Genomic DNA, 115343 nt, shown 5'->3' on the forward strand with positions numbered 1-115343 from the left:
GCTTCGTATGAAATAGGAGATTGGTCATATGGTGACCTTAATGTTCGCACTTGGGGAGAAGGAGCTTCGCTTAAATTAGGTAAGTTTTGTTCCATAGCCGACCATGTAACAGTCTTTTTAGGTGGCGAACACAGAACAGATTGGATTAGTACCTATCCATTTAATGCAAAAGTTCCCGTGGGTGCGGGGTTTAGCGGTCATCCCAAAACTAAGGGCGATGTAATCATTGGTCATGACGTTTGGATAGGCAGTGGCGCTATGATTATGTCTGGAGTCAAAGTTGGTTCGGTATCGCTTCTCACCAGAAGTAATTGAAGAACTTCAACAAATTTCCTGGTGGGACTGGGATATATCTACTATCACGGCGTCTTTACATTTTCTTCTTTCAGATAATGTAAGTGAGTTTATTCGAGAATATAAAGAATGATCAACTCACTTAAAAAGTAAATACTAAAAAACTCCTATATCTATAAATGGAATAGGAGTTTTTACATTGCTCACTAATAAATTCTCCTCATAACAAGGACTAGCCTTAGCTACCTTAATACATTTACGTTACCTTTCCCTCTTCCTCCACCTTCTTCATCTCAGCCAAATACCTAAGCTGCCTTTCCGCCTTTCTAACCGCCGTAGGAAAGTGTTTCTTCAGAAGTTCTACTGCAGATTCACTTATATAATATCTTTCCGTTATACTTTCCCACGTGTCACTACTTTCAAATACACTCCATACAAAAGGACGCTCTGTATTTTTTCTCAGTTCTTTAAACACCCATTTTCGCATCCTTTTTTTCGCTTTTTCTGTTAGTTTTCCGTTCTTTACAAGTTCAAGCTCACCATGTCTCTTGTATCGCTTATTAATATCTCTCTCACTATATGCTTTAAGAAATATATTCGCTGTATTCTCAGCATCTGCGAAAGCACGATGTTGCCTACCTTCCCATGTTAAACCGAGCTGCTCCACTGCAAATTGTAAACTTGGTGTATGCTCAAATAATTCTTCATATGCCTGGAAAACAAATTTTTGCACATCAAATCTGCTCTCTTTTTCCATACATGGGCATTCTATACCGTATAATGTACAATCTTGAGATAGAAAACGATAATCTTCTTTTCCCCATGAAATAAATATAGAATCTTCTCCGATGAACTGAATAAATTTCTCTATAATTTGAGGGAATTTCTCTGCACCAATTAAATCTTTCTTTGTAATTCCAGTTAATTTTGTTGTATGACGAGTTAATGGGGCACTTGGTTTTACTAACTCTGAAAATTCTCCAATAACCTTCATTGTACTCACATCTATTTTTACAGCTCCAATATCAACTATTTCTGACGGATCTTCTGATTTATACGGCCTAAAATTCCTTTCAATATCAAACACAATGAAGTGTGTAGCGTTTTTCAATTTGTATACCTCTTTCTAATTCCTATTAATATGAAAAGCCTAATTAACAGCTTCACTTTATTTTCAGTATCTATTTATACATGCAGTTTATACATTTAATACATTTAAATATAAATCGAAAATTCAGTCTTATTATCACATATAAATAGGAGGACCTTCAATAAAAACGCAAAAAAAAGAAGGGCAAGCCCTTCTTTTTTCATAATTACTTCTTGTTTACGTTTGTAGCTTGAGGTCCACGGTTACCTTGTTCTACTTCGAAAGTAACTTCTTGACCTTCTTCTAAAGATTTGAAGCCGTCGCCTTGGATAGCTGAGAAATGAACGAATACGTCTTCTCCGCCTTCAACCTCGATGAAACCGAAACCTTTTTCTGCGTTAAACCATTTTACTTTACCGTTTTGCATTTAAAAAATCCTCCTACAATGTACCTATATGTACATATTCATTTTCAACCACTTTACAATAATACATCATATATTAAAAAACTGCAACCCCCGAGGAGATTTAACATTGCTATCCTCCTCGGAAGTTACAGCTCATTTAAATCTCTATATTATTAAAAGTAAAATGGTTTAAAGTAACTATATCATATCAATATAATAAAAGTAAAGTTTTTTTAAGCTATACAGCTTTTTTCTTCCATTGCATCTCTTTTAATTCACCTGATCCAGCTACAACATAGCCTTCTTTTTCATTAACAATGCGCCAACCATGCCCTTTAACCGAATCACATACTGTAACAATTCCTTCTTCAAGAAGCACACGGCAAACGGTACTAATTCCCGCCTTATTTTGCGTTGACGTTGTATATAACACATGTTGATCCACACTTAAATCTAAATAACTACTCGCTTTTTGTTCACTTTGACATGTATGCCAACCTATTTTATCACTTTCGATACTCTCATCTATTCTGCAAAAAGAAATATTCCCGCTAATTCCCTTGCACGATCCACTTGCCGATACTAAATAGGAATTATGTATAGTCAACGCAGAAATCATCTGATTCATCGCTATTTTAATCCTTTTTAATTTACGTGTCTCTAAATCAAAAAGCCAAACACCACCATATTTAGTATGTATTTTCGTACCGATAAATAAGTAATGTTTATATAAAAATAATGATCGAATAGATGGTGCCTCGCTACCGTAATTAAGAAATGGCTGAATAGTCTCCCATGTGGAACCAAAATTATTAGAATGATACAGTGTTTTATCTCCATGAGCAATTACTGTTCCATTCTCATTACTACATACATTCCAACTCGTTGCTTTCGTTGGAAAGCGCTGGATCGTCCACGTTTCTCCACCATTCATACTACGAATAAAAACTCCTTCGTCTCCTACTCCGTAAACTACGTTACCTTCACTATGTAAATCTCGAATTCGTTTTTGGAAACCAGTTAAAACCTGTTTCCATTCTCCATCTTTTTCAATGAATAAACCATTATATGTAGTAGCTAACAAAAGCTTCCCATCTCTTAACTTTGTAATAGCAGTTGCACTTAACATTGTTTCCACGTTGACACTCCCATTCCTAGAACTTCTCGGCAAAAGCAATTGCAAAATCACTGCATTTTTCAACATCATCTTTATCTTCTGGAGCTAATTCAATTTTCAATCCTTCTTGTACAAGTTCTGCCCCGCATTTTACAAGACGTTCTTCAAATATCGTTACCGCTTCACAAAACAGTTCATACGCTGTATCACCTGATCCAAAAACAGCCACTTTTTTACCCGTTAAATCTATATTTTCTAACTCATCATGGAAATCTTCCGCTTCAAATGGTAATTCACCATCACCCCACGTATAAGATCCTAAAATGATTCCATCATAAGCTAATAATTCTTCAGCATCCATACCTTCCATCTCTTGCAATACTACTTCATGATCAAAGGCATCTAAACTTACTTTAATTAAATCAGCAATACTCTCTGTATTCCCTGACATACTTGCATACGCTATTAAAATTTTCGCCACTTTGACATCCCCCTTTTACAATAAATGATTCTCATTCTCATTATATTAATAATGAGAATCAATTTCAATTATATTTTATTCCATAAAAAAAGAACAGATGACTATACAATCATCTGTTCCTTTTTATTACTTTTTAAAAATACCAAATGGTTTTCCAACTGGTAATACAACTTTTTCGAAGTGTGTATTTAACACAGCTGCTGCTGAACCATAGAAAGATAATAATGAAATACATAGTTCAGAATACGCTGCTAAATTATGCATTGCGTGCGGCATAACACCTAAAGTACTTAATGAAAGACCGATAAATAAGAAATCAATAAGGACGAAAATCATAAATAATACTTTATGTGTTTCCATTGCACCAATTGTCATAAAGATCGTGAAAATCAAGTATCCGATAAAGGCTACACCAAGCTGTTTTGAATCTGCAGTTTGGGCTAATTTTTCGCCAAATACTCCAAGTTGAATTAACCAAGTCATTCCAACACCTAACCAAAATAGGCCGTACGCACCAAATGCTGTTGTACCGAACGTATTGTTATGCTTTGCATCGTGAATGCATGCAAAGATTTGTGCAAATCCTCCTAAAAAGATTGCCCATGGTAATACAAGTGAAACGCCATCTGTTAAGCCTAACTTTTGAGATGATGCTACAAGTGTTACCATCGCTAATCCAAATAGACCAATTCCAGATGGATCTGCTGTTGTCATTTTCACATGATGTGTAGTAGTTTGATTGCTCATATAAACCTCCTGATTATAAACATACTCGAATACAATACTTAAATCAGAAGGCTATGTCAATGGTTTTTTTTGTATGTTGTCAGACCTTATTTCCTATAATAATCGAATACACTTTGGGCCACATCATACGGTTTTATATTTACATTTGGCAACTCATTTATCGGCATCCATAAAGGAATATAACTCCCTCTATCTTTCAACTCGAACTCCTCGCCTTTACCACTTCCGAAAACTCCACCTATAATATGGGCATTATAATAATACTCCGTACCTTTATACTTCACCTTTGCAATCAGATGCTCCCCTTGTATATGTACCCCTAATTCTTCATAAATCTCTCGCTTCGTTGCTTCTTCAGGTGTTTCTCCTTCTTCAATTCCCCCGCCTGGAAAAACAAAATACATCTCACCTTCTCGAACACGTTTTATAAGAGCGATTTTACCGTCCTGTACAATAATAGCTGCACCGCGATTTCTTCTCACTTTATTACCTCAACACCAATCGCAACTGTTCCCCATTCTTTTTCTTGTTCTTTCGTATAGATTTTGTATGTACTTTCTAACATTTCCTCTAAGCTAACATTTTCACGGTCAAATAATTTTTTATCAATTTGTTCGTACATTTCCTTAAAACTCTCGTATCGCTTTACCTCTGTTACCTTTACAATAATTGTTTCTGCCGTCATAAGGTTGGTAAATACAATTTCATCACCATGTTTTATTTGTTGACGCTTTTTATCATACAATCTAACTTCAAATACTTTTTTACCCGAATAAATAGATTGAAAAGGCTCATTATATAGTCCCATTTTATGTCTCATATTTCCCACTCCTTTTCATTAGTCTAACATATAGGGAATATTCATTTTCCCTCTCCTCAGAAATACTAAACGTAACAATCTTACCGGTTGTTAGAAGTGAAGAATTAATAATAATGATGCTATACTGTGTACGTTGTCCAACAAAATTCCACATATATGGAGAGGAGTTTACTACACTATGCGCTACGTTATCGTAACAGGAACTTCACAAGGTTTAGGTGAGGCAATCGCCGTGCAATTGTTAGAAGAAAATACAACCGTTATCTCTATTTCTAGGAGAGAAAATAAAAAGCTTACAAAAATCGCCGAGCAAAACAACAGCAATTGTATTTTCCATTCCATAGATCTTCAAGATGTACATAATTTAGAAACGCATTTTAACGAAGTCTTTTCATCTATTCAAAAAGACAATGTCTCATCGATTCATTTAATTAATAATGCAGGCACAGTTGCACCAATAAAACCCATCGAAAAATCAGAAAGTGAACAATTCATTACGAACGTTCAAATTAATTTAATTGCACCGATGATCCTTACTTCCACTTTCATGAAACAGACGAAAGACTGGAAAGTAGATAAACGCATTATAAATATTTCATCTGGTGCAGGAAAAAATCCTTATTTCGGATGGGGAGCTTATTGTACAACGAAAGCCGGTATAAATATGTTTACACAGTGCGTAGCTACTGAAGAAGTGGAGAAAGACTATCCTGTAAAAACTGTCGCTTTTGCACCGGGTGTTGTTGATACAAATATGCAAGCACAAATTCGTGAAACAAATAAGGAAGACTTTATTAACTTAGACCGCTTCACCGCATTAAAAGAAAAAGGAAAGCTACTGTCACCTGAATATGTTGCGAAAGCTATTCGTAACTTACTAGAGACTGAAGACTTTCCGCAAGGCGAGGTTATTCGAATTGATGAATAACGAAAAGGCACGCTAAATTAGCGCGCCTTTTTGTTCTATTTCTCTAAAAATATAAGTACCGACTCCATAATCTTCTCATAACCAATTTCTTGATAAATTTTATTAGACGTTGGATTTGCTAGATCGGTATATAATGTCGTTGTTTTGTAGCCTTCATCTAGCATACGTTGACTAAGTTCGGCTACACAAATAGATGCATATCCTTTTTTTCGTTCCTCTTTCGGCGTATAAACGAAATTGACTGTTATATTATTTGTAGTCGGTCTCGTTTTTGCAGCTACAGAGACTAGTTTTCCGCCCACCTCCAGACCAAATAGACGGTTAGTAGTTATTAGTGTATATGCAGTTTGTTTTGCTTCTTCTTTCGTAGTAGGAAGCTTCACATCTTCACAAAATTGATGTATCCACTGTTCTATTAATGGCAGCTCATCACTATTTACTGCACGAAAAATTCCATCTCCGCTCCACTTCTTCTTTACTCGTTTTAATTCATATACACCTTGTTCCATTCCAAGTGTAGTTTTTTTCCGTTCTAATATCGCAATCTCTTCAGCTAACTTCTGTATGACTTTCTTATTACCAATGAAACCAGGAATATCCGGATATACTTTCGTTAACTCCTTTGCAAGTTCGGCTATATCCTCTTCCGAAATTTCAGAAGTTGCAACAATCATTTGTATCTTCTCTTCTGTTTGAAGAAATACAACTGTAATTTCTTCTCCTCGTTTCGCTACACCCATAAATATCGGTTCTTGAACAACTTGTAATACACCTAATAGCAAATTATTTTCCTGCTCGTTCTTTTCTAAAAATGATATAACATCCTTTTTAAAATGAAAAACATCTTCATATACATGCAATTGAATCATCGACAATCTCTTCCCTCGATTTATATTTTAATTAAGTATTGGCGATTGATTCATTAAATCCTTCTTTTACGATTCAATAATATTTGAAACTACTGTGTTCAAATCATTTTCAGCATGCAACACTCTCTTCTTTTCCTTCTCAAATAGCTCCTCTTCTTTTCGAAACGATTCTTTACGTTTATTAATCATACGCTCCATCTCTTTTTTACTCGGTCCACCATATACATTTCTTTTTTGAATAAAAGCTTCTGGTGATATGATTTCTTTCCACTCTTCTTCTAATAAATTTACTTTCAAATTTTCTTGTAAGTATACATTTATGTCTTTGAAATTTAATTCATGTAACTCCTTTTTCTGCTCCAATGACATATTCGCAATCGCACTTGCTGCATGATGTGCATGCCGAAATGGTATTTCATAGTTTTTTGTTAAAACATCTGCGAAATCTGTAATCGTAATCGCGTGTTTATATGAACGACTTTTTAGCGTTTCCTCTTCTACTTTCATCGTTCGAATAACTGCGTTCATAATACAAAAAACACGAATCGCCTTTTCGATTCCTTTATATAAATACGGCTGCAAGTCATCCTCCGTATCGACAATATCGCCAAATGGTGTATTATGAATCATTTGAAATACAGTAAAGGCTTCCCCTAAAGCACTACTCGTAATAGCACGGGCATGTTCAATTGAAACAGGATTTCGTTTTTGCGGCATAATACTACTTATTTGCACATATGGCTTTGCTACAGTAATCCCATCATATTCTTTCGTCGCTAATAGTAAAAAATCATGAATCCACCTACTCGTGTTCGTCATAATAACCATTAGTAACGAGCTAACTTCTAATAAATAATCCGCCCCAGCAACAGCATCATATGAGTTCTCAATTACATTTGTAAATCCAAGCAACTGTGCCACTCGTTCTCGCTTAATCGGGAAGCTTGTTGTAGAAAGGGCAGCTGCCCCCATTGGAGAATGATTTAAAAGATGATACGCTTTTTTCATTCTTTCTAAATCTCGTTGCATCGTATCATAAATTGCCAAAACATAATGACCAAATGTTGTTGGCTGCGCCGGTTGTGTATGTGTATACGCGGGCATAATTGTTTCCATATGTTCATCGGCAAGCTCCAGCATACTTTCTTGCAGCAATAAATGATGTTCCATTAACCGCAATACAAATTGCCGTAAACTCATGCGATACATCGTTACGCCCATATCATTTCTACTTCTACCGATATGCATATTACTTACAAATTCACACTTTGCTTCTTGAGAAAGCAAATATTCAACTAAGAAAAAAAGATCTTCATGTTGCTCTGTATATAGCAACTTCTCCTTTGGAATCCCCTCTACTTTTTTAAGTGCGGTTAATATAACTTTCGCTTCTTCTCTTTTCATCAACTTTTCTTCAGTTAACATAGTAATATGTGCCCTATGCACTTGAAACATATCTTTTAATAAATAATTACGCTGAAAATTAAATACGTGCTGTAATACACAATCTACATATGTTTTCCCAGGGAAATCAGCGCCTTCCTTCTTAATAAACTCTTCTTTACTCTGTTTCATCACCTTTTCCCCTTTCGCCTAAGTGTTACTACCCATCATACCCAGGGATGGTGAAAAAGTGCTTGTACATAAAAATAAACTCGGCGCTCATAGCACCGAGTTTATTTAATAAAAGTCGCATCATACTTATCACTTTGCAACACTTGGAAGTGTAGATTTGCTAAATGTTTACGTATTTCAGCACTGTCATCTTCATTTAAATTATTTGCCAAGAAAACAATTTCTGTACAGTTTCCCCGTTTATCCATTGCATAAACAGCTTTTGTTACCGTCCATGGTGTATAACCATTCTTTTGCCCGGCATGCCTGAATGTTTTACGATATTTCTTTGCACTCATATCTGTTTCGACGATATTCGCCCACACTTTTTCTTCCGCTTCTGTAAGACCACCTTGATGATTTGCCTTTTGAAGCAGTACCATATAATCGTTAGCGGAAGCAGCCGGCAATCTATCCGACCAAATTTTGTCGTAACGTTCCTCTAAATACAGAGGAATTTCCTTCTGTAATAATGGTCCCTTCTTTTTTAAGCGTTCATGAATAATCATAGCATATTCACGATATTGCTCTTGAGACATTTCTTTTAACTTTTTCTCTATTTTATATTTTGGAACATGTAATTCTTTATGCAAATATCCCGGAATGTATAAAGATGAAACGATCGGAAATAGCGGTTGATGTGCAGGAAGCGCTAAACTTTGTAAATTCCGATTAATATTGTCTAATCCTAATACCTCCATTAAATATTCAGTATTTGCATTAGAACTAAACTTAACCATTCCTTTTGCAACTTCTTCTAAAGAAACCGCTCCTTCAGTTATCTTTTCTTTTTTTTGTAAATAATTTTGCCATCTATCTTGTGCACCACCATCTGTACTCGGCACATAATAACGATTCACATCATTAATTGAAACGAAACTAGACGGATCGATTTTCCCCTCTGTAACTTGTTTCGTATATTCAAGCGCCACAATTAACTTCATCGTACTAGCAACTGGCAATACAACATCTGGATTTACAGAATACACAACTTTATCATTTCTCTTTACTAGAAGAGCGCTATTTTTTTCATTTTTATGCTCTTCAATAAAGGATGCGATGTACTGCGCATCATCATTATTTGAACTCCACACTTTTTTCACTAAAAAGTTACCCGATATCAGCAAAACAAAAATACCCACAATCACTGCGCATACTATAGTTTTTTTCAAGTGAAATTCCTCTCCTATTGTGTAACTCTTCTCTATTTATCTCTTAAAAACAAAATAATGGAGATGATTATTTAAATAATCATCTCCATTATTTTAACTTGCATGTTCCTATTATGTCTACGTCATAATTTTCACAAAATCCTCAAGAAACTTTTTATAATGTAATGACCAACCAATTCTCACCCAATTTTTCAATGCTTTCGCTTCAGGCTGCGGGCGAAAATCAGCGATACTCTCTCCTTTTGCAGCTCCAATCGTATCGACATCAACACGGCGATACACGTAATCTAAAAGAGATGGATTTACCGCTACCATCATCGTAACTACATCGTGCACTGGGCTTCCTGTTATTTTAGGATTCAGGTTTTTATAAGCTTTATAATAATAATTGAAAATCGGTTCTATTAATTTCTTGAAATTCGTTTTAGAATGTTTCGTAATATATTTCACCATTTCCGGTGTAATAATCGCTTCTGAAGTAACGTTAAGCGGTATTAATGTCACATTTTTTGCATTTTGCATAACTAATTGTGATGCAATTGGGTCTCCATGAAAATTTGCCTCCGCGACTGGTGTAACATTTCCGGGCATTAAAAAAGCACCGCCCATTATATAATATTCTTTCACGTACTTCATCATCGGTTTTTCTAAAATAAATGCCGTCGCCAATGTTGTTGACCTGCCAGCATCAACAATGATTAATTCTCCTTTATACTTTTCAAGAATATCGAAAAATGCACAAAATGATTTTATATTTGGAGAAAAGGCTTTCGGAGGCTTAATTGGTCCTAAGCCATCTGCACCGTGAATCTCCGGATAATACGTCACAAAATCTCCGGATAAAGGAATTTTCGCACCATTAATAACAGGTATATCTTCTCGCCCTGCCATTTGCAATAAATACGCCGCATTACTTGTCGCCTTTTCTTGTGTTACATTTCCATATCCCGTTACGACACCAACAATATCAATATCAGGATGTAACAATCCATACATAATTGCTAAAGAGTCATCAATTCCTGGGTCTCCTAAAAATAATATTTTTTTCATAGACCTCAACTCCATCCCATCAATTGTTATTACTTTATGAATGTATGGCGGAATACAGACTGAAAAAGAAAATTTTGTATAAACAAAAAACGTAGGAACTTCGCATTAGAAGTCCCTACGTTTTTCTATATTTTTATGCTACTTTTTTCATCGTAACCATACTACCAATTATATACGCAATAAATGCAAAGCAAATCGGGAAAACAACTGTATGTATACCGAATGGATTAGGGTAGCAAAGGTGAATAAACATATAGGAACCTACTCCAACTAAAATAGATGCGAGAGCTCCAGTTGCATTTCCCTTTTTCCAATATAACCCTAGTACAATCGGCCAAATGAACGCTGCTTCTAAACCACCGAAAGAAAATAAATTTAACCAAATTAAAAAATCTGGTGGTTTAATAGCCGCTGCATAAACAAGCAGTCCTACGATACCAGTAATCCACAGACTTCCTTTTTTTATCGTACTAGCCGCTGCATCTTTATTTATGTAGTTCACATATATATCTTTAATAATTGACGAACTTACAAGTAATAATAATGAGTTCACAGTAGACATTATCGCTGCCATTGGTGCAGCTAAGAAAACTCCAGCTAACCAAGGTGGCAACACCTCCATCGCGAGTAGCGGCATTACTTTATCTGGTACCGTTATGCCTGGAAGGACTACTCTTGCAAACACACCTGTTAAATGCATACCAATCATAATTGTACCGACGACAACCGTTCCAATGATTAATGCTTGGTGCATAGCTTTTGAATTTTTATAAGACATAGCACGCACACTAATTTGCGGTAATCCAACGACACCAATTCCAATTAAAATCCAAAATGATGTGACATATGATTTCGTTAAACTTCCATCCGCTCCGAACGGTGTTATTAAATTCGGATTAATTTGAATAAGTTCCTGCATAATCTTTTCAACTCCGCCACCAGCAATGACAGTAGCAATTAAAATGATTGTTGTTCCGACTAACATAATGATTCCTAATAACGTATCTGATAAAGCGACTGCACGAAATCCACCAATTAACACATACACAAGTACAGAAAATGTAAATAAAAATAGTGCCGTTGTGTAGGAAAGTCCTGTTAGCGACTCAATTAATCGTCCGCCGCCAACCCACTGGGCTACTGTTGCTGAGAACAAAAAGATTATAATACATAACGCAGAAAGAACAACTACCGCTTTATTATTGTATCTGCCCTTTAAATAATCAATAAGCGTAATTGCTTCCATCTTCCTAGCGATAATAGCAAACTTTTTACCGATAACCGTTAAAACGATATATCCTGTTACAACTTGAATCGCTGATAACAGCACCCATCCAAGACCTATATTGTAAGCAATACCAGGCCCGCCGATAAAGCTACTTGCACTACCGTACGTAGCAATCATCGTCATAGCTAATAATAAGCCACCAAGTTCACGCCCACCAAGAAAATATTCTTGTAAAAATTTATTATTAGCAGTTGCTTGTACACGTCTTGATGCATATACACCAATTAAAAACACAACGATAAAAGAAATTATCATTGGGATTATTACATACCAATTCATCTATCATTCCTCACTTTTTTCTTCCTCATCGAGTGGAATATCTTGAAATAAAAAACGAACAACTAAAATAAGCAAAATAACCATTACGATAAATCCAACGATACAGCTATAAAAAAACCATGCTGGAAAACCTAATACATATGTATATTCACTCGGATCCTTACTTCCAAGCCCATAAGCAAATCCATACCATATTATAAAATTAATAATAGCTAATCCAATACCAATTAACGCTTCTCTATGGGCAACTCGAAAGCGCGGATCATCATGATAATTCTTCATTTTCTCCCTCCTCTCACGATGTATAATTGTACCACTGTTTTTCTAGTTTTTCCTAATAGAAAACAAAAACGCGCAGGATTTTTTGTAATTATATAGAATACAATGTTTCATTACATATTTTTTACAATTGTAATGAAAATGAAATTTGAATTTTCAGCATTTATTATTTATGATTTTAAGTAGAGGCTTTTCATCTAGTTCCCACATCCTTGATTTCGGAATAAACGCCGTCTCGTACTGCGTTTAAATTATATTTTCAAGGGGGTTATACAATGAGTCAACTAGCTGTAAATCTTCATGAAAAGGTAGAGAAATTTCTTCAAGGCACAAAGAAATTATATGTAAACGGATCATTTGTCGAAAGCGCTTCCGGAAAAACGTTTAAAACTCCTAACCCAGCAACTGGTGAAACACTGGCTATCGTTGCTGAAGCTGGTCGCGAAGACATTCATAAAGCTGTTGTAGCTGCTCGAATGGCTTTCGATGAAGGTCCTTGGTCACGCATGAGCACTGCTGAACGAAGCCGTCTTATGTACAAACTTGCTGATTTAATGGAAGAGCATAAAGAAGAGCTGGCACAGCTCGAAACTTTAGATAACGGAAAGCCAATCCGCGAAACTTTAGCAGCAGACGTTCCTCTTGCAATTGAACATATGCGCTATTATGCTGGCTGGGCTACAAAAATCGTTGGACAAACAATCCCTGTTTCTGGTGAATATTTTAACTATACACGCCATGAAGCTGTTGGTGTTGTCGGTCAAATTATCCCATGGAACTTCCCACTTCTTATGGCAATGTGGAAAATGGGAGCAGCCCTTGCAACAGGATGTACAATCGTTTTAAAACCTGCAGAACAAACTCCATTATCCGCTCTATACTTAGCTGAATTAATTGAAGAAGCTGGATTCCCGAAAGGCGTTGTTAACATCGTTCCTGGATTCGGTGAGACAGCTGGACAAGCTCTCGTTAATCATCCACTCGTAGATAAAATTGCATTTACAGGCTCTACTCCAGTCGGCAAACAAATTATGAGACAAGCATCTGAATCGTTAAAACGCGTTACATTAGAGCTTGGTGGTAAGTCGCCAAACATTATTTTACCAGACGCTGACTTATCTCGAGCGATTCCAGCTGCGCTTTCTGGTGTTATGTTTAACCAAGGACAAGTGTGCTGCGCTGGGTCACGCTTATTTATTCCGAAGAAAATGTACGACAATGTCATGGCTGATCTCGTTCTATATTCAAAAAAATTAAATCAAGGCGCTGGTCTAAATCCAGAGACTACAATCGGACCTCTCGTTTCTGAAGAACAGCAAAAACGTGTAATGGGCTATATTGAAAAAGGAATTGCAGAAGGTGCTGAAGTACTTTGCGGAGGAAACAAACCATTCGATCAAGGTTACTTCGTTTCTCCTACAGTATTCGCTGATGTAAATGATGAGATGACAATCGCTAAAGAAGAAATTTTCGGTCCAGTTATTTCTGCATTACCGTTTAACGATATTGATGAAGTAATTGATCGTGCGAATAAATCACAATTCGGCTTAGCGGCTGGTGTATGGACAGAAAACGTAAAAACTGCACATTATATTGCAAGCAAAGTACGTGCAGGTACAGTATGGGTAAACTGTTATAACGTCTTTGATGCAGCATCTCCATTTGGAGGATTTAAACAATCTGGCCTTGGCCGCGAAATGGGATCTTACGCGCTGAACAACTATACAGAAGTGAAGAGCGTTTGGATTAACTTAAATTAACGAGAAAGAACCTGACCTACTCGGTCAGGTTCTTTTCATTATGTATTCATTTACACTTGCAATCCACCGCTCACATTTAATACCTCTCCTGTAATGTAAGACGCATACTCTGATGCTAAAAAGGCAGCTGCGTTTGCAATATCTTCCGGTGTTCCGATTCTTCCAACTGGAATCGCTCCAACCATTTTCTCTTTTACTTTATCCGGTATTGTTTTTGTCATATCAGTATCCATAAATCCTGGACAAATCGCATTACACGTAATACCAAAACTTCCAACCTCTTTCGCTGCTGTTTTTGTTAAGCCTACAACCCCTGCTTTTGTAGCCGCATAATTTGCTTGTCCAATATTTCCTTCCCTACTAATAGAAGAAATATTAATAATCCGTCCATACTGTTGTTGTCTCATATAAAGAAGTGCTGGCTGCATACAATAAAAAACGCCAGTTAAGTTCACTTGTAATACTTGTTCCCAAGCAGACTTCTCCATCTTATGTAACATTGCATCTTTTGTAATCCCAGCGTTATTCACTAAAATATGTAATGTACCAAATTTTTGCACCGCATATTCAATTAACGACTTCGCTTCATTTTGATTACTCACATCACATCGATATAAGCTCACATCATACCCTTCATCTGATAATTCACGTGTCGTTTCTTGTAGCTTCTCTTCATTTACATCACTAATTAATACTTTAGCCCCTAGTTTTGCAAAAACTCGTGCGATTTCTTTTCCAATCCCCTGCGCAGCACCCGTTACAACAGCTGTTTTCCCATTCAACAAGTCCATCCCTATCCCCCATTTCTATTAGTTATATTGTATATTTCGGCTCTCTGCTTTCCAAATCCTCTTTGTATAAAAAAGTCTATTTGTGTCAAACTAACTTTGCAACGTCGCATAAAGTGAAACTTTAATCAGTGGGGGGTTTGTTCATCCCCCACTGATTATTAGCCCTCACCAATCGGGCATTTACGGGCAGTTAATCTCCCACCTAGCTTCTTTGTTCCATCTGAATTTTGAGGTGGGAGTTTTACTACCCGTTTATGCGGGATAAAACACAAGGAGATTGTGTCGAATGAAAAAAAAGAATGTAAATCGAAACAAAGCTGCCGATGGCATTGATGTTGAGTTCGCTCGCGAACTCGCTGACCACAATGACTTAGAAGCAAACGCACGTGCAAATGCCGCTGATGCACGTCAAAAACGCCAATCAACAGAAAAATAAGGCACTACAACGTTCCTTATTCTTTTCAACAGGGACCTACTACCCATCAAAATAAACCGAGAGTATCTCTCGGTTTATTTTCTATATTTCTTTATGTAGTGCGCTAAAGCAAGTAACGGATATATATGCCCATAACTATGGTAGCGAATATAAAAGCCACCCGGTAACCCTGTACCAGTAGGATATTTTTCATTCATAGTAGACTGCGCGAGCAAATATGAAATTCCTTTTCGAATAATCGGTGTTTCTTGATCGTAGTAAGAAATAAGTGCATCAAGTGCCCACGCTGTTTGTGACGGCGTGCTAAAGGGTAAAGAAATAATTTTTTTCTCTACACTACTTTGACAGGATTCTCCCCACCCTCCGTCTTCATGCTGCAAATGCTCGAGCCATGAAGCTGCTTTTTTCAACGATGGATGAGTAGAAGGCACTTCTACTGCACGTAAGCCTGTCATCGTTGCCCATGTCCCGTATATATAACATATCCCCCATTTTCCATACCATGATCCATTCTGTTCCTGTACATCCATTAACCATTTGATAGCTTTCTTTTTTTGCTCTTCAGGCAATTCATTCGGTGCATACGTTCCGAATAATTCTAACACCCTACCTGTAATATCTGGTGTGGACGGATCGGTTATCATATCACTCGCATTTTCAATCGGCAAATTCGATAGTAACTTGCTCGTTACCCCTCGTTCAAAAGCTCCCCAGCCTCCATCATTGTTTTGCAATCCTTTTACCCATTCCACGCCTCTTCCCCAAGCCTTATCTACTCTATCATTCCCTCTACTTCGCGCTAACGCTCTAAGGACAGCTGTAGTATCGTCTATATCAGGGATCGTCGTATTAACATCTGAAAATCCCCAACCGCCAGCTACAAGTGATGATGCATGTACGCTCCAATCTACCTTTTTTGTTTGTTGTTTTTGCAATAAATACTCTGTCGCCCTTTGAATCATCTTATTTTCATTTGTAACTTTAGCTTCTTGCAATGAATAGCTAAGTAAAGCGGTATCCCATACGGTAGAAGGAGAATTTTGCAAATGACTTCCTCTGTCCATCTTCCATATATAAGATTTTAATCCTGTCACAGCTTTCTCAATAATTGGAGACTGAATAGAGTGCCCTAATGCAAGCAAAGCATAAATCATATAAAACGTAGCACTCGCGTAACTATACAAAGTTCCATTTTCATCTATACGCTCCTTCATAAAGCGCTCTACTTCTTCGTATCCTTTATGATGTAACGATAATGGATACGATATTACCTTTTTCACATCACCTACAAACGATTGAAACAGCGGAGACCGCTCCTCTCGAAACCATTGCCCACCCCCGCCTGCAATATGATTTAAATTTGGCAATAACTTTTTCTCTACACGGAATCTCTTATTCATACAAATCATCATCGGAATTAAATGTATACGCGCTGAGCTGCTTAGCCCAAATATACTGAGGGGGGAGTCATCTTGTAAAAATAAGATTGGCGTTGGAAAGTGAAAAAGCGCAGGAAATTCATATTCTCCATGAATCGCTAATAAAAATTTCGTCATAAAATGAGCACGAGAAACTCCCCCGTGTTCCTTAATAAACATTTCAGCTCGCCTCATATTCATATCTTCTTTCGAATATTTTTCCGAAGCAAGTAAAGCAGCATATGCTTGAATCGTGGCGGATAAATTCCCTCCCCTTTCATCTTCATATAATTTCCAAGTCCCTTCATTTGTTTGAAGAGATGCTAACCTTTTCACAAACGGTTCTATTTCGTCATTTCGCCCTAATAATTTGAGTAAAAAAATCATATGACAATCCGTTAGTAAAGCTCCTTCAAAACAAAATGACCACGTTCCGTCTTGCCTTTGCATCGTTTGAAGTGCAGTCGTTCTCCTCTCTATCTCCTCACGCACTTTGTCATATAGTAGCACACCGCTCACCCACCCTTTCTAAGTCCGTATACGATATTCGAAAACTTAGCTAAATATGTATGAAAACAAAGAAAAGCAGAACGTGTATTACACACATTCTGCTTACAAACAATACCCAACCCCGACAACAATTCCTAATAGTGCACCAACAACAACTTGATAGGGTGTATGTCCAACGAGCTCATTTAACTTTTTATATTCTGTTTGTCTACCATGAAAAAAATCATTCAATATTTTCGCTTGCTTACTAACCGCAAGCCTTACTCCTGAAGCATCGTACATAACAATAATGGCAAAAATAGCGGCAACCGCAAATATTGGACTCTCCACACCTTCCACCACTCCGACACCTGTAGCAAGTGCAGTAACAGTCGACGCATGCGAACTTGGCATTCCACCTGAAGCAAAGAACTTAGCAAAATCAAACTCGCCTGTTTTTATTAATTTAAAAACGACTTTCGTTAACTGTGCTAAAAACCAAGAAATTACAGCTGCTATAAGTGGGTCATTATGTAAAATTGTTTCCATGTTTTTCAGCTCCTCACTGACTATAATGGAATTTCTATATAATATAAGTATAAAGAAAAATGCGTAGAAAATACTACGCATTATGATACTTTTGCTGATTTATTTTTAATAAATTTTGGTTGTTTCTGTAGTAGAAACTTTGTTTTCGCCATTGAAAAGACAAATAAAGCAATCCATATACAGAAAAACGCAATCATATGAGTAGATGTGAAATGTTCACCAAAAACGAACACACCTAAAATTAAACTAATAGTCGGCGCGATGTATTGTAAAAATCCTATCATATAGAGCGGAATAAGTTGTGCTCCTTTAGCAAAATAAAAGAGTGGTAACGCTGTAACAATACCCGCCCCTATTAAAAGAAACGTTGATATTGCCGAAATAGAACCGAACGAACCAAAGCCATGAACTCCTGTCATAAACAAATATATAAGTGCAAATGGCGTCACTAACATCGTTTCCATCGTAAGCCCAATTGTTGCGTCGTAATTTAATAATTTTTTCGTTAATCCATATAATCCAAATGAAAAAGCAAGTGAAAGAGAAACCCATGGAATTGATCCGAAACGTATCGTTAAAATAACAACGCCTAATCCAGCTAAACCAACCGCAACATATTGCCAAAAATTAAGCTTCTCTTTTAAAACAACTGTACCAAGTAAAATACTTATAAGTGGATTAATATAATACCCAAGACTGGCTTCGATTACATGGTTATGATTTACGGCCCATATGTATACAAACCAGTTTCCACTAATAAGTATCGAAGCAATTGTTAATGACATTAATAATTTAGGTCGTTTAAAAAGGGCCACTAACTCCCCACCAAACTGACGAAACCTCTTCGTTACTCCTAAAACTAACAACATAAAAACAAATGCCCAAACGATGCGGTGTGCTAATATTTCATCCGCCGGTACTTCCTCCACCCATTTCCAATAAATCGGAAGAACTCCCCACATCGTATACGCACCCGCCGCATATATAATCCCCTGCTTTTGCTCTGCTGTTTGACTCCCCATCTTCCCTGTTCTCCTCTTCTCTTTTTTTCTTCATTATAAGGTCTCACATACTTACTTTACCAATATTCAATCTGCATTTCTTTCGACATTCCTCTTGCAAATCCGTTATATGTATAAAAACACTCCTACTGTTATAATAACGAGCACTGGAATACCGAAGATAAATTTACTTTTATGTGTCTTATGATGAAACATATACATACCAATCCAAGCTCCAACCGCCCCTCCAGCTGCAGCTGATAAAAACAACGTACTTTCTGGCGTTCTCCACTGCTTTTTCTTTGCTTTTCGCTTATCAAGCCCCATCATACTAAATGCTATAACGTTGATAACAATAAAATAAATCCATTTCATTTCTTTCTCTCCCTTAAAAAATTCGCTTTATGTTAACACGAAAATAAGGTGTGCACAAATAAAAATGGCTATAGGTAAAAAAAACTTTAGCCTACAACCATCATTGTAATACCTTATACTTTATTTCTAATCTTACTATGTTTTTTCGCGTATATAAAATAAATAAAAATACCTACAATAACCCAAATTGCAAAACTGATTAAAGTGGTTTTAGAAAGATTTAATGCTAAATATAAACAACTTACTATCGCAAGTATAGGTAAGAATGGAACTAACGGAGCACGGAACGGTCTTTTCAAATTAGGATGTGTCTTCCTTAATACAATTACAGCTATAGATACAAATATGAAAGCTGTTATCGTTCCCACATTCACTAAATTTGCCAACAAATTCAAGTCCAATAAACCCGCTAATACAGCCGCAAGAATACCCGTAATCCATGTATTAAAAAATGGTGTTTGATAACGTTTATGAACACTCGAAAATCTTTTTGGTAACAATCCATCTCGGCTCATCGAGTATGATACTCGAACAAATGCGAACATAGCAACTAACAGAACTGTTGTTAAACCAGCTATCGCTCCAACTGATAATAGACCAGCAATTCTATCCTCTCCTACAATACGCAGTGCATATGCTACTGGATCAGCTACATTCAGATCCGTAAATGGAACCATTCCAGTTAACACGAATGAAACACCAACATAAAGAATTGTACAAATGCATAAAGAGACAAGTAATCCAATTGGAACGTTACGTTGTGGGCGTTTCACTTCCTCTGCTGCTGTTGCAACTGCATCGAAACCTAAAAAGGCAAAAAATACAGTAGCAGCTCCTCCAATAACACCATGGTATCCAAAAGGAAGAAACGGCTGCCAATTCTCTGGCTTTACATAGTTTGCTCCTACAATAATAAATACTAAAATAACAGTCAGTTTGATAATAACCATTATATTATTTATACGTGCACTTTCTTTCACACCACGACTTAGTAAAAATGTAACAACTAAAATAATAATAACCGCTGGCAAGTCGATAATCCCGCCATTCCCCATCCCTGGTGCAGAAGCAACGATTGCCGGAATATGAATATTAAACCCTAATAGCAATGACTGAAAATAGGCTGACCATCCCGCCGCCACCGCAGAAGTAGCTAATAAGTACTCTAACATAACACACCAGCCAACTATAAAAGCAAAAATCTCACCTAATGTCATATACGTATACGAATACACACTTCCTGAGACCGGGACTGTAGATGCAAATTCAGCATAACAAAAAGCTACACAAGCACATACAATTGCAGCTAACATGAAAGATAATACAATTGCTGGACCAGCATGTTTCGCTGCTACAATACCTGTTAATACGAAAATTCCTGTACCAATAATTGCTCCAATTCCTAAAAGCGTTAAATCAATTGCTCCTAAAGTTTGCTGTAACACGTTTTTCTTTTCTTCATTCATTGCTTTCTTTATAAATAAACTCATTCGTAGAAACCTCTTTTTCAAAATTATCCCTTACTCATTACAATCTTTATTACTGTTGCTATTACACATTAATAATATTCATACTTTACTTTCACTCCCTATATAAACTCCACAAATTACATGCCTAAAAATCAGAAAAATCAATCTTCTAAAAATACGCTTGTTAACAAGCATGTTTTTAGAAGATTGATTGAATTTATCACACGATTAATTATATTGTCAACAATATAATTAATTCACCCACATCGAATAATTATAAATAAAATAGTATTCCAAAATATACGATACCACTTGAAAACACTGTTAATTCCCATTTCAATACATTTTATATTATTTCGGAATTCATTTTTATACATCAGACTCAATGAAATCCCCATATACAAACAAGATAAAACCAGTCGATTCGTTATATAGAAATAATTATTCATCTTATCTTGTTAGACCGATTAACTTCCCTACAAATTGCAAACAGTATTTTCACCTAAGACAATAAAAAAAGCGCAGATGTTCATCTGCGCTTTATTCTTCCGCTTCAATTTCTGTACTATTATTATCGATATGTTCCTTTTGAGCTTCTTCTTGCAGCTCTGCTGAAATCATCGCATGATAAATTTCTGGATATAATCCAAATATTTGATATATACTTCCTAAAAACGGCATCGGAATCCCTCATTTCTAAAGTTGTATTGCCATTCTTAAGGATTCCCTTTTCACTCATTATACATTCGTTTTTGGCACTTCTTCTTCATCGGGAACATGTAATACATTTTGCCATTTTTTATAAGGCGCACTATTTGGATCCACATACCCTTTCGCATACGAACGATCCCACAATTGTTTCATAAACATCTCTTTCTCTTTCTTTGCAACCATATCTGCACCTGTTCCGTAATAGTTTTGGAAATACAACTCAATTTCATCAAGGAATAGCCTTAACAAATCGTCAGATGTTTCTTCTAACGTCGGGTCATATTTTGCCTCACGATCATACATTAAAATCATATCTAAAATATTATGGACATGCTCTTTACGAAGCCATCTAATATCTTGAGCACCTAATACAAATGCATGTGTATATAAATGTCCACCTTGTATCATTGCCTTTTCTTGCTCTTCTTCAAACCTGGACAAGATATTTTCATAAATAAACGGATTATGAAGCAATGCTCTGTGCAACTTATAACTTTCGCTTGAAATATTTTTCCCCATCGACTGGATTAAAAAGCTACGGCCGACACCGTTATATTGATACACGAATTGCCCATCAACAGCAACTAAGCTAATCCAGCGATACATATACGCGTATAGAAGAGCACGATTACATTTATCGTAATCTAACTTCGTTTGCGTTGCATTCAAGTCTGGCATAAAGGCTGGTAAGTGCCAATATTTATCTAAATGCGGCGTCAAACTAGATTTTTTACTATTTAATTTGTTCACGCGGCGATAATACGATTGAAAATAATCACCTTTATCGTTCATAAAACCATTCGCAATATGTCCAGATGAAAGCTTAGGAAAATCTTGTAGCGATAATCCGTAATGAGCACGATAACAAATCACTTCAAATGGTGAAAACGCCTCGTTTACCGTATCTTTTTCTTTAAACATTTCTTGCAATAACTCTTCTTGCAATTCTTGTTTTAAAGAAGGATGTACGCCCCAATATTGTAACTCTCTGTGATGAGAAACTTTCGGAACGAACGGACTTGCTAAATGGAAAAGATCTTCAATTTTTTCACGAACGTATTCATCACGATCACGTTTCTTGAAATCTGCTTCTTTTCGCAATGCTTCAACGATATTAAGCTCTAGTTTGTCACGATAGCGCACTTGAAGTTCGTCATAACAATAACTCAATATATGTTCACGATAGAAGTCTTCCACCTTTTTCGACTGAATTTCTTCGGCTTTCGCATCACGACAATATTCCCCGTACAAGCTCATATAAATTTCAGCCGATATATCTTTCGGTAATACACCTAAATTTAAATGTTGCTGCATATCTTGCCAAATCTTTTCTTGCAATTTCTCTTCAGCTAATACGTATACATTCGTCGGGTTCGTTTTCCCCTCAAATTCCTTGCTTCGCTTTTGGATTTCAAACAATAAATTTTCACGTGTTTCGTGTAAATTATCAAAGAATCTTTCCCAATATTGGATCATTTTATCAACTGCTTGGTATAGCGATTGATACACGAGTTCTAATAACATTTCTTTACGATACTCACTTAATTTGTGGACATATTGCGTTACGATATCTTCAAATTCTTTTTTGAACAAACGTTGCTGATTATAAAACATTTTGCCGACCCAGCCTTGTTGCTGGGCAATTTCAACGCGGCGAACAGCCGTTACCGTTCCATCAATATTACTCACATTAAATTTCTTATCGTAGTTTTGAATTAAATTACGCTTTTGTTCATTATTTTCATGCAGTCGATTCATCTTCTCTACTAACTGCTTACGAATTTCATACAGCATAAAACGTGCTGCGACAGGATGAACCGGATCCGTTTTCTTTAAAAACCATGTATTTAATTGATAAGACTGTCCTTCTGAGCCACTCGGTATAAAGCGGTCTGATTCGACCATGTCATATAAAAGTGTAGTCACATGCTCATGTACACGGCTCGGAATCGCATAAGCATATAAACGAACCGCATGATCAACTCTCGCTACTTCACCTTTCATTTGTTCCATCATTTTCAGTTTCGCAGCCGATATTTTACACTCATGCTGTAGGCGGTTTAATTCTTCATCTTTTTGCACTGTACGGTGTACGTAGCTTTCGACAGCATCTAAAAACAATTTTGATTTTGCAACACCGACCTTACCGCCCTCTGCCCCTTCGCGCGTCTCATTGAACATTTGTCTATAAAAAATATGGGCCTGTTCTGGACGAGTAGCAAGATGCTCTAAATCTTCTAAATAACTTTTCCCGCGCTCTGGCTTTTCACGCTGCATACCGCGCTTTACATCTTGATCATATCTTTGCTTCTTCTCTTGAAACAGTTGATCTAAATGAAGCCAAGATTCATCTAAACCTTGCACCGCCCATTTTAAAGCACAGTATTTCAAAACGTGCTCATACGGATAAATGAGCTTCGCCGTTCCTGCTCCGCAATATCTCCCTTTCCCACTCGATTCTGCCAATTGCTGAATTTGATTATCTTCCTGCGCAAAATGATTTGCAGACATTGGACTGAATAACTGTAAATAAATCGTATTTGCCATTTGCTCCATATAATCCGATAAATTGTGCAAATGGTGCCCATGTAAATTTTCATAATCATATAAGAAACAATAATTGTACGGTAAATGATGCTGCTTTATCGTATGATTTGTTCTTCCATCTTCATCCACTTGATCAGGACGATATTCTAATTCAATCGTTACGCCGCCTCGTTTTGATAATTCACCAGTCGACCCGAGCGTAATAGCGTGCAACTCTTTTAACGATGCGTAACCATTCGCTTGCACAGTTTCAAACTCTTTCGCACTAACCGTTCTCGTCTTAACTAAAACATCTGGCATTAAAAACGCACCGCGAATTAAAATGTTGTGATGCTGCAATTTTTTCCGGAGCATTTCACGCAAATATAATGCGATTTGTAAAAACATCCCTGAGCCTGTTCCGCCAGCTAGTGATGTTACAATAATGACACGTACACCATATTCCGTCTGATCACTTGTAACTGGAAAAATCTTCTCGATTTCTTGCCAAAACGATGTGAGTTTATCTTCTTTCATCGCTGCACGCAACGCTAAACGAGAAATGACACGTAACTGTCCCGCTCCTTCCGTTAACGGTTTATCAAGTATAGTCGGGTCCATTGGGAACCACTCTGGAATCGTTGGATCTCCCGCAATATACTCTCTCGGTGTTTTACTCGAGCTCGTTTGCGTCTTAAACTTCCGAATATGATCAAATTTACTCAATGTATTCACATCTGTATCAAATACATGCATCGCTACCTTTTTACGACGCTCCTCAGGTAATCTTTCATATATTTGATGTGTGACAGTACTACCGATTCCACCTAAGCCAATTAAAATTGTTGGAACTTGTAATGTCATGTGAACCACCTTCCTATTCTTGCTTGTTTGAAAAGAAGAATAAAGAGAGCCGGGCCTCCTCCGCCCCTCTTACACCCTATCTACTATTCACATTCGTACCGGTAAATCTCCTTACCATATCCTCTATCAATTACTAAAAGTTCATTTGGATACAACGTCTTATGCTCCATTCCTACCTCTTCCTCTGTTATAAACATCCCATCAATAATCATCCCAACCACTTGCGATTCTTTTGCTACAAATATAGATTTCGATCCTTTTTTCGCTATTAATGTTACAGATTGCACAGTCTTTCTTTCTGCTCGGAATGGAATGCCAAAATAGTGCTTCCACCATTTATTTTTAAGTAACTCTGGTTCAGATTGATAAAGCCAATCTTTCGCTACTTCTTGATCCCATTCGTAATATAGTAATGCTTTCCTATGAAATCTCGGACGAACAATCCATCCTAAAATAATAATTCCTACTATTAAAAGTAATAAAGTGATAGGAATTACAAATTTAAAAACGAGCGCATACTTCTCAAAAAAAGGCGCATTTTCAATGTGCAGTACGATTTTTTCCTTTACTTCTTGTAATGTTGAATCATTGATCGTGATGGTAGCCTCTACGGTGCCGGTATCTGTAAAATTGAATGTGTCGGAGTAATAAGGTCGAGGATAAACATAAACTTGACTACCATGCTGTTTTAATTCATAGTTGATCGATTGATTCGATGTGACACCAGTAGATTTTAATAGTTTCTTTACAGCCTCTTCTGTCATCGGTTTACCATTTAACTGTGGCTGTAAAATAAATGGTTTACTATTTTCTAAATTTGTTACCTTTTCTTCATAATCTTTCGTAACAGCTTGAAGTGTTAATTTTGGTTTTTCAGCTGGTTCAATCTTTAATTCTTTCGTCTGTCTATAAAATCCCTTTATATTCATATGGACTTTCCCGCGTACTAACTCTTTACCAACTTTTGTCTCGTAATAAAACACATGTCTTTTATCATCCCACTTCATCGGATACTGCTTTCCGTCTATTTCTACTTCTGCTTCGAAATAAGAAATTTGAATTGGTAATTCAGTAGGTTTCGCTTCAATAACAGCTGTCACACCTTCATACATTTTCTCAACATTTTTTCTATCTTTATCATCTTTGTCATACGTAGAAACAGTATAGTTAAGCGCTGGTTCAACAAGTACTTGTAATCCCTCTTTCTCAATGTCCTGATCCACTTCTATCGTATATGTCCCTGGCTTAATCACTTCCTGATTCGCTGTACTTACATGCACTATATTTCCGAATAATTTAGCTTCTCCTGGTGCATGTATGAAAAAAGAAGACTGCAATTGTAACGGTTTGGAAAGTTGCATAACTTTATAATTAGACAAAGAAGGTGATTGTCGTACAAGCGTCATACGCTTTAATGGAAACGGTGTTGTAATCTCTACTTTTTTCCCTACTATTTTCGTTTTAACAATCGATTCAACAGAAGAAAATGGATCACGATTAGCAACTAATGCTGCCACTTGATTCACACTTTGTACAATACCATCCTCACCGCTAGACGGCATGACAACTCCATTCATTTCTGTTTTCCAAATCTCTTTAAACGTATTTAACTGCTCTTTTTCTTGCTGCCCTAAATCCTCTTCCATCGTGATTAAGACTGGGTGCAAAGAGATCTTTTTAGAATCCATCTCTTTCTTAAACTGTGCTAACTTCTGTGTAATTTGTTCTTTTCCGCCAACCTTATCTTTCTCCAAATCATTAAATGCCCCGTCAGTTAATACAATAAGCCAAAATTCACGTTTCCCATCTATATCTGCTTCCTTCTTTATAGATTGCATCGCCGTTTCTACTGCGCTAAATGGAGTATTTAAATATGTTTTCCACGCGCCGATTCCATTAATTTCTGTTTGCCTTTGATCCTTTGTTAACGAAATGTTTAACGGATCATTTGGCTTACTCATTGGAACGTAAGAAAATTTATCTTTCTCATCTAATAGCGCAACTAAACTTTGCAAGGCGTAATTGGCATACTTCCAGCGATCGTTATTTCTCATGCTGCCCGAATCATCATATACAAGTGAAACGACCCTTTCCTTCGCCTCCTCTCCTTTTGCAAAAGCTGAAAAAGGTAAACATATAAATAGAAACAACATGAACGTGGCACAAATTCGAATTTTCATGATGAGGCTTCGCCACCTTTGTAGACAAATTCCTATGTTTAAATTTATGAGGGGAAACAAGATATATGACTTGTATTTTAGGACAACAGTTCACAACAATTACATTATGTAAACAAAAATGAACTACTCGCATATTTTATTTCGAGTTTTTTCCTTATTATATATCTGAAATAACGCATAGCTTTCATACTTTTCCCGCTATAAATTCCACCATTAAAGTTTGATTTTCTTTTTAATACAAAAAATAAAGAGCACGCTATAATTAGCGCACTCTTTACTTCTTCACATACACTTCAACAATCGGATTTTCCTTTTGATCTGCATGTAAACGTATATTCTCTTCACTTGTATTGTAAATACTAGCTAACAGCATAACCGTTAGTAAGTTAGGTATCTTCGCATCGCTTCCGTATTTTCTTTCAAGCGCCTCCTTATATTCAAAATCCAAATCTCCTTGCATATATGTATACACTTCAAAACCATCTTTCAAATTACATACGACCGTATCAATAATATCCGCCCCTACTTGTTTCTTTATTTCCCCCCGCAATGCTTCAATAAATTCTTCCCAAGGAACTTCGTACGTCTGAAATTGGTCTGTAGATTTCATTTCTCTTCCTCCTCGTTATGTATCCTGTTCGTATATTTCCCCTTTCGCGTAAGATATACAACAGTAAAAGAAACTTTAATTAGTGTTTTTTTTCCCTATGAACCTTAATACAGATTCTCTTGAACGTTCAATTTCCTTAATGTTTTCATCATAATATTTTGATGCATATGCATAGAAGATTATGTCAATAGTCAGAAATTGGGCAAATAATGAACTTGTTGCTGCACTACGAAATTGAGCCTCTGGTGCACGAACATGATGTAAGGACATATCAACTTTATTGGTTAATCTGTTATTCCCAAATCGAGACAATCCAATTGTTTGAATACCAGATGCTTTAGCAATATCAACAAGTCGCAGTACTTCTCCAGTTTCTCCACTATTGGATATACTAAAAAACACACAATTTTTTGTTGATGCAGCAAGTGCAGTAGCCATGATATGTGCATCCTGATATGCACTTACAATCTTTCCTAAACGTAACCATTTATGAGTAATATCTTCCGCAACAAGCCATGAAGCTCCTAATCCATAAACATAAATAACATCTGCATTTCTCATAGCTTCAATTATTTGATTGAGAACAACTTCATCTAAATAAAGTGCTGTTTCTTGTATCGCTTGTACAGAGTTGGAAACTATTTTTTCTTTAATAGCCGTTATTGTTTCATTTGGTTCAATGTCATAAAAACCTTTCTTCTCTGGGTATGAGAGATGCGATGATAAAGATACCTTTAACTCTGAAAAACTAGAAATTTCAATAGAACGACAAAGCCTAGTGACCGCAGAGCTACTCGCATTAGCATGAGTAGCTAATTCATGTATAGTCATTCTAATAACTTCTTGTGGATTGTTTAAAATATATTGCGCTATTTTTCTTTCAGATTTTGGTAATTGATATAATAAACTTTCAATTTTTAATAATACATTCACTACATGCATATTGAATTGCCCCTTTAACTTTTAATTAGCTCATATATTTCAGAGCTAAGTAATAACAGCCTAATGTAGATGATACATCTTCTAAAATAAATTGCACTTCCGGTTTTTCTTGTTTAATTTTTTCAATAAAGGAAGTTTGTACAATCTGTATATTAGTTAACACACTTCCTTTAATAGCAATTGTAACATTGTTGTCAAAATTTAATTTTCCACAAACATCAAGCGTAATCTTGGCAAGGTGACAGCCTGCTTGTTTGAGAATATTCTTTGCAAAATCATCACCTGCTTGTGCTTGTTGAACGATTATCGGAACAAAAGAAGCAATCTCTGCCTTAGTTGAGGAATAAATAAATTTTTTTAACTCAAGCACACTCTGATAACCAAGTTTTGTTAGTATCAACTTAGTTAGGTCACTATAATTTAATCCCTCATCTTCTTCTTGCGTCATTTTCATGAAAACCTGCATAGCAATCCAATAGCCACTTCCTTCATCACCAAGAATATGTCCCCAGCCACCTGCCAATTTTTCAGTATCATTTTGAACTCCAATACTAACAGATCCTGTCCCTGAAATTGTTAAGATACCATTTTTCCCCTTTAGTAAAGCAGCATGTGCAATAATTCCATCATTTACAATCATAAATGGAATATTAAACGCATCAGAAAGAGCATCTTTTATACCTTTTGTATTTTTAACCCCTCCATACCCCGCTAACCCTAAGCATATATACTGGCATTCTTCATTTTTCAAAGGAACTAAGCATTTTGCAATAGCATCAATAATGTTAATAAGAGCTTGCTCTTCATTTAAAAGTAAGTTTCCGTATCCTGCTTTACCTTCACTTATTTTTTCACCAGTTAAATCATAAGCCACTGCTTCAGTTTTAGTGCCACCACCGTCTACTCCGATAATATAATTCATATAGATTCCTCCTCATACATAAAGTAAAACTTCAATCAGTGGGTGTTTTCTTCATCCCCTATTGATTATTCCACCTAACCAAACGAGCTTTTATAGGTAGTTTACCTCCTACCTAACATCTTCGCTTCCACCAAATTTTGAGGTAAAAGTATTCCTATCCTCGAATAGTGGGATAAACAAAAAAAGGAAGGAGCGTTCTGTTCCTTCCTTTCCCCTTGGTTTGAGATTTTTTTCGATAAAATCACTTAATTAAAAATTGGAATTTCTCCCAAGGATTTAGGTAATCAAGGAGAAAAATTTCTTCCTCAACTATCCTGCCAACTAAATTTGTTTTACCTGAATTCTGCATTTCTTTCAATGCAATTTGCAGTTCACCTTTATATTGTCCGTATAGCTTATTTTCAATTAAAATATCTCCCCTTCTAATATCAGGGGTATATGTTGGTTCAAATTCTTCTCGTTTATATTTTACACGTGATTGAGTCGAGCGAATAAGATATTCTGAAACGTCTCCACGATAGAAGTGAGGTTCTTCTAGCACAATCTTTTTTTCTAATTCTGTAATCGTATCATATAGTTCTATATTAAACGTACATAGCTCACGGTTTAATTTACCGAGCGCTTCTAATTCAACCTCTGATGCATATGCGTTAGCAATAATCACATCATCAATTACTTCTGTTGCAAATAAGTGTTTCGCTTGCGTTACTATTGGTAATTCACGATGCATTTCAAGTGTACATAAACCTTCCGTTACTGGCCAAGGCCCATAAGTTGCTGCGTGCGAACTAATGAATGCGGACGTTCGAATATTATGAAGTTTAAATTTTTCACAACACTTTAGAAAATGATCATAACTTAATCCTGCATAACGATGAGGATAGAAGTTATGTGAACCTACTAAGTTCTCTTTATTAGGCTTATAAGCAATAATATTATCTAAATAATTCGTTGCATTACTCATATTAATTTCGATTTTTAAATTATAGGGATTATATGTCATGATAGACTCTTCATTCCCTGTAAACCCCATATCCAAACGAATTCCATACGCTCCTAAATCAGAAAAGAATGATAAATCAGCATAGGATATATCTAAATCCCCAAATACTCGAGGAGAAATATCGACCATTACTTCCATGCCTAATTGATTTGCAAATTCAATTATTTCTTTAAATTCCTTAATAATTTTTTCTTTATCACCTTCTACCGAAAGTAGGCAAGTAAAGATTTTTTTGAACCCATATTTTTGCGCCAGTACAATATACTCTTTATCCTTTTCTATACTTGAATGTTCCGGGTAAATAGAAATACCTAATTTTCTCATCTTTAAACCACCTTTACCTTTCTACATCCTCCATTATTGCTGTGGTGCTAGTTTTTTTATAATGCGAATCATATGTTCAATCAGCTTTTGTTCACTTATCGCTGTCATTAAGTGATCTTGAGCATGGATCATTAACAATGTTTTTTCACTTTGAACTCCATTCAATTCCGCTTGAATTAACTTTGTTTGTGTTCTATGAGCCAAGCTAAGTTCTTCCCCAGCTCGGTTGATAAGTTCTTCCGCTCTTTCGAAGTTAAATTCTTCTGCGGCTGTTAATGCTTCATAAGCTAGTCCTCTTGCATTTCCACCGTGAGAAATAATTTCAAAAATTTCCATTTCATTATTATTGATTTCTGTTGACATATCATAACACTCCTAATCGTAATAAATTATAGACACGGCATTCTCTAAAAGAATCGATATTTCAGAGAATATCAGATTTCAATTAGTCCTTAATATTAAATTTATTAGTATTCTAATCATCTAAAAAATAGTGGTAAATACTCTTTATGCGCTTTTAATAGTTTCTGTAATACAGCTTCTGCTAAATCATCGCTTGGAATAAGCGGGTTAATTGATAAGGCTAATAAAGCCTTATCATAAGAACCTGTTACAGCTGCCTCAGCGCCTACTCTTTCAAATGATTTGATTTGTTGAATTAACCCTTGAACTTGAACTGGTAATTTCCCCATTGTTATAGGAACTGGTCCATTTTTTGTTACAATACAACTGACTTCGACAGCTGAATCATAATCGATTTCGGTAATGGATCCTTTGTTCTGGACATTTAATACTTGAATGTCTTTTTTATCATTATAAATAGAAGAAATAACATTACACGCTGCGTCACTATAATACGCACCACCTCGTTTTTCTAATTGAGGAGGTTTAATGTCAAGTTTTTCATCTTTGTATAAATCAAATAGATCTTCCTCTAGTTTTTTGACAATTTCAGCACGGGTTTGCCCTGATTTAAATGCTTCTAATTCTTCTTCTAAAATATTTTTTGTTTTGTAATAATAACGATGATATGGGCAAGGAACTACACCTAATGACTTCAAAAATCTTGGATTCCAAGGAAGAGGTGCAATATTCTTCATTGTCATTTGGATTTCTGGATTTCCTAGCATATCAAGCACTTTCTCTGTCACTTCCTGATCATCAACGTACACGTGTGTCCCAAACACCATGTGGTTTAATCCAGCAAAATCAATATGTACTCTCCCCATCTCCACACCTAACATTTTTGAAATAGACATATGCATATTAAATGGCACATTACATACACCAATAACCTTTTTATGCTTGCTGTAACGAAGAAGAGCCTCCGTTACCATTCCAGCAGGATTTGTAAAATTAATTAACCATGCATTTGGGCAAAGTTCTTGCATTTCTTCTGCGATTTCTAGAAGCACTGGGATTGTTCGTAATGCTTTAAATAGCCCACCTGCACCATTTGTTTCTTGTCCAATTAATCCCAGTTGTAAAGGAATACGTTCGTCTTTAACTCGAGCATCTAGTAAACCTACTCTCATTTGCGTTGTCACAAAATCAGCACTCTGTAAAGCTTGACGACGGTCTAATGTTAAATGAATTTCCATTGGAACTCCTGCTTTTTCAACCATTCTTCGTGCTAAGGCCCCTACAATTTCAAGTTTTTCTCTTCCTTCCTCAATATCCACTAACCAAATTTCTCTAACTGGTAGCTCATCGTAACGTTTAATGAAACCTTCAATTAATTCTGGCGTGTAACTGGATCCGCCACCAATTGTAGCAATTTTTATTCCTTTTTGCTTTTCCATTTCACTAACACCTCATTTTAGATAACGAACTTTTTCTTTTCATTTACGCATAGACAATAGGGTAACAAATTAGTGCACTCACTACTATTAAAGACAAGAACAAAATTAACGCTTGTTTCTTGTTTTTAAACTTACCTTCAACCAAAGTAATAACAACAGTTAATCCTGCACTGAAGGCAAAGGTATTACCTAGGTACAATGATAATTGTTTATCTATCCCACCTACATTCATTAAAGGATTAAAGATAAGATTAAAAACAAGAATAAAACTAAAAAGTAAAAATGCACTTTTGTAACTAAAAAAGTGAATTTTGGATGTTGAATTCATTTTTATCCCCCTTCTCTTTTCATATTAAAAGGAGCTTGAAGCAATTAGTCCCAAACTCCTTTCAGATATTTTTATAAGGCCACGTTCGTGTCTTCTGTTGTTTCTGTTGTATTTTCTTGTTCTAAAAGCTTTTTATCATACATTTTAAAGAATGGTAGATAAATAGTAACTGAGATTGCAAGATTGACTAATACAAGAATAATTGCTCTCCAATCACCGCCTGTTGAAAGATAGGCACCTATTGGGGCTGGCAATGTCCATGGAACCATTACATACGTTGGATTAACTAATCCTATTGACGTCGCGATGTACGCAAGTGTCGCACCAATTAATGGTGTTATAACAAACGGAATAATTAAGATTGGATTTAGTACAATTGGCATCCCAAAAATAACAGGTTCATTGATGTTAAATATGCTTGGAACAATTGTCGCTCTCGCCATCGTCTTACTATAACTAGATTTTGCTGTTAATAACATAGCAATTACTAACCCTAATGTTGCGCCAGAACCACCAATCCAAATAAACCATTGGAAGAATGTTTCAGGAGCTATGTGAGGGATTGCCTTTCCAGCTGCAACTGCTGCTGAATTATTAGCTAAGTAAACTTCCCAAACTGGACGAGCAACAGCACCTACAACTGATACCCCATGAATACCGAATGCCCAGAAGAATGTTATTAAAAAGACAGGAATTAATACGCCCGGTAATGTATCTCCTGCTTTAATAAGTGGTGCAACAGCTTTATCAACAAGAGAATGTAAATCAATACCTAAGACTACTGTAATTAATGTCATGATAACCAATACGATTGTAACTGGTATTAACGCTTCAAACGAACGGGCTACAGAAGCTGGAACAGACTCTGGCATTTTTATTGTAATATTTTTGTTCTTACATAGACGTAAAGTTTCAACCGCAAATATGGAAACAATCATCCCTACAAAGAGTCCATGTCCGCCAAGATTTGACATTGGCAACACAAAACCTACACCCTCTATCATTTTTACACCTATTGTAAACAAGAAGGCAGCTACCGATAGTAATCCTCCTGATAGAGGATCTAACTTATAACTTTGAGACAAACTATAACCTATTCCAAAAGTAATATATAGGGTCATAATAAACATCGTTAATCGATAGGGTATTAAAATATCTGCGACATGTTTTGCTGCCCATTCACCTATTGCGGAATCTGCTGCTACAGGTGGGAACGCAATAATAAGAAATAAGCTCCCGAAGATGATGAATGGTAGAGCGGAAACTACCCCGTCACGTATTGCACGTAAATGTTTTTGCTCAGACAATTTAGCCATGGGTGTTGAAAGATTATTTTCTAAAAAATCAATAAACTTATTCATTTGCATTTTCCCCTTTAGCCATTTAATGGTTAAACCTATTTGTTAGATTATTACTTTACTAGTTCATTTACTAACTTTAATAGAGTGGGTCCACCCAGAGGACTATACGCTTGAGCTGGGATTACTTGACATGGTACTCCTGCTTCATCTGCAGAGTTTTTAAAACTATCAAAGCGATGTTTGACTTGTGGGGCTACCATTGCAACATCCCAACCGTTACGTACTTCTAAATCAAATTCTTGAGTACCAACTGCCAATACCTCTAAATCTATCCCTTGTTTTCCACCTTCCTTTTTTAAAGCGTTTACAATAATTGCACTTGACATTCCACCAGAACATACGAATAATACCTTCATCTTTATTCCCCCTACTACTTCTTTTTTATTTAATAAACTTTAAATCGCTTTTCTTATAAATCCTTCTGCTGCTTTTAAGCGTTCTACCGCTTCTTCATAAGAAACATTTGTCAAAATCATGACAATAGCAATTTTAGGCTGATTATTTGCCTTTACTAAGTATTCTTCTGCCACTTTGTAACTGCATTCAGTGGCATCCATAATAATACGTTTTGCACGTTCAACTAGCTTTTCATTTGTTAACTGTAAATCTACCATTAAGTTCCCATAAACTTTTCCAATTCCAACCATAGAAGCTGTCGAGAGCATGTTACATACTAATTTTTGAGCCGTTCCGGCTTTTAAGCGAGTAGACCCCGTCAGTACCTCTGGTCCGTTTACAACTTCAATAGCAACTGTGGCAATTTTTCCAATCTCTGACTCTTTATTACAACTTATTGAAACTGTACCTGCCCCAAGTTGATTTGCATAATTTAAACCTGCAATAACATAAGGAGTACGCCCACTTGCAGCAATACCTACTACAACATCCTTACTAGTTAATTGAATTTCCTTTAGATCTTTAAGGCTTAATGTAAAACTATCTTCTGCCCCTTCAACCGCCTTAATAAATGCACCTTCTCCACCTGCGATTAGGCCTATTACTTTACTAGAATCAGTGTTAAACGTTGGTGGACATTCTACAGCATCCAACAATCCAATCCGTCCACTTGTTCCAGCACCTATATAGATTAATCTACCTCCTTGTTTCATTGCTGCAACAATCATCTCTACAGCCTTTGCAATTTGAGGAAGTTCCTTTTGAACACAGTAAGCAACTTTTATGTCTTCTTCATTCATCACCTCCAGTAAATTAAGCGTTTTCATTTCATCTAAAAACATAGTCTTTTCATTGCGACATTCCGTTGTTAAATGTTCTATCATATACACCATCCCTCTACCATTCGTAATCTAATCGCTTTCTTTGATACGACTATAACACCCCTAAAAATAAATTTCAATTATTTTCCGTAAAATTAAAATGAAATTTCAAAACTGTATATACAACTAGAATATTAGCGAGTATAATACATAATTGTTAACGCTTACAAAAGTATAAACTATACGGATCAGAAAGAAATTCATGCTATTGAGTAAAAGTAAATTAACAAGGAACTTAAAAATCTATGTAAAGTAGGTGTAATGATAATGTACATTGTTGGGTTAATGTCTGGAACATCATTAGATGGTATTGATGCTGCGCTTGTACGTGTGAATAATAGCGGCGTAAGGACGGAAATAGACATGATTGAGTTTCTAACATATCCTTTCCCAAAAGATGTTGAAGGAGAAATTATACAGTCTTTGTCTGTAGATACATCTAACGTGCAACTAATTTGTAGTTTAAATTTTAAGCTCGGAAAATTATTTGCAGATGCTACAAAGGAAGTTTGCAAGAAAGCTAAACTACCTTTAGAACAGTTGGACCTTATAGGATCCCATGGACAAACTATTTACCATCAGCCTTTACAAGAACAAAACTGGGTACCCTCAACGCTCCAGATTGGTGAACCTTCGATAATTGCTTATGAAACCAATACAACCGTAATATCTAACTTTCGTACTATGGACATGGCAGCAGGTGGACAAGGCGCTCCTCTGGTACCTTATACCGAATATATTCTTTATCGAAGTGAAACAAAGGGCAGATTGTTACAAAACATAGGAGGTATTGGGAATGTAACTGTTTTGCCTAAGCAAGCTTCACTAAATGATCTGTATGCCTTTGATACAGGTCCTGGGAATATGATTATCGATGAGGTATGTCGCCAATTGTTTAGCGTAGAATACGATGCAGGTGGTAATTTAGCGAAACAAGGAAAAATAAATGAACAGCTCTTATCATACTGTATAAACCATCCTTATATTATGAGCCCTCCACCCAAAACAACAGGTAGAGAATTGTTTGGTAAGCAGTATGTTGACATACTATTAAATAAGTTTAATTCGCTTTCCAGCCACGATATAGTAGCGACTATAACAATGTTCACAGCAAAATCCATTGTAGAGAACTATTGTAAATTCATCTTTCCACAAGTTAAAATCGACGAAGTCATTGTTGGAGGTGGTGGCAGCTATAATAAAACTTTACTCAACATGATTCAATCACTACTTGGGGAATCAATTCAAGTTTATACCCAAGAAGAGTTAGGATACTCTTCGGAGGCTAAAGAAGCTGTAGCATTCGCTCTTCTGGCAAATGAAACCTACCATGGTAACGCAAGTAACGTTCCAAATGCTACAGGTGCAAAAGATGCTGTCATCCTAGGAAATGTATCCTTCCCTCCCTCGAATCAGTGGATTAAGAAAAGAAATTCTATAGAATAAAGTGAATTTTCCATCGCCAAAGAATTTTCTTCATCTCCAGCTGATTATTAGATCTAACCAATCGGGATTTTTCATATTATTTTTTGTACATGATCACTTTAAACGAATTTATTATCTTCACACACTAAATAATACAGTTACTATAATTAACACAAATAGTTTTTAAGTGTCATTACCCTTTTTCATAAGAAATATTGCACTTCCTTGTGTCCATCCATATTTCCCCTTTCGTATAACAATTATGAGAGATAGGTCATTCGTACAAGCCGCACTTGTCCTGCTTACATATCGTATTACGGTAATACGGAAGGAGGAAAGAACATGCATAGAAAAAGATGTTATGATACATGCCAACGTTATTTCGGTAAAGTTGTTCGAATTGAAGATCGGGATGGTCGCATTCACTTAGGCAAAATAATCGATGTAACAAATGATTCCGTTTGGATTGAACCAATGCAGCAGCGCTCATCCTTTGATACAGGGTTCGGATACTATAACGCATATTCAAACGGCGGATGTGATATTTGCGGTGGTATTAGCAGATGTGATAACTGTGGATTTGGATGCGGTGGTGGATTCAGTGGTGGATTTAGTGGCTGTGGGTGCGGTGGTCGTGGGTGCAATAGTTGCGGCGGTGGCTGGGGCCTTGAACTCGGATTTGGCTTTATTTTTGGAATTACTTTGGCTGCATTATTTTTCATCTAACATAGTAAAGAGTTGACTATCTTTAGCCAACTCTTTTTCTCTATTTTTCACATATAAAAATGCGATGTCCTAAAATATGTTGATACATAAGCAGTACTTGTTCGTGTTGCACCCACGCTTCATACAATTCTTCTGGAATAAACGGTGATACATTCCACTCTGGCTCTTCCATATGTCCTGCAACTGTTTCTGCAATAGTTCCGCCACCCGCAATTGTAATTCTTTTAAAATTTGCTGCTTTAAATAAATGAATCCACTCATTCTCAGTTAATACTTCTTTCATACCGTATAACTGTCCAATCTTTTCCTCCTCTTTCTTCTCAATATGTTTTTCGGTAATCATTTCAATGACAACAAGCTTTCCATCCTTCTGTAATACACGATAACATTCCGAAATAACCTTTTCTTTATTTGTAAAAGCGAGTATAGATTCTCCAAGTACAAGCTCAAATGAATCATTTAAACACGGTAATCCTTCTACATCTCCTTGAATCAATTGTATATTCAAACCATCAAACAACCATCTATCTTTCGCTTTTTGAATCATAATTTCATTCTTTTCAACCGCTGTCACTTTATAACCCAATTCTTTTGTCATATACGCCGCTGTTTTCCCCGTGCCACAACCTATCTCAAGGACATTTGTTCCATGTCTAAGTGGCAATTGCGCTAATAATTGTTTTGTTAGCGTAAAGCCACCAGGATGAGCACTCCCTATTCCGTAGTAAGCTAAGAAATCGATGTAAGTATTTCGTTCCATACGATTCTCCCTTTTTTATTTTATATATTCCAGGAAGGAAGAAAAGTGCATAAAAAAAAGGGCGCATCGCGCGCCCTCTCTCTTACTTATCTTCACCAATATATGCCCATTTGTAGCTGTAATCTCCACCAACTGGGTGGTGAATAATACCTTTTACTTTCGCTCTTTGAACTAGAGCATCACCACGTTGGTATAACGGTGCAATTGCAGCATCTTCAAGTAACATTTTTTCAGCTTTCAGTAAGCTATCCCAGCGATCTTTCGTTTTCGTTAATAGCTCGCCTTTACCTTTTTCTACAATTTCATCATATTTCGGATTTGAATATCCAGTTTGGTTATGAGGTCCATTTGTAACGAACATATCAATGAATGTCATTGGATCTAAGTAGTCAGGTCCCCAACCAGCGTAAGATAAATCATAATCTAGATCTGATTCTAATTTTAATTTTTGTTTAAACGGTTGGTTTTTCAAATTCACTGTTAAGCCCGGTAAGTTCTTCTCAAGCTCTCCTTTTAAGAACTCCCCTACTTTTTTCGCGTTATCGCTATCGTAGTTTAATAGCTCAATCGTTACTTGCTCTTTTCCAAGTTCTTTTTTCGCTTTTTCCCAATGCTCTTTTGCTTTCTTCACATCTGTTTTTAAAATATCTCCGTTATCTTTACGGAAGTCTTTTCCATCTGGACTCTTCGCAAATTCTTTTGGTACTAAGTAATCTGCAGGTGTAGATCCGTCATTTAAAATTACATTCGTTAAGCCTTTTTTATCATAGGCCATTGCAATCGCTAAACGTAAATCTTTGCTCTTTAATACTGTATCTTGATTACCACGTTTTTGGTTTAATCGTAAGAAGTACGTTGACGGTGTTTTTTGTGTAAAGAAGTCTGGATTTGATTTATATTTATCAACCATTTCAGATGTAAGTCCCGTACGATCGATTTGTCCACTTTCATATAAGTTTACACGTGTACCGCTATCTTTTACTACGTTAAAGTTGATTTCTTCTAACTTAACTGTTTTATTATCCCAGTATTGTGCATTTTTCTTTAATTTCCAACCTTCTTCATGTTTCCAGTCTGTTAATGTAAACGGTCCGTTATACAACGTTGTATCCGACTCTAAACCGTATTTTTCACCTTTTTCTTTTACGAATTTTTCATTTAACGGATAGAATGTTCCGAATGAAGTTAATTCTACAAAGTAAGGAACTGGATTTTCTAACTCTACTTCTAATGTGTAATCATCTACAGCTTTTACTCCTAACGTATCAAGCTCTGCTTTTCCGTCATTAATTGCTTTTGCGTTCTTGATATCAAACATAATGTATGCATATTCCGCTGCTGTATTTTTATCCACCGCACGTTTCCAAGCAAACACGAAATCTTTCGCTGTTACAGGTTCTCCATTTGACCACTTCGCATTTTTATTTAATGTGAATGTATATTTTTTACCATCATCACTCTTTTTATATGATTCAGCAACCCCTGGTGCTGCTTTATTATCTTTATCAAGTCGATATAAACCTTCCATTACGTTGTTTAAAGCAAGAAACGATACTTGGTCTGTCGCTTTAGAAGAATCCATAGATGGAATCTCTTGACTCTCTGTTAAATTAAGTACTTGCTTTGCTGCTAATTTCCCGCCTTCTTTTTCACTACTTTTCGGCGTTGTGTTCGTCTTTTCTTTTTCCCCTGATCCCGAGCAAGCTGTTAATGCCATACTCATTACTAGAACTGGTGCTACAACCGCTGTTAATTTTGTCATCTTTTTTCTCTTCATTTTTTTGTACCCTCCCCAATTATATGTACGATATTAACATTTAGAGATTCTCTATTAACTTTCGTTATCAGAAAATTCTTATTAATTAATATTCTACTATCTTTTTGAGTTTTGTAAAGTATTTTTGTAAATTTTCTAAATATTTATTCTTTTATTATAGTAACTTGTGGTTTTAACTACTATATGAATTATCCCCCGTCTACTATATGTAAACATATCTCCTCTTATTCTTCTCTATTGCTAAGTTCTATATTTTTCTTATAAAAATGAAATCTCTAACTATCATTCATCTATCCAATTATTGAATTCCTTCTACCATCCTACAGTAGAATATTAAAAGCAACCTCAACATTTCTCAAAAATTCCATGATCCTTATTCTCCTATCCATACAAAAAAAGCATTTCAAAAGCATATTAGCCACTTTTGAAATGCTTTCATGTTATTTCTTTCCGCCATCCTCAGTTACATACGCCCACTTAAAGCTATATTCTGGACTGATGTTGTGTTTCACAATTCCTTTTACATTCGGTTTCATTACATATGATCTTCCTGTTTGATATAAAGGAACTAATCCTGCATCTTCTTCAAGGAATAATTTTTCTGCTTTTCCTAACGTTTCCCAGCGCTTCTTCGGATCAGATAATAATTCATTACCTGCTTTTTGCACCATTTCATCGTATTTTGGATTCGAATAACTCATTTGGTTATACGGGCTCTTCGAGTCAAACATATCAATAAATGTCATTGGATCCGCATAATCTGGGCTCCAGCCTGCATAAGAGATTTCATAATCTTGCGCTGACTCTAATTTTAATTTTTGTTTGAACGGCTGAATTTTCGTATTAATCGTTACACCTTTTAAATTTTTCTCAATTTGATCTTTAACATAATCAGCAATCTTTTTCGCAGTTCCATCATCATAGCTTAGTAATTCAATTGTAACTTGATCTTTTCCAAGTTCCTTTTTCGCTTCTTCCCATGCAGCTGCTGCTTTTTTCGTATCTTGTTTCAGACCATTTTTAAACGTATCTTGGTAATCTTTACCGTCAGGTCCTGTCGCAAGCCCTTTTGGAACCAATTGATCTGTTGCTTTTGATCCATTATTTAAAATAACGTTTGCTAAGCCCTTTTTATCAACTGATAACGCAATTGCTTCACGCAGTTTTTTGCTCTTTAATGGTGTATCTTGTCCGTTACGCTTTTGATTTAAACGTAAGAAGAATGTACTTGATTCTGCATACTCACCGTACTCATCTTTATTCGATTTATATTTATCTACAAACTCTCCTGATAGTAGTGTGAAATCAATTGATCCTGTATCATATAAATTTACTTTCGTAGCAACTTCTTTTACTACACTATAATTAATTTCTTCTAATTTCACAGTCTTATTATCCCAATACTTATCATTTTTCTTCAGCTGCCAACCTTGTTCATGTTTCCACGATGCCATTACAAATGGCCCGTTATACACCGTTGTATCTGCTTCTAAACCGAATTTCTCTCCTTTTTCTTTTACGAACTTTTCATTTAAAGGATAGTATGACGGGAATGCTAATAAATTTAAGAAGTACGGTACCGGTTTTTCTAATTCTACTTCAAGTGTATAATCATCTACCGCTTTTGCACCTAATTCCGTTGCAGGTTTTTCACCTTTATTAATTGCCTCGGCATTTTTTATATAATAAGCAATAAACGCATATTCTGCCGCTGTATTTTTATCAAGTAAGCGCTGCCATCCGTATACGAAATCTTTCGCTGTTACAGGATCTCCATTTGACCATTTCGCATCTTTACGCAGTTTGAACGTATATTTTTTACCATCTTCGCTTTTCGTACTTGATTCTGCAGCAGCCGGAATAGGCTTATTATCTTTATCAAGACGATATAAACCTTCCATTGTGTTCCCTAAAATTTGTGCCCCTAACGTATCAGTAGATTTAGAAGTATCCATCGTCGGAATTTCTTGGTTTTCCGTACGATTTAATACTTGCTTCGCTGCATATTTAATATCAGATTTTTTTTCTTCCCCACTATTAGATGTAGTAGTCGTTTTCTTCTCCCCACCTGACCCAGAGCACGCTGTCAATGCAACGCTCATCGCTAAAACTGGTACTACAACTGCTGTTAACTTTTTCATCTTTTTTCTCTTCATTTTTGTATCCTCCCCAATTATATGTACAATACCAACCCTTGAGAGACCCCTTGCTAACGATTAGTTTTCTGAAAATTATAACTAATATTATTCTACTCTTTTTTTCGCATTTGTAAATAGTTTTATTTTAAATATTCTGATTTTAATCTTCGTAATTTAGTATGATTTATCCCCCATCTACTATATGTCCGTACTATACGCCTTATTCTTCTCTATTTAATTACACTAAAAAAAGCATTCCAAAAGTAGATTAGCCACTTTTGGAATGCTTTTTTAAATTCTATTATTTCCCGTCTTTCTCGGTTACATAAGCCCATTTAAAGCTATACTCTGGACTAATATTATGGTGAACAATGCCTTTTATATTTGGTTGTAAAACGTAAGCATCTCCACGTTGGTATATAGGTACAAGCGCTACATCCTCTTCAAGTAATAATTTCTCTGCTTTTCCTAGTTCTTCCCAACGTTTTTTCGCATCATTCGTTAATTCACCGCCCGCTTTTTTGATCATTTCATCATATTTCGGATCAGAGAAGCTCATTTGGTTATGAGAATGCTTAGAATCAAACATATCTAAGAATGTCATTGGATCTGCATAGTCAGGTCCCCAGCCAGCAAACGAAATATCATAATCTTGCTCAGTTTCTAATTTTAGTTTTTGCTTGAATGGCTGAAGTTTAATATTTACTGTTACACCTTTTAAATTTTTCTCAATTTGATCTTTTATATATTCTCCAACTTTTTTCGCATTACCAGTATCATAGTTTAAAAATTCAATCGTAACTTGATCTTTGCCAAGCTCTTTTTTCGCTTCTTCCCATGCTGCAGCTGCCTTTTTGGAGTCTTGTTTCAGACCATTTTTAAATGTATCTTGGAAATCTTTACCGTCCGGTCCAGTTGCTAAACCTTTTGGTACTAAGAAATCAGCAGGTTGTGAGCCATCATTTAAAATAACAGTTGCTAAATTCTTTTTATCAATTGATAACGCAATTGCTTCACGTAATTTTTTGCTCTTTAACGGTGTATCTTGTCCACCACGTTTTTGATTCAGACGGATGAAATACGTACTCACTTGTGAATATGTTCCAAACTCATCTTTCTTATTTCTATATTTATCGACAAACTCACCATTTAATAAAGCAAAGTCAACTTGACCGCTATCATATAAATTCACACGAGTTGCTTGCTCTTTTACAACGCTATAGTTAATTTCATCTAATTTTACAGTCTTTTTATCCCAATATTGATCATTTTTCTTCAACTTCCAACCTTGCTCATGTTTCCAGTCAGTAAGAACGAACGGTCCATTATAAACTACTGTATCAGATTCTAAACCGTATTTATCCCCTTTTTCTTTTACGAATTTTTCATTTAGTGGATAATACGATGGAAATGCTACTAAGTTTAAGAAATACGGTACCGCTTGCTCTAATTCAACTTCAAGCGTATAATCATCTACCGCTTTCGCTCCTAATTCAGTTACAGGTTTTTCTCCTTTATTAACCGCTTCTGCATTTTTTAGTGGGAATGCGATAAACGCATACTCAGCAGTTGTTTTCGGATCTAATAGACGTTGCCATGCATATACGAAATCTTTCGCAGTTACTGGATCACCATTTGACCATTTTGCATCTTTACGTAGTTTAAATGTATATTTTTTACCATCTTCACTTTTCGTACTAGATTCCGCGGCAGCTGGAGTTGGCTTATTATCTTTATCTAGGCGATATAAACCTTCCATTGTATTTCCTAAAATTTGCGAACCAAGTGTATCCGTATTTTTCGAAGTATCCATCGTTGGAATTTCATTTGTTTCTGTTCGATTTAACACTTGTTTTGCCGCTAATTTTCCCTCTGACTTGCTATCTCCACTTGAGTTTGTACTTGTCTTCTTATCTCCGCCTGATGTAGAACATGCTGTTAATGCCATGCTCATTGCTAAAACCGGTACTACAACTGCTGTTAGTTTTTTCATTTTTTTCTTTTTCATTTTCTGTACCCTCCCTAATTCTAAACGATATCTATTTAAGAATTTTCTGATAATTCTGTTTTTCTTTATATATTTATCAGACGATTCTTACTACCTCTTATTCTACTAATTTTTAAAAATTTGTAAAGTGTTATTATTGAAAATTTTTAAAAAATTATTTTTTTACAGTAATATTCATAAAAATTCTGTATAGTTTTTTAACATCATTTTTTTACCGTTACATATACACTAATTTAATAGTGTTAATTATGTTTTCTAATAAATGGACTGTGGATTGTCGTTAATAAATAATGTATATTTTAAAAATTTCTTTCCTACAAAAACGAAAAAAGCCCACTTTCTCAGTGGACTTTCTAATTTACAACGGTAAATCCCTCTTCCTAAATACTACAATTGCTACTATGAAAATACAAAGCGCTCCAGCAGTTAAGCCTATACTTACCGGCCATATATTATATGTTCCTTCAGCAATTTCTTTCGGACGAAACAATGTAAACAAGGATATATTTCTCATCCATTCTAACTTATCACTTAATTTCCCTACCATATCTAATACGAAAAATAGGATTGTTAAACTTGCTGAATAGCTAAGTGCCTTCCTTTCATCATTACATATACAGGAAAAGAAAAATGAATAGGCACTAACTACTAAAAATATAAGCCCTCCGACTATGTTTATTTTCAAAAATAATTCTTTATTTAAATTATTATCTTTTAAAAACCATTCTGCGCCTAATAAGCCCGCTACGTAAGTAACAATTACAATAATTAGTAATCCCAATATGAGAACAGTAGCTTGTGTAATTGCAATTTGCACCCTGGATACAGGTGTTGCTAATAAATATGCCATCGCCCCTTTATCTACATGACGAGCAATTAAATGCGTTGCAACCGTGACGCAAAAAATTGTTAAAATGATAATAAACAATAGGCTATAATATTCACCAGCTAAAAAATCCATTACATTTTGAATTGGGCTTTCCATTCCAACGATTTTTTTTACACTATCAGGCATGGCACTTATTAATTCATTTAAACCTTTCGCTGAAACCATCGATGGGAATATCCAAATTAATAACCATAAATAAAGAGCTGCACCAGTAGCATAGCTCAATATACTTTTTTGAGTTTCTTTCAAACTAGCTAAAAATAGTTGTTTATTCATGCTTTATCCCTTCTTTCTTCTCGTAATAATGCATAAATAAATGTTCTAAATCCGTCGCTCTCGTTTGAAGTGCCGTTACATTATAGTTTGAAAGTATTTGTAAAACTGTTTGGTAGTTTCCTTGCACAATAATTGACGCCTCTCTACCTTTCACCCCTTCAAATTGCAAATCACATTGTTTAAGAGACTCGATTTCTTCTTGAGATGATACTGTTACATCTATTACTTGTCTTCGCATTCCTTGTAAATCATGAATATCTTCTACGGTTACAAGACGTCCATCTTTAATAATAGCTACTCTGTCACAAGTTCTCTCAATTTCAGTGAAAATATGTGATGACATAAGGATTGTTTTCCCTCTTTGCTTTTCCTCTAATATTAAATCTATAAATACTTGTTGCATCAGTGGATCGAGTCCTGATGTCGGTTCATCTAAAATTAGCACTTCTGGATCATGCATAAATGCCGCAACTATCCCTACTTTTTGTTTCATTCCTTTAGACATTTTTCGAATTGGTGTTTTCACATCGAATTGCAAACGTTCTATCAATTCATCTCGTCTTTTTATATCTTTTAACCCACGCATTCCTTGCATTAAATTTAAAAACTCTAATCCATTCATTCCTTCAATAAAAGAAATTTCTCCTGGTAAATAGCCAACTTCTCTTTGAATTTTCGCAGCATCTTCCCAACAATCTAATCCAAAAATCGTTGCTTTACCAGCTGCTGGTTTTATAAATCCCATTAAATTACGAATCGTTGTTGATTTTCCAGCTCCATTTGGTCCTAAGTAGCCAAAAACTTCCCCTTCTTTCACTTCAAATGTAATATCAAACAAGCCTTTCCCATTTGAAAACTGTTTTGTGACATTTTGAACTGAAATCATAAGTCCACCTCATTTTTTGAAATATTTAATGTGTGATATTTCAAAATTATTGTACTCCTCATCTTTCATATTCGCAACAACTTTTTGAAATATTTATATGTCCATATTTCAAAAATATTGTTTTCAATTATTTTTTCTTGTATATTTTACATGAGGTGATTATATTGAACGGCTTTGAAAAAGTGAAAGAAAAGAAAAAGCGTGCCATTAAAGAGGCAGCCTTCGTATTATTTTCAGAACGTGGATTTAATGAAGTAAAAATAGAACATATTGCAAAAAAAGCAAACGTTTCTCAAGTTACAATTTATAATCATTTTGGAAGTAAAGATGCGTTATTTAGGGAGCTTATACAAGAATTTATAATATCTGAATTTCAATATTATAAAGAGCTTGCGGAAGAAAAATTACCGTTTCATGATATGATGCAAAAAATGATTGTAAGAAAAATGAATACGGGCGGGTTATTTCAACCTGATATGCTACTACAAATGATGCAAAAAGACGAAGAGCTCCGAGAATTTATTTATAGTTATCAACACGAAAAAATCCTGCCTTGGTATTTAGAAATATTAGAACAAGCACAGCGCAAAAATGAAATTAATCCTCATCTTTCAAAAGAAATGATGTTACTGTACATTCAAATGTTCACTAAATTAGGTGATGATTTCGGGGCACAGCTTCTTGAAGGAGATCGAGAAAAACATATACAAGATATAGTTACGATGTTCTTTTACGGACTTTCTGTTCCGCAAAAATAAAAAAGACACTGAATCGTGTCTTTTTTATTTTACCGAAATGACTCTACCAGTTTCACTACTTTCAATTGCCAATTGAATAAGTCTAATAACTTCCAAGCCTTCTTCTGCTGTTACAGGTGGTTTCTCACCATTTACAATACTATCTCTTACACCTTTATAATACATGTCATAACAGCCGACTTCTGTTGGAATACGTACTAACTCTTCTTCTGTTTCTAAAATAGCAAAATTCTCTTCAGGGTCTGCTCCATAACCATTATCCCCTGGCTTCATTCCAGTCTTTAATTGTTCTTCCTGTGAATCCATACCATACTTCACGATAGAACCTTTATCTCCATGCAGTGTAAAATGTGGTCCAGCTTGTTTCACAAAACTACTACTATGTAAAATGACACGCTTTACTCCGTAGTGAAGTACAACATGAAAATAATCATCAATTTCTGCACCTGGTCGTTGTTTTATTACATCTGCATTTATCGCATCTGGTTTCCCGAATAATGATAATGCTTGATCCATTAAATGCGATCCTAAATCATATAAAATTCCTGAACCTGGTAAATTCTTTTCTCTCCAGCGATCACGTACATGTGGGCGGAAACGATCGAAATGCGCTTCATATGCGTATACATTCCCTATTCTATTTTCTTGTAATAATTTCTTTATCGTTAAGAAATCATTATCAAGACGACGGTTGTGATACACACTTAAAACGACATTATGTTGCTTCGCTAATGAAATAAGTTCTTCTCCCTCTTCAATTGAAACAACGAATGGTTTTTCCACAACAACATGCTTACCGTGTACAATCGCTTCTTTTACATATGGAAAATGAGTTGTATTCGGTGAAGTAATGACGACTAAGTCAATATCAGCTCGGTTTACTAATTCATCAATTGTACCAACAACTTCAGCATTTGGTAATGTTTGTTTCACTACTTCTTCTTTTGATGATAAAATAGCACGAATATCATACTCTTCTATCGTTTGTAATAACGGGATGTGAAATGTTGTACTAGAAAATCCAAATCCTACAATCCCTACACCTATTTTTTTCATGCTGCCCCTCCATTTGTGATAACGATTTCATTTCATTATTATAACAAGATTATTTTTATATACATAATGATTTGCTTAGAAAAAAGCATCTTGCTATCATTCATAGCAAGATGCTCCCTTTATTCCGTTCTTTTCTTCGTCCACGTTTCAATTACTTCACCAGTATCATTAACATCTAGTACTAAACTACCGTTACTATACCGGTCTTTATTTCGAAACGCTTTCGGATCAATTTCTTCTACAATGTGTTTCTCTGTCTTCATGTAAACTAATTCGTCATCTCGAACAATTTCAATACCGACAATGCGGTACGGATTACGTTTTAACTCTTTAAAAATTACAAGGCCTCGCTTCGCCCTCGTTGATTTCTCAATTTCCGATGCCTTTATACGTTTCACAGCACCGCGCTGCGTAACGAGAATAAGTTGATCTTTTTCACCATTTAACGGTTTACCAGAAGCAACGTAGTCATCCTCTTTTAAGTTAATTGCTTTCACACCAGCTGCTCTTACACCAACTGGACTTACTTCTTCTTCATTGAATACAAGTGCATATGCACCATGTGTTGCAAGAACAATATCACTTGTCCCATCTGTCGCAAATATATCAACAACTTCATCATCTTTTTTCAAGTTTACAGCAACGAACGCCCGTGAATAACGCTGCACTTTATATTGGTTTAATTCTGTTTTCTTAATCATACCGTTTCGTGTAACAAATACGATAAATCGTTTTTCTTCTTCAAAATTCGGTACGACTGTTGCCCAAATTAACGATTCATCTCGCTCGAGTGAAACAAGATTCGCAACGTGTTGACCCAAATCTTTCCAACGAATTTCTGGCATTTCATACACAGGAAGATAAATATAATTTCCTTTGTTCGTAAATAAAAGAACGGTTTCTGTCGTGTTTGTATCGAAACGCTCAAGTAAGATGTCACCCTCTTTCATACCGAAGTATTTCCCGTTCGATGCATTATGCGAACGCCAACCTGTTCGTTTCACATAGCCTTCTTTCGTTACAGTAACGATGACATCTTCTTGCGGAATCATAACTTCCACATCAATTTTAATTTCTTCAATTTCCTCTTCAATTATCGCACGGCGATTATCACTATATGTTTTCTTTACTCTCTTCAAATCTGTTTTAATAACTTGAAAAAGTCTTTTTTCACTTTGTAGAATCGTCTGTAACTCTATAATTTTCTTACTAAGTTCCGCTGCTTCTTGCTCTAGTGCTGTAATATCTGTATTCGTTAAACGATATAATTGCAGTGAAACAATTGCTTCTGACTGCGCCTCTGTAAATCCAAATTTCGCACTTAAATTATCTTTCGCATTACGCTTATCTTTAGACCCACGGATCGTTTCAATCACTTCATCTAAAATTGATAATGCTTTCTTTAAACCTTCTACAATATGTTGACGATTTTCTGCTTTTCGTAATTCATATTGTGAACGTCTCGTAACAACTTCTTTCTGATGCCCAATATATGCATCCAAAATCTTAGGTAATGTCATAAGTGTCGGACGACGATTATTTATCGCTACCATATTAAAGTTGTATGGAATTTGCAAATCTGTATTTTTATATAAATAATTTAAAATACCTTCAGCATTCGCTTCTTTTTTTAATTCTACAACGATACGAAGACCTGTACGATCTGTCTCATCACGTACTTCAGCAATTCCATCTAGCTTTTTATCTATACGTAATTCATCCATTTTCTTAACAAGATTCGCTTTATTTACTTCATACGGAATTTCTGTAATAACGATTTGTTGCTTCCCGCCACGAATCGTTTCAACCTCTGCTTTTCCGCGAATAATAATTTTACCTTTACCTGTTTCATACGCTTTTTTAATGCCATCTATCCCTTGTATAATACCACCTGTAGGGAAATCTGGTCCTTTAATAACTGTTAACAAGTCCTCCACAGAACTATTCGGTTGATCGATACGCATCATTGTAGCATCAATTACTTCTCCAAGATGATGCGGTGGAATTTCTGTTGCATAACCAGCGGAAATCCCTGTAGATCCGTTCACTAATAAGTTCGGGAACATTGCCGGTAATACAACAGGTTCTTCACTCGTATCATCAAAGTTTGACACGAATTCTACTGTTTCTTTATCAAGATCACGTAATAACTCAGATGCGATTGGTGATAAACGTGCTTCCGTATAACGCATTGCCGCTGCTGGATCCCCATCAACACTACCGTTATTTCCGTGCATTTCAACTAAAACATTACGTACTTTCCAAGTTTGACTTAAACGGACCATCGCCTCATATACAGAGGAATCACCATGTGGATGATAATTACCGATAACATTACCTACTGTTTTAGCTGATTTACGAAACGCTTTATCATGTACGTTTCCTTCTACATACATAGAATATAAAATACGTCTTTGTACCGGTTTTAAACCGTCACGCGCATCTGGAAGCGCGCGGTCTTGAATAATATATTTACTATAACGTGCAAAGCGGTCACCTAACACGTCTTCAAGCGGGAGGTCATGAAACTTCTCTGCCTGCATGTTATTCCACCTCCGTCTCCATAATCATTTCATTTTCTAAAATATTTCCTTCTTCTTGCATACCAAATTGTACATTACGCTCAATCCATTTACGGCGAGGTTCTACTTTATCCCCCATCAATGTCGTAACTCGGCGCTCAGCTCTTGATGCATCGTCAATTTTCACACGAATTAACGTACGTGTTTCAGGGTTCATCGTTGTTTCCCATAATTGATCGGCATTCATTTCGCCAAGTCCTTTATAGCGCTGCAACATATAGCCTTTACCGACCTTTTTCGTTACACCACCTAATTCTTCATCAGACCATGCATATTCAATTACTTCACTTTTCCCTTTTCCTTTACTTACTTTATATAAAGGTGGAAGCGCGATAAATACTTTACCAGCTTCAATAAGTGGTTTCATGTAACGGTAGAAGAACGTCAGTAGTAACACTTGAATATGTGCTCCATCCGTATCTGCATCGGTCATAATAACAACTTTATCGTAGTTAATATCTTCAACAGCGAACTCATTCCCTACGCCGCCGCCAATTGCGTAAATAATCGTATTGATCTCTTCATTCTTAAAAATATCAGCAAGCTTTGCTTTTTCCGTGTTAATTACTTTACCACGTAATGGTAGCACCGCTTGGAAACGGCGATCTCGCCCTTGCTTTGCTGAACCACCAGCCGAGTCACCCTCTACTAAATACAATTCGTTTTTCTGAGGATTACGTGATTGCGCAGGTGTTAACTTCCCGCTTAAAGTACCTTCTGATTTTTTCTTCTTCTTACCAGTACGTGCTTCTTCTCTCGCTTTACGAGCAGCCTCACGTGCTTGCGCTGCTTTAATCGCCTTTCTCACAAGAAGTGTAGCTACATCTGGGTTTTCTTCTAAAAAGTAAGCTAAATGCTCAGATACAATTGCATCAATTGAAGAACGAGCTTCACTTGTACCTAGTTTCCCTTTCGTTTGCCCTTCAAACTGGAGTACGTCTTCTGGTACACGTACAGAAACAATCGAAGCTAATCCTTCACGAATATCTGTACCCTCTAAATTTTTGTCTTTTTCTTTTAATAAAGAAACTTTACGAGCATACTCATTGAACACACGTGTCATTGCTGTTTTAAATCCAGCTTCGTGTGTACCACCGTCTTTTGTACGTACATTATTTACAAACGAAAGAATGTTTTCTGAGTAACCATCATTAAACTGAAACGCTAACTCTGCTTCAATTCCATTTTGCTCACCCGAGAAATATACAACTGGATGAATCGAATCTTTCTCTTCGTTTAAGTATGAAACGAAAGCCTCAATTCCTGTTTCATAATGAAACACATCTTCTAAATCATTACGTTCATCTTTTATCGAGATTTTCATTCCTTTTAATAAGAATGCAGATTCACGTAATCTCTCACATAATGTTTCATAATTATAATTTGTTGTGCTGAAAATAGTTGTATCTGGTTTGAAGTGCATCGTTGTACCAGACTCTTTCGTTTTCCCGATTTTCTCTAACGTCGTTGCAGGAGTACCACCATTTTCAAAGCGTTGTTCATAAATGCTACCATCACGCTTAATCGTTACTACTAGCCATTCTGACAAGGCGTTTACAACTGATGCCCCAACACCGTGTAAACCACCACTCGTTTTATAGCCTCCTTGGCCAAACTTACCACCAGCATGAAGTACAGTTAAAATAACTTCAGGTGTCGGTTTTCCAAGCTTATGCATTCCCGTAGGCATTCCTCGCCCTTTATCAATTACGCTAATACTATTATCTTTATGTATTACGACAGAAATTTCGTCGCCAAATCCCGCTAATGCTTCATCAACGGAGTTATCTACTATTTCATATACTAAATGATGCAATCCACGGCTATCCGTACTCCCGATATACATACCCGGGCGTTTTCGAACGGCTTCAAGTCCTTCTAACACTTGAATTGCATCTTCATTATATTGGAACTGATGCTTAACCAAACTCCTTGCCCCTTTCCTAATCAAATAAGAACATATGTTTCTATTATAGAATAACGCCTCGACTATAGTTTTGGCAAGTTATCTTATCTCTTTTATATACTATTTTCAATAGAAAAATCCTTGTTTTTTTCACAAGGATTCCTCTAGGCTACTATTTCAGAAAAATAATCGTTTGTCAACGAGAAATGGATATGTATTCCAACATTATACATTCCAGACCTTTATCATGATCCAAATGATCAATATCCAAAACGGGATAACAAGTAACAATCCCCAAAAACAGCCTTTAAAAAATCTCATGATGAACACCTCGTTCATCCGCCCTACTTATGTAAAAAGCGAGGGCTGAATCAATCTTTCTATCTTTAAAGTCTATACTATTTTGTCATTACATGCTCTACTTTAATACAACGATCCATTATTACTGTATAGCCTTTTTCTTGTAAAAGTTTATATGTATCTTCATCTTGTACTCCTAGTTGTGCCCAGAAAACATCTGCATCAATCTCTACAAACTCTTTCGCAACATCCTTTAAAAATTCTGAGCGACGAAATACATTTACGATATCCACATGTTCTTTAATATCCGTCAGTGAAGAAACCGCCTTTTCTCCGAGTACTTCATCTACTGTTGGATTTACTGGAATAATGCGATACCCAGCATCTTGCATTGCTTTTGAAACCATATATGATGTGCGTTCTGGCTTATCTGATAATCCAACAACTGCAATCGTTTTACTTTTCTTCAATACTTCACCAATTTCCGTACGAGTTGGGTTTTCAATTGTCATAATTAATCCCTCCTATACCTTTATTATATCCGATAAAGAAAGTCTCTTTCAACATGAAAGAGACTTTCTTTTATTCCGATTGATGTACGCTAATAAGCAGAAGGAAGAGAACTCTCCACTGATTAAAGTTTATATTTATTGATTCTTTGTAGCTGAATTATCTGCTAATGTAGCTGTTTTCGTCATTTTTTGACCGTTGCGATAGAATGTAACTTCCACTTTCTCGCCTACTTTTTTCTTTTCATATAAGTATTTACGGAACTGAAGTGAATTTTCTACTTTTTGATCATCTAATGCTACTACAAGATCATATTGCTCTAAGCCAGCTTTTTCTGCCGGTGACACAGGATAAATTTTAGCTAACACAACACCATTTGTTACTTCTTTTGGTACTTTTAATTGATTTACTGCATAAGCTTGCACATCTTCTAATGAAACAACACCTACACCAAGAGCTGGTCGTTTCACTACTCCGTCTTTTTCAAGCGATTCAATAACTGGTTTTGCAACATTAACTGGAATTGCAAAACCAATCCCCTCAACTTCTTGCTGTGCAATTTTACTTGAGTTAATTCCAATTAATTCACCGTTTTGGTTAAATAATGCACCGCCACTATTACCAGGGTTAATCGCTGCATCTGTTTGAATAACTTGTGCTTGCCAGTCTGGACGTTTGTCTCCATCAATATCTACTGGAATTTCACGTTCTTTACTACTGATAATACCTTCCGTTACACTGCCGTCAAATCCAAGTGGGTTACCAATTGCAATTGCTTTTTCACCAGCACGAAGTTTACTGGAATCACCTAACGTTGCAACTTTATTAACAGTAGATCCATCAATCTCTACAACTGCTAAGTCTAACCAAGGGTCCTTACCAACTAATTTTGCATCAACTTGCTTTCCGTCGCTCAGTTTAACAGCAAGTTTATTTGCACCGTCTACTACGTGGTTATTTGTTACAATATATGCTTTATTTCCTGATTTTTTATAAATAACACCTGATCCTGTACCAGCTGTTTGCTCTTGTTCTGCCGGTTGCATCGCAAACGGATCAATAGTCTTCTGCATATTAATTACACCAACTACAACATCCTTTGCGCCTTCAATCATGCCTGGCAAATCAGTTTCGCCCTTCACTTTATTAACAACAGGAGCTACAGTACCTTCTACTTGTTGATTAGAATTGAATGACGAAATTGCTGCATTATTTTGCATCCACGGCATGTAAGGTGCTGCAAAACTAATCGAAACCGCCCCGACTACAGCTCCAACTAAACCTGTGAAAAAATATCCTTTTTTACTACCTGATTTTTTCATTTCTCTCGTTTCACTATGCTCTTCATTTAAATTCGGTCCGTCGTAATATCCCATGTTTTATTTCCCCTCTCTGGTGAATTCGTACTTTCAGTATAGTCACAGTTTGTGTCCTTCTTGTGAACTCATCGTGAAATCCAATTAAAAAAATACTCCTATCTATCATTGTAGACAAGAAAAGTATTTTTTGTACATTTCACCTACAAAGGAGAGTGTAAATTTGCTATATCCCAAAGCCGGGATGCATAGTAACTTAAAGGTTATTCTTCAAATTTGTAACCTACTCGAATAACAGTGCCGATATGCTTCGCCTTATCTCCTAGCTTATTTCGCAGTTTTTTAATATGTGTATCAACCGTTCGGTCATCACCGTAGTAATCATATCCCCATAACTGATCTAATAAATGTTGGCGTGACAACACAATTCCTTTGTTCTCCATTAAATAAACGAGAAGCTCAAACTCCTTATGTGTCAATATAATTTCTTCTCCATCTACTAAAACTGTTCTAGATAGTCGATTCACTTCTATTCCAGCTAATGACATAGTATTTTCTTCTGATACTCCTATCGCTCCATCCGCACGTTTCAATAACGTCTTTGCACGAGCTACTAACACTTTTGGACTAAAAGGTTTTGTTACATACTCATCTGCACCTAGTTCAAAGCCTAGTAATGTATCATCCTCATCAGAACGTGCTGTCAGCATAATAATTGGTACCGCTGACTCTTTTCTAATTCGTCTACAAACAGACCAACCATCTATTTCTGGTAACATAATATCTAACATAATTAAATCAATTGTATGTTCAGCAAATAATTCTAGCGCTTTTTTTCCATCTTCCGCTTCGATTACTTCAAAGCCTTCATTACGAAAATAATCACTAACAATTTCACGTAATCTTCTTTCATCTTCAACAAGTAATACTGTTTTATTCATATAACCTATCCCGCCTTTTTACTCATTCAATCGAATAATACGTTGATTGGAGCTTCCGCGAAATGGAAGTGTTAAATCTTTTTTATCAAGTTCAAATCTTCCATCGACCAAAACATCCCCATAATGTAACAATTCTATCATATCATTATTTTGAGCACTCTGTATCTCTTCTAACGTGTAACCTGTATAAATCCATAGATTTTTTTTCAGATCCTTCACTACTTTTGCTACTTTTTTCACTTCAGCAGCTTGAAAAAATGGATCTCCACCTGAAAATGTTACATCGGTTAATGAATTTTTTTCAATCTCTTTCACAATTTCTTCTACCGTCATTTCAGTTCCATTGCAAACATTCCATGATTTCGGATTATGGCAACCGATACAACGATGCGGACAGCCCGCAAAAAACACGACTGTCCGCAACCCTTCTCCATCTACTACACTATCATGAATGATATTCATAACTTTCATTTATGCTTCACCCGATCCATCTCTTCACTACGTTTCGCGCTATTCCACTTTGACATATCTCCTACAAGATATCCTGTTATCCGGCGAATTCTTTCTATTTCATTCTCATCTTCATTTCCGCAGCTCGGACATTCATTCCCGATAATGCCATGATAACTACAACACTTACAACGATCGACAGGATGGTTAATTGAGCCGTATCCTACTCCGTACTGCGCCATCGCTTGTACAATTTGCTTTAACGCCTTTTGATTATGCACAGCTGCACCATCTAGTTCAATGTACGTAATATGTCCGCCATTACAAAGAGCGTGAAACGGTCCTTCTAATCGAATTTTATCTATAGCTTGAATATTGTAATACACCGGTACATGGAACGAATTTGTATAATAATTATGATTTGTCACACCGCTAATTACACCAAATTCTTCTCTATCTTTCTTCACAAACTTTCCTGATAACCCTTCTGCTGGCGTTGCAATTACAGAGAAATTGAGTTGATGTTCTTCCGTCACTTTATCCATTCTCTTCCTCATAAAGGAAATAATTTCATATCCAAGCTTCCATGATTCTTCATTTTCTCCATGGTGCTTTCCAGTTAACGCTACTAAACATTCTGCAAGACCGATAAAACCAAGACTTAACGTCCCTTGTTTTAAAATCGGTGCCACAGCATCTTCAGGTTGCAACGTTTCTCCACCACGCCATACACCTTGTGAATATAAGAACTGAAAATCTCTCGCTCTCTTTGTACATTGATAAGCAAATCTCTCTAACAATTGCTTAACACCTAAATCTAAGTAATAACTTAGCGCTTCAAAAAACGCTTCTTTTGAACCACTAATTAGCGCTAATTTCACTAAATTAATAGAAGTAAACGATAAATTCCCTCTCCCAATTGCTGTTTCTTCCCCATGTATATTAGACATAACACGAGTACGACACCCCATATAACATACTTCACTTTCAGGTCGACCATCATAATGCACAGCATTAAACGGAGCATCTAAAAACGAAAAGTTAGGGAATAATCGCTCAACTGTCGTTTCTAACGCTAATTCAAATAAATCATAGTTCGGATCACACTCTTCAAAGTTCACGCCTTTTTTCATTTTGAAAATTTGAATAGGAAAAATCGGTGTTTCCCCTTTACCAAGTCCAGCTTGCGTCGCTTTTAAAAGTTGCTTAATTAAAAGCCGTCCCTCTTTCGATGTGTCTGTTCCGTAGTTAATAGAAATAAACGGTACTTGTCCCCCACCCCTACTATGCATACTATTTGAATTATGAACGAAAGCCTCACACGCCTGATACGTATCATTTTCTGTTTCTTTCCATGCAAATTCCTCTATTTGTTCTTTCGTAAGCGGATATGACTGTAGTCGTTTTTTATGTCTCTCTACTGTTTTTCTCACATATGGAGCTAAATCAATATCAAAGAGTGCAAACGATTGACCACCGTGCTGCATATTTTGATTCGCCTGAAAAATAATTGAAGAAAGCGCCAATGCACTTTTAATGTCTTGCGGTTGTCTCATATGTCCATGTCCAGTATGAAAACCGTTAGCAAGCATTTGCGCTAACGGAATTTGCGAACAAGTCGTCGTTCCTGTTGCATAAAAATCTAAATCATGTGGATATAATATATTTTGATCTATCGCTTTTTTCACTTGATCTGATAATAATTTTTCTACTGCATAATACTTTGCGCTCTCAGATGCGAACGTTCCCATTACTCCCATTGGAGATCGGCCATCTACATTTGCATTTTCCTGCATTAAATCTTGTTCATTACCGTGAATAATTGTCTCAAATACTTTCATTAATTCTTCTCCACGTACATTTTGTTTCAACATTCATAACCCTCCACCAACATGTTGTTGTCTTTTGATTAAAATCATACAACATATAGTTCTTCTGTTCCTGTGAAAAATGTAACATTCCTGTGAAAGTTTTTTTAAAAATTAATGACTTTTTCATTTGTAAAAAAGAAATGTGCTCTTTACAAATGTATGGTACAATATATGGGAAAAACTCTTTTTACCCTTTATCAACACATTTGTATAAAGGAGACTGAACTCATGATTATTACATATCTTTTATTTATCGTTGCCTACTTGCTCGGTTCGATTCCATTTGCATTAGTCGTTGGAAAAATCGGTTATGGAATCGACATTCGTGAGCATGGAAGCGGTAATCTAGGCGGAACTAATACATTCCGTACATTAGGGAAAAAAGCAGGTTTTATCGTAACAATTGCTGACATTTTAAAAGGTACATTAGCAACAAGTCTACCGATTATTTTCGGGTCAGATATTCACCCACTATGGTTTGGATTAGCCGCTGTTCTTGGACATGTCTATCCGATCTTCGCAAAATTCCGCGGGGGGAAAGCAGTTGCAACTTCTGCTGGGGTATTATTATGCTATTCACCAGTTGTTTTTGCAATATTAGCTGTTGTCTTTTTCAGCCTTTTATTTACAACAAGATACGTATCACTTTCTTCTATGGTAACAGCTGTCATTGCTGTTATTGCATCCATTGTTAGCGGGGATAAAATCTTCATTATTGCGATGTGTTTATTAGCAGGTATGGTTATTTATAAACACCGTGCAAATATCGGACGAATTATAAATAAAACTGAACCAAAAGCAAACTTTTCAAAAAAGCAAAAATAAGATCGTAACGCAAAAAGAAAACGTGAAGCATATTAATAGCGTCTTTTTGCGTTATTTTTTATACTAAAGAAAAAGCAACATAATTTGGAGGAACTATACATGAATCTTTCCGTAACAAAAGAAGCAGCACAATGGTATAAAAACGAATTACACTTACAATCAGGTGAAACAATACGCTTTTTCGTACAATACGGTGGTTGCAGTACTGTGCAAAAAGGACTTTCTTTAGGTATTCGTAAAGATGATCCTGCGCATCCTGCTGTTCAAATGCAAGAAGAAGGTATTAACTTCTTTATTGAAGGCGATGATGAGTGGTTCTTCGATGGACATAATTTATTAGTGACACTTAACGACGGTGATGATTTCCCTCAATTTAATTATGAAAAATAAAAAAAAACGTGGCTTCTGCCACGCTTTTTTTTATTTTTTTTTAATTTCCTCATATTTCGCATACCACTCAGGATATAATTTTTTAAATGATACAGGGCGGAACCCTTCTTTTTTCGCACAAATATTCGTTGTACTTGCAGTAATACAAAGCTCGCCATCACCGTTATAAATTTCATAACCATATACAACACGCAGCGGGCTCAAAGTATCAATCCACGTTTTCACAATTGCTTTTTCACCGTAACGCATCGCTTTACGATATGAAATTTGCAAGTCTAATACAGGAGAGATAATTCCCTCTTTCTCCATTTCAACATACGAAAATCCTAATTCTTGTATAAGTTTCGTGCGCCCAAGTTCCAGCCACACTAAATAGTTTGAATGGTAAACAACACCCATCTGGTCTGTTTCCGCATAGCGGATTTCAACTTCATGTTCTGCTACAAACATTTCTATTCGCCTTCTTTCACTTCTGCTACCTTGCATACATTTAATCATAATACAGTGGAATCAAAAATAAAATAAAAACAGTGAATCTTTTACCGAAAGGGGCAAACACATGATTCAAATTGTAACTGTTCGTAGCGGTGATAGTGTTTATAGTTTAGCATCAAAATATGGATCTACACCTGAAGAAATTGTAAAAGACAATGGACTAAACCCAGCCGAAACACTCGTTGTTGGTCAGGCACTTATCGTTAATACAAAAGGCAATAACTATTATGTACAGCCTGGTGACAGCCTTTATCGAATTTCTCAAACATATAGCGTTCCTCTCGCCAGTTTAGCTAAAGTTAATAACCTTTCATTAAAATCTATTCTTCATGTCGGACAACAATTATATATACCGAAAGGAACAAAACGAGCAGTAGAATCCATCGCTTATTTACAACCTTCAACAATACCGATAAAAGAAAGTTTAGTAAATGCTACACGTGCTATTAATCCATTTTTAACATATTTAGCCTACTTCAGCTTCGAAGCAAAACGAGACGGCACTTTAAAAGAACCAACCGAAACAGCTAAAATCGCTAATATTGCAACGCAAGGTAAAACCATCCCTATGCTCGTTATTACAAATATTGAAAATGGAAATTTCAGTACCGAACTGGCATCTGTTTTTTTACGCGACGCAACGATTCAAAACAAATTTATTACGAACATTTTGCAAACAGCTGAAAAATACGGCATGCGAGATATTCATTTTGATTTCGAGAATGTAGCACCTGAAGATCGCGAAGCATATAATCGTTTTTTACGAAATGTAAAAACGCGCTTACCTAGCGGGTACACATTAAGTACAACGCTTGTACCGAAAACAAGTTCCAATCAAAAAGGGAAATTTTTTGAAGCTCATGATTATAAAGCACAAGGACAAATTGTTGATTTCGTCGTCATTATGACATACGACTGGGGTTGGCAAGGCGGACCACCGATGGCGATTTCTCCTATTGGTCCTGTGAAAGAGGTACTTCAATATGCAAAATCTCAAATGCCACCACAAAAAATTATGATGGGTCAAAATTTATACGGTTTCGATTGGAAACTGCCGTTCAAACAAGGAAATCCACCTGCAAAAGCAATTAGCTCTGTTGCAGCTGTTGCACTAGCTCGTAAATACAATGTTCCTATCCGCTATGATTTCACGGCTCAAGCTCCTCATTTCAATTACTTTGACGAAAACGGCGTACAACATGAAGTTTGGTTTGAAGATTCACGGTCCGTTCAAAGTAAATTTAATTTAATGAAAGAACAAGGAATAGGCGGCATCAGCTATTGGAAGATTGGTCTACCATTCCCACAAAATTGGCGTTTACTCGTCGAAAACTTTACAATCACGAAAAAAGGCTGACGAAAGTCAGCCCTTTTTTCATATTCCTGTTAAAAATATATCTTTAATTCCCTCACAAAAAAGAAGAATGATAACATTCTCCTTTTTTAACCGTTATCAACAATCGGTTGCTTACCAGTTTGGTCTTGCATTTGCTTTCCTTTATTCCCACCAGCTTTTTTCGATTGTGTTCCAATTTGATTTGGTGCAAAGTCTTTTGAATTCTTTTTCGGATTACCCATTACTATCGCCTCCTTAACACTAGTATCGTACTAGTGTTAAGAATTATTCAGCCTGCTTAAAAAGTTTCATTGCATAACGTTTTTCAATACGTTCTTCAATTCGATCGATTGCATCACGATCGCTTAATAATTGTTGTTTATTTTCATTTACAAGTTCTTCAAACGATCTACGGCGACTTCTTCTCATGCTGCTCACCCTTTCTTCTACGTTTTCTTATTACATAGTATGAGCAAATGAAAAACTCTTTAATCAGATTTGTAAGAAAATTTTATGTTTTAACAAAAAAACCATACGCAAATATTACGCATGGGATTTTTTCACATCATTATATTTAAATATTTTTTAATTTCTTCATCAGCATCTTCTTCATTCACTCTATATTCATGCAGTGCTCGCAATACAGAATCGTATTCTTCTAAAATGTAGCTCTCTAGCTTGAAAATGTCCTCTACACTGTCAATCATAATTCTCGTGTTGCCAATCTCACTTTTCAATGCTGCCTCACACGTTAAGCTCGTACAAATACCAATTACATCGTCTTCCATTTTTTCTGTTAACACATATTTCTTTCGCCCGTTTACCTTCATCCTAATAATTGGGTAAAAAGCTTTTATATCTAAATAGCTCCCGACATTCATACAGCGAATCCATTCGATATCACGTTTATTTCGCATAAGAATTTCTTTTACTGCTTCGTATGCTACCGTTTCATCAAGCACTTCTTTCTGCACTTTTCTTTTTCCTTCTTCCTCAATAGATGCACATCTTTGATAAACTGCCGCACACGTAATACAATCATCAAATGCATTATGAGAACTTAAGCGAATTCCAAGCATTCGCTTTAACGTTTCAAGTTTATGATTAGGCGCGTGCTTCATATATTTCTTTGCTAAAAACACAGTGTCAATCACTTTATTTTTAGCCTCCGGTAGCCCAAGCATATTTACATTACTTTTCAAAAAACGCATATCAAAAGATGCATTATGAGCGACAATTACATTTGTATGTAAAAATGCTAAAAATAAGGGTAATACTTCTTCAATCGTCGGTGCATCTGAAACACGATAATTTGTAATACCTGTTAAACTCGTTATTCGGTCCGGAATTGAACGCTCCGGATTCACATAGGAAACAAACTGATCTACTAGTTCATGATTACGATATTTCACTGCTGCGACTTGAATAATTTTATCATTATAAGGGTTAAATCCTGTTGTTTCAAAATCAATTACAACATAATCTAACGGTAAGGATACATTCCCCACTCCAAACACCCCTTTATCTCTAAACGTTTATATTTCTTTTATCATAACATGCTGCTATCACTACGTGAAAAAGAAAAGGCAGAAATGATAACTTTCCACCTCTACCTTTTCAACATTATTTTAATTTAGCAATCCTTTTTTCCATCTCTTTTTGTGTCATTGGTCCAATAAACTTATCTTGAATGACCCCTTTTGTGTCTATAAAATAAGAGGTTGGAATCGTAATTACTTTATACGCTGTTGTCACATCAATGTTCTTGTCCAATAAAATAGGAAAAGTAATTCCTTTTTCCTTCGCAAAGTTGCTTACCTTTTCTTCTCCCCCACCTTTTTCTGAAGGAGTATAATTTATAGCTAAAATTTCTACATTTTCCTTATGCTCTTTATAAAAGGCCTCCATATCGGGCATTTCTTGCTGACAAGGTCCACACCACGTTGCCCAAAAGTTTAAAATCACTTTCTTTCCTTTTAAATCTGATAACTTTACATTCGTTCCATCTAACTTCGTTAATTCAAAATCAGGTGCATTCTTTCCTATTTCAATACCATTCCTTGCAATCATCTCTTTCATAGCAGCTTCACTTTTTTCTTGCTTCCCTTGTACTACTTGATCTTTTTTACCAAACTGATCATAAGCTGCATATCCCGCTAAACAAAGTAACACTACAATAACCGTAAGCTTCCGCCACATTTTATATCACCCTAACGTGTTTATCTTCTTATAACATAATCATCAAAATACTATATACCTTATTTTAGCTTATACGGACAAGCTTGGAAATATTCACATTCAAAATAGTCGGAATATTTTTAACTAAGATGAAATATTTTCCTTTTTATCATATAATTAGAAATACATATAAAAATTCGAGGTGATATGTATTTTACAATTACTTATCAACCCTTTTTCTTTTGTTTTCTTCACTTTACCATTACTATGTATTTGTTTTAGCGGCTTGCTATACAAATTCAAATGGGCTGCTATTATTATTTCTTTTACTGTTCCACTTATATTTTTCATTATCGTCTCTAAATTTGATATACACCTAGCTTCACAAAACTTAGACGCTTGGATTATTTATAGTGCTGTTTATTCTGTACTTTCCTACATAACAGCAGCGCTAATACGAAGAAAACTGAACATGTAGAACTTTCAAAAAGGGGGATTTTTATGAATTTATTTGAAAAAATACTATTATATATTCTTAGTTTTATATTTTCCCCAATCGGGATTATCACTTGGATCATCTCGCTCTTCAGTAAAGATCCTGAAAAAAAGCAAGTTGGACGTATTTGTCTCTATATCGCTTTAATCTCATTTATCCTTTTAGCAAGTCTCGGTATTGTTAGTTTCTTCACGATGACTACCACCACTACTATACAATAGTTACAGAAAGGATGATTATTTTGGGAGAAAACCCTATTAGTAAAGAACTTCGCTATATACGAATTTGTTTAGTTATTTTAGTAATCGTTCTCTTATTTTTCAACGGTGAAAGAGTCGTTGAAATTTCTACAAATCATGATTCCATAGAAAATGTTTCCACCAGTAATATGACACAGATTGCTGAAAATACATTTGCTATTCAAGAATATAATCCATCACTAAGTAGCGAACATACGGTCAAAATTTTCAAATATAATCCGGATACAAATGAACTTACTCTAGTCAAAGAGTTTAGTACTAGCGATACTGAATCATATACGTACCAACTTAATAAGAGTGAATAAAGATAAGAGCGCTATATAGCTCTTATCTTTTTATTAGCATCTCTTTAAACAATGACTTACAATTTAATAATTCTCTAGGATCCCCACATTCCACAATAATTCCATTCCTCATGACAACAACCCGATCTGCTATCATCGCCCTCTCGAGATCATGTGTCGTCACAATTCTCGTTACATTCCCTCCTAGCCCTTTCAGCATATTCCAAACCACTTCTTGATTACTCGGATCTAATCCCGCAGTCGGTTCATCTAAAATAATGAGATTCGGATTTGATACAATCGCTCGCAATAACGCAAGACGCTTTCTCTCTCCTCCCGAAAACTCTTCACCGCTTTTATGTAGTACAGTCTGAATACCTTCAGATAAACTCCTAATAATCGACTTCGCATTTACAAGTTCCATATTTTTTTCTAACTGTTTTTCTAAGCCCCCTTCCCCAAAATACATATTCTCTTTTACTGTCGTTCGAAAAAAACGTGGTTCCTGCCATATAGTAGTCATACGAGCTTTATTACCGTAATAAGTAATACTACCATTAGACGGTTTATATAAACCCGTGATTAATTTTAAAAGCGTCGTTTTTCCTGCACCACTTTCCCCCAAAATGATAACGAGTTCGCCAGGATTAATTTGCAAATGAATATTTTTAATTCTACATCTCTCTTCACCGTTCTCTTGAAATGAAACATTTGTTAATCTCATTCCCATCGCTCTTTCTACATTCCTGTATTCAGCCTGTATATCTAAAAAACAAAAAACTCGACTGGCCGAAGCAATAGCAACTTGTGTCATCATCAATAAATCACTCGCATAACGAACGGGGAAAAATAACATCTCAATTGTAGCTAATACCGCCACAAGCGAACCGACTTCCATTTCCCCCTTCATTATTTTTTGTGCACCTATAATAAGAACGACTACATATGCGCCTGTTTCTATTACCGTTCCAACTATCCCAATACACTGTTGCAACATCGTCTTCTTTACTTCTGTTTTATAAGATTTTACTGTCACTCCTTTAAATAAGCCAATTGCCCAGCTCTCTTTTTGTAAACTACGCAAATCTTGTATACCTTTTACAAATTGTGACATCATCTCTACAACAATTGATTGATTCTTTTGAGCAATACTCGCAATATTTCTTACTTTTTTCCCCATAAGCATTGGAACCATTGCACTTAAAAATAAAAACGGAGTTATCCACCATATGAACTGTACATCGATATGTTGTAGCGCTATGAACGCACCAATAAATTGCGCAAGTGCATGAATATATTCAATTAATATAGATCCATATAACCGTATCCAGTTCGGAATATCAGACACGACCAAAGTTTCTAACTCTCCTTGTTTTACCTTCTCACTTTCTTCAAACGGTAATAAGAAAAAATGACGCAATACATCTATACGCTTCCCTCGTAATATTCGCTGACTTACTTTTGAGCTTACATAATCAAATAACAGATTGTTCACCCACATCAAAAAGCGGCTCCCTGCAAACAAAGCAATATATACATACGCACCTTTTAACTCCCGCTGAATAAGGTTATCTACAATTAGCCCCATAAATAGCGGACGGGATAAATTTAAAATGGCAGCTACTATCCCGCTACAAATCGCACTAATTAGCAATAGCTTTTCTTGTAGTAGCGGCAACATTATTCTTCTATACTCATTCATTGTCATTCCTCCAATTTTGCATAATAAAAGGAAAGGGATGAAACCAATTTGGTTTCATCCCTTTCCTCTTTGTTTACTCATATTATTTTAAAAACCTAATTTCCAAAACATAAAATAAAAATCACTACTTTATCTAGGGATATTCTTCTGCCAACGACCTATTAAATGCCGATATGTATTACTATATAAGTTTCATTAAAATAGCAAGTGTATTTATTGTCATATGAACAATAATAGGCACGATCAATCTATTAGTTTTTACATATAAAAAAGCATACACCAATCCTGCTAAAGTATAAGGAATAACACTTGCCAACTCCATATGAAGTAATGCAAATACAAGAGACGTAATTAAACACGCAATGTAGACATTTGTTCGTTTGCGTAACGTATCAAGAATAATTTTTTTTGTTAAAACCTCTTCCATTACAGGACCGAAAATTGCAATATTCACTATTATAAATGGAAAAGATATAAATTTGGTTTTTATCATTTCTGAGTGTTCTGAGTTAGGATCCATATTAAATACAACAATAGCTATTAATCCATAAATAGCTTGAACTAAAAAATAAATAAGAACACCATAGATACACCATAATATAGTTTTTTTTGGCGGATAAGCATTAGAAGAACCTCTTTCAATATCAGGTTTCATCAATATTAAAATTACTATAAAAGCTAAAAAATAACCTAAGATTCTACCATAGGCATTGGCCGCTTCCGTTGTTAAATTAAATAAAGTTATAAAAATCGGTTCGAATAAATAAATGGACAAGTAAAACAGTATGTAAGTAATTATGACTCCCGAATATCTTTTTGGCATATTCCACCTCTTTTGCAGCAACTATTAGTCGGATTTTTTATTCATTTCGAAAAATATCTTATCGCATGAATATTCCTTTCATTTCATTTAATTTTACCATTAACAGGGGATATGCAACTTTAATTCCCCCTTAATTTTACAAAACGCTTTAATCCATCCCACATTAACTGACAATAAGGTTTCCACTTAGAGGCCTTTAAATATACCGATGTTTTTTCATACTAAAGAGGGATGAGAAAATCTCATCCCTCTTTAAAATATACATTCAACAAATATTGTTGAATCCGTTTAGTTCGACACTTTAGACTCTTCGATTTTCGAACGAAGAACCATTTGCAAGATACCACCGTGACGGTAGTAGTCAATTTCAACTTCACTATCGAAACGAGCTACTACTTCAAATTGCTTCTCTTTTCCTTCTGAATCGATTGCAACTACTTTTACAAGATCGCGTGGTCTAACTGTTTTGTCAATTTGAATTTCAAATGACTCGTCACCAACAAGACCTAACGTTTCAGCGCTTTCGCCATCTTTAAATTGTAATGGTAATACGCCCATTAACACTAAGTTACTGCGGTGAATACGCTCGAAGCTTTCTGCGATTACTGCTTTAATACCTAATAAGTTTGTACCTTTCGCAGCCCAGTCACGAGAACTTCCCATACCGTAGTCTTTACCAGCAACAACTAGAAGGCCTGTGCCATCTTCTTTATACTTCATAGCAGCATCATAGATAGATGTTACTTCACCAGTTGGCCAATATGTTGTATATCCGCCTTCTGTTCCTGGTGCGATCTGGTTTTTAATACGGATATTTGCGAATGTACCACGCATCATAACTTCATGGTTACCACGACGAGAACCGTAAGAGTTAAAGTCAACTGGCTGTACGCCGTTTTCTAGTAAATAACGTCCAGCTGGTGTATGTTTACCAATTGAACCTGCTGGTGAAATATGGTCTGTCGTTACAGAATCACCAAATTTACCAACGATGCGTAAACCTGATAATGTTTCAACTTCACCTGGCTCTTTAGATAATCCTTCGAAGAACGGTGGGTTTTGAATGTATGTTGAATCATTATCCCAAGTATATAAAGCTTCATTTGAAGTTTGGATTTCATTCCAGCGCTCATTGCTGTTAAATACTTGTGCATATTCTTTTTTGAACAATTCAGATGTAACAACACTTTGAACTACATCTTCAATTTCTTTAGCTGATGGCCAAATATCATTAAAGTAAACAGCATTACCATTTACATCTTTACCGATTTCATCATTTTTCAGGTCAATATCAACAGTACCTGCAAGTGCATATGCCACAACAAGTGGTGGTGATGCTAAGTAGTTTGCTTTTACAAGTGGATGAATACGACCTTCAAAGTTACGGTTACCAGATAAAACAGATGTTACTAATAAATCGTTTGCTGCGATTGCTTCTTCTAATTCCTCTGCTAATGGACCAGAGTTACCGATACAAGTCGTACAGCCGTAACCAACTGTTTGGAAACCTAATTGATCTAAATACGTTGTTAAACCAGACTTATCTAAGTACTCTGTAACAACTTTAGATCCTGGTGCTAATGATGTTTTTACGTAACCAGGTACTTTAAGTCCTTTTTCAATTGCTTTCTTCGCAACTAAACCTGCTCCAATTAATACGTATGGATTTGACGTATTTGTACAGCTTGTAATCGCAGCGATTGCAATTCCGCCTGTTTTCATCGTTACTTCTTGATCTTTTAATGTAACTTTCACTTCTTTATCAAACTCTTGCTCATTGAATCCAAGTCCTTGTGTTCCAACTGGTGCTACAACAGCCTTATGGAACTCCTCTTTCATATTTGAAAGCGGGATTAAATCTTGCGGACGTTTCGGTCCAGAAAGGTTAGATTCAATTGTATTTAAATCAATTTCAACAAGATCAGTGTAGATTGGATCTTTACTGTCTGCTGTATAGAACAAGCCATTTGCTTTACAATATTCTTCAACAACGCGAATTTGCTCTTCATCTCTACCTGTTAAACGTAAGTATTCTAATGAAATGTCGTCGATTGGGAAGAATCCACAAGTTGCACCGTATTCTGGTGCCATATTTGAAATTGTTGCACGGTCAGCTAAAGGCATGCTCTTTAGTCCACTACCGAAGAACTCAACAAATTTACCAACTACACCTTTTTGACGTAACACTTGTGTTACTTTTAATGCAATATCAGTTGCTGTTGTACCACTTGGAAGTGTACCAGTTAATTTCACACCGATTACTTCAGGCACTGGGAAATATGAAGGCTGTCCAAGCATTCCTGCTTCTGCTTCAATACCACCAACGCCCCATCCAAGAACACCGATACCATTAATCATTGTTGTATGTGAGTCTGTTCCAACTAATGAATCTGGGTATGCAACTAAGTCACCTTCAGCATTTTTCACCGCATGAACAACCGGTGCTAAATATTCAAGGTTTACTTGGTGTACAATACCTGTTGCTGGTGGAACTGCACGGTAGTTATCAAATGATTTCTGTGCCCAGCTTAAAAATTTATAACGTTCTTCATTACGTTTAAACTCTAAGTCCATGTTGAATGCAAGCGAGTCTGCTGTACCCGCTCTATCAACCTGTACAGAGTGGTCAATTACAAGGTCTACAGTAATTTCTGGATTAATTTTATCAGGATCCCCGCCCATATCTGCCATTGCTTTACGAAGCGAAGCCAAATCTACAACAGCTGGAACACCTGTGAAGTCTTGTAAGATTACACGAGATGGTTTAAACGGAACATCGATATCTTGAACATCTTTCGTTCCCCATTTCGCTAAATTTGTAACATGTTCTTCTGTAATTACGCGTCCGTCTACTTGACGAAGCACAGATTCAAGTAAAACTTTAACGGAATATGGTAATTGAGATACGTTGCCAACCCCTGCGTTTTCAAGCGCTTTCAATTGATAATAATGATACGTCTTTCCATCTAGTTCAAAAGTTGCACGTGATTGAAATGGATTATGTTTGACCATTATGTTTCCCCCCTGTTAAACGTGACTAAGTTGTCTGAATATAAAATGTAGACAAACTTTTCAATACCTTACGATAATATCTTATTACAACTTTCTAAATAAGTAAATAATAAGAAACTTATGGATTATCATAAGTTTTCTTTATCTTTCTAAATTTGAATAGTGTCCATGCTCTTTATTAATACTATTACTATAAAGTAAATCACTCTTTCAGCGTTTTACTTTACGTTCATATATGCTATGAACAACTCATAGTTCGTCTATAAAAAACATTATAGAGGTGAGAAAAATGGGTAAACGAAAAGCCAATCATATTATTTCAGGAATGAATGCTGCATCCGCACAAGGACAAGGAACTGGTTATAACGAAGAGTTCGCAAACGAACCTTTAACACCAGCAGAGCGACAAAATAATAAGAAACGAAAAAAGAATCAGTAACGAAAAATCCCAAAAGGTATACCTTTTGGGATTTTCTCTAATGTTTATAACGTAACAACTCCGAAACTGTTACAAATCGATAACCCTGCTTTTTCAGCTCAGGTAAAATTTTTGCTAATGCCGCCACTGTTTGACTACGATCACTTCCTCCATCGTGCAACAGTACAATATCTCCACTTTTAGCATTTTTCACAACATGATTTACTATGGATCCAGTACCTGGATTCGCCCAATCACGAGGATCTTGATGCCATGACCATAGAACAATTTGATACCCAGCTCTTTTTGCCGTAGTAAATACAGCATCATTAATATATCCACCTGGTGGACGGAACAATAAAGGTTCTTTCGCCCATTTTTCAAAATATTTCTTTCCATTTAAAATATCATGTTCTAATTTTTCATCTGATGAATTACTCGCATACAAATGATTCATCGTATGATTTCCAATTTCATGTCCTTCTTTCAACACTTGCTTTACTAAATATGGATTACGCTGAACTCGAAATCCAATCATAAAAAAAGTCGCTTCTGCCTTATATTGATGTAATAAATCTAGAATTTGCGGCGTATATGTTGGATCTGGTCCATCATCAAACGTAATTGCAATAACCTTTTCATTATTTGGCACTTCCCACGTTACATAGCCAGTTGGCTCTAGTTCTTTTCTGAGCAACATTTTCGCTTCCACTTTTTCCACTTGAAATATATGTACTGCGCATAGTAAAGAAAAAACTAATAGAAAAACCTTCTGTTTCAACATAGCGTTCGTTAAAGTAATAAGGTTGTCGAATACACAACAACCTCATTTACTTTTCTAATTGATCTACATTTCGCATAATATTTTGGAGATTATTTTCGTATTGCTCAAGTTGTGGACGTTGTGTTTCCGAAGCTACTTCTAGCGCATTTTGAATCTGTTCATACGCTTCCTGGACCTCTTGGCGTAACTCTTTTAAATCATGACCGTAGTTTGGATCATTTTTTACAATGTTGTTAAATGTATTTTCTGCTTGTGTAACTCCTTGCTGTGCAGCTTGAAAAGCTTGTTGTTTATCTTTATGATATGGCATTATACAATCCCCTTTCTATAATAGTTAGTCCCATTTATCTTTACCTTTTTTTCTAAAAACATTCTCGTATAAATTCGCAAACTTCTCTCATTCTAATAGGAAGAGGAGGTGTTATATACAATGGGTAAAAACAATCGTGAATCTAAAGAAAAAAAAGGCCAACCTGAACCATTAAGCGGATCTCATAAAGTAAAAAACCGTAACCATTCTCGTCAAAAAAATCATGCGCATCATGATATGTAAAACAAAATATTCACACTAGCTACCTTTGCCACATACAATGTTTATATTTTTTCATTTATTCTTCACCTCTAGTTCATTCATGCATAACATAGTATGAATTGAGATTTTACGGAGGGTGTCTTACATGGGCAAGAAAAAGAAGGATTGTCTTTTTCATGTTGATGGTTTCGAAGAATGGATGGATCAATTTTGTTCTGATTCTTGTAGTAACTTTAGTTTTCCAAATCAAATTCATATTGACCTTTGTGAAACAGAACAAGAATACATTTTGGAAACAGATGTACCAAATGCAACTGCACAAAATGTACTCATTAAAAAGATGGAGACAGGCCTAAACATTTGCATACTTCATAAAAACACTTCTTTACAGCGGATCATTCCTTTACCTGCTAATATCATTTACAAGAAGATGCTAGCCTGCTTAGAGAATGGATATTTAGCCATTCATATTTCCAAAAACGAAGTTGCCAATAAGCATGAAGAAAAAGTCTTTTTTCGAATTAACGATTGATATAAATACAAATATAAGCCCGAGCAACCTTTTAGTTTGCTCGGGCTTATGTTATTTCGCATGTATTTCTATTTTAGAATTTCTAAAGTATCTTTTTTTCAATAAACCTTTTGTCACTAAAAGAACTGGGAACGCTATGCTTGAAAATATAGCTAATATTAAAAATACTAAAAAGCCATTTTGATACCCATAATAATCGAGAAGTATCCCACCAAACCATGGCCCGATTACTCCACCAATTCCTGAAAAACCCATAGCTCCAAAATATGTCCCTTTCAAATGTGAAACAGCTATCTCATCAATAAATACATCTGTCATTGAAAACATTAATACTTCTCCGAATGTAAAAATAATTGTACATATAGCAGCCCCTAACATAGATTCTACTAGTCCAAATCCAAACAATCCCCCGCTCACAAATAACGTTCCAACCATAATAGACGCTAACGGCGTATACTTTTTACACATTTGAATAACAGGGTATTGAATAACTACTACTGTAATTGCATTTAAAGTTAGCATATATGAGAACAGTTTTACTCCATCTTGAAATATATGTGCGTTTGCAAAATATTGAGATAGTGTCGTCGTTAAATGTGAAAAACCACTATTACTCAAAATAATCCCGACTAAAGCCACTAAAAATACTATGTCTTTTCGCAAAATCCGAACCGCACTTAACATTGTGACCGGATTTTTTGTAGTTACTTTCTTTTTATCAAGTGGATATTTCTTAAATTGAAGCGCTAATATAACTGTATATAAAATGTACACTCCAGCGGCTACTAAAAAAGGAATTGTTGATTTTGCACTTCCGAGCTGCAATCCCACAATTGGACCAACAGCTACCCCGACATTTACTGCACCATACCGCAAGTTATAAGCAAGTAAACGATACTCTGGTTTTGTTAAATCTGATAATAAAGCTCTTGATGTCGGTTCAAAAAAAGACCGACATAACCCATTCAAAGCGTTTAATAGAAAGAAACTAAAAACATGATCTGCAACTGAAAACCCTATAAATACAAAAACCCAAACAATCATGGACCACATCATAATCGTTTTCCGGCCAAATCGATCCGATAAATTCCCCCCAATAAAACTAGCAAAAACTCCAACAAGCGCACTCGTTCCAATGATAGCACCGGTCATTCCAGCCGATACGTCTTTAACAGTCGTTAAATAAATCGCTAAAAAAGGAATGCTCATTGAAGTTGCAAACCTAGCAAATAATGTCCCTATAATGATACTCATTCCAAGTGGATGAATATGCTGTAACTTCCCCTTCATCTTTAAACCTACTCTCTCTTTTCCTACATAAAAAAAGAAAGCAAAGGACCTGCTTTCTTCTTCCTTTTTCTATACTTGAAATGTTTATACCCGAGCTGTTCTCGTTATCTCCATATCAATTCCATATGTAAACTGTAGTTCTTTACAAACATCTTTAATCAAAATAGCTACATTATACTTTTCATTAAATTCTAAAACAATGCTTTCTACTTCTTCATATGTATACTTATATTCGCCAGTGATTACACTTTTTAAATCAAAGCATTCATTAACACAAAGCTGGACGAGTAATTGATCATACTTCTCCATTACATCTTCTTTTTTCCAAAGTAACTCCTTTACATATAACCGATCAAATTTCACACTTTCTCGATTACATTCCGTTAAAATCCGGGTCATCTCATTTAATTCTCGATATAATTCGGAAATATTTCTGCTTAAACTAAGCAGCTTATCTACGCCGTTTTCATATAGCATTTTCATTCCACCCCCGCATTTTCTTTTTCTTATTATAGCAAGAAAATTCTAAAAATAGTTTCTTTCTTCTGAAATATTAGGAAACTTATTTCAATTGCTTTACAATGAAACTAGTGAATGAGAAAGGAGAAAGAAAATTGGAGAAAAAATTATATTACAACGATGCTTATCAGCAAACCTTTACAACTAAAGTTATAAAACAAGAGCATGATACAGAAGGAAACTTATATGTTGTTTTAAATGAAACTGCATTTTACCCAACAGGCGGCGGACAACCACACGACACTGGAACTTTAAATGGTATTCCGGTAAGTAACGTTGAAGAAGTAAATGGAGAAATTCGTCATTTCATAATAGAACAATTACATACAGAAGAAGTAGAGGGTAAAATAGATTGGGAGCGCCGTTTTGATCATATGCAGCAACATACAGCTCAGCACATTTTATCTGCTGCTTTTTGGGACCATTTTGACATACCAACAATTGGGTTCCATCTCGGAAAAGAAACGGTAACAATTGATTTAGAAACGGAAAATCTTCCTACAGAAACGGTTGAAAAAGCAGCGCAAATTGCCAACAAAATTGTTTTTGAAAACCATCCAATCCATACCCAGTGGATGAACTTAGAAGAAGCGAAAACATTACCTCTTCGTAAAGAACCTACTATGACAGAAAATATACGCGTTGTTATTATCGAAAATTTCGACTACAACGGCTGTGGTGGAACGCATCCGAAACGTACAGGTGAAGTAGGTCCTATTCAAGTACTTAATTGGGAGCGCAATAAAGGTGGCATCCGCTTAACATTTATCGCTGGTTGGCGCACACTTAAACTAATGGGACAACAGCAACAAATTATGAAAGATGTTTCTAAACAATTAAACAGTAGCGAAACTGATATTCCAGCAAAAGTAGCACAGATTCTTACTTCTCAAAAAGAAAACGAAAAAGCAGTACAAGCAATGAATGAAAAATTATTATTTGCAGAAGCGAATGAATTATTGCAACAGCCAGAAGAAATACACGCTGGAACACTTATTTCTAAAGTATTTATAAATCGTTCCATGCAAGAAATCGCAAAACTTTCTGCTATTATTACAGAACAACAAGAGCATGCAATTACGTATTTTGTCATTGAAAATGATGACAAACTACAATGTATTCTTGCTTGTGGTAAAGCAGTGACACTCGATATGAATGCTCTTTTAAAAGATGCCCTTCCTACAATTGAAGGAAAAGGTGGCGGAAATAAAAAGAGTGCTCGCGGCGGTGGGAAAGCAATTATGAGTGGAGATGAGTTTTTAAGTCGGCTTGTTTCTTCTTTACAGTCAGCAGTGTAGATTATTTTATGAGGAAGATGTCATCTAGTGAAGCTTTTTGACTAGGTGGCATCTCTTTTTGTTTTACTAGCAATACCTTTTCGTCTTCAATTAAAATTCCAGTAACCCGAACTTACATTACATTCGTCATAATCTCTCCCCTTTTTCTATTAAATTTACAAATAAATCCTTCCATAAAAAGAACGTACGTTTTATAATTAAAGAAAATTATGGAAGAAAGAAGTTGTTACATTCATGCGTCCACCTTTAACAAAAACTATATCTCTTGAAGATTTCCAAAACTATTATTGGTTAAAAACAGAACTGCAAACATTTTGTCGTGAGCACGATTTACCAGCTAGTGGCTCTAAAATTGAAATAACAGAGCGTATCTCACATTATTTAAATACAGGTAAAATATTCAAAAATAGTTTTCATCAAAAAGTAAGTAAAGCTCCCCTCTCTCATAAAGACCTTTCTCTTCAAACGATTATCACTGAAAATCACCGCTGTAGTGAAGATGTACGTGCTTTTTTCAAAGAAAAAATTAGAGGGAATTTCCGCTTTACAGTAGCCCTTCAAAAGTTTTTTAAAAAGAATATCGGAAAAACGTATGAAGACGCGATAACGTTTTGGCATGAAGAAAACAAACGTAAAAAAGACCCCTCTTATAAAACAACCATCAGCGCACAGTTTGAATACAATCGTTTTACTCGTTCTTTTTTCGAAGACCCAAGCAACAAAGGAAAATCAAAAACAGATGCTATCGCTGCTTGGAACGAAATAAAAGCAAAACCTGGTAGCAACGCCTATATTCCTGAAAAAGTAGAAAACTAGTTAACTTGCTAGTCTTCTACTTTTTCAAATAAAAGAGCAAGCCCAATTCCCCCACCAATTCCTAACGTCGCAATTCCGTATTTCATATGCTCCCTTTGTGCCTGATAAAACAAACGTGTTACAAGCATAGCTCCAGACGCACCGTACGGATGACCAAGCGCTATTGCACCACCATTTACATTTAACTTTTCATACGGAATTTGTAACGTTTGCGCACATGCAACAACTTTAGCGGCAAACGCTTCATTCATCTCAATACAATCAATATCTTCTATCACTAAATTCATTTCTCTAAGTAGTTTTTGTACAGCAAATATCGGACCAGTTCCCGGAAGGTTTGGATCCACTCCAACTACAGCACTGCGAACGAAACGAAGAACAGGCTTATATCCTAATTTCCGGGCTTGCCCCTCTTCCATTACAAGAACAGCACATGCCCCGTCATTTACACCACACGAATTACCTGCTGTTACTGTTCCATTTTGTAAAAATACAGGTTTCGTTCTCTTTATCATTCTTTCATAATTCATTTCTCGCTTTATAGATTCATCTAATAATCCATTAAAATAATGAGGTAGTATCTCTTCTTGTATATATCCTTTTTCTAATGCTTGCAGCGTTCTTTTATAACTAAGACAAGCATATTCATCTTGCATCTCTTTTGTTATGTTATACTGCTCTGCAACATACTCAGCCGCTAATCCCATATCTGGATCCCCAATTGTTTCAGGCGAAAACCGCGCCCTATTTTGAAAAGGTGACGTACTTGTACTCTCTACTCCCCCAGCGATATAACAATTACCTGCTCCCCCTTGAATGAGATGACACGCCGTACGTACTGCCTCCAATCCAGCACCACATTGCCGGTCAATCGTTACACCAGGAATATGATAACCGAGTCCCGCTTCTAAAGCAGATAATCTTGCAACGTTACCTCCTGGTCCAACGACGTTACCTAGTATGACATCATCTATTTCTCTCTCAATTCCTTTACTTAGAAACGTAAGAAGCGGCGCTAGTAATTGCTGAACTTCATAATCTTTCAACATCCCATTTTTCTTACCAATGGGTGTCCTTTTCGCTTCTACAATAACTGCTCTATTCATATATCTTCTCCTGATTTCCAATGATACTTTTTGCTGCATTACGAGCTATTTTCCCGCTACTTGTATAAGGGATGTCATCTACAAAATGCCATTCTTTCGGTATTTTAAAAGAGGATAATCGTTGTAGGCAAAAGCTCTTTAATTGTTGCTTCGTAGCACTTCCTTTTACGATAGCGACAGGTTTTTCACCCCAATAACTATCTTTTATACCAACAACAACTATTTCATCAACAGCTGGATGTGTCTGTAATACACTTTCTATTTCTTCTGGGAAAATATTGATTCCTCCAAAAATAATCATATTCTTCTCTCTACCGACAATGTATATAAATCCCTCTTCATCTTGATAACCTACATCTCTCACTGTCATCCAACCATCTACAGTCAACTCTGGAATTAAAACCCCATCCAATATGTATCCCATAAAAAACTGATCACTTTTCACATAAACAGTTCCTACCTCGCCTTTCTGCACTTCTTCTCCTGCTTCATTACATATTCGAACTTGTACATTATGACAAGGTTTCCCTACTGAATTCGGTTTTCTTTCACTCTCTTCTTCAACCAATGCCGTTACAAAGCTTAGCTCAGATGCACCGTAAAACTCATATCTTTTTGCATAAGGAAACACATTTTTCATCTTTTCTTTTGCTTCAGCTTCCCATTTCGCTCCTGACGAAATAATTTTCATTTCACTTTCAATTACTTTATTTTCTTTATACAAAGACTCAAGCATTGTAGGGACTGTATACATTACAGAAATATTCTCTATCTTTATACTAGATAGCACTTGAACTGGTACAAACTTTCTCATTATATGTACCGTTTGTCCTAAATATAAGGCACTTATTGCTCCATATAAGAATAAAGAATGAACAAGCGTCCCAGCTATTAAAATAGAATCTGTATTTTTCATATAAAAATCATGTACATTGCAATCAAAACTATGTACCCATGACTGTTGAGCACGTAAAAATGCTTTTGCTTTCCCAGTCGATCCTGATGTAAATCCCATATAAAAAGGAACGTTTTGTACATTTTCTACAGGATGATATGTAGGAAGATAGTTCTCAATCATTTCTTTCCATTCTTCAATCTCAATAACCCTTCCTTCTTCGCACGATATATCACTAAGCCTATACTGCTCCGCCACAATAATATCCGGTTTACTAATCGATATTCTTTCTTTAAGTTCATCTCGTTTCCATTTTATATCTAACGGCACACAAACCCATCCAGCCATTGCGGAACCCGCAAATATTTGTAAAAACTCAGTACAATTTTCTAATACAATTGCTACTGTTTTATTCTTCGATTCTTTTTCATTCAACCAGTTTGCTACTTTACAAACTGACTCGAACCAATCTTTATATGTTAACACTCTATCATTTTCTTTAATCGCTATTTTATTCGGTTGTAAAGAGGCATACTTTTTGTATTCTTTTGTAATCCCCATATGTGACGTCCTTTCTTTACAAAATAATAAAGAGAAACACGCAAGTAACGTATTTCTCCTTTTTCTTATCCTGCATTTGTAATTTTTTTATTCTTTAAAGCAGGCGTAATAATATGTTTCAATGAGCGATGTAATCTTGTCACAAGAATCGCTGCTATAGTCGCCTTTATGCAATCACCTGGTAAAAATACGACACTTACTTTCATCGTTTCCCATACGGAAATATCCATTACGAAAGCTTGGACAATGATACCAAATACATAAACTACGAAAATACCACCAATTATATTAATGCATAATACTTTTATAATAGAAACTTCACGTAAACGCTCAATTAAATATCCAATGACAAACGCTCCAACGATATAACCAAGTAAATATCCTGCACTTGGCCCAACAAATACACTTGGACCCCCGCGTCCACCAGCAAGTAATGGTGCTCCAACTCCAACTATAAGTAAGAAAATAAGCTGACTTAATGCACCGAGACGTGATCCTAACAGTCCACCAGCAAGCATAACACCAAGTGATTGTAATGTAATCGGAACTGGTGTAATAGCAAGAGCAATTGGAGGTATTAACCCTAACACTCCCATAATAGAACTAAATAAAGCGACGAAAACTAAGTTTTTTGTATTCATATTTGCTTCTCCTATTTGTAAACTTAAATTATATTTTAGATAACATATTATAGGAGTTATATTATCTTTCTATCCACCCTTTGTCAACCTTATTTCTACATAAGTTTACAAATGTAAATTCAATCACTTCTCTTTATGCAAATGCTCAAGTTCTTTCCTAAGCGCCTGTTTTAAAAACTTCCCAACAGATGTTTTCGGAATTTCCTCCATAAATACAATATCGTCTGGTAACCACCACTTCGCAAACTGTGGTTTTAAAAATTCATATAGTTCCTCTTTTGTAACAGTGCTATTTTTCTTTTGTACAACGCAGGCAACTGGACGCTCTTGCCACTGCGGGTGTGGAATTGCAACGACAGCCGCTTCAAATATAGCGTCATGTGCCATTAGAGCATTTTCAAGGTCAACGGAGGAAATCCATTCTCCACCGCTTTTAATAACATCCTTCGTACGATCAACAATTTTGACGCAACCTTCCTCATCGACTGTAACGACATCGCCAGTATATAACCATCCATCACGGAACCCTTCCACCGTACGCTCATCGTTATAATAGCTTGCAGCGATCCATGGCGCTCGTAAACATAGTTCTCCCATCTCCGTACCATCCCACTTCACTTCACCATTTGTACCGACTACTTTCATCTCTACACCAGGGACAAGATATCCTTGCTTCGATCTTATCTCAAGTTGTTCTTCATACGCCAAATCTGTTTCATAGCTTTTTAGACGTGCAAGCGTTACGAGTGGACTCGTTTCAGTCATGCCATATGCATGTACGAAAGGAACATTATATTTTTGCTCAAACGCTTTAATAACGCTTTTCGGTGCAGCTGCGCCTCCGCATAGTAATCTCGTTATACTAGATAAATCATAACTATTATTTTCTAACTCTTGTAAAACACCGAGCCAAATTGTCGGCACACCCGCAGCTATCGTTACTTTTTCAGTTTGAATCATTTCTAATAAAATTTTCGGAGTAAACATCGGTCCCGGAAGAACTTGTTTTGACCCAAACCAAGTAGCTGCAAAAGGAAGTCCCCAAGCGTTCACATGAAACATTGGCACAATAGCCATTGCTGCATCACTTTCCGATAAAGCTGTCGTATCCGCTAATCCAAGTGCCATACAGTGCAACACTGTACTACGATGTGTATAAACAACACCTTTTGGATTCCCTGTAGTCGCTGACGTATAACACATACCAGCAGGTGTATTTTCATCAATATCTTTAACAAATTGGAAATTTGGGTCGCCGTCTTCTAAAAGTTTCTCATAATGATATACAGGCTGAAGGGTAGTTTTTGGGAGCTCCTCTTTATCAGTCATAATAATATATGCTTGTACAGTCGATAATTCAGACTGGATATTCTCAATGAGTGGTACAAGATCTTCATCAATAAGTAAAATACGATCTTCTGCATGTTGAATAATGTATGAAATATGTTGAGGAGATAAACGAATATTAATTGTGTGTAATACGGAAGCAATACCTGGAATAGCAAAATATGCTTCTACATGTCGATGATGATTCCACGCTAACGTTCCTATGCGCTCGCCTTCTTTAATTCCAAGCTTTTTTAACGCACTGGAAAGTCTTCTTGTCCTTTCCCCTAGCTGCTTATACGTTAATGTCGTAACTGTATCATGTGTCCGTGAAATGATTTCTTTCTTTGGGAATAGTTTTTCTGCCCTTTCCATCATAGAACTAATTGTTAGAGGTACATTCATCATCATATTGTTTACATCCTCCCTTTAAAGCGTTTTCATTTCGTTCATTATAACAGACTTCTACAAATAATTACGACATTTTTCTGTATTTTCTGAATTATTTCTTTGGAAATAATTCTACTAAATAAGAACCATGTTTTAAATACACACGATACAAAACATGGTTCTCTCCAATTTAAAAACTATCTACCTTTTTTCTTACTTTCTTTTTTAACTTAAAAATGAAACGATTACTGTACTCTTCATTTTCAACTAAAAGTTTATACGTTTCTAACACTCCTAAAACACGAACGAAAAGATAGAAACCTATAGCAATAAGAACAACACAGTAAGGATAATACTGCACGAGCTCTCCTGAAGTGATATGCTTTTTCTCAAACAAAAATGGTATTGCTCCTGCCGCGATAAAACAAAATCCAACGATCACTACTGCCGCATACTTCTTCTTAATAGTCGCATATCTTTTTGTCAATTCTTTTAGAAAGTTTTGATCAAATAGTAGTTCTTCCTTTTTTAATACATTGTATCGACTCTCTTCTATCGTTACAGGTACCATCATCGCTCCAATTCCAAGGACAGCAATGATAATGACAAGGAATGTAGACATTGTTGCATTTTCTTTAAATAATAAATACGGTATTGTAGATAAAATAAGCAAGCTAAATCCTAATGCGATATATTTAGAAATTTTTTGCCCATACACTACATACCCTTCCGCCATTTCCTTACTTACATAATAACCATTTTCCTTTTCATTACTTTGCTCAGCAGTTTCTTTTAATAAGTAATCAAGAGAGACTTCAAATATATTTCCAATCATTATTAGTTTTTCAGTTTCTGGAAAACCTTGACCATTCTCCCATTTACTAACTGCTTGCCTTGTTGTGTTTAAATTTTCAGCTAATGCTTCTTGAGAGAGGCCCTTTTCCTTTCTTAATTTAAATAACTTCTCACCAAATCCCATATGTGTATCCCCCTTTGCTTTCTTAACTAAATTGTATGTAAACATTGCCCTCATCTCTATCTTCCTGCGGTTGCACTTTGTCAACTTACGGTTGCGATTATGTTATATAGCGGTTTTGTATACGATTTAGCTGTTTTTTCTATGATTATTACGTTAATAAAATAACACCTCTCAATAACCAATTATAACAATTAAAGGTGATTATTGTTAAAAAAACAAAAAACTCCTTTATTCATTTAAAGGAGTTTTCGTTATGAACCATTCTAAGATGACTACTTTTTCTTCTATATATTTTTCCGTTTATGTAATGAATGATGAGCATCTCATACAGTATATGTTTTTATCTCTTTTTTTAAGGCGTACTCATATATATGTAAAATGTCACTTGTATTAACTTAATGTAAGATGTTTCGTATACGACGTTTTATATTACCACTTCTCAATAATCATAACGGCTTCTGCTTAAACTTTTCATAATTCCGTACCTTTAATAAAAGGATATTCCCGCAATCCGTACAAACATAAGCATCTACTGGAGATGATGTAAACATCGTTTCCTTTTTCCGTATTTGTGCATATCCGACAAACTCACCTTCTCCTATGTTTTGAGAACCACAATTAGAGCATGTCTGCACGTCTTTCTGTTTCATGAGAGCACCACCTTTAATCTGTTTTCACTCCCTTCGACAGTTCACTTCCATTTCCCTTCCAAAAAACTTCTTATTCTCTTACATTTCAACAGGAATCTCAGAACAAAAATCGTATATGTACTATGAAATATATTTATTGACGGAGAAATTTTATCCTTTTCGGCAAGAAGACTACATCTGATTTGTGCTACGGGTGAAGCCCAACAATTCAGGTGGAGATGAATTGCCGTCAGTCAATAGGCTGAACTCTCTGAGAAAGGTGGTGAAAACAATGGCTAGAAAGAAAGCAGTTAAAGTATTACGTAAACAAAAGAAAAGAGAAAACATGCAACGATTCACTCAGAAACAGAATATCGGACGAGCTTGCCTCACGGCAAAAGAATTTCGTTTACTTCAACGCATGTCGCATAGTTCAAAAGCGTTGCGAAATGTTGGATTGTACACCATTAAACAAAGTTACTTGAACAATAATAAAATGGCTACTGTAAAAGAAGTGGACACTGCCATGCAAGCCGATATGAACTACTCGGGCATGCAATCAAACTCTGTGCAAGCGATTCGTAGAACCTTATATACAGAAGCGAAGAGCTTTTTTAAAGCATTGGAACAGTGGAAGAAAAATCCTGAGAAATTCACAGGTCGTCCTAAGTTTCCGAATTATTCTGGTTCAACTGACAAACGAATCATTGAAATCTATCAAGTTCCAAAAGTTGATGATAACGGGTATTGGATGATTCCGATGAATGTTGAATTCAGAAAAAAATTCGGTTCCATTAAAATACGTATGCCTAAAAATTTAATAAATAAAAAAGTCTCCTACATTGAGATTGTACCCAAGCAAAAAGGTCGGTTCTTTGAGGTGCATTATACATATGAGATGCACGTTTCTCAAATGAAGAAACAATCCACGACTACTAGTAACGCTTTGAGTTGCGATTTAGGTGTAGACAGATTATTAAGTTGTGCAACAAATGCAGGTGATACATTCTTAATTGATGGAAAAAAATTAAAATCCATTAACCAATACTTCAACAAAATGATACGTAATCTGCAACAGAAAAATAGGGGAAATGGACTTTCAAAACGAGTTGTAACGAATCAAATGGCTGCACTTTGGCATAAACGAGAACGACAAATAAATGGTTACATTTCACAAACTGTAGGCCTGTTGTTCAAAAAAGTGAAAGCATTCAACATAGATACGGTTATCGTAGGGTATAACACTGGTTGGAAACAAGAATCTGATATGGGAAACAAGAATAATCAAAAATTTGTTCAAATCCCATTTCATAAATTGATTTCAGCAATTGAGAATAAATGTGTAAAAGAAGGCATCCGATTTTTGAAACAAGAAGAAAGCTATACCTCAAAAGCTAGTTTTCTAGACAAAGATAGGATTCCTGTTTGGTCTAAGAATGATAGGACTCATTATCGTTTTAGTGGCAAACGAATGACTCGTGGTCTGTATCGAAGTAAATCAGGAAAATGTATCCACGCTGATATTAATGGTGCGTTGAATACATTGCAAAAATCAAGAGTTGTAGAATTGGATGAAAATCTCAAAGTGAAAACGCCGATTCTATTAGAAGTGCAAACACGTAAGGCTGTTGCTTCGTGCATAGCTTAGTGGGTGCGTCAACCATCCATGTGTACTCGACTTGTCGGGGCTTGTAGCACACGCCGGAGTCATCTGAGTGGTGGCTTCTTCCACAAGGAAGAATTGCTCTTTTTCGAAAGGGTGGTGCAAGTGGGAAAACAATAGTTCGTTGCCAGTACCAACCAAAAACTTACTTGGGGTGTTACCGAAAGATGGCATGAATTCTAGAGCGTCAAACTGTCTAGCGATAGACGAAAAGACCTAGAGTTCTAACTCAAGCCCCCACTGAAACGTTTCACCTCAGTGGGGGTAGTTGACGAGTACTATTATGACACTCAATACAGCACAAGAAATTGAAAACGCAGAAATAGATATGCTATCTTCTAGATTAAAAGCATTACAAGCGATAGCTGGAAATCCAATGCAAGTACAAATGAAAAAGTTCGGGAGTGCCACTGCCTTTTCATCAAAAGTAATTGCTGGTCCTGCTTTTAACACAGTAAAGGGTATTGCATTCACAAGTACAGATGAGATAGATGAAATCATCTCTTATTATCAATCACTACACATCCCTTGTCGTTTTGAAATTACACCGGCTCAAGGCACAACTGAACTATTTCAATACTTATCTCAAAAAGGCTTTTACCAATCTAGCTTCCATACCGCTTTATATAGCATACCGGAACAAGATTTTCCACTTCCCCCTTCTAACATTTCAGTACGCAAACTAAAAGAAAATGAGTTTCATACTTTTGCAGATATTTATGTTCAGGGATTTAGTATGCCTTTATTCACAAAAGATAGTGTTCGTCAAAATAATGAAATTCTTTACAATCAGCCAGGATGGCATTTTTTCATAGCCGAAGTTCAAAACACTCCAGCTAGTATAGGGGTACTCTATATAAAGTGAAACTTTAATCAGTGGGGGTTTTGTTCATCCCCCACTGATTATTAGCCCTCACCAATCGGGCGTTTACGGGCAGTTGATCTCCCACCTAACTTCTTTGCTCCACCTGAATTTTGAGGTGGGAGTTTTACTGCCCGTTAATGCGGGATAAATAACGGTGTCGCCTCACTAGCTGCTTCTGCTACTTTGCCAGAATTTCAACGTAAAGGTTGTCATACCGCATTAATTCAAAAACGAATTGAGACCGCTGTTGAATCCAATTGCAATTTAATAGTTGGACAAGCTCGATTTGGTAGCGGCAGTCAAAATAATATGGAACGTGCCCATATGAAAATTGCTTATACAAAATCAATATGGACTGCTAAAAACACAATCGGTAATGTAAAAGAAAAAACACATGAATATACAGAGCATAAAGAAAACAAATAAAAAAGAGCTATCTGGCTCTTTTTTATTTACCCTCATTCTTCTCTAACACATATAAATCTTCTTCAATATTAGATAATTTTTCAGTTACAAGCTTTCTTGCATCTCCAATTGCTTGATTGTATGCAAATGGCCCTACTAACTTTATCATTTCTTCTATTAAACGTTCTGCTTGGAAACGTCCAATCTCATCTAAATCTTCTTCAACGAAAAATTGCTGAATTTGTGCTACAAGCTCTTCTTTTTTATCAGTCGGTATTTTTATGTTCATCATCATTAGTTACCCCTCTATATTTAAGATAATACTTTTCTTAACTCTACCATAGAAAAACGATTTCCTGGACAAGTTTTTGTAACCCCTTCTAACTCCCTATGGCCGAGTATATTTCCTTTCTCTATGGCAAACTGCTTCATAAACATTTTACATACAGAATATAATGAATTCATTTGTGCAGTAGTTGGATCATATTTATCAAAATTTCCCGTCATACATATTCCAATTGTATCACTATTATTATCTTTCGCATGTGCCCCAATATGTAAACCTCGCCCTTCGACTACAGTTCCATCTTCCTCAATAAAATAATTGTAACCAATCCCGCTCCATCCTCTTACCTTTTGATGAAATTCGTGAGTTTTATACACATCCCATCCATCTTCTGACGTATGATGGATAATCAGCTTTTTTACCTTTTCTAAAGGAACTAACTCATCTTGAAACGTTAAATTTGCACATTTAATTTCCATATGAACATTCTCCTCTTACAAATCGATCATAATAACTGTTTTATCATCTGGTCTTATTCTATTTTCTTCTTCTAGCCTTTCAATGATTGCTACATATTCTTTTATACTATTCTTTCTTATATATATCACAATTTGTTCTAACGACCACTCTGGATGGAACAATCCGTCCGAACAAATAAAGATTCCACTTACGTCAGCTACATGTAATTCCCCATGTTGTAAATAAGTCATTGCTTCTTTCATCCCATTTGCAACTGAGTAGCCATTTGGCATATTTGCAAGATATCGATTGTATTTTAACTGCTCCCGAACATCTTGAAAAACGTGTTCTTCCGGGACTGGTAAACCTTTTTTACGATCCTCGTCTCTCTTCTTTTTTGCACGTTTACTAATTCCTTGAACCGTATCTTTCGTTAATACTCTCATCGCTCCATCCTGAAGTATTGCAACGATCATACAATCACCTAACTGTGCATATTCAAGTTTCTCGCCTTCTATTTGAACTGCTGCAATACATGTACACCATAGATGGTCTTTTTTTCTCGTATCAACCTTGTACTCTAGCATCTTGTTTTGCAATAATTCATTCGCCTTTGCAACTTCACCTTGTAAACTATTAATCTCCCGTAACGAAGTAAAATGACTTGCAAATAAATGCGAAGCGATGTATGCTCCATTATGTCCTTCTTCATCACAAAATGGGACAAGTGGCGTTGCACCATCACATACACCGTACATCATGTTATGTTCATTACAAAAAAATGAATCCTCACATTCTTGTTTTAAAGGACTTTTCTGTTGATATGTTGTTATCTTCATATCTGTATCCCCTTTCAAATCATAAAATACTCAAATACTCAAATTGTTTAGATTAATCTAATTTTCCGAAATAAACTGTTTTTACCTAAAACTTTCAATTTCATATATAATCTTGAAATAATATGATTTTTCAGTGAAGGACGGGAAAAAGATGGTCAGATTTCTTGGTGTTATTTTTGGTTCTATTATTATTGCAATTGCCTTTAATCTTTTCCTTATCCCCCATAAAATTTTAAGTAGTGGAATTGGCGGAATTGCTATTATTTTAGGAATTGCAACCCCTGTGAACACAGGCATTATTAACTTTGTATTGAACTTACCTATCCTTATTTTAGGATACATAGGTCTTGGAAAAAAAGTAATTTTTAACACAGTTGTCTCTGTAATTGTATTATCTGTTGCACTATATTATATTCCTGTAAAAGTCGTAGCAACAGATCCACTTTTATCATCTGTATTTGGCGGTGTCATCGCCGGAGCTGGTATTGGTCTTGTCTTTAACTGCCATGGTTCAACTGGTGGATTTGATATTATCGGTATGTTGTTATCTCGCAAGCGAGATATTAAACTTGGTGGATTCCTTATTGCATTAAATACTGTTGTTGTTGTCATTGCGGGATTTTTCTTCACTTGGGATGTTGCCCTTACAAGCTTACTTTCAATTTATGTAACTGGTAAAGTAATTGATGCCGTTCATACAAAACATCGTAAAGTTACACTTATGATTGTAACAAATCAAGCGGAAGAAATGAAAAAAAAGCTTCTTTCAACTGTAGTACGCGGAATTACGTTACTTGATGGTGAAGGTGCTTATTCAAACGAAAAAAAACGTGTACTTATGACAGTCGTTTCGCGTGAAGAGTTAGCAAGTATGAAACTAACGATTTCCGAAATTGATCCTCATGCATTCGTTAATATTACAGAAACTGTTGAAGTGTTAGGATTGTTTAGAAAAGCATAAAAAACTAGGTGGACCTTAACCTAGTTTTTATTTTGCATAAATTCAATTCGATTTCCAAACGGATCTGATACGTAAAATCTAATCACGTCTGGTCGTGCATTATCATCTATTACTTCAACACCTTGCTTTATTAACTCTTGTTTAAATTCATCAATTTTCAAAACATAAAAAGCTGGATGCGCTTTTTTAGCTGGATTAAAGTTTTGCTCAACTCCGATATGAATCTCTTGATTTCCACACTTAAACCAACACCCACCACGCTTCTTTAATTCCTCCGGCTTTGGAATTTCCTCCATTCCAATTTTATTACCATAAAATTCTCGCGCTTCTTCTTCACATCCTACGGGCGCAGCTACTTGTACATGATCAATTCCTTGAATATAATTTTTCATATTACTTCCCCCTCTTCTATTCTAATCGTATAACGAAAACACATTCATGTAACTTACAGAAAATTAATTAAGCAATATAAGATTCTCTTATTACTACCTTTTATACCTTCCACTAATAATAAAAAAAGAAAATTTATTCTGTAATTTCCATTTTTTATAGAAATAAACGTCACACCTATATTATAGTTATTAATAGATCCATCTTTTTTAGATGCTAATTGTACGGAGGAAATATTATGAGTCGTAAAAAATATTCATCTACTCAAAAAAAGCGTCATCCGAACGTATCTGGACGCCTGCGAAACCATATACAAAATCGTTCTTTAGCAGAAATGTACGCATCTCTTTTCGAACATAACCCTGATAGTATTATTTCATTGAATTTAGAAGGAGTTATTTTACATATTAATCCCTCTGCTGAAAGAATATTAGGTTATACTTCTAACGAATTAGAGCGAAAAACAATCACTTCTATTTTAGAAGCACATATTTCTGATCAAGTGCTACAATACATAAAAAATACTGCAGCTGACAATCAAAAAGAGTATATCGTCTCTATTTATCATAAAGACGGATATTTACTAGATGTCGTAACAAAACTAGTTCCTATTTTTGTTAAAAATCGTTTAACAGGTGTATACGCCATTATGAAACCCCTTGAAAAATCAGAAAGAATTGAGAAAGTATTACAAGAGAGTGAGAAACGATTACGCACATTAATGAATTCAATGCCTGCATTTGTTATTTTTAAGGATCATGAAGGACGCTGGCTTGAAGCAAATGACTATGCGCTTTCTTGTTTCAATTTCCATAACGTACCTTATCATGGAAAAAGAGATAATGAACTCATTCAATATAACGAAGCGTACCGCGAATCTTTTTTGCATTGTGAAGAAGTCGATGAACTAACATGGCAAAAGGGACAAATTCTTCACGGAGAGGAATTTATTATACATAGAGATGATTTCGACCTAGTTTTAAGTATTTCAAAGGTCCCACTCTTCCATCCTGATGGCTCACGCAAAGGTCTTATAGTGATGGGAAGGGACGTTACCGAACTAAAAGAAACTGAAAAGTTATTACGAAAATCCGAAAAGCTTGCAGTAGTAGGACAACTGACAGCTGGAATTGCCCATGAAATTAGAAACCCGCTCACTTCATTAAAAGGATTTTTAACATTATTACATCCAGAAATAAATGAGGAAAATAAATGGTATGTGGACGTTATGTTGAGTGAGATTTCACAAATGGAATCTATAACAAGCCAATTTATGGCGATGTCTAAACCACAAGTGTTATCTATTCATACATGCAACGTACAAACATTAATTGAAGAAGTTGTAACTTTTATTTTACCAACAGCAATTATGCATAGCGTTCATATCATCATGGACCATTTCGATTATATTTCTGACATTCAATGTGACAGTAATCAATTAAAACAAGTTTTTATTAACATAGTAAAAAATGCGATTGAGGCTATGCCTGATGGTGGTAACATATTCATTCAAACAACTTCGTTAGAAAATGATTTTGTTTCAATACGCATTATCGATGAAGGTTGTGGGATTCCTGAAGAGCGTATGGCTCGTCTTGGCGAACCTTTTTATAGCTTGAAAGAAAAAGGAACTGGCCTTGGCTTAATGATGTGCTATAAAATCATTCAAGAGCATCACGGGAAATTATTCATTTCAAGTGAATTAAACATAGGAACAACTGTCGATATCCAATTACCAATTGCTACAAAAAAATCGAGTATAAAATCTTTATGATTTTACACTCGATTTAGTCTACTATTTATGCATGTGAAAACATTTTTTCATACCATTCTGTTGCCTTCTCTACTTCATTCATCGTTAATTGATGTCCTCTATTTTCCCAATGTATTGTTACATTAGCATTTGCATTTTCTAATAGCATCTTCAATTCCTCTGACTCAGAAGGTGAACAAATTGGATCATTTGTTCCAGCAGCAATAAACACTGCTTTCTCTACTAAATTAGGAAGTTCTATCCCTCTTCTTGGGACCATTGGATGATGAAGAATGGCACCTTTTAATGCATTTTCATAATGGAATAATAAACTCGCTGCAATATTTGCTCCATTTGAATACCCAACAGCTACGATATTATCTCTATCAAATTCATATGTTTTTGCTGCTTCATTTAAAAATTCATTTAATTCCTTCGTACGGAAAACAAGATCCTCTTCATCAAAAATACCTTCTGCTAATCGGCGGAAGAAACGAGGCATCCCATTTTCTAATACATTTCCACGAACACTTAAGACAGAAGCTTCCCGATCAATTCTTTCTGCAAGCGGTAATAAATCTAATTCATTTCCTCCCGTACCATGAAGCAATAATAGTGTTGGTTTTGACTCATCTTTTCCTTTTTGAAAAACATGTTTCATCATTTTTCTCCCCTTTCAATTCCTTATATAATTAGTATAGTTCTCTTACTTAAATTGGTAATAACCCTTGTTCAATCTGTTTTCTATGCTGATTATATCGCTCTGGTAATTTTAATTCCTCACCCATCGTCTTCTCCACGCCCTTTTTTATTTCATTACAAAAAACGTTTATTTGCTAAAATTCATTATTCATTTTGTCCATATGATAAAGTTCAATCCGCAATGCTATTTTATCTCAATTTTGAGATGCCTCTCAAAAAAACTAACACATTTCATCTCGCTCAGAAATTATCTCGAATTCGAGATAATCCACAAAAAAAACTACAGTTCTTATGATTATATTTAAAATATTGATTTTATGTTTTTGACTATCCTTCAAAAATACCTTGAATTCGAGATTTATTATAGTCTAATTAGTTTTTATTGTCAATGCGTATATCGTTTCATTTTTTCATCAAAAACAATATTCTGATAACTCAGCTCCATCAAATAATTTGTTTGAAAAAGAGCAACAGACAAGCGGGAACATTCATGTAATAAACTTCTACTTTTCCCATAACCAAAAAAGCCATACAAATGTATGACTTTGTACTCATATTTTTTGTTCAGCTACATATTTACTTCCCAATTACGGAAGGAAACAATTCCGAAAGTGGAACTACTCTCCCCATCTCATCTTTAAACACAATATGCTCTCTCGTTAAATGGCGCGGGCTCTTTACCCCCGCCGCTGCCGCTAATGAAAACAAACTATATCTCATGCTAATAATGTAGTTCATTACTCGCCATTTCTTCTCATATGGATCTAACGCTTTTTGGTAGTGCGGATTCGTAGTTGCAACACCCGATGGGCATTGCCCTGAATTACATTGAAGCGCCATAATACAGCCACTTGCCATCATGAAGCCGCGTGCTGAATTTACGGCATCTGCACCGATAGCTAAAGCAATCGCTACTTTATCTGGTGTGATTAATTTCCCTGAGGCAAACACCTTTAATTTATCCCGAACACCGTAATGATTCGCCGTATCAATAAATGTAAGTAATGCCGGTATAAGCGGCAGCCCCATACTATCTGCCATCGATTTATATGTTGCACCTGATCCACCTTCTGAACCGTCGATTGTAATAAAATCTGGATAGATGTTTAATTCTTTCATTGCTTTTAATAAATCTTCCAAAGGCTTCTGTTGACCAATTACAATTTTCATGCCCACTGGTTTACCACCGTTTTCTTGCAAATCTTGAATAAAATATAAAGCCTCTGCCGCACTATTAATAAATGAAAATCGATTTGGTGAATTAATCGTTTCACCTTCTCGTACTTTCCGAACGGAAGCGATTTTCTCATTTACCTTCTGCCCTTCTAAATGACCACCACGTATTTTTGCTCCTTGCCCAAATTTCAATTCAAACGCTTTAATATTACTTTCTTTCGCCTTCTCCAAAAATTCCTTCATCGAAAAATTCCCGTCCTCGTCACGGTATCCGAATAATCCAGGACCAATTTGCGCAACGATATTCGCACCCGTATGTAAATGTTCTGGAATTACGCCCCCTTCCCCAGTATTAATCCACGAACCACCTGCCATTTTTGCACCAAACCCAGCTGATAAAATATAATTTTCTCCAATCGCACCGTAAGATGTAGCTGACGCTCCAAACATCCCATACAGTTTCCATGGATATTTACGATTTTCGCCGACTATAATTGCATCATCTTCTTCATACAACCAAAGGTTTGTTGTATCCGCTGTCAATTTTTCTCTTCTTGAAAATAACCCTTCTTTATGAATCATATACTTTTTCCCCTCACGTTCTTGCGTGAGATTCACACTTAATTCATCTGTTAATGTGGGGAATAATGTATTAGCAATATAATAGCCAGATTCCTCAAAATCCCGTTTTGATCCAAAACCAAGTATTTCAGAACGGTATTTTGCTAGAAACATAACACTTTGAAAATCGTAGCGCGAAAAAGGCTTTCCGTCAGTATCATGATCAAACCAATATTGCCTAAATTCTGGGCCTATTTTTTCGAGTAAATAGCGCATTCTACCTAAGTATGGATGCAGTTTTAATATAGAATGATGCGTCCGTTTTTTAATAAAAAATGTAATGATAAAAAAGACAATTAAAAGTAGCATCAAAAAGAGCAATATACTAATAATAACGAGTAGCGCTTCACTCATTCCGCTTCCCCCTATATATGAAATTCCATAATAAAAAGAGAACACTCGATGTGTTCTCTTTTTATCCTTATTCACACTAACCTAGCAAGATGCTCTTTCGCGTCATATTCAACTAAACTTTCAGCATTTTTAATTCGATGAACAAAATCTGGGTTAGCGATTAATGGTCTTCCGAACGCCGCTACATCAATTGTTCCTTCTTGCAATGCTTCTTCTGCCTCTTTCGGATTCAAATTGCCCACCCCAACAATAGTACCATCCCAGTATTTTCTTACTAATTGATGAAAATTCTTTCCGTCAGCAATAACTTGCGTATAATTCATCGTTGAAGGGTGAATCATCGTTAATCCAACTTCTTTGAACATATTTACAAAAGTTTCAATCGCAAGTTCTGGGTTTTCCCACATATAGGCAGGGTTATCACCTTTAAAGGCAGAGAAACGAAGCAGCGTTTTATTAGCTCCAACTGCTTCAATTACAGCCTCCGTTACTTCTTTCATAAATGTTAACCTTTGCTTTAAGTCCCCGCCATATTTATCTGTGCGCTTATTTGCAAATTCATAAGTAAATTGATCAATTAAATATCCATGTGCACCGTGAATTTCTACTCCATCAAATCCAGCTTCGATTGCGTTCTTTGCAGCTTGTGCATATTGACCTATAACTTCTTTTATTTCTTCTATTGTCATTGCTTCTGGTGTATCAAACGGTTTACGAAAACGCGGAACATTACCCTCCGCAGCAATAGCAGACGGCGCTTGCGGCATTTGACCACCAATTATTTCGTGATGACTCATACGTCCAACATGCCATATTTGAGCAATAATCGTTCCGCCTTCTTTATGTACTGCCTCTGTAACAGGTTTCCAAGAATCAATTTGCGCTTGTGTATAAATACCTGGTACTCCCGGATTCCCTTTTGCTCTCGGGCTAATGACAATTCCTTCTGTAATAATTAATCCAATCCCATCCGCAGCACGTTTTTGGTAATACTCTACTACATCAGTACCAACTACCCCAGTCTCATTATTTGCAAAACATCTCGTCATCGGTGCCATCGCTATGCGATTACGAAGAGACCAAGATCCAATTTGAATCGGATCAAACACCTTTGTTTCATCAATGTTTTCAAAAGATCCCCAATTATTTATATTTGTTCCTGCATAAATATTTGCTGCTTTATTGTTTGAACTTGTCATTTTTCTTCCCCCTTATAAAAAAATTACTATAATCGCATCATACTTACTTTTAAATAGTAACGTCAATTTATACGTCTTTAACATTAAAAATTCGAATATTAAACAAATAGAATAATAAAAACAAAAATTAAAGAGGTTTCCTAATTAGGAAACCTCTTTTAGTTGACCATATAAGGCTAACAATTCGTTTATCTCTTTTACATAAAGAAAATAAACAATTATTATCTCCTCACATATGAAAAATCCCGTAACAATAGGAATGAGAGTGGCTCAGTATTCTTCTAAAAATAAAAACTTATATACCTAAAACAATGAAAGCCCTACCTCTCTTTCATCCTTACGGCTCCTTGTCCGTGCCAGTGTGAATCAGGATTGCAAAAATCAAGTAACTATTTTATCGAAGTATTGAATTAAACTTCGAACATTCGTAAAAGAAATTAAAAAATAAAAATGGATTAAATTGTAGTCATAACAAACGAGGTTAATGCTTTAAAAGTGGTTTGAAAGAGTTGAATGTTTTTGAAATGATTGATTTTCTATAATTATATTCCCAAAAAATTCAAGATCTTTTTTGGGATGTAATACATTATCTACAATGAATCTTAACAAAAGCTTTTTATTTGATTTTCTGTGATACCTTCAATTAATCCCAGTTCACTAATCAAAAATTCATGTGCATTATCTAACATTTTCTTTTCGCTTGCATTAAGTGCTTTTTCTTTCTGCATACGTAATAAATCACGTACAACTTCAGCACCTTCTTGTATTTTACCCGTTTTTATTTTATCTGTATTCAATTTATACCTTTGTTTCCACGTCAGTAATCTGTCTGATTCTCCATGTTGAAAAATATCTATTATGTTTGTTAATGCCTTTATATCTGTGACTGGTCGTATATTTGAAGTCAATACTTTCCCAATAGGAATCATCACTTCCATATTACTAGCCGACATTTTTATAACATAATACTGTTGTTTTTCTCCTGAGATTTCCTTTTCTTCTATGGCTTTAATTATACCTGCTCCGTGCATTGGATAAACGATGTTATCGCCAATTTGAAACAAATAATCCACCTCCATATATGGTAACCTTCTCAATCTTAACACACATTTATTTTTTTAGCAAAATTTTTATAATATCACAAAAATATTTTCTATGTCAATTTATTTACGCATAAAAATTCAATCTGTACAGAAACACTAAAAAACCCGCATTTTGTTACATTTTCCACACACATATCTATTCTAATTTCACATTCTCATTTAACATAAAAACACATTACTACATATGAGTAGTAATGTGTTTTTTATAAGGTATAGGAAAACATTCACTTTTAATTTTACGTCTATATACTAACCTGCTTACGAACTGTTTCTCGCGCTAAAAGAAAACTCATAATCACTTGCGCAGCTACTCTACTCGTCATATCTCTAAAATCAAGAGTTGGATCAATTTCTACTATATCCATCCCTTGAACGAGTGGCTCTTTACCAAGGAATTCAATTGCATCAAGTAAAGTTGTACTATCCATTCCACCAGGACCGATTGCTGGACAGCCTGGCGCAAACGCTTGGTCTAATACGTCCATATCAAGAGAAATATAAATAGAAGTCACACCTTGTTTTCTTAATACTTCAATACTTTCTGAAATAAGATCTTTTATTTCTCGCTCTCTTACATCTTTCATTGTATACACTGTCACGCCATGCTCTTTTGCATATTCATGGTACGCTCGTGCATTTGAAAAATTACGAATCCCAATTTGAACGAGTTGTTTTCCTGTAATCACATCATTTTCTAGTAAACTACGGAACGGTGTACCATTTGATGGACCACCATCATCTAAATTACGTAAATCATGATGGGCATCAAATTGAATAATACCGACCTTTCCTTTACTATTTGCAAACCCCGTTATACTCGGAAAACTAATCGAGTGGTCACCACCAAGAACGATTGGTATCATTTTCGGATTTACTTTCGTCAAGTGACCAACTGTTTTCGCAATTCGGTTATGACTCTCTTTTATATCTGTCACATGCATCGTAATATCACCGCAATCATGAAGAACACTTTCTTTCATATCATGTTCTTCTGTAATTGCGTACGTGCTATATGCATCTAACATTGAACGAATTGTTTTTGGTGCAAAACATGCTCCTGAATGACTAATAGATGGTTTAGAAAGGGGTGCTCCAATTAAGGCAGCACCGAATATTCCCTCTCCTTCCTCCCAATCTTTAATCATTTCGCTCCATTTCGTTACTTCACGATCGATAAACTTTGCATTTTTCTTTAAATAGTGGCCGTACTCCACGATTGTTCACCTCTTGTATATGCGATATTACCATTCTTCCATACTGTATTCACATGACTTACACCGTAATGGTACGGTACGTAAGCATAATTATAAGCATCCCATAAAACTAAATCCGCCTTACGACCAACTCTAATTTTCCCAGCTACATCGCCTCGATTAATGGCATAAGATGAGTTAACTGTTACCGCATTCCAAACTTCTTCTGGTGTCATTTTTAGTTTCAGCATTGCAATACTCATAATAAGCTGAATGTTTTCAGTTGGACAGCTTCCTGGGTTAAAGTCTGTAGCTAAAGCAACAGCAACACCTTCATCGATCATTTTGCGGCCGCGTGCGAAACTTTCTTTATTTAAATAGAAAGTTGTTCCTGGTAATAAAGTCGCTACTGTATTAGAATTCGCAAGCATTTCAATTCCTTTATCAGAAGCGCCAACTAAATGGTCCGCTGACGCTGCACCGATTTCAGCCGCTGCTTCCGCACCACCAAGAGGGTCGATTTCATCTGCATGAATTTTCACATCAAAGCCCAGCTCTTTCGCTTTTAATAAAAATTCTTTTGATTCTTCTACAGAGAACACACCTGTTTCACAGAAAATATCAACGAACTCAGCTAATTGCTTCTCTTTCATCTCTGGTAATAGATCTAGCATCCATTGTAAAAATTCTTTCGATCTTCCTTTATACTCTTTCGGAACTGCATGAGCACCTAAAAATGTTGAAACTACATCAATTGAATGCTCTTTTTGTAATTGTGCAGTTACCTCTAATTGTTTCCATTCCGTCTCATCATCTAATCCGTAACCACTCTTCGCTTCTACGGTTGTTACACCGAAAGATAGCATACGGTCTAAATGAAATTTTGCTTTTTGAACAAGTTCTTCTTTCGATGCTTGTTTCGTTGCATTTACAGTTGAAAGAATACCTCCGCCTTGTTCTAAAATTTCTAGGTACGGAACTCCTTGTAATTTCAGCGCGATTTCATTTTCACGAGATCCACCAAATACAAGATGAGTATGCGGATCTACAAGACCAGGAGAAACCATTTTCCCGCCGCAATCAATAACCTCTTTCGCTTGTAATCCTTTTGCTTCTTCCGCTGTTCCAACGAAAGTAATTACGCCGTTTTCGATTCCAACAGCACCGTTTTCAATAACAGGAAGCGTGTTCATCGCTTCCTGTCTTAACAAGCCATCTTCTTGATCCATTGTTAGTAATTGACCGATATTTATTAGTAAAGTGTCCAGCATGTTTCTTCCTCCTTATTTCATCATTGGAATGTTAACGCCTTTTTCTTTCGCAGTTTGAACCGCTAAGTCATAGCCAGCATCAACGTGACGAACAACACCCATACCAGGGTCAGAAGTTAATACGCGTTCAATACGTTTTGCCGCTGCTTCTGTTCCATCTGCAACGATAACCATTCCAGCATGAAGTGAATAACCCATACCAACGCCACCACCGTGGTGAACAGATACCCAGCTTGCACCGTTTACACTGTTAATTAATGCATTTAAAATTGGCCAGTCTGCTACTGCATCACTACCGTCTTTCATAGATTCTGTTTCACGGTTTGGAGATGCTACTGATCCGCAATCTAAATGGTCACGGCCGATAACGATCGGTGCTGATAATTCACCATTAGCCACCATTTCATTAATAATGCGGCCAAATTTTGCACGCTCACCATAACCAAGCCAACAAATACGTGATGGAAGACCTTGGAACTCAACTTGCTGACGTGCCATACGAATCCAATTACATAAATGCTCATTATCCGCGAACTCGCGTAAAATAACTTCGTCTGTTTTATAAATATCTTCTGGATCACCAGAAAGTGCTACCCAGCGGAATGGTCCTTTTCCTTCACAGAATAATGGACGGATAAATGCTGGAACGAATCCTGGGAAATCGAAAGCATTTTTTAATCCTTCATCGAAAGCAACTTGGCGAATGTTATTTCCGTAATCAAATGTAATCGCACCTTTTTCTTGCATTGCAAGCATTGCTTCTACATGTTTTTTCATACTTTCTTTTGATAATTGTACGTAACGTTCTGGATCTTCTTCACGAAGTTTCTCTGCTTCTTCTACTGTGTAACCTACTGGAATATAACCATTTAATGGATCATGAGCAGATGTTTGATCCGTAACTAAATCTGGCGTAATATTACGCTTCACTAGCTCTGGTAAAATCTCTGCCGCATTTCCTAACAGTCCAATTGAAATTGGCTCTTTCTTCTCTTTATACTCGTTCGCAATAGTTAACGCTTCTTCTAAAGACTCTGTATACAGATCACAATATCTCTTTTCAATACGACGGTCGATACTACGCTTATCTACATCAATAGCAATTACAACACCGCCGTTCATCGTTACAGCAAGAGGTTGTGCGCCACCCATGCCACCTAAACCAGCAGTAATCGTTACAGTACCTTTTAGTGAACCATCGAAATGTTGACGTGCCGCTTCACCAAATGTTTCATACGTTCCTTGTAAAATCCCTTGTGTTCCAATGTAAATCCAGCTACCTGCTGTCATTTGTCCGTACATCATAAGACCTTTTTTCTCTAGTTCACGGAAGTGATCCCAGTTCGCCCATTTTGGTACTAAGTTTGAGTTCGCTAAAAGAACGCGAGGCGCATCTTCATGTGATTTAAAAATTGCAACTGGTTTTCCTGATTGAACAAGTAACGTTTCGTCGCTTTCTAACGTTTTTAATGAATCAACAATTGCATGGTAGCTTTCCCAGTTACGAGCTGCACGGCCAATTCCGCCATATACAACTAATTCTTCTGGTTTTTCAGCTACTTCAGGATCTAAATTGTTCATTAACATTCGAAGTGCAGCTTCTTGAACCCATCCTTTCGTTTGTAACTCAGTACCTCTTGCCGCACGAATTGTTTGTTGTACTTTTTCCATTTCAATCTCTCCCTTTTCTCATTTTATAGTGCTGCATTTACATCCAATCTTTCCTTTATTGAATAGTTCGTTTTTAACCAATGCGCGATATTTTCGATATCCGTTGAGAATATACGGTCATTTGTAATAGAAGGCACTTGCTGACGACCTTGATGATAGAACGTTTTTGTAACTGTACTCATGTTTTCAATCCCGCGATATTCTGCTGCTTGCATCGCACAGATCATCTCAATTGCAAGAACGCGTCTTGCATTTTGAATAATTTGATGCGCATGACGTGAAGCGATTGTTCCCATACTTACGTGATCTTCTTGGTTAGCTGACGACGGAATTGAATCTACACTCGCTGGATGAGCTAATGTTTTATTTTCTGAAACGAGTGAAGCCGCTGCATATTGCATAATCATGGCACCTGATTGAAGTCCTGGTTCTGGACTTAAAAATGGTGGTAAGTCATTTAATTGCGGATTTACTAGGCGTTCAATACGGCGCTCTGAAATATTTGCAAGCTCCGCCATCCCTACTTTTAAGAAGTCCATTGCAAATGCAATTGGTTGTCCGTGGAAATTACCACCAGAAATTACTTTTTCCCCGCCATCAAAAATAAGTGGATTATCTGTTGCTGCATTCATTTCAATTTCTAATTTTTCTTTCACATAATTTAAAACTTGCCAAGAAGCACCGTGAACTTGCGGGATACAACGAAGTGAATATGCATCTTGCACACGAAGTTCTCCTTGTTTTGTCACAAGTTTACTATCATGAAGAATATCACGAATTCTGCTTGCCACTTCCACTTGCTCTTTATAACCACGCGCTTTATGAACATTTTCATCGAATGCATCAATAATGCCGCGTAATCCTTCCATTGTCATCGATGCAATTAATTCTGATTGATAAGCACTTGCTTCAGCTTCTATATAAGAAAGAACCCCTTGCGCTGTCATCGCCTGCGTACCATTGATTAACGCAAGACCTTCTTTTGCTTCAAGTTCAATAGGTTCAAGTCCTTCTTCTGTAAGAGCAACCATCGCATGAACTCGTTTTCCTTTGTAGAACACTTCACCTTCACCTAATAAAACGAGAGCAAGATGAGATAAAGGTGCTAAATCACCGCTCGCTCCTAGTGACCCTTGTTGCGGAACGACTGGATGGATTTTACGATTTACAAACTCAAGAAGCATATTTACAACAAGTGGTCTAACACCCGATACTCCTTTTAACATCGTATTAGCTCGTAAAATTAACATACCGCGTGATACTTCTTCCGGGAATGGATCGCCTATTCCGCACGCATGTGACTGAATTAAATTATGCTGAAGTGCCTTTACATCATCTTTTTGAATAAGTACATCACTAAACTTTCCAAATCCAGTTGTAATACCATAAACGACTTTTCCGTCCTCTACGATTTTCTCAACTACTTCGCGGCACTCCGCTACCTTTTGCATACTATTTGGACAAGCTGTTACACCTTCACCTTCAAGTAACAACCTCTTCATTTCTTCAACTGTCAATGTATGTCCTGTTAACGTAATCATTCTTTTTCCTCCTTATAAAGGCAAAAGGGGACCTTATCTTTTTAAGACAGACTTCTGTCCTAAAAAATAAGGCCCCCTTCTAACTAATAGACTATGGGCAAATCATATGTGATTAATTCCTAAACCAATCGCCTCATGCTCAGATCCTTTTACAGGTGCACCAATCGTTCCATAAAGTGCAACAGCAACCCATTCGCCTTCTTTTTTTCCGTCGTATGGTGTACCGCGCACAATCGCAAAGCGAAGTCCTACTGTACGAAGAACGTCTGCTAACTGAATTTGACCTCTCGTCACTCCGTACAAAGCTTCCATAATTGCATGATAAAGTGCATGTGTTTCTCTGTAAACATCTGTTTCAATAACTCGGTTGCTCTTAGCCGCTGTTTCCATTGCTGCTACTACTTTTTGCGAATTCATAGAACCAACTTTCCCAGTACAATATTTCCAACCTTTTGGAATAGATAATACGGGACTTTCATTCTCATCCGCAAGTGCCAACAGCATAGCCATACGACCAATTCGATGTGTTCCTTGAAGAAGCATGTGACTCTCTCATTTCTTTTGAATTATTTGAATATTACTTAATTTAAGAATATATGAAAACGGTTAAATCGTCAATAGTTTAAAATATTATTCAAGCAATTTTTTATCCCTCTCATACTTGTACTTGTGTACACAATTTATTTACAGATTTTTTTCAGACGTGCTATAGTCTCACTAACAGATGCAAAGGGGCGAGATTTCAGTGGCGAAGCGAAAGGATATTCATTTTCGAATTGAAGAAAAATTACTTGCAAGGTTTGAATCGGCACTCCATTACGAAAGTTTAAATAAAACAGACGTATTAACACATGCGATTCAGCAATTTTGCATAAAGGTGGAATGTGAAAAAATGAATGATGTAAAACGCCAATACAACGTTAGTAACCATTTACAAACACGTATCGATACGCATACATATTTCGAAGAGAAACGAGTGAATGTAGATGAAATCGTCATTGAACATTTACAACTTCAAGGGAAAGAAAAAATATTAGAGGTCGGATGCGCTAACGGAAAATTCCTTTCCCTTTTGCAAACGAATGGTCATAAAGGACATCTAACTGGTTTTGATCAATCGGAAACTATGCTTTCTGAAGCTACAATAAAGAATAATATAATCGAATGGAAACTGGGTGATGCTAGTAAACTTCCTTTCGAAGCTAATTGTTATGATTGGGTAATCGCAAGGCATATGTTATACCACATGAAAGATGTCGAAAAAACAATTCAAGGATTCCATAAAGTAATTCGTCCCGGCGGCGCACTTTTAGCTACAACAAATTCTAAAGTTTCATTACCTCGTATAGATGAAATGTGTAACAAAATGTTAGTCGCATTTGATTTACCAAAAACATCACCGTCAGCAGCTCCATTTTGTTTAGAAAATGGTAAAGATCTATTACACTCTGTTTTTTCAACTGTTGAAGAAACAATTATTCATAATGCACTTGTTTTTCATCATGCCACTCCAATCATTAACTATATTTCTAGCATGTTTCCGTCGCTGAATATACCTGATAATATGTCCCTTCACACCGAAATGAAGGACTGGCTAAAAAAAGAAATAGATAATGAATTAACAATTCATGACGGTATATGGAGCGATCCGAAAACGTTAGTAATTTATCGATGTAAAAAGAAATAAGCTAGCATTCGCTAGCTTTTACACGTTTTCCGGTAAAAGATTCTCCATCATCATATTGCCCTTGCCACTATAAAAATTTATATTATGTTCATTCGCTACCCCAAAATAAGAGGCAATCGCTATTCCGAATGGTACAAATGCATGTCCTTGTGCTGTAATAATATTTGCGTGCTGTACAACTTCTTCATACACAAAATTTTCTACTGGAAAACAATCTAATTTTTGATAATCTATGGTCGCTGTATAAGAAATTTCTTTAAATAAACCTGCTCTTGCTAATGCATACGGTCCAGCACAAATAGCTGCCACTAACTTTTCTTCCTCAGAAAATTGACGAATGGCTGAAAAAAGCAGTTCTGCCTCTTTCATATGTATTGCATCTCCGCCTGGAATAAGAATCCCCTCATACTCTTCCACACGCAATTCATTTAATTCTATGTGCGGCTGTACTTGCAAGCCCGTTTCACTTATCACCATTTCTTTCGTTACACCCGCTGTAATAATCTCATATTTATTTTTCAGCAATGCCGTCGCTACTGTAATTTCAAACTCCGCAAATGTCGGATATACGAATAATAATATTTTTTTCATAGCCTTTTCTCCCTTAGCCACCCTATAAAATATGCCTCTAATTCGTCCACTGATAATATATTAGTGTCCACATAAGTTACGGGAAATTGTTTATACCATTCTTTTTCAACTTCTACTAATCTAAATTGTTCCTCAAATGTACTTCGATTTCTTGCCCTATCATTATTTTTTCTATCATACAAATTCTCTTTCGAAACATCTAAATAAAAAATTGCATCCGAACGGCACTCTCTTAATTTATATAGTTCTTCTTTCAATTCTGTTTCTATATCCCACTCTTCTCCTATAATCGTCGGATAAAAGAGTGTATAAAACTCAATATCTTCTGGTCCACGATCAAAAATAACAATCGATTCCTTTACATTTTGAAACTCTTTTATTTTTGCTTCAATAAACATTTTTTGATTTGTAATAAACCCGTCTTTTGTGTAAATATCCAAATTTAATTCTTTCCGCTTTTCTACAATTGGATAAGGGTTTTCATATATAACCGAATGTCCTCTCTTCTCTAATCTTTTTGCTAATGTCGTTTTCCCACTTGCCATCGGTCCTTGAAGTGAAACTATGTAAGTCATACCAATCATTCCTTTTCACTATCGTAAGTTACCTTTATAATATACAGAATTTTGAAAACTATCAACAAAATACTTACCATCTTGTTTCCTATTCTCATCTGACTTATAATGAAAAATAGAGATGATTATGAACGCATTTTTTATGTAAGCTTGGGTTTCCAAGCTTACATTATTTTTTGCTTCCACTTTTCTTATAAAAAGAGTATACTAACATGGAACGTATGTTCTTAATGATTACATACAGTAAGGGGATAGAACAATGGTATACGACACAAAAGCAATTTCTTGGAATGAATCTTTAAAACAACTTCAACGCCGCTATACAAATAAACAAGTTGACCGAAAAGAATTTGAAGATATCGAACTGATGGAATTCTTCCGCGATAACAACTACATTTCTTTACCTACACATATAAGCGGCCTATCAACAACACGTTTTACTTCTTACTCTATTTTCACAACCGAAGATAAAGATCGTAAAGTTGGCACACTTATCATTGAATACGTAGAAGATGACAATGATATTTTACGCGTTGAACAACTATACTTCGTTTAAATCACAACGCTTGGTCAAAATGACCAAGCGTTCTTGCTTTCTATGAATCTCATTGCTTATAATATAAATAAAATACAAAATATTGCTTTCGTTAAAGGAGGGCATACAATTGCTTGAAGGATGGTTTAGTTGGTTTATAGTCACTTGGACTGTTGTATTATTAGGGCTTATGTCCATTGGTGGATATTTCATGTTCAGAAAATTCCTAAAACGATTGCCGAAAGAAGATGGTATGTCCATTTTAGATTGGGAAGAGCACTATATTAATAAAACGAGACATTTATGGGATGACGAACAAAAACAATTATTAGAAGAACTAGTAAGTCCCGTTCCTGAACTATTTCGTGATGTTGCCAAGTCAAAGATTGCCGGTAAAATTGGTGAACTTGCAATAAAGGAAAACGCTTCAAAAATTACACAAGATTTAATTATACAAGGATATATCGTTGCCACACCGAAGCGCGACCATAAATTTTTAATTAAGAAACTTCAAGAAAAAAAGATTGATTATTCAAATTACAAATCTTTACTTGCAAAATAATCTTCATTTTTTATTTCCCTATTTTCGACAAGTTACGTTTTATACGTCGTGGTTGGGACAGAAGGTGCTAACAATACCAATAAAAAATACAGCGTCAAAGACGCTGTATTTTTTATTTTATACATATACAGTTTTAAGTTAGTTTCATATCTTTTTCGTTATAAAAACCATCTTCTTTTTCCATTTCCTTCTGTAATTTCGTAAAGGAACGGTACATCGCAATTCTCCATGACACAATCATTGCAAACGCAAGTAAGAAGAACATACCGCTAAGTTGTCCTAAATCAAGAGATTGGCTTAAGTATGTTTTAAACACGATACGCACTACAAGTAATCCAATTAAAATAAATACAAATGCTTTTGAACGCTTCAAATAAATCTCTTGTCCGCGTATTTCAAATTTAGATGTTTTAATAAGAAAAATGGAGAAAAATAGACCAACGACAATCGCTTCTAACATTTCTGCTGGAGTTAATCGAAATTCAGGAAAAACATACATCAATGCTCCTGTGCTCATGAAAAATGGCGGAAGTATAATTTTTTTCAATGTTGCAGGTTTCTTAGCTGCTTTTAAACGAATAAACATCGCACCGACAGCCATACAAACAGCAACGATACTTGATAACAGAACTATGTTCATATTTTCTCATCCTTTTTTGTGGCTATATGCAAAATATACTTTCATTATATGCTTTTCCGTTAGTATTTCCAACATTTTCACAGAATAATACTAAAAACCGGTAAAACCACCAAATAAACTTGAGAAATATACGATAATTTTCGTCATCCAATTAAAGTATAGGAAGATCCCCATAACGATCATTATGTATCCTCCGACTTTCATGAACGCCATACTATTTCTTTTAATCCAAGACATTTTCGTAATAAAGAATGAAAGTACGAAAAAGGGAATCGCAAATCCAAGTATGTAAGCAATCATATAAATCATTGCCGATTCTGGATTCGTTGCTGCTAATCCAATTACGGACACTAAAATAGGCCCCGTACAAGGCGTCCATCCTGCGGCAAACGCCAATCCAATTAGTACTGATCCAAAATAACCACTCGGACGATTTTTAAATGTAAATTTACGGTCTTGCATTAAAAACTTCGGCTTAAACACACCAACAATAATTAAACCGAACACGATGATAAATATACCACCTAACTGTCTAATTAAATCTTTATAATCCGTAAAGATGCCTCCGATAAAACTTGTACCAAATCCAATTGCAATAAATATAATTGAAAATCCAAGTAAGAAAAACGCTGTATGTATCATACTTCTTTTACGAAGCATTGCATTTTCTTCTTTCAATTCAGAAACCGACATACCTGTTATGTATGATAGAAATGCCGGATAAAGCGGTAAGCAACATGGGGATATAAATGATAAGAACCCAGCTCCAAACGCTAAAAAAATACTAATATCTTGCATTATTCCACTCCTCTCCTTACATATTGTAGCAAAAACACATAAAAATACTATGAACAATTCGTGAACTCGCTTTTCCAACGTGATAATAAGAAAAACTACTCTTTCACACAGTTTCTAATAAAACGTTTTCATTTCCTTCTATTATATAGAAAAACCTCAATTGGATTATGAAACTCCTCTAATTGTTATTAACATAACAAAGGTAACATAGTTTCTCAAATGATTAGCACGTTACAAGTGTGTCTACATACATATTGATTTAAAAATATTTTTTTCAAATGCTGACTTTATACAATACAAAGCTGCTTTTATAATACTTATACTATTAATAATTTCAAGATTATGCATAAATATCATACTTTTATTATTATTCTATAAAATGTCGCACTTTTCTTTTATTTGACCCTTCATTTTTAATTTTGTATACTTCCCTCTAGTTATATATGTCCGTTACGGAACAATTTCATATAGATGGGAGGAATTTTTCATGCTTCGTTATTCTCTTTTAGTTTTATTAGGAGCGTGTAGTTATGGGGTTTTAGCTATTTTTGTTAAACTTGCATATGCAGAAGGATTTTCACTTGGAGAGGTAATTGGTAGCCAGTATTTGTTCGGTTGGATTATTTTACTTGCTATTACACTTCTATTTTCTAGACATCGTGTTCCACTAAAACAAATGTTAATTTTATTCGTCGCAGGTACGTCTGCAAGTTTTACTGGAATTTTTTATTACGCTTCTTTAAAAACTGTACCAGCTTCTATTGCAATTATACTTTTATTCCAATTCGTTTGGGTTGGAATTATCATTGAAGCAATTACAACGAAAACATTACCTTCAAGAGAAAAAGTTATTTCAGTAATCTTCTTACTTGCAGGTACATTTTTATCAAGTGGGTTATTAGAAACATCAGCTGGTGATTTCGATACGACTGGAATCATTTTAGGCTTATTATCTGCTATTACATTTGCAACATACATTTTCGTAAGTGGTAAAGTTGCCGTTGAAGTACCTTCGTTACCACGCGGTGTCCTTTTAATGGCTGGCGCTTTAACTTTAGTCATGATCGTATTCCCGCCAACATTTATTTTTAACGGAGCAATTTCTCAAGGCCTTTGGAAATACGGCTTAGGATTAGGAATATTTAGTATCGTTATTCCGTCCATTGCCTTTACAATCGGTATTCCAAAAATCGGATCTGGCTTAGCAACTATTCTTGGTGCAGCAGAACTGCCAGTTACAACAATTATGTCTGTATTCGTTTTAAAAGAAGCTGTACTATCTTCACAATGGGTCGGTGTATCACTTATTTTAATCGGTATTGCAATCCCGCAAATTGCATATGCAATGCGTGGACGTTATAAAAAACAGCATACTCATAAAAAAGTTGCAGCATAAACGAGAGAGGATTTTCATTTGAAAATCCTCTCTTTTATTATTGTGTTATATAATGAATACAAATATTTCACTTAAGAAAGAGGGGATAATAAGTGGCATCCATTCCAAATCAATTAACAGAAAAACTTATTTCTATTCGTCGCCATTTACACGAATACCCAGAACTATCGTACGAAGAATTTGAAACAACAAAAGCAATAAAAAATTGGTTAAAAGAAGCTAATATTACTATTATTGATTCCAGTTTAGAAACAGGAATTATCGCTGAAATTTCTGGTAATAAAAACGGACCGGTGGTAGCGCTTCGTGCTGATATCGATGCCCTTCCTATCCAAGAAGAAACAGACCTTCCATACACTTCAAAAATACAAGGTAAAATGCATGCTTGTGGGCATGATTTTCATACAGCTGCTATATTGGGTGCGGCTTACTTATTAAAAGAAAAAGAAGCTTCTCTTAACGGAACTGTGCGTTTTATATTCCAAGCTGCTGAAGAAAGTGGAAACGGAGCATGTAAAGTTGTTGAAGCTGGACATTTAAAGAATGTGCAAGCCGTTTTTGGTATGCATAATAAGCCCGATTTACCAGTAGGTACAATCGGTATTAAAGACGGTCCACTAATGGCTGGAGTAGATCGATTTGAAATTGAAATTCATGGTGTTGGAACACATGCAGCTGTGCCTGATGCCGGCGTCGATCCTATCGTTGCATCATCTCAAATCGTTATGGCACTTCAAACAATTGTAAGCCGAAATATTAGTTCTTCTCATAACGCTGTCGTAAGTGTAACAAACATTCATTCAGGGAATACGTGGAACGTTATTCCCGAAAAAGCAATATTAGAAGGAACTGTCCGTACATTCCAAGCTAAAACACGTGAAAAGATTCCGGCATTAATGGAACGTATCATTAAAGGCATTTCTGATGCACTAGGTGTAAAAACAGAATTTCGATTTTACCCAGGTCCTCCTGCTGTTCAAAACGATAAAGTACTCACTGATTTTTCTATTCAGATTGCAGAGAAAATGAATCTAAACGTTATCTCTCCTACACCATCAATGGCAGGAGAAGACTTTTCTTTTTACCAACAAGAAATACCAGGTTCATTCGTCTTTATGGGAACAAGCGGTACACATGAATGGCATCATCCAGCTTTTACAGTAGATGAAGAAGCATTACCTATTAGCGCGGAGTATTTCGCCTTATTAGCCGAAGAAGCTATTCATCAATTATCACAAACAAAAAGCCGTTAAGTTACCCTTAACGGCTTTTGCTTATGCTGTTAAATCTCGTTTTATAAATACAGTATAGGACACCCCTAAAAATACAGCTAAGTATAGAAGAAGCATACAAGAAGCGAATGGGAATGTTACTCCATCAATAAAGCTCCCGCCCTTTGAAAGCCCATATAAATCTGTATTCGCTGGTAATAAATATTTCGCCCATTCATATCTTGCTGCCGGAATTAGCGCTATTCCCCCTGATAATGCAAGAAATAGAGAAATCCCGATTGCACCTCCGCTCGATCTCGTTAAAACAGAAATCATAAATGCAAATGCAGCATACACCAGAGTTGGTAGCCACGATAAAATATAATATTTACTTGCTTCTACGAAAATATTTTGTTTTATTATATTTCCGTTTTGAACGACAAATTCAGTCCAAGCTGGTTGTTGGAATTTATAAATAATTAGCCCACATAATACGGAAAAAATCATATTAAATATAAATAATAATGCCGAAAATATAACGATTGCCAAAAACTTAGATGTTAAAATTTTAAATCGACTCGCCGGACGAATCGTTAAAAATTTATATGTTCCCCAGCTATATTCATTCGCAAAAATTGTACTCGCATATACGAGAATAAACGGAAGTAAAATAGGAAAAACAATAAAACCAGTATCTCTCATGAAAGAAAGTGGAGAACTACTTGCTGGCGCTGTATTCGTATCTAAATGCTTCATTTTAAGCTGGTATTCCTTTACAAGCTCGTCTCCTGACTTTTCTGTTAAAATATCCTCTTTTTTCATGCCGAGCTTTTTCTCAATTTCTACAGTGCGTTCTGTATAATCCGCTTTCCACCCTTTTGTTTCTGGCTCTAAATACTTTACCGTAACCCATCCTAACCCAATAATTAATACCGCAATAGCTGCAAAAGGAATAATCGTTCGCTTTCGCTTAAATATTTTATACAGCTCGTTATAAACTAAATTAAACAATATCTTTTCCCCCTGTTAATTCTAAAAACTGCTCTTCTAGCGTTTTTCTTTCTTCATATACACGATAAACTTGAATATTTTTCTCCATCAATGTACGAAGAATATTTGGAATTTCTTCATCTTTCACGTTTATAATTAATTCGTTTTCTTTTACTAAAACATCGTATTCTAAAACCTCTGCCGCTTTATTCGCATCATCTACACGGATATGTATTTCTTCTGTTTCTTCCTTTTGATCATTTTGAATATTTTGTGTTGCGACATATTCTCCGTGCTGAATAATAATAACCCTGTCACACATTAATTCAACTTCTGAGAGTAAGTGACTAGAGACAAGAACAGCTTTCCCTTGTTCATGTGCAATTTTCTTTATGTACATCCGCATTTCATGTATACCACTAGGATCTAATCCGTTCGTTGGTTCGTCTAGTATTAATACATCTGGATTATGTATAAGTGCCTGAGCAATTCCTAAACGTTGTCTCATACCGAGTGAATACGCTTTTACTTTACGGTCAATCACTTGTCCCATTCCTAATAGTCGCACAACTTCATCGATACGCTCTTCAGTTACATTTCCATTCATTCGTCCGAAATATGTTAAATTTTCATAGCCGCTTAAGAAAGGATAGAATTCTGGTGTCTCAATTACAGCGCCAATTTTCGCAGCAGTTTTTTCAAATTGCTGTTTTACAGATTGACCATCAATCCATACTTCTCCTTCTGTCATACGAATCATTCCGACCATCATTCGCATTAATGTCGTTTTTCCAGCACCATTTGGTCCTAATAAGCCAACTACTTCACCTTTTTTCACTTCAAAACTAATATTTTCTACTAATGTCTTTGAACCAATTCGCTTTGTTAATCGATCAACTTTTACGATCGCTTGCTCATTTATCATTCCATACAACCTTTCTTCTTAACTCTTTTTTTCAGTTCTTCCCACTGTATCATGATTAATAACATGTGTAAAATGAAGAAAAAGCCATGATTTCTCATGCCTTTTTCCTTGTTTCATATGACTTTTCACCCTTTAACCTTTGTGTAAACCTACAACATTGCCACATTGATATTATAATGACGGTTATCATAACAACTGCTGTTACCATTATCGCATACGTCGTAATCGGTGCATTTGTTACTCCTTGGATTCCTACTGCTTTCATAAAAATAATAATAAATAATTTCAAAAATAACATACCATGAATTAATCCGAAAACGAAAGCTCCTCCGTAAATTAATAATTGCTCATGACACAATAAACATAACATTTCCTTTCTCGTCATATTCACTACTTCGTACGATTTAAACTCCTCTCTTCTTACCTGTAAAAAAGAGGCTGTCATTTTATAAGTAATGAAAATACATACAAAAACTACAAATAGAAACATAGCATAAAACCACTTTACAAATATAAGTGTATATCCCAATTTACTTATTACAGCTTCATTGAATCGGAATGATATCATAAAAAAACAAATCATTGTATTCATAGCAATCCACATAAATTGTTTTAACCTTTTGGTAGCAAATGTTTGTATATTTTTTCTCGCTAACCGACATAAAGACATAGATCCCTTCCCCTACCTTACTTCATAACATACGTATTCTATACTACTAGTGTATAAAAATATGACATTTTAAACATCGCACTTCAATCGGAATCTTTTCTAAGCCTTTAGTCCTAGAAATAAAAATGGAAATAAAACTATTTACATACTATAATTACAAAAAAAGGGAGGGGTTACATGCGTGTAAAATTACTGTTTATTCTTTCTTTGTTACTTTTCACTAGTTGTAGCCCACTAAAAAACAACGAAGATGCCACTGTTAAACCATACAAGTTAACAAAAGAACAATCTGATATTTTACAAATGACTCCTATACAAGAAGGAAATAGAATGTTTTATGATGTTACAGTCAAGAATAATAAAGATGAACTACATGCTACGATTGAATATTATCAAAATGGTAAAAAAGTGAAAGAGATTGCTAACATAGCTTCATCACATTTTTTAGAAAAGAAAATAAGGCTTTCTTTCATACCACCATATTTCCAATTTGATAAAGATGTACAAGAAAAAGGTCAATGGTACATTAATATCGAAGGTGGTTCAACACTTGTTCCTGCAGTAGCTCCTCCAAGCATAAATAGTTCTGCAACCACTACAATTCAATCTACTAAAAACGTAAAATACAATCAAAAAACGATTTTAGCCGCTGTAATAAAAACAAGTAAAGATACTTTAAGTGTTCCTACAATTGATGAAGAACCAGGCATTGAGTTACTCTTAAAAGAAAACGAACACGTTTATCTATTTAGTATCGAGCTAAAAAAAGAACAATAAAGAGGAAAGGCAATTCAAATGCCTTTCCTCTTTATTTTTTAACAAGGTGTACTTTTATATATGTAAATTAAATCGCTTTTTCGTCACGATTACTACTCGTCCTTCTCATCTCCTATTTCTATTCGTTTCTTCTCTCTTGCAATTTTCAAAAACTCTAACAACTCTGGATTGTTATTCATTTTTTTATAAGCCACTGACATTTCTGCAACAAAATTAGAATCACATAACTCTTTATATACAACTTCTGTTTTATACAATTTATTTGCGGATACAGGTATTACTGTAATTCCAATACCTGCTGCTACAAGCCCCATGACAGTTTGATACTCCGTTGCTTCTTGTACAATATGCGGACTAAAACCTACATCGCGGCAAAGCGATAAAATTGTATCGTATAACGCTGGCCATACTGGTCTCGTAATAAATACGAAAGGTTCATCCCTTAAATCTTCGATATGTATTTCGTCCTTTTCAGCAAGTGGATGTGCCTTCGGTAAACATAACGTACACGAAAGTTTTTGAATTGGTTCTAACTCAAGTAATTGCGTTGGAATTGGCGGACGTAAAAATCCAATATCAATTCGATTATCATGAAGTGCATGCACCTGATCCGGTGTTGACAATTCATGTAATGCAACAGACACTCTTGGAAATTTCTTTCTATACTCCCTGACGATTGACGGTAAAATATCATATATCGCCGCACCTACAAAACCAATTGAAAGTGATCCCACTTCTCCCCTTTGAGCACTTTGTGCGACTTCTACTGCTTTTTCAATTTGTTCAAACGCTTTTTTTACTTCTTTTAAAAACATTTCTCCAGCTTCTGTTAATTCAACCTTTCTCTTCGTTCTTGAAAATAACATAACTTCCATTTCTTTTTCTAATTGCTGAATTTGTTGACTAAGCGGTGGTTGTGTCATTTGTAGACGAGCAGCCGCTCGTCCAAAGTGCAATTCCTCTGCCACTACAACAAAATATTGCAAATGCCGTAATTCCATTTTGGACACCCTTTTCATTTTCGATTAATACATCTAATATATTAATAACATATAATTTATATATTAGACAAATATTTCGAATGAACGTATAGTAGAAATTGCGAATTATTTTTTACAATTTTTATGTAAAAAAACAAAAAGGTGGTTACTGTATGAAATGGTGGAAGTTAAGCGGACAAATTTTATTATTATTTTGTTTCGCTTGGACAGGTGAATGGATTTCAAAACAGGCACACCTCCCAGTTCCAGGAAGTATAATCGGTATTTTTTTATTATTAATCTCATTAAAATTTAACATAGTGAAAAAAGAATGGATACAAGACGGTGCAGACTTTTTATTAAAAGAACTTATTTTATTTTTCATCCCTTCTGCAGTCGCTGTCATTCGTTACAAAGATACATTATCACAATATGGAATCGATCTCATTTTAATTATCGTGATTAGTACACTTTGTGTCACTCTCGTAACAGGACTTTTAACAGAATTGCTATTAAAGCGGAAAGGATCCACACAATGATCGGCTTTCTTTGTTTACTATTAACACTATTCACATATTGGGTATCTAAAAAAATGTATCAACGCTGGAATTGGAGCTTACTTTCTCCCCTTCTTGTATGCCCAATCATTTTAATTGCTTTACTACTCGGATTAGATACACCATACGAAACCTACGAATCTGGTAGTCATTGGCTAACAGAATTATTGAAACCTGCAACGGTTGCTTTCGCATGGCCAATCTATAAACACTTTAATTTATTAAAAAAACATGGAACGGCCATTTTAATTAATGTCATTGTTGGTTCATTTCTATCGGTTATTACTTCCGCACTATTAGCTGATTTTTTTCAAATTGACTCTACAATAGAACAAAGTTTAGCACCGCACATTGTAACAACACCTATTGCAATGGCTATTTCAGAAATGATTGGCGGTATGTCACAATTAACAGCCGTTTTCGTCGTATTAACTGCCTTAACTGGAGCGTTACTCGGTCCTACGCTCATACGCATATGCCGTATTAAAACAGCGCTCGCAAAAGGGATAATGCTAGGTACTAGCGCGAATGGAACCGGAACATCAAAAGCATTTGAAATCGGTCCTGTAGAAGGTACAATTGCAAGTTTATCAATGCTTTTAACAGCTGGAGCTAGTTTAGTTATCGTTCCGCTTTTCTTATCTTGGATACAATAAAAAAGAAAGTATTTAAACACTTTCTTTTTTATTTGTATATTTATATAATAGCTCATATTCTTCTGGAAACGATAAAGATAATTTTTTCACTTCATCTATTCCTTTCCAATCTATTTCATGTATTAACTCATCAGGGTCTTGTATTTTCATGTTACCACCTATTAACTTCACAACATAGTAATACACATGAACTGGTACCCCATATGTTATCCCCTTTTTTTCACATAGCTTGTCTATAACTTCTACTTCATAACCCGTTTCTTCCCATACTTCACGAACACAACACTCTTCAAGCTCTTCTCCCTCTTCTTGTCCTCCGCTCGGCACAGACCATCGCTTCTCTTCATTTACTTTTCCTTGTAATACCATTAGAAACTCATTCTTTTCATTCATACATATAGCTGCCGTACCAATCCATCTTTTCATCCTATCTCCCCCCATACTAACTTTCTATCTTTCTTTATATTTATCCTTGAAAAAAGAGGAAAAAAGTAAAACGATGACGAAAGATTACATCAACTTCATGAGCAGTCCCTTCTTAGAAATTCAAACCGAAAGGATGAAATTATGATTTCTAAATATGTTGTGGAATGTATTTTTTGTGAAGAAAATCGGAAACCTCGACAAGCAATTGTCACAGTGCCTGCTACTTCTCAGCTACTAGCCATTCAAAAAGT

General features: G+C 35.6%; 114 protein-coding genes and 6 pseudogenes (2 of these 120 cut by a window edge). 31 read left to right on the top strand and 89 right to left on the bottom strand.

Annotated features, from left to right (window positions below; translation table 11 throughout):
• Positions 1–427 (top strand): annotated as a pseudogene (locus NSQ47_RS11115) (CatB-related O-acetyltransferase); it begins 27 nt to the left of the window's first position.
• A 123-nt stretch (positions 428–550) separates the two neighbouring features.
• On the opposite strand, the gene NSQ47_RS11120 reads toward NSQ47_RS11115, so the two are convergent.
• From NSQ47_RS11120 to NSQ47_RS11150, 7 genes are all read right to left on the bottom strand, one after another.
• A complete protein-coding gene (locus NSQ47_RS11120) occupies positions 551–1405 on the bottom strand; it encodes an exonuclease (protein ID WP_341036911.1) in 855 nt (284 codons plus the stop codon).
• A 205-nt stretch (positions 1406–1610) separates the two neighbouring features.
• Positions 1611–1811, bottom strand: coding sequence for a cold shock-like protein CspB (cspB, locus tag NSQ47_RS11125; protein WP_001179147.1), 201 nt, complete (start codon positions 1809–1811; stop codon positions 1611–1613).
• Positions 1812–2028: 217 nt separating this feature from the next.
• Complete coding sequence (locus NSQ47_RS11130) at positions 2029–2928, bottom strand: WD40/YVTN/BNR-like repeat-containing protein (RefSeq protein WP_078174150.1); 900 nt, start codon at positions 2926–2928, stop codon at positions 2029–2031.
• Between the two features lie 16 nt (positions 2929–2944).
• The gene (locus NSQ47_RS11135) at positions 2945–3388 is read right to left on the bottom strand and encodes a flavodoxin (protein WP_002160966.1); all 444 of its coding nucleotides are present in this window, start codon (positions 3386–3388) and stop codon (positions 2945–2947) included.
• 126 nt (positions 3389–3514) lie between these two features.
• Complete coding sequence (locus NSQ47_RS11140; protein ID WP_002111076.1) at positions 3515–4135, bottom strand: acetate uptake transporter; 621 nt, start codon at positions 4133–4135, stop codon at positions 3515–3517.
• Between the two features lie 86 nt (positions 4136–4221).
• Entirely contained in the window at positions 4222–4617 is a 396-nt protein-coding gene (locus NSQ47_RS11145; RefSeq protein ID WP_341036913.1) for an NUDIX hydrolase, read from the bottom strand.
• A complete protein-coding gene (locus tag NSQ47_RS11150; protein ID WP_016105802.1) occupies positions 4614–4955 on the bottom strand; it encodes an ASCH domain-containing protein in 342 nt (113 codons plus the stop codon). The genes NSQ47_RS11145 and NSQ47_RS11150 overlap by 4 nt, the downstream gene beginning before the upstream one ends.
• A gap of 178 nt (positions 4956–5133) precedes the next feature.
• On the opposite strand from NSQ47_RS11150, the gene NSQ47_RS11155 reads away from it, so the two are divergent.
• On the top strand, positions 5134–5883 hold the full coding sequence (locus NSQ47_RS11155; protein WP_215569069.1) for a (S)-benzoin forming benzil reductase: 750 nt from the start codon (positions 5134–5136) through the stop codon (positions 5881–5883).
• 35 nt (positions 5884–5918) lie between these two features.
• On the opposite strand, the gene NSQ47_RS11160 is transcribed toward NSQ47_RS11155, so the two are convergent.
• From NSQ47_RS11160 to NSQ47_RS11185, 6 genes are all read right to left on the bottom strand, one after another.
• Positions 5919–6752 carry a GNAT family N-acetyltransferase gene (locus tag NSQ47_RS11160; protein ID WP_341036914.1) on the bottom strand — a complete coding sequence of 278 codons (834 nt, stop codon included), beginning with the start codon at positions 6750–6752 and terminating at the stop codon, positions 5919–5921.
• Between the two features lie 66 nt (positions 6753–6818).
• Entirely contained in the window at positions 6819–8327 is a 1509-nt protein-coding gene (gene argH / locus NSQ47_RS11165) for an argininosuccinate lyase (RefSeq protein ID WP_341036916.1), read from the bottom strand.
• 101 nt (positions 8328–8428) lie between these two features.
• Positions 8429–9538: a serine hydrolase gene (locus NSQ47_RS11170; protein ID WP_002111085.1), complete on the bottom strand. Its 1110-nt coding sequence runs from the start codon at positions 9536–9538 to the stop codon at positions 8429–8431.
• A gap of 117 nt (positions 9539–9655) precedes the next feature.
• Positions 9656–10588, bottom strand: a complete 933-nt coding sequence (locus NSQ47_RS11175) for a nucleoside hydrolase (protein WP_078181153.1) — start codon at positions 10586–10588, stop codon at positions 9656–9658.
• A 133-nt stretch (positions 10589–10721) separates the two neighbouring features.
• Complete coding sequence (gene panF / locus NSQ47_RS11180) at positions 10722–12155, bottom strand: sodium/pantothenate symporter (protein WP_088079061.1); 1434 nt, start codon at positions 12153–12155, stop codon at positions 10722–10724.
• A gap of 3 nt (positions 12156–12158) precedes the next feature.
• A complete protein-coding gene (locus NSQ47_RS11185; RefSeq protein ID WP_002160957.1) occupies positions 12159–12437 on the bottom strand; it encodes a YhdT family protein in 279 nt (92 codons plus the stop codon).
• A 272-nt stretch (positions 12438–12709) separates the two neighbouring features.
• Between NSQ47_RS11185 and dhaS the strand changes: the two genes are divergently transcribed.
• On the top strand, positions 12710–14194 hold the full coding sequence (dhaS, locus tag NSQ47_RS11190) for an aldehyde dehydrogenase DhaS (RefSeq protein WP_002160956.1): 1485 nt from the start codon (positions 12710–12712) through the stop codon (positions 14192–14194).
• A gap of 50 nt (positions 14195–14244) precedes the next feature.
• On the opposite strand, the gene fabG is transcribed toward dhaS, so the two are convergent.
• Entirely contained in the window at positions 14245–14985 is a 741-nt protein-coding gene (gene fabG / locus NSQ47_RS11195) for a 3-oxoacyl-ACP reductase FabG (RefSeq protein WP_002111090.1), read from the bottom strand.
• 286 nt (positions 14986–15271) lie between these two features.
• On the opposite strand from fabG, the gene NSQ47_RS11200 reads away from it, so the two are divergent.
• The gene (locus tag NSQ47_RS11200) at positions 15272–15421 is read left to right on the top strand and encodes a YfhD family protein (RefSeq protein ID WP_002066466.1); all 150 of its coding nucleotides are present in this window, start codon (positions 15272–15274) and stop codon (positions 15419–15421) included.
• Between the two features lie 74 nt (positions 15422–15495).
• Here the strand turns inward: NSQ47_RS11200 and NSQ47_RS11205 are convergent, their stop codons facing one another.
• The 18 genes from NSQ47_RS11205 to murQ form a co-directional block, all read right to left on the bottom strand.
• The gene (locus NSQ47_RS11205) at positions 15496–17349 is read right to left on the bottom strand and encodes a terpene cyclase/mutase family protein (RefSeq protein WP_341036920.1); all 1854 of its coding nucleotides are present in this window, start codon (positions 17347–17349) and stop codon (positions 15496–15498) included.
• Positions 17350–17451: 102 nt separating this feature from the next.
• Entirely contained in the window at positions 17452–17877 is a 426-nt protein-coding gene (locus NSQ47_RS11210; RefSeq protein WP_002111092.1) for a divergent PAP2 family protein, read from the bottom strand.
• 80 nt (positions 17878–17957) lie between these two features.
• Positions 17958–18899 (bottom strand): EamA family transporter RarD, encoded by a 942-nt coding sequence (gene rarD, locus NSQ47_RS11215; protein WP_088079066.1) that lies wholly within the window; start codon positions 18897–18899, stop codon positions 17958–17960.
• A 105-nt stretch (positions 18900–19004) separates the two neighbouring features.
• A complete protein-coding gene (locus tag NSQ47_RS11220) occupies positions 19005–19253 on the bottom strand; it encodes a DUF1294 domain-containing protein (RefSeq protein ID WP_199660862.1) in 249 nt (82 codons plus the stop codon).
• 113 nt (positions 19254–19366) lie between these two features.
• Positions 19367–20743, bottom strand: coding sequence for an APC family permease (locus tag NSQ47_RS11225; protein WP_341036922.1), 1377 nt, complete (start codon positions 20741–20743; stop codon positions 19367–19369).
• Between the two features lie 519 nt (positions 20744–21262).
• Complete coding sequence (locus NSQ47_RS11230; protein ID WP_341036924.1) at positions 21263–21403, bottom strand: phosphonate ABC transporter permease; 141 nt, start codon at positions 21401–21403, stop codon at positions 21263–21265.
• 57 nt (positions 21404–21460) lie between these two features.
• Positions 21461–24823, bottom strand: a complete 3363-nt coding sequence (locus NSQ47_RS11235; protein WP_078174157.1) for a tubulin-like doman-containing protein — start codon at positions 24821–24823, stop codon at positions 21461–21463.
• Positions 24824–24906: 83 nt separating this feature from the next.
• The gene (locus NSQ47_RS11240; protein ID WP_341036926.1) at positions 24907–27003 is read right to left on the bottom strand and encodes a vWA domain-containing protein; all 2097 of its coding nucleotides are present in this window, start codon (positions 27001–27003) and stop codon (positions 24907–24909) included.
• A 274-nt stretch (positions 27004–27277) separates the two neighbouring features.
• The gene (locus NSQ47_RS11245; RefSeq protein WP_002199710.1) at positions 27278–27613 is read right to left on the bottom strand and encodes a hypothetical protein; all 336 of its coding nucleotides are present in this window, start codon (positions 27611–27613) and stop codon (positions 27278–27280) included.
• Positions 27614–27688: 75 nt separating this feature from the next.
• Positions 27689–28555, bottom strand: a complete 867-nt coding sequence (locus NSQ47_RS11250) for a MurR/RpiR family transcriptional regulator (RefSeq protein WP_002111099.1) — start codon at positions 28553–28555, stop codon at positions 27689–27691.
• A gap of 25 nt (positions 28556–28580) precedes the next feature.
• Positions 28581–29477, bottom strand: a complete 897-nt coding sequence (locus tag NSQ47_RS11255) for a BadF/BadG/BcrA/BcrD ATPase family protein (RefSeq protein WP_341036929.1) — start codon at positions 29475–29477, stop codon at positions 28581–28583.
• Between the two features lie 241 nt (positions 29478–29718).
• Positions 29719–30804 carry a DUF871 domain-containing protein gene (locus NSQ47_RS11260; protein ID WP_341036930.1) on the bottom strand — a complete coding sequence of 362 codons (1086 nt, stop codon included), beginning with the start codon at positions 30802–30804 and terminating at the stop codon, positions 29719–29721.
• A gap of 33 nt (positions 30805–30837) precedes the next feature.
• Entirely contained in the window at positions 30838–31167 is a 330-nt protein-coding gene (locus NSQ47_RS11265) for a PTS lactose/cellobiose transporter subunit IIA (protein ID WP_341036931.1), read from the bottom strand.
• A gap of 116 nt (positions 31168–31283) precedes the next feature.
• Positions 31284–32606: a 6-phospho-beta-glucosidase gene (locus tag NSQ47_RS11270; protein WP_002111102.1), complete on the bottom strand. Its 1323-nt coding sequence runs from the start codon at positions 32604–32606 to the stop codon at positions 31284–31286.
• A 43-nt stretch (positions 32607–32649) separates the two neighbouring features.
• Positions 32650–32934 (bottom strand): hypothetical protein, encoded by a 285-nt coding sequence (locus NSQ47_RS11275; RefSeq protein ID WP_002111103.1) that lies wholly within the window; start codon positions 32932–32934, stop codon positions 32650–32652.
• A gap of 71 nt (positions 32935–33005) precedes the next feature.
• A complete protein-coding gene (locus tag NSQ47_RS11280) occupies positions 33006–34295 on the bottom strand; it encodes a PTS sugar transporter subunit IIC (RefSeq protein ID WP_078181166.1) in 1290 nt (429 codons plus the stop codon).
• 50 nt (positions 34296–34345) lie between these two features.
• Positions 34346–34651 carry a PTS sugar transporter subunit IIB gene (locus NSQ47_RS11285; protein WP_002111105.1) on the bottom strand — a complete coding sequence of 102 codons (306 nt, stop codon included), beginning with the start codon at positions 34649–34651 and terminating at the stop codon, positions 34346–34348.
• Positions 34652–34690: 39 nt separating this feature from the next.
• Positions 34691–35575, bottom strand: a complete 885-nt coding sequence (gene murQ / locus NSQ47_RS11290) for an N-acetylmuramic acid 6-phosphate etherase (RefSeq protein WP_002199706.1) — start codon at positions 35573–35575, stop codon at positions 34691–34693.
• A 264-nt stretch (positions 35576–35839) separates the two neighbouring features.
• Here murQ and anmK point away from each other — a divergent pair, with 264 nt between their 5' ends.
• Positions 35840–37018, top strand: coding sequence for an anhydro-N-acetylmuramic acid kinase AnmK (gene anmK, locus NSQ47_RS11295; RefSeq protein ID WP_341036934.1), 1179 nt, complete (start codon positions 35840–35842; stop codon positions 37016–37018).
• Positions 37019–37339: 321 nt separating this feature from the next.
• A complete protein-coding gene (locus NSQ47_RS11300) occupies positions 37340–37723 on the top strand; it encodes a hypothetical protein (protein WP_002111108.1) in 384 nt (127 codons plus the stop codon).
• A 40-nt stretch (positions 37724–37763) separates the two neighbouring features.
• Here NSQ47_RS11300 and NSQ47_RS11305 read toward each other — a convergent pair whose 3' ends face one another.
• The 6 genes from NSQ47_RS11305 to NSQ47_RS11330 all read right to left on the bottom strand — a co-directional run bounded on the left by NSQ47_RS11305 (position 37764) and on the right by NSQ47_RS11330 (position 46457).
• Entirely contained in the window at positions 37764–38483 is a 720-nt protein-coding gene (locus NSQ47_RS11305; protein ID WP_002160947.1) for a class I SAM-dependent methyltransferase, read from the bottom strand.
• 82 nt (positions 38484–38565) lie between these two features.
• Positions 38566–40260 (bottom strand): peptide ABC transporter substrate-binding protein, encoded by a 1695-nt coding sequence (locus NSQ47_RS11310; RefSeq protein WP_341036938.1) that lies wholly within the window; start codon positions 40258–40260, stop codon positions 38566–38568.
• Positions 40261–40700: 440 nt separating this feature from the next.
• The gene (locus tag NSQ47_RS11315; RefSeq protein WP_341036940.1) at positions 40701–42416 is read right to left on the bottom strand and encodes a peptide ABC transporter substrate-binding protein; all 1716 of its coding nucleotides are present in this window, start codon (positions 42414–42416) and stop codon (positions 40701–40703) included.
• Between the two features lie 283 nt (positions 42417–42699).
• Positions 42700–44406 carry a peptide ABC transporter substrate-binding protein gene (locus NSQ47_RS11320; RefSeq protein WP_002160944.1) on the bottom strand — a complete coding sequence of 569 codons (1707 nt, stop codon included), beginning with the start codon at positions 44404–44406 and terminating at the stop codon, positions 42700–42702.
• A gap of 358 nt (positions 44407–44764) precedes the next feature.
• Positions 44765–45571 carry an ABC transporter permease subunit gene (locus NSQ47_RS11325; RefSeq protein ID WP_341036942.1) on the bottom strand — a complete coding sequence of 269 codons (807 nt, stop codon included), beginning with the start codon at positions 45569–45571 and terminating at the stop codon, positions 44765–44767.
• The gene (locus tag NSQ47_RS11330) at positions 45564–46457 is read right to left on the bottom strand and encodes an ABC transporter ATP-binding protein (RefSeq protein WP_078180407.1); all 894 of its coding nucleotides are present in this window, start codon (positions 46455–46457) and stop codon (positions 45564–45566) included. The genes NSQ47_RS11325 and NSQ47_RS11330 overlap by 8 nt, the downstream gene beginning before the upstream one ends.
• Positions 46458–46621: 164 nt before the next feature.
• On the opposite strand from NSQ47_RS11330, the gene NSQ47_RS11335 reads away from it, so the two are divergent.
• The gene (locus NSQ47_RS11335; protein WP_002160937.1) at positions 46622–47215 is read left to right on the top strand and encodes a TetR/AcrR family transcriptional regulator; all 594 of its coding nucleotides are present in this window, start codon (positions 46622–46624) and stop codon (positions 47213–47215) included.
• 24 nt (positions 47216–47239) lie between these two features.
• On the opposite strand, the gene NSQ47_RS11340 is transcribed toward NSQ47_RS11335, so the two are convergent.
• From NSQ47_RS11340 to NSQ47_RS11375, 8 genes are all read right to left on the bottom strand, one after another.
• Positions 47240–48271, bottom strand: coding sequence for an oxidoreductase (locus NSQ47_RS11340; protein WP_002160936.1), 1032 nt, complete (start codon positions 48269–48271; stop codon positions 47240–47242).
• A 119-nt stretch (positions 48272–48390) separates the two neighbouring features.
• Positions 48391–50814 (bottom strand): DNA topoisomerase IV subunit A, encoded by a 2424-nt coding sequence (parC, locus tag NSQ47_RS11345; protein ID WP_002160935.1) that lies wholly within the window; start codon positions 50812–50814, stop codon positions 48391–48393.
• Between the two features lies 1 nt (position 50815).
• The gene (parE, locus tag NSQ47_RS11350; RefSeq protein WP_002160934.1) at positions 50816–52780 is read right to left on the bottom strand and encodes a DNA topoisomerase IV subunit B; all 1965 of its coding nucleotides are present in this window, start codon (positions 52778–52780) and stop codon (positions 50816–50818) included.
• Between the two features lie 377 nt (positions 52781–53157).
• A complete protein-coding gene (locus tag NSQ47_RS11355; RefSeq protein WP_002137699.1) occupies positions 53158–53571 on the bottom strand; it encodes a CoA-binding protein in 414 nt (137 codons plus the stop codon).
• Positions 53572–53706: 135 nt separating this feature from the next.
• Positions 53707–54945 (bottom strand): S1C family serine protease, encoded by a 1239-nt coding sequence (locus NSQ47_RS11360; protein WP_002160932.1) that lies wholly within the window; start codon positions 54943–54945, stop codon positions 53707–53709.
• A gap of 203 nt (positions 54946–55148) precedes the next feature.
• A complete protein-coding gene (locus NSQ47_RS11365) occupies positions 55149–55826 on the bottom strand; it encodes a response regulator transcription factor (RefSeq protein WP_002111124.1) in 678 nt (225 codons plus the stop codon).
• An 18-nt stretch (positions 55827–55844) separates the two neighbouring features.
• On the bottom strand, positions 55845–56297 hold the full coding sequence (nrdG, locus tag NSQ47_RS11370) for an anaerobic ribonucleoside-triphosphate reductase activating protein (RefSeq protein ID WP_002160931.1): 453 nt from the start codon (positions 56295–56297) through the stop codon (positions 55845–55847).
• On the bottom strand, positions 56294–58150 hold the full coding sequence (locus NSQ47_RS11375) for an anaerobic ribonucleoside triphosphate reductase (protein WP_002160930.1): 1857 nt from the start codon (positions 58148–58150) through the stop codon (positions 56294–56296). Before NSQ47_RS11375 ends, nrdG begins: the two co-directional genes overlap by 4 nt.
• Before the next feature lie 225 nt (positions 58151–58375).
• Between NSQ47_RS11375 and plsY the strand changes: the two genes are divergently transcribed.
• Both plsY and NSQ47_RS11385 read left to right on the top strand, forming a co-directional pair.
• Complete coding sequence (plsY, locus tag NSQ47_RS11380) at positions 58376–58972, top strand: glycerol-3-phosphate 1-O-acyltransferase PlsY (RefSeq protein WP_002160929.1); 597 nt, start codon at positions 58376–58378, stop codon at positions 58970–58972.
• A gap of 99 nt (positions 58973–59071) precedes the next feature.
• The gene (locus tag NSQ47_RS11385) at positions 59072–59362 is read left to right on the top strand and encodes a HesB/YadR/YfhF family protein (protein ID WP_002146331.1); all 291 of its coding nucleotides are present in this window, start codon (positions 59072–59074) and stop codon (positions 59360–59362) included.
• 30 nt (positions 59363–59392) lie between these two features.
• On the opposite strand, the gene NSQ47_RS11390 is transcribed toward NSQ47_RS11385, so the two are convergent.
• Positions 59393–59812: an acyl-CoA thioesterase gene (locus NSQ47_RS11390; protein ID WP_002160928.1), complete on the bottom strand. Its 420-nt coding sequence runs from the start codon at positions 59810–59812 to the stop codon at positions 59393–59395.
• A 109-nt stretch (positions 59813–59921) separates the two neighbouring features.
• Between NSQ47_RS11390 and NSQ47_RS11395 the strand changes: the two genes are divergently transcribed.
• Positions 59922–61214, top strand: coding sequence for a glycosyl hydrolase family 18 protein (locus NSQ47_RS11395; RefSeq protein WP_002111131.1), 1293 nt, complete (start codon positions 59922–59924; stop codon positions 61212–61214).
• Between the two features lie 86 nt (positions 61215–61300).
• Here NSQ47_RS11395 and sspN read toward each other — a convergent pair whose 3' ends face one another.
• From sspN to NSQ47_RS11415, 4 genes are all read right to left on the bottom strand, one after another.
• Positions 61301–61435 carry an acid-soluble spore protein SspN gene (gene sspN, locus NSQ47_RS11400; protein WP_000527988.1) on the bottom strand — a complete coding sequence of 45 codons (135 nt, stop codon included), beginning with the start codon at positions 61433–61435 and terminating at the stop codon, positions 61301–61303.
• A 43-nt stretch (positions 61436–61478) separates the two neighbouring features.
• The gene (locus NSQ47_RS11405; protein ID WP_002160927.1) at positions 61479–61622 is read right to left on the bottom strand and encodes an FbpB family small basic protein; all 144 of its coding nucleotides are present in this window, start codon (positions 61620–61622) and stop codon (positions 61479–61481) included.
• Between the two features lie 131 nt (positions 61623–61753).
• Positions 61754–62701, bottom strand: a complete 948-nt coding sequence (locus NSQ47_RS11410) for a 3'-5' exonuclease (RefSeq protein ID WP_341036949.1) — start codon at positions 62699–62701, stop codon at positions 61754–61756.
• Between the two features lie 115 nt (positions 62702–62816).
• Positions 62817–63392, bottom strand: a complete 576-nt coding sequence (locus tag NSQ47_RS11415) for a TlpA family protein disulfide reductase (RefSeq protein ID WP_088079088.1) — start codon at positions 63390–63392, stop codon at positions 62817–62819.
• A gap of 480 nt (positions 63393–63872) precedes the next feature.
• Between NSQ47_RS11415 and NSQ47_RS11420 the strand changes: the two genes are divergently transcribed.
• Positions 63873–64088 (top strand): hypothetical protein, encoded by a 216-nt coding sequence (locus tag NSQ47_RS11420; RefSeq protein WP_088079090.1) that lies wholly within the window; start codon positions 63873–63875, stop codon positions 64086–64088.
• An 11-nt stretch (positions 64089–64099) separates the two neighbouring features.
• Positions 64100–64432 carry a YmzC family protein gene (locus NSQ47_RS11425; RefSeq protein ID WP_341036951.1) on the top strand — a complete coding sequence of 111 codons (333 nt, stop codon included), beginning with the start codon at positions 64100–64102 and terminating at the stop codon, positions 64430–64432.
• A gap of 22 nt (positions 64433–64454) precedes the next feature.
• Here NSQ47_RS11425 and NSQ47_RS11430 read toward each other — a convergent pair whose 3' ends face one another.
• From NSQ47_RS11430 to acnA, 3 genes are all read right to left on the bottom strand, one after another.
• Positions 64455–66113 carry an ABC transporter ATP-binding protein gene (locus NSQ47_RS11430; RefSeq protein WP_341036952.1) on the bottom strand — a complete coding sequence of 553 codons (1659 nt, stop codon included), beginning with the start codon at positions 66111–66113 and terminating at the stop codon, positions 64455–64457.
• Positions 66114–66294: 181 nt separating this feature from the next.
• Positions 66295–66936: a CPBP family intramembrane glutamic endopeptidase gene (locus NSQ47_RS11435; protein WP_341036954.1), complete on the bottom strand. Its 642-nt coding sequence runs from the start codon at positions 66934–66936 to the stop codon at positions 66295–66297.
• Between the two features lie 288 nt (positions 66937–67224).
• Positions 67225–69948: an aconitate hydratase AcnA gene (gene acnA / locus NSQ47_RS11440; RefSeq protein WP_078174171.1), complete on the bottom strand. Its 2724-nt coding sequence runs from the start codon at positions 69946–69948 to the stop codon at positions 67225–67227.
• A 289-nt stretch (positions 69949–70237) separates the two neighbouring features.
• Between acnA and sspO the strand changes: the two genes are divergently transcribed.
• Positions 70238–70387: a small acid-soluble spore protein O gene (sspO, locus tag NSQ47_RS11445; RefSeq protein ID WP_002033549.1), complete on the top strand. Its 150-nt coding sequence runs from the start codon at positions 70238–70240 to the stop codon at positions 70385–70387.
• 37 nt (positions 70388–70424) lie between these two features.
• Here sspO and pdaB read toward each other — a convergent pair whose 3' ends face one another.
• Entirely contained in the window at positions 70425–71150 is a 726-nt protein-coding gene (pdaB, locus tag NSQ47_RS11450) for a polysaccharide deacetylase family sporulation protein PdaB (protein WP_341036956.1), read from the bottom strand.
• Positions 71151–71196: 46 nt separating this feature from the next.
• A complete protein-coding gene (locus NSQ47_RS11455) occupies positions 71197–71460 on the bottom strand; it encodes a hypothetical protein (protein ID WP_016105829.1) in 264 nt (87 codons plus the stop codon).
• A 120-nt stretch (positions 71461–71580) separates the two neighbouring features.
• Here NSQ47_RS11455 and NSQ47_RS11460 point away from each other — a divergent pair, with 120 nt between their 5' ends.
• Together NSQ47_RS11460 and NSQ47_RS11465 are read left to right on the top strand one after the other, a co-directional pair.
• On the top strand, positions 71581–71703 hold the full coding sequence (locus NSQ47_RS11460; RefSeq protein ID WP_000517651.1) for a small acid-soluble spore protein P: 123 nt from the start codon (positions 71581–71583) through the stop codon (positions 71701–71703).
• Positions 71704–71827: 124 nt separating this feature from the next.
• Positions 71828–72214, top strand: coding sequence for an Hsp20/alpha crystallin family protein (locus NSQ47_RS11465; protein WP_016105830.1), 387 nt, complete (start codon positions 71828–71830; stop codon positions 72212–72214).
• 51 nt (positions 72215–72265) lie between these two features.
• Here NSQ47_RS11465 and NSQ47_RS11470 read toward each other — a convergent pair whose 3' ends face one another.
• Together NSQ47_RS11470 and NSQ47_RS11475 are read right to left on the bottom strand one after the other, a co-directional pair.
• On the bottom strand, positions 72266–73504 hold the full coding sequence (locus NSQ47_RS11470) for an MDR family MFS transporter (protein ID WP_341036960.1): 1239 nt from the start codon (positions 73502–73504) through the stop codon (positions 72266–72268).
• An 84-nt stretch (positions 73505–73588) separates the two neighbouring features.
• Positions 73589–73987 (bottom strand): hypothetical protein, encoded by a 399-nt coding sequence (locus tag NSQ47_RS11475; RefSeq protein ID WP_088099413.1) that lies wholly within the window; start codon positions 73985–73987, stop codon positions 73589–73591.
• 131 nt (positions 73988–74118) lie between these two features.
• Between NSQ47_RS11475 and NSQ47_RS11480 the strand changes: the two genes are divergently transcribed.
• Positions 74119–75321, top strand: a complete 1203-nt coding sequence (locus NSQ47_RS11480; RefSeq protein ID WP_341036962.1) for an alanyl-tRNA editing protein — start codon at positions 74119–74121, stop codon at positions 75319–75321.
• Positions 75322–75376: 55 nt separating this feature from the next.
• Here NSQ47_RS11480 and NSQ47_RS11485 read toward each other — a convergent pair.
• Positions 75377–75496, bottom strand: a pseudogene (locus NSQ47_RS11485) (NUDIX hydrolase); the annotation flags it as partial.
• Positions 75497–75555: 59 nt separating this feature from the next.
• Here NSQ47_RS11485 and NSQ47_RS11490 point away from each other — a divergent pair.
• On the top strand, positions 75556–76137 hold the full coding sequence (locus NSQ47_RS11490) for a DUF6434 domain-containing protein (protein WP_341036963.1): 582 nt from the start codon (positions 75556–75558) through the stop codon (positions 76135–76137).
• A gap of 8 nt (positions 76138–76145) precedes the next feature.
• Here NSQ47_RS11490 and NSQ47_RS11495 read toward each other — a convergent pair whose 3' ends face one another.
• From NSQ47_RS11495 to NSQ47_RS11520, 6 genes are all read right to left on the bottom strand, one after another.
• Entirely contained in the window at positions 76146–77243 is a 1098-nt protein-coding gene (locus NSQ47_RS11495; protein WP_341036966.1) for an acetyl-CoA C-acyltransferase, read from the bottom strand.
• On the bottom strand, positions 77236–78699 hold the full coding sequence (locus tag NSQ47_RS11500; protein ID WP_078180392.1) for an acyl-CoA synthetase: 1464 nt from the start codon (positions 78697–78699) through the stop codon (positions 77236–77238). The genes NSQ47_RS11495 and NSQ47_RS11500 overlap by 8 nt, the downstream gene beginning before the upstream one ends.
• Before the next feature lie 65 nt (positions 78700–78764).
• Complete coding sequence (locus NSQ47_RS11505) at positions 78765–79340, bottom strand: biotin transporter BioY (RefSeq protein WP_002111152.1); 576 nt, start codon at positions 79338–79340, stop codon at positions 78765–78767.
• A gap of 123 nt (positions 79341–79463) precedes the next feature.
• Positions 79464–81077 (bottom strand): long-chain fatty acid--CoA ligase, encoded by a 1614-nt coding sequence (locus NSQ47_RS11510; protein WP_070139808.1) that lies wholly within the window; start codon positions 81075–81077, stop codon positions 79464–79466.
• 169 nt (positions 81078–81246) lie between these two features.
• Positions 81247–82035 (bottom strand): helix-turn-helix domain-containing protein, encoded by a 789-nt coding sequence (locus NSQ47_RS11515; RefSeq protein ID WP_337360638.1) that lies wholly within the window; start codon positions 82033–82035, stop codon positions 81247–81249.
• A 446-nt stretch (positions 82036–82481) separates the two neighbouring features.
• Positions 82482–82685 (bottom strand): hypothetical protein, encoded by a 204-nt coding sequence (locus NSQ47_RS11520; RefSeq protein WP_078174182.1) that lies wholly within the window; start codon positions 82683–82685, stop codon positions 82482–82484.
• A 271-nt stretch (positions 82686–82956) separates the two neighbouring features.
• On the opposite strand from NSQ47_RS11520, the gene NSQ47_RS11525 reads away from it, so the two are divergent.
• The 3 genes and pseudogenes from NSQ47_RS11525 to NSQ47_RS11535 form a co-directional block, all read left to right on the top strand.
• Positions 82957–84312: a transposase gene (locus NSQ47_RS11525; protein ID WP_341036967.1), complete on the top strand. Its 1356-nt coding sequence runs from the start codon at positions 82957–82959 to the stop codon at positions 84310–84312.
• Between the two features lie 298 nt (positions 84313–84610).
• Positions 84611–85186 (top strand): annotated as a pseudogene (locus NSQ47_RS11530) (GNAT family N-acetyltransferase); the annotation flags it as partial.
• Positions 85187–85339: 153 nt separating this feature from the next.
• Positions 85340–85618 (top strand): annotated as a pseudogene (locus NSQ47_RS11535) (hypothetical protein); the annotation flags it as partial.
• A gap of 22 nt (positions 85619–85640) precedes the next feature.
• Here NSQ47_RS11535 and NSQ47_RS11540 read toward each other — a convergent pair.
• Genes NSQ47_RS11540 through NSQ47_RS11550 form a run of 3 tightly spaced genes read right to left on the bottom strand, consistent with a single transcriptional unit; the run spans position 85641 to position 87181 of the window.
• Complete coding sequence (locus NSQ47_RS11540; RefSeq protein ID WP_002111161.1) at positions 85641–85892, bottom strand: DUF2164 domain-containing protein; 252 nt, start codon at positions 85890–85892, stop codon at positions 85641–85643.
• Positions 85893–85909: 17 nt separating this feature from the next.
• Entirely contained in the window at positions 85910–86362 is a 453-nt protein-coding gene (locus tag NSQ47_RS11545; RefSeq protein WP_078174966.1) for a peptidoglycan recognition protein family protein, read from the bottom strand.
• Positions 86363–86377: 15 nt separating this feature from the next.
• Positions 86378–87181, bottom strand: a complete 804-nt coding sequence (locus NSQ47_RS11550) for a protein phosphatase 2C domain-containing protein (protein WP_341036968.1) — start codon at positions 87179–87181, stop codon at positions 86378–86380.
• Positions 87182–87332: 151 nt separating this feature from the next.
• On the opposite strand from NSQ47_RS11550, the gene NSQ47_RS11555 reads away from it, so the two are divergent.
• Entirely contained in the window at positions 87333–88142 is an 810-nt protein-coding gene (locus NSQ47_RS11555) for a YitT family protein (RefSeq protein ID WP_002146290.1), read from the top strand.
• A 20-nt stretch (positions 88143–88162) separates the two neighbouring features.
• Here NSQ47_RS11555 and NSQ47_RS11560 read toward each other — a convergent pair whose 3' ends face one another.
• Positions 88163–88534 carry a VOC family protein gene (locus tag NSQ47_RS11560; protein ID WP_002146289.1) on the bottom strand — a complete coding sequence of 124 codons (372 nt, stop codon included), beginning with the start codon at positions 88532–88534 and terminating at the stop codon, positions 88163–88165.
• A gap of 236 nt (positions 88535–88770) precedes the next feature.
• Here NSQ47_RS11560 and NSQ47_RS11565 point away from each other — a divergent pair, with 236 nt between their 5' ends.
• A complete protein-coding gene (locus NSQ47_RS11565) occupies positions 88771–90306 on the top strand; it encodes a BA3702 family sensor histidine kinase (RefSeq protein ID WP_341036970.1) in 1536 nt (511 codons plus the stop codon).
• 25 nt (positions 90307–90331) lie between these two features.
• On the opposite strand, the gene NSQ47_RS11570 is transcribed toward NSQ47_RS11565, so the two are convergent.
• The 10 genes and pseudogenes from NSQ47_RS11570 to hutP all read right to left on the bottom strand — a co-directional run bounded on the left by NSQ47_RS11570 (position 90332) and on the right by hutP (position 101659).
• On the bottom strand, positions 90332–90946 hold the full coding sequence (locus tag NSQ47_RS11570; protein WP_341036971.1) for an alpha/beta hydrolase: 615 nt from the start codon (positions 90944–90946) through the stop codon (positions 90332–90334).
• Between the two features lie 49 nt (positions 90947–90995).
• Positions 90996–91079 (bottom strand): annotated as a pseudogene (locus NSQ47_RS11575) (VOC family protein); the annotation flags it as partial.
• A 484-nt stretch (positions 91080–91563) separates the two neighbouring features.
• Complete coding sequence (locus NSQ47_RS11580) at positions 91564–93138, bottom strand: FMN-binding glutamate synthase family protein (protein ID WP_002160895.1); 1575 nt, start codon at positions 93136–93138, stop codon at positions 91564–91566.
• 71 nt (positions 93139–93209) lie between these two features.
• Positions 93210–94337: an alkene reductase gene (locus NSQ47_RS11585; protein WP_341036979.1), complete on the bottom strand. Its 1128-nt coding sequence runs from the start codon at positions 94335–94337 to the stop codon at positions 93210–93212.
• A gap of 602 nt (positions 94338–94939) precedes the next feature.
• Positions 94940–95401 carry a CarD family transcriptional regulator gene (locus NSQ47_RS11590; protein WP_171902567.1) on the bottom strand — a complete coding sequence of 154 codons (462 nt, stop codon included), beginning with the start codon at positions 95399–95401 and terminating at the stop codon, positions 94940–94942.
• A 281-nt stretch (positions 95402–95682) separates the two neighbouring features.
• A complete protein-coding gene (gene hutG / locus NSQ47_RS11595; RefSeq protein WP_341036981.1) occupies positions 95683–96654 on the bottom strand; it encodes a formimidoylglutamase in 972 nt (323 codons plus the stop codon).
• Positions 96633–97904: an imidazolonepropionase gene (gene hutI, locus NSQ47_RS11600; protein ID WP_341036983.1), complete on the bottom strand. Its 1272-nt coding sequence runs from the start codon at positions 97902–97904 to the stop codon at positions 96633–96635. The genes hutG and hutI overlap by 22 nt, the downstream gene beginning before the upstream one ends.
• 12 nt (positions 97905–97916) lie before the next feature.
• Positions 97917–99575: a urocanate hydratase gene (gene hutU, locus NSQ47_RS11605; protein WP_002111180.1), complete on the bottom strand. Its 1659-nt coding sequence runs from the start codon at positions 99573–99575 to the stop codon at positions 97917–97919.
• Positions 99576–99598: 23 nt separating this feature from the next.
• Positions 99599–101116: a histidine ammonia-lyase gene (gene hutH / locus NSQ47_RS11610; RefSeq protein ID WP_002066582.1), complete on the bottom strand. Its 1518-nt coding sequence runs from the start codon at positions 101114–101116 to the stop codon at positions 99599–99601.
• A gap of 102 nt (positions 101117–101218) precedes the next feature.
• Positions 101219–101659: a hut operon transcriptional regulator HutP gene (gene hutP / locus NSQ47_RS11615; protein WP_000926519.1), complete on the bottom strand. Its 441-nt coding sequence runs from the start codon at positions 101657–101659 to the stop codon at positions 101219–101221.
• A gap of 202 nt (positions 101660–101861) precedes the next feature.
• On the opposite strand from hutP, the gene NSQ47_RS11620 reads away from it, so the two are divergent.
• On the top strand, positions 101862–102803 hold the full coding sequence (locus NSQ47_RS11620) for a class I SAM-dependent methyltransferase (RefSeq protein WP_016105849.1): 942 nt from the start codon (positions 101862–101864) through the stop codon (positions 102801–102803).
• A gap of 18 nt (positions 102804–102821) precedes the next feature.
• Here the strand turns inward: NSQ47_RS11620 and NSQ47_RS11625 are convergent, their stop codons facing one another.
• Both NSQ47_RS11625 and NSQ47_RS11630 read right to left on the bottom strand, forming a co-directional pair.
• On the bottom strand, positions 102822–103394 hold the full coding sequence (locus tag NSQ47_RS11625) for a DJ-1/PfpI family protein (protein ID WP_002160889.1): 573 nt from the start codon (positions 103392–103394) through the stop codon (positions 102822–102824).
• Positions 103391–103969: an AAA family ATPase gene (locus tag NSQ47_RS11630; protein ID WP_341036985.1), complete on the bottom strand. Its 579-nt coding sequence runs from the start codon at positions 103967–103969 to the stop codon at positions 103391–103393. The genes NSQ47_RS11625 and NSQ47_RS11630 overlap by 4 nt, the downstream gene beginning before the upstream one ends.
• Before the next feature lie 259 nt (positions 103970–104228).
• On the opposite strand from NSQ47_RS11630, the gene NSQ47_RS11635 reads away from it, so the two are divergent.
• The gene (locus NSQ47_RS11635; protein WP_002199653.1) at positions 104229–104525 is read left to right on the top strand and encodes a hypothetical protein; all 297 of its coding nucleotides are present in this window, start codon (positions 104229–104231) and stop codon (positions 104523–104525) included.
• Positions 104526–104634: 109 nt separating this feature from the next.
• Positions 104635–105066 carry a DUF2621 domain-containing protein gene (locus tag NSQ47_RS11640; protein ID WP_002160886.1) on the top strand — a complete coding sequence of 144 codons (432 nt, stop codon included), beginning with the start codon at positions 104635–104637 and terminating at the stop codon, positions 105064–105066.
• 133 nt (positions 105067–105199) lie between these two features.
• On the opposite strand, the gene NSQ47_RS11645 is transcribed toward NSQ47_RS11640, so the two are convergent.
• The 3 genes and pseudogenes from NSQ47_RS11645 to NSQ47_RS11655 form a co-directional block, all read right to left on the bottom strand.
• Positions 105200–105706, bottom strand: coding sequence for a CcdC family protein (locus NSQ47_RS11645; protein WP_002160885.1), 507 nt, complete (start codon positions 105704–105706; stop codon positions 105200–105202).
• A 90-nt stretch (positions 105707–105796) separates the two neighbouring features.
• Complete coding sequence (gene ccdA, locus NSQ47_RS11650; RefSeq protein WP_001152675.1) at positions 105797–106504, bottom strand: cytochrome c-type biogenesis protein CcdA; 708 nt, start codon at positions 106502–106504, stop codon at positions 105797–105799.
• A 16-nt stretch (positions 106505–106520) separates the two neighbouring features.
• A pseudogene (locus tag NSQ47_RS11655) lies at positions 106521–106670 on the bottom strand (peptidase T).
• A 321-nt stretch (positions 106671–106991) separates the two neighbouring features.
• Between NSQ47_RS11655 and NSQ47_RS11660 the strand changes: the two are divergent.
• On the top strand, positions 106992–107900 hold the full coding sequence (locus NSQ47_RS11660; protein ID WP_002111188.1) for an EamA family transporter: 909 nt from the start codon (positions 106992–106994) through the stop codon (positions 107898–107900).
• A 92-nt stretch (positions 107901–107992) separates the two neighbouring features.
• Entirely contained in the window at positions 107993–109153 is a 1161-nt protein-coding gene (locus tag NSQ47_RS11665; RefSeq protein WP_002111189.1) for a M20 peptidase aminoacylase family protein, read from the top strand.
• 21 nt (positions 109154–109174) lie between these two features.
• Here NSQ47_RS11665 and NSQ47_RS11670 read toward each other — a convergent pair whose 3' ends face one another.
• From NSQ47_RS11670 to NSQ47_RS11680, 3 genes are all read right to left on the bottom strand, one after another.
• The gene (locus NSQ47_RS11670; RefSeq protein ID WP_002111190.1) at positions 109175–110122 is read right to left on the bottom strand and encodes an ABC transporter permease; all 948 of its coding nucleotides are present in this window, start codon (positions 110120–110122) and stop codon (positions 109175–109177) included.
• Positions 110115–111026: an ABC transporter ATP-binding protein gene (locus NSQ47_RS11675; RefSeq protein ID WP_002111191.1), complete on the bottom strand. Its 912-nt coding sequence runs from the start codon at positions 111024–111026 to the stop codon at positions 110115–110117. The genes NSQ47_RS11670 and NSQ47_RS11675 overlap by 8 nt, the downstream gene beginning before the upstream one ends.
• Before the next feature lie 94 nt (positions 111027–111120).
• Positions 111121–111696 (bottom strand): FtsX-like permease family protein, encoded by a 576-nt coding sequence (locus NSQ47_RS11680; RefSeq protein ID WP_341036988.1) that lies wholly within the window; start codon positions 111694–111696, stop codon positions 111121–111123.
• 177 nt (positions 111697–111873) lie between these two features.
• Here NSQ47_RS11680 and NSQ47_RS11685 point away from each other — a divergent pair, with 177 nt between their 5' ends.
• Positions 111874–112473 carry a histidine kinase gene (locus NSQ47_RS11685; protein WP_215569098.1) on the top strand — a complete coding sequence of 200 codons (600 nt, stop codon included), beginning with the start codon at positions 111874–111876 and terminating at the stop codon, positions 112471–112473.
• 92 nt (positions 112474–112565) lie between these two features.
• Here the strand turns inward: NSQ47_RS11685 and alsR are convergent, their stop codons facing one another.
• Positions 112566–113474, bottom strand: a complete 909-nt coding sequence (alsR, locus tag NSQ47_RS11690) for an acetoin biosynthesis transcriptional regulator AlsR (RefSeq protein WP_002160879.1) — start codon at positions 113472–113474, stop codon at positions 112566–112568.
• Positions 113475–113626: 152 nt separating this feature from the next.
• On the opposite strand from alsR, the gene NSQ47_RS11695 reads away from it, so the two are divergent.
• Both NSQ47_RS11695 and NSQ47_RS11700 read left to right on the top strand, forming a co-directional pair.
• Positions 113627–113992, top strand: coding sequence for a CidA/LrgA family holin-like protein (locus NSQ47_RS11695; RefSeq protein WP_002111194.1), 366 nt, complete (start codon positions 113627–113629; stop codon positions 113990–113992).
• Positions 113989–114666, top strand: coding sequence for an LrgB family protein (locus NSQ47_RS11700; RefSeq protein ID WP_002111197.1), 678 nt, complete (start codon positions 113989–113991; stop codon positions 114664–114666). The genes NSQ47_RS11695 and NSQ47_RS11700 overlap by 4 nt, the downstream gene beginning before the upstream one ends.
• 12 nt (positions 114667–114678) lie before the next feature.
• On the opposite strand, the gene NSQ47_RS11705 is transcribed toward NSQ47_RS11700, so the two are convergent.
• Complete coding sequence (locus NSQ47_RS11705) at positions 114679–115092, bottom strand: NUDIX hydrolase (RefSeq protein WP_016105860.1); 414 nt, start codon at positions 115090–115092, stop codon at positions 114679–114681.
• 141 nt (positions 115093–115233) lie between these two features.
• On the opposite strand from NSQ47_RS11705, the gene NSQ47_RS11710 reads away from it, so the two are divergent.
• A protein-coding gene (locus tag NSQ47_RS11710; RefSeq protein ID WP_002111199.1) for a DUF3903 domain-containing protein crosses the window boundary here: on the top strand, positions 115234–115343 show its 5' portion. The gene runs 91 nt beyond the window's last position; 110 of the gene's 201 nt are visible here — the first part of the coding sequence; its start codon is at positions 115234–115236; its stop codon lies beyond the right edge, outside the window.

Origin of the sequence: Bacillus sp. FSL R10-2780 (assembly GCF_038006125.1) — a bacterium.
GTDB lineage: Bacteria > Bacillota > Bacilli > Bacillales > Bacillaceae_G > Bacillus_A > Bacillus_A cereus_U.

Excerpts from the sequence above, each read along its gene's own strand:
- cspB (WP_001179147.1), bottom strand. The coding sequence starts at position 1,811 with ATGCAAAACGGTAAAGTAAAATGGTTTAACGCAGAAAAAGGTTTCGGT.
- NSQ47_RS11140 (WP_002111076.1), bottom strand. The coding sequence starts at position 4,135 with ATGAGCAATCAAACTACTACACATCATGTGAAAATGACAACAGCAGAT.
- NSQ47_RS11150 (WP_016105802.1), bottom strand. The coding sequence starts at position 4,955 with ATGAGACATAAAATGGGACTATATAATGAGCCTTTTCAATCTATTTAT.
- NSQ47_RS11155 (WP_215569069.1), top strand. The coding sequence starts at position 5,134 with ATGCGCTACGTTATCGTAACAGGAACTTCACAAGGTTTAGGTGAGGCA.
- NSQ47_RS11160 (WP_341036914.1), bottom strand. The coding sequence starts at position 6,752 with ATGATTCAATTGCATGTATATGAAGATGTTTTTCATTTTAAAAAGGAT.
- argH (WP_341036916.1), bottom strand. The coding sequence starts at position 8,327 with ATGAAACAGAGTAAAGAAGAGTTTATTAAGAAGGAAGGCGCTGATTTC.
- NSQ47_RS11175 (WP_078181153.1), bottom strand. The coding sequence starts at position 10,588 with ATGAAAAAAATATTATTTTTAGGAGACCCAGGAATTGATGACTCTTTA.
- panF (WP_088079061.1), bottom strand. The coding sequence starts at position 12,155 with ATGAATTGGTATGTAATAATCCCAATGATAATTTCTTTTATCGTTGTG.
- NSQ47_RS11185 (WP_002160957.1), bottom strand. The coding sequence starts at position 12,437 with ATGAAGAATTATCATGATGATCCGCGCTTTCGAGTTGCCCATAGAGAA.
- dhaS (WP_002160956.1), top strand. The coding sequence starts at position 12,710 with ATGAGTCAACTAGCTGTAAATCTTCATGAAAAGGTAGAGAAATTTCTT.
- fabG (WP_002111090.1), bottom strand. The coding sequence starts at position 14,985 with ATGGACTTGTTGAATGGGAAAACAGCTGTTGTAACGGGTGCTGCGCAG.
- NSQ47_RS11200 (WP_002066466.1), top strand. The coding sequence starts at position 15,272 with ATGAAAAAAAAGAATGTAAATCGAAACAAAGCTGCCGATGGCATTGAT.
- NSQ47_RS11210 (WP_002111092.1), bottom strand. The coding sequence starts at position 17,877 with ATGGAAACAATTTTACATAATGACCCACTTATAGCAGCTGTAATTTCT.
- rarD (WP_088079066.1), bottom strand. The coding sequence starts at position 18,899 with ATGGGGAGTCAAACAGCAGAGCAAAAGCAGGGGATTATATATGCGGCG.
- NSQ47_RS11220 (WP_199660862.1), bottom strand. The coding sequence starts at position 19,253 with ATGAAATGGATTTATTTTATTGTTATCAACGTTATAGCATTTAGTATG.
- NSQ47_RS11225 (WP_341036922.1), bottom strand. The coding sequence starts at position 20,743 with ATGAGTTTATTTATAAAGAAAGCAATGAATGAAGAAAAGAAAAACGTG.
- NSQ47_RS11230 (WP_341036924.1), bottom strand. The coding sequence starts at position 21,403 with ATGCCGTTTTTAGGAAGTATATATCAAATATTTGGATTATATCCAGAA.
- NSQ47_RS11235 (WP_078174157.1), bottom strand. The coding sequence starts at position 24,823 with ATGACATTACAAGTTCCAACAATTTTAATTGGCTTAGGTGGAATCGGT.
- NSQ47_RS11240 (WP_341036926.1), bottom strand. The coding sequence starts at position 27,003 with ATGAAAATTCGAATTTGTGCCACGTTCATGTTGTTTCTATTTATATGT.
- NSQ47_RS11245 (WP_002199710.1), bottom strand. The coding sequence starts at position 27,613 with ATGAAATCTACAGACCAATTTCAGACGTACGAAGTTCCTTGGGAAGAA.
- NSQ47_RS11250 (WP_002111099.1), bottom strand. The coding sequence starts at position 28,555 with ATGCATGTAGTGAATGTATTATTAAAAATTGAAAGTTTATTATATCAA.
- NSQ47_RS11255 (WP_341036929.1), bottom strand. The coding sequence starts at position 29,477 with ATGAATTATATTATCGGAGTAGACGGTGGTGGCACTAAAACTGAAGCA.
- NSQ47_RS11260 (WP_341036930.1), bottom strand. The coding sequence starts at position 30,804 with ATGAGAAAATTAGGTATTTCTATTTACCCGGAACATTCAAGTATAGAA.
- NSQ47_RS11265 (WP_341036931.1), bottom strand. The coding sequence starts at position 31,167 with ATGTCAACAGAAATCAATAATAATGAAATGGAAATTTTTGAAATTATT.
- NSQ47_RS11270 (WP_002111102.1), bottom strand. The coding sequence starts at position 32,606 with ATGGAAAAGCAAAAAGGAATAAAAATTGCTACAATTGGTGGCGGATCC.
- NSQ47_RS11275 (WP_002111103.1), bottom strand. The coding sequence starts at position 32,934 with ATGAATTCAACATCCAAAATTCACTTTTTTAGTTACAAAAGTGCATTT.
- NSQ47_RS11280 (WP_078181166.1), bottom strand. The coding sequence starts at position 34,295 with ATGAATAAGTTTATTGATTTTTTAGAAAATAATCTTTCAACACCCATG.
- NSQ47_RS11285 (WP_002111105.1), bottom strand. The coding sequence starts at position 34,651 with ATGAAGGTATTATTCGTATGTTCTGGTGGAATGTCAAGTGCAATTATT.
- murQ (WP_002199706.1), bottom strand. The coding sequence starts at position 35,575 with ATGATAGAACATTTAACAACGGAATGTCGCAATGAAAAGACTATGTTT.
- anmK (WP_341036934.1), top strand. The coding sequence starts at position 35,840 with ATGTACATTGTTGGGTTAATGTCTGGAACATCATTAGATGGTATTGAT.
- NSQ47_RS11300 (WP_002111108.1), top strand. The coding sequence starts at position 37,340 with ATGCATAGAAAAAGATGTTATGATACATGCCAACGTTATTTCGGTAAA.
- NSQ47_RS11305 (WP_002160947.1), bottom strand. The coding sequence starts at position 38,483 with ATGGAACGAAATACTTACATCGATTTCTTAGCTTACTACGGAATAGGG.
- NSQ47_RS11310 (WP_341036938.1), bottom strand. The coding sequence starts at position 40,260 with ATGAAGAGAAAAAAGATGACAAAATTAACAGCGGTTGTAGCACCAGTT.
- NSQ47_RS11315 (WP_341036940.1), bottom strand. The coding sequence starts at position 42,416 with ATGAAGAGAAAAAAGATGAAAAAGTTAACAGCAGTTGTAGTACCAGTT.
- NSQ47_RS11320 (WP_002160944.1), bottom strand. The coding sequence starts at position 44,406 with ATGAAAAAGAAAAAAATGAAAAAACTAACAGCAGTTGTAGTACCGGTT.
- NSQ47_RS11325 (WP_341036942.1), bottom strand. The coding sequence starts at position 45,571 with ATGAATAAACAACTATTTTTAGCTAGTTTGAAAGAAACTCAAAAAAGT.
- NSQ47_RS11330 (WP_078180407.1), bottom strand. The coding sequence starts at position 46,457 with ATGATTTCAGTTCAAAATGTCACAAAACAGTTTTCAAATGGGAAAGGC.
- NSQ47_RS11340 (WP_002160936.1), bottom strand. The coding sequence starts at position 48,271 with ATGAAAAAAATAGGTGTAGGGATTGTAGGATTTGGATTTTCTAGTACA.
- parC (WP_002160935.1), bottom strand. The coding sequence starts at position 50,814 with ATGCAGGCAGAGAAGTTTCATGACCTCCCGCTTGAAGACGTGTTAGGT.
- NSQ47_RS11355 (WP_002137699.1), bottom strand. The coding sequence starts at position 53,571 with ATGACAATTGAAAACCCAACTCGTACGGAAATTGGTGAAGTATTGAAG.
- NSQ47_RS11360 (WP_002160932.1), bottom strand. The coding sequence starts at position 54,945 with ATGGGATATTACGACGGACCGAATTTAAATGAAGAGCATAGTGAAACG.
- NSQ47_RS11365 (WP_002111124.1), bottom strand. The coding sequence starts at position 55,826 with ATGAATAAAACAGTATTACTTGTTGAAGATGAAAGAAGATTACGTGAA.
- nrdG (WP_002160931.1), bottom strand. The coding sequence starts at position 56,297 with ATGAAAGTTATGAATATCATTCATGATAGTGTAGTAGATGGAGAAGGG.
- NSQ47_RS11375 (WP_002160930.1), bottom strand. The coding sequence starts at position 58,150 with ATGTTGAAACAAAATGTACGTGGAGAAGAATTAATGAAAGTATTTGAG.
- plsY (WP_002160929.1), top strand. The coding sequence starts at position 58,376 with ATGATTATTACATATCTTTTATTTATCGTTGCCTACTTGCTCGGTTCG.
- NSQ47_RS11385 (WP_002146331.1), top strand. The coding sequence starts at position 59,072 with ATGAATCTTTCCGTAACAAAAGAAGCAGCACAATGGTATAAAAACGAA.
- NSQ47_RS11390 (WP_002160928.1), bottom strand. The coding sequence starts at position 59,812 with ATGTTTGTAGCAGAACATGAAGTTGAAATCCGCTATGCGGAAACAGAC.
- NSQ47_RS11395 (WP_002111131.1), top strand. The coding sequence starts at position 59,922 with ATGATTCAAATTGTAACTGTTCGTAGCGGTGATAGTGTTTATAGTTTA.
- sspN (WP_000527988.1), bottom strand. The coding sequence starts at position 61,435 with ATGGGTAATCCGAAAAAGAATTCAAAAGACTTTGCACCAAATCAAATT.
- NSQ47_RS11405 (WP_002160927.1), bottom strand. The coding sequence starts at position 61,622 with ATGAGAAGAAGTCGCCGTAGATCGTTTGAAGAACTTGTAAATGAAAAT.
- NSQ47_RS11415 (WP_088079088.1), bottom strand. The coding sequence starts at position 63,392 with ATGTGGCGGAAGCTTACGGTTATTGTAGTGTTACTTTGTTTAGCGGGA.
- NSQ47_RS11420 (WP_088079090.1), top strand. The coding sequence starts at position 63,873 with ATGAATTTATTTGAAAAAATACTATTATATATTCTTAGTTTTATATTT.
- NSQ47_RS11425 (WP_341036951.1), top strand. The coding sequence starts at position 64,100 with ATGATTATTTTGGGAGAAAACCCTATTAGTAAAGAACTTCGCTATATA.
- NSQ47_RS11430 (WP_341036952.1), bottom strand. The coding sequence starts at position 66,113 with ATGAATGAGTATAGAAGAATAATGTTGCCGCTACTACAAGAAAAGCTA.
- NSQ47_RS11435 (WP_341036954.1), bottom strand. The coding sequence starts at position 66,936 with ATGCCAAAAAGATATTCGGGAGTCATAATTACTTACATACTGTTTTAC.
- acnA (WP_078174171.1), bottom strand. The coding sequence starts at position 69,948 with ATGGTCAAACATAATCCATTTCAATCACGTGCAACTTTTGAACTAGAT.
- sspO (WP_002033549.1), top strand. The coding sequence starts at position 70,238 with ATGGGTAAACGAAAAGCCAATCATATTATTTCAGGAATGAATGCTGCA.
- pdaB (WP_341036956.1), bottom strand. The coding sequence starts at position 71,150 with ATGTTGAAACAGAAGGTTTTTCTATTAGTTTTTTCTTTACTATGCGCA.
- NSQ47_RS11455 (WP_016105829.1), bottom strand. The coding sequence starts at position 71,460 with ATGCCATATCATAAAGATAAACAACAAGCTTTTCAAGCTGCACAGCAA.
- NSQ47_RS11460 (WP_000517651.1), top strand. The coding sequence starts at position 71,581 with ATGGGTAAAAACAATCGTGAATCTAAAGAAAAAAAAGGCCAACCTGAA.
- NSQ47_RS11465 (WP_016105830.1), top strand. The coding sequence starts at position 71,828 with ATGGGCAAGAAAAAGAAGGATTGTCTTTTTCATGTTGATGGTTTCGAA.
- NSQ47_RS11470 (WP_341036960.1), bottom strand. The coding sequence starts at position 73,504 with ATGAAGGGGAAGTTACAGCATATTCATCCACTTGGAATGAGTATCATT.
- NSQ47_RS11475 (WP_088099413.1), bottom strand. The coding sequence starts at position 73,987 with ATGAAAATGCTATATGAAAACGGCGTAGATAAGCTGCTTAGTTTAAGC.
- NSQ47_RS11490 (WP_341036963.1), top strand. The coding sequence starts at position 75,556 with ATGCGTCCACCTTTAACAAAAACTATATCTCTTGAAGATTTCCAAAAC.
- NSQ47_RS11495 (WP_341036966.1), bottom strand. The coding sequence starts at position 77,243 with ATGAATAGAGCAGTTATTGTAGAAGCGAAAAGGACACCCATTGGTAAG.
- NSQ47_RS11500 (WP_078180392.1), bottom strand. The coding sequence starts at position 78,699 with ATGGGGATTACAAAAGAATACAAAAAGTATGCCTCTTTACAACCGAAT.
- NSQ47_RS11505 (WP_002111152.1), bottom strand. The coding sequence starts at position 79,340 with ATGAATACAAAAAACTTAGTTTTCGTCGCTTTATTTAGTTCTATTATG.
- NSQ47_RS11510 (WP_070139808.1), bottom strand. The coding sequence starts at position 81,077 with ATGATGATGAATGTACCTCTAACAATTAGTTCTATGATGGAAAGGGCA.
- NSQ47_RS11515 (WP_337360638.1), bottom strand. The coding sequence starts at position 82,035 with ATGGGATTTGGTGAGAAGTTATTTAAATTAAGAAAGGAAAAGGGCCTC.
- NSQ47_RS11520 (WP_078174182.1), bottom strand. The coding sequence starts at position 82,685 with ATGAAACAGAAAGACGTGCAGACATGCTCTAATTGTGGTTCTCAAAAC.
- NSQ47_RS11525 (WP_341036967.1), top strand. The coding sequence starts at position 82,957 with ATGGCTAGAAAGAAAGCAGTTAAAGTATTACGTAAACAAAAGAAAAGA.
- NSQ47_RS11540 (WP_002111161.1), bottom strand. The coding sequence starts at position 85,892 with ATGATGATGAACATAAAAATACCGACTGATAAAAAAGAAGAGCTTGTA.
- NSQ47_RS11545 (WP_078174966.1), bottom strand. The coding sequence starts at position 86,362 with ATGGAAATTAAATGTGCAAATTTAACGTTTCAAGATGAGTTAGTTCCT.
- NSQ47_RS11550 (WP_341036968.1), bottom strand. The coding sequence starts at position 87,181 with ATGAAGATAACAACATATCAACAGAAAAGTCCTTTAAAACAAGAATGT.
- NSQ47_RS11555 (WP_002146290.1), top strand. The coding sequence starts at position 87,333 with ATGGTCAGATTTCTTGGTGTTATTTTTGGTTCTATTATTATTGCAATT.
- NSQ47_RS11560 (WP_002146289.1), bottom strand. The coding sequence starts at position 88,534 with ATGAAAAATTATATTCAAGGAATTGATCATGTACAAGTAGCTGCGCCC.
- NSQ47_RS11565 (WP_341036970.1), top strand. The coding sequence starts at position 88,771 with ATGAGTCGTAAAAAATATTCATCTACTCAAAAAAAGCGTCATCCGAAC.
- NSQ47_RS11570 (WP_341036971.1), bottom strand. The coding sequence starts at position 90,946 with ATGAAACATGTTTTTCAAAAAGGAAAAGATGAGTCAAAACCAACACTA.
- NSQ47_RS11580 (WP_002160895.1), bottom strand. The coding sequence starts at position 93,138 with ATGAGTGAAGCGCTACTCGTTATTATTAGTATATTGCTCTTTTTGATG.
- NSQ47_RS11585 (WP_341036979.1), bottom strand. The coding sequence starts at position 94,337 with ATGACAAGTTCAAACAATAAAGCAGCAAATATTTATGCAGGAACAAAT.
- hutI (WP_341036983.1), bottom strand. The coding sequence starts at position 97,904 with ATGCTGGACACTTTACTAATAAATATCGGTCAATTACTAACAATGGAT.
- hutU (WP_002111180.1), bottom strand. The coding sequence starts at position 99,575 with ATGGAAAAAGTACAACAAACAATTCGTGCGGCAAGAGGTACTGAGTTA.
- hutH (WP_002066582.1), bottom strand. The coding sequence starts at position 101,116 with ATGATTACGTTAACAGGACATACATTGACAGTTGAAGAAATGAAGAGG.
- hutP (WP_000926519.1), bottom strand. The coding sequence starts at position 101,659 with ATGCTTCTTCAAGGAACACATCGAATTGGTCGTATGGCTATGCTGTTG.
- NSQ47_RS11625 (WP_002160889.1), bottom strand. The coding sequence starts at position 103,394 with ATGAAAAAAATATTATTATTCGTATATCCGACATTTGCGGAGTTTGAA.
- NSQ47_RS11630 (WP_341036985.1), bottom strand. The coding sequence starts at position 103,969 with ATGACTTACATAGTTTCACTTCAAGGACCGATGGCAAGTGGGAAAACG.
- NSQ47_RS11635 (WP_002199653.1), top strand. The coding sequence starts at position 104,229 with ATGGTATACGACACAAAAGCAATTTCTTGGAATGAATCTTTAAAACAA.
- NSQ47_RS11645 (WP_002160885.1), bottom strand. The coding sequence starts at position 105,706 with ATGAACATAGTTCTGTTATCAAGTATCGTTGCTGTTTGTATGGCTGTC.
- ccdA (WP_001152675.1), bottom strand. The coding sequence starts at position 106,504 with ATGCAAGATATTAGTATTTTTTTAGCGTTTGGAGCTGGGTTCTTATCA.
- NSQ47_RS11660 (WP_002111188.1), top strand. The coding sequence starts at position 106,992 with ATGCTTCGTTATTCTCTTTTAGTTTTATTAGGAGCGTGTAGTTATGGG.
- NSQ47_RS11675 (WP_002111191.1), bottom strand. The coding sequence starts at position 111,026 with ATGATAAATGAGCAAGCGATCGTAAAAGTTGATCGATTAACAAAGCGA.
- NSQ47_RS11680 (WP_341036988.1), bottom strand. The coding sequence starts at position 111,696 with ATGTCTTTATGTCGGTTAGCGAGAAAAAATATACAAACATTTGCTACC.
- NSQ47_RS11685 (WP_215569098.1), top strand. The coding sequence starts at position 111,874 with ATGCGTGTAAAATTACTGTTTATTCTTTCTTTGTTACTTTTCACTAGT.
- alsR (WP_002160879.1), bottom strand. The coding sequence starts at position 113,474 with ATGGAATTACGGCATTTGCAATATTTTGTTGTAGTGGCAGAGGAATTG.
- NSQ47_RS11695 (WP_002111194.1), top strand. The coding sequence starts at position 113,627 with ATGAAATGGTGGAAGTTAAGCGGACAAATTTTATTATTATTTTGTTTC.
- NSQ47_RS11700 (WP_002111197.1), top strand. The coding sequence starts at position 113,989 with ATGATCGGCTTTCTTTGTTTACTATTAACACTATTCACATATTGGGTA.
- NSQ47_RS11705 (WP_016105860.1), bottom strand. The coding sequence starts at position 115,092 with ATGAAAAGATGGATTGGTACGGCAGCTATATGTATGAATGAAAAGAAT.